This window comes from Anoxybacillus sp. P3H1B (assembly GCF_001560855.1).
GTDB classification, from domain to species: domain Bacteria; phylum Bacillota; class Bacilli; order Bacillales; family Anoxybacillaceae; genus Anoxybacteroides; species Anoxybacteroides rupiense.
Genome location: NZ_LPUG01000009.1, coordinates 1 through 115,343, shown reverse-complemented (window position 1 = coordinate 115,343; position 115,343 = coordinate 1). Strand labels below are relative to the sequence as shown.

The window sequence follows — 115,343 nt, the reverse complement described above, 5'->3', positions numbered from 1 at the left end:
CAACTCTGTTTTGAACGAATCGGCTGCATCTCAATGGATGCTTGAAGCAATGCTGCTGACCGCGAGAGAATTTGGTTTTCATTCTGTTACGTTTTTGGGAGGCAACACGGAACAGGTGGGGCCTTATCGGTTGGGAGAAAGCATCCGTGTCCCGATTGCGCCGAATCCTCTATCCACACGCTAGCGAAAAACATCGGTGGTGGTGGAGGGTTTATTACAGTTTCGTAAAAACTGAAAGCGGACAGTTCTAATTGCTTCTCTTTTCACATAATACATATATGGTCAAAGGAATGAAAGGAGAGGGATTCGGCGATGGAAGATGTAATGAAACGGCTGCTTGCGGTGGCCGGCATGGTCATGTGTATTCGCTTGTTATTTTTCATTGGTCTTGCTGGATAATGGGTGAAAATTCAGGCAAATCATTGTCCTTCCGCTTAACAATAAGATATAATGAGGAAAACACAGTGGGAGGAGATTGTATGCTGACAGATTACCATAATCATTTGGAAAGGGGAACGCTGACGCTTGATTATTTAAAGCAATTCACCGACGAAGCGAAACGGAAAGGCATTCAGCATTTTGGCATTTCTGAGCATGCGTATCATTTTTATCAAACGAAAAACATTCTTTCCAACCCTTGGGTCGAAGAGCGGAGATATTATGATATGGCTGACTATGTCCGTTTGTTTCATGAGGCATGGGATGCGGGGATCGATGTGAAAATGTCGATTGAAATGGACTATACACCAGGAAAGCATGCAGAAATGGCGGCATTTATTCAAGCGTATGATTTTGACTATGTCATCGGTTCAATTCATTGGATCGATGATTTTGGCATTGATTTGGCTGAGTATCGAAAAGAATGGGAGCGTCGTGATTTATATGATACATATCGAAAATATTTCGATCAAGTTGTAACCTTGGCGGAATCGAACTTGTTCGATGTTATTGGGCATTTGGATCTAGTGAAAATCTTTAATTACGTGCCCAAAGATGAAGAGTTTTTGTTTGAGCAGTATGACAGGGCGACAACCGCTCTTGCCAATTCGAAAACGTGCGTGGAAATCAGCACGGCGGGCTTGCGCAAACCTGTAGGCGAACTGTACCCTGACAGACGCTTATTGCAAATGTGCCATGATAAACGAATTCCTATTGTGCTTTCATCAGATGCTCATGTTCCTGAACATGTTGGCGCTGATTTTGACCAAGCGATTGCGCTTGCTCGCGAAGTGGGCTATACAGAGTTGATCACCTTCCATAAAGGTGAGCGGCAGGCGGTTCCGCTAGGATAATCAAAGAAAACGGCCGAATTTGCTAGCGGCAGGTCGGGACTTTTATCGTATCCCGACAGAAGACGCTCTTTCAGGTTTTCCAAAATCTCCCGCTTCGAAGCGAAAATGGGAGGAGTTCAAAGGAAGGACGAATTCAAGGAGTGGCTTCTTCCTTTAGAAGCGAATCAACGGAAAATGGCAATGGCTTTTTCATCAAGGAACAAAGGTTAGCCAGTAAAAAGGAGAACGATGGCCCCGTTCTCCTTTTCTATTATTCTTTTATAGCTCCAGTTTTTTCGCTGATTCAATATCTTCAATATCAACCAGTTTTTCTAACAGCTCGTCGTCGAGTGGCTTATCTAACGAAAGCATCATAATCGCTCTTCCGCCGGCTTGTTGCCGTCCTACCTGCATGGTTGCGATATTAGCATGATGGCTGCCTAATACGTTTCCAACCTTTCCGATCATTCCTGGCTTATCTTGATGTTGAATATAGAGAAGATGTCCTTCTGGCGCAAAATCGATCGAAAAACCATCAAAATAGACGATGCGGTTTCCGTAATTTGGAATATGAGTACCCATAATAGTAAATGTTTTATTTTCGCCATACACGGTTAACGAAATGCAGTTGGCATAGCCATGTGTTTGATCAGAAAATTTTTCCCCGAATGTAATGCCGCGCTCTTTAGCGATCATAGCTGCATTGACTTCGTTGACAGTCGAAGCGACACGCGGTTTTAAAAAGCCAGCAAGCAGGCTTCGCGTGATGTAGGTTGTTTCTAAATCAGCCACGGTCCCTGCGTAAGTCACCGTAATCTCTTGAACAGGAAGATTCATATATTGGGAAGCAATCATTCCCATTTTTTTCGCAAGAGTATAGAATGATTGAATTTTTTCGTACAAATCTTTAGACAATGTTGGTAGGTTAATCGAAGATGTGACTGGTTTTCCATTTAAAAACTGAAGAACTTCCTCTGCTACTTGGGTAGCCACATTAAGCTGTGCTTCTATTGTGGATGCTCCAAGATGCGGTGTGACAATGACGTTATCAAAAGAAAGAAGCGGATGATCTCCAGGAGGCTCTTGTTCAAACACATCAAGAGCAGCCCCAGCGACATGGCCGTTTTCTAAAAATTTGACAAGAGCCTGCTCATCGATGATTCCTCCACGGGCACAGTTTAGCAAGTAAACTCCTTTTTTCGTTTTGGCGAGATTTTTTTCGCCAAGCAGCCCCTTTGTTTCTTTGGTTAGCGGTGTATGTACCGTAATAATATCGGAGAGAGCGAGCACTTCATCAAGCGAGCAAATCGAAACACCAAGCTTTTCCGCCCGTTCCTTCGTTAAGAAAGGATCATATACATGAACATTCATGCCAAATGCGCGCGCACGTTTAGCGACTTCTGAGCCGATTCGGCCGAAGCCGACAATGCCTAAATGTTTGCCGTGCAATTCGGAGCCTACGAAGGCGGAACGGTTCCATTCGCGCGATTTTACAGAAACATGTGCTTGGGGGATGTGACGAACGAGTGCGGCCATCATGGCAAATGTATGTTCAGCTGTGGAAATCGTGTTGCCATTGGGAGCGTTAATGACAACGACACCGTGACGAGTGGCTGCTTCAACATCAATATTATCGACCCCAACCCCTGCGCGGCCGACAATTTTTAAATTTGGCATTTTCACTAAAAGATCTTCTGTTACTTTTGTAGCGCTGCGGACAAGCAAAGCATCGAATTCGTGCAATCGCTCTTCGGCTTCTGTTGCCTTCTTTTGCACAACTTCAATATGTTCGGATTTTCTGAGGGGGGCTAGACCTTCTTCGCTGATTGAATCGGATACTAAAATGCGAAACAAAATGATGCACTCCTTTCAGGAACAACAATTCTGAATTTCTGATAATTTATCATAGGAGAAATAGTCTGTCAACGAAATATCAAGAAGTCATACAAATGTAAGCGTTTTTATAAGGAATGTTCGGAATTTGTTAAAAAGGAAAGCCAAGCGGATGCTTTCCGCTTGGCTTCTCAAGTGATGGATTTATTTTTTTGTTTCTTGGTAGCGAGCGATGCACTCTTCAATTAGCTTAGCCGCAGCTTCTGGACCTTCCCAAGTGCCGATCTCTGTTCGCTTGCCCTGTAAATCTTTGTAGCGTTCAAAGAAGTGAGCGATTTCTTTTAATTTATGCTGCGGGAGGTCTTCAATGCTGCGAACTTCGTCGAAACGAGGATCTTCGACAGGGACACCGATGAGTTTAGCATCTTCTTCTCCACTGTCTACCATATTTAAGTAACCGATGACGCGAGTATCAATAACGCAGCCAGGGAAGGTCGGATTGGTTGTGATGACTAAAATATCAAGCGGATCGCCATCAAGAGCAAGCGTATTCTCTAAATAACCATATTCTGCTGGATAAAACATTGGAGAGAATAATACACGATCTAGTTTAAAGATGCCGCGCTCTTTATCAAATTCATATTTGTTTTGACTGCCTGTCGGAATTTCGATAAACGCTTCTACTACTTTGTTTTCAAACGACATGACACATTTCCTCCTTCTTGTATGTATGCGCTTCTATTATAAAACACAGTAGCAAAATATAGCAATATGCCTGTGGTGCTGAGTGGATGCTGAAAGCTCGTTTCTTGCAAACAGCTCTCATATCCATATGATATAGTCTATGAATCTATTCATTACTCGTGGAGCTAGTTGGGCATTATTAGCCGTGATGATCGATACAACTTGATCTTTCAAACATTGCTCTTGTATGACAGTCGATAGTTGGCGCTCGGTCACGCCAAAGTGTGGCCGTGACAAGTCACCCCCTCGCCTTTTGACCACGGGCTTTTACAGATACCATTCATTCATTAAATATATGGCAAATATATGGCCAATAAGGGAATCGGTTGGATCTGGCGCCACGAATGATGAATGGATATTGAACACATTCACCGATCCATCTCCTATCTCTAAACGAAAGGATTTGTTCCAATGTGCTGGTTTGTTGGGTTCAAGCCGATGGCACTACGAAAAGCAAATAAAATCCCCCTCTTACCTTGTTCAAGAGAGGGGGATGGGGACTTACTCAAACTTGTTTGGATCACCATCAAATGGCTCGTCAGCAACTTTGATGGAGTCAGTTGGACAGCCTTCAAACGCATCCATCATATCATCAAGGAGAATATCTGGAATTTCAACGATTCCTTGGTTATCATCAAGCGTTACATAGGCAATTCCTTCATCATCGTAGTCGTAAATGTCTGGAGCCGCAGCGCCGCAAGCACCGCAAGCAATACAGGTTTCTTTATCAACAATCGTATACTTTGGCATAAAATGACCTCCCCAATTCGATTTGCGCCGGTGAATAGACCGTGCATATGTAACCAAAACATATTCTCTATCCCTATAATAAAGTGCTTTGTCCAACTTTTCAACCTAAAAGTCAAGTGAGAATAGCTCTCATAGCTGTATAGATCAAGCATAGCTGCTAATCTATCCATTGTGAAGTCTTCCAACTCTAAGCGTAGGGGATGGATTCCGAGTTGTCTTTTTGAGATGGTACCCGGGGACTTGTCAAGCGAAGAAGCGGTAAAGACAAGTGATGAAACCCTCGGTCCGCTGCAGCTATCCATCCTCTCTCTATTCGAGCTCCTTAAGTTTATATTTATTATATACACGAACAGGATGAACGTTTCCACTTCATTCGAGTTTTGGTACAATCGATGTAGGCTGGGATCGATATGATAAAAAGATGTAGAATGATGAAGGATGACTGGCGGCTTTTTGAGGATCTGTTCGTTTGCTGGCAACAAAAGCGCGAATGAAGAACAGGGGCAACTTCCGCCATGTCCAAGAAGAAGACCAGAACATCCGCTCGTTCCTGATAGATGCTCATTTTTTGGAGGCAATATGACTTGTAAGAGGCGATGATGGATGGATAGGACCTTGCATTTTCTTCTTTTATTTTGTTTACAGCGTTTTAACGGTGAACGTTCTCTATCGGCTGTTTACCATTTACTTTCAGGAAAGAAATCAGCGCAAACGCTGCAAGATAGCAAATGGTTCCGACTAGAGAAATTATTTGGAGCATATAAGGATGTTTCCGGGTACGAGCTTGAGAAGGCGGCTGCAGAGCTTATGACCGACCAATGTCTCTCACTTGTCGGTGACCGCTCCTATGTATTAACAGAAAAAGGTGACGAGCAGCTTGAACGTTGGCTCCCCTCTGCTCGTTTTTTGCAGCACTTAAATGGATTTTTATATCATTCGGTAGATACATTATTTTGGTACCGGCTGTCGCTTTTTGTGCAGACAATTTCTAACCTTGTTCATAAATGCCGATTTGAACCGATTCATCGACATGAAGCAACATTTGAATGGGTAAAGAGATACATATTTTCACAAAAACGAACAGCTTCTGAATGGGCGCATGCTTTGTATAACGAGCTGGTGGATCTGCTTACAGCGCTGTCGGATGAAGAGGCGGAGATGTTAACGCTACGGCTTACCAGCTTTGAACGGATTGGCTGGACAAATGAGCAGTTAGCCGCTTTCTTCAACAAAGATTCGCTTTACATTCAGCTTATGCTCCAGCATGTTCTTCACTATATGATGGAAAGGCTGGTGCGTGATGCCGCTTCCTTTCCGATTTTGCACGCATTAGCGCGCGATCTCGTTTCTCCTGTTTCGTTGACGCGATCGGCGCAAAAAACGTATGAGTGGCTGCAAAGTCAAAAGGATATTGAAGAAATAGCCCGGATTCGTGGATTAAAACGGAGTACAATTGAAGATCATATTGTGGAAATTGCTGCGAATGTTCCCGGTTTTTCGATTGAACCATTTGTTGATGAAAAAACGAGAAGAAACGTTATGAAAGCAACAAAAGAACTGGGAACCAAACAATTAAGAAAAATCCGTGAGGCTGTTGGAGATCATGTCAGCTATTTTGAAATTCGGTTGATCTTGGCAAAGGCAGGGGAAGCTGGTGAATCTTGAACAATTATTGGAGAAAGCGTTTGGTTATCGTTCGTTTCGACCGGGACAAAAAGAAATTATCGAAGATGTTTTGAAAGGAAACGATGTATTGGCGATGCTGCCAACAGGCGGGGGGAAATCGCTTTGCTATCAGCTTCCTGGTTATATTTTTTCTGGTCGTATTTTAATTATTTCTCCGCTTGTTTCATTGATGGAGGATCAAGTGCAGCAGCTACGAAAGCGCGGGGAAAAGAGAGTGATTGCGATTAATAGCTTTCTAGCAAGCAGTTTGAAGCAGGCGGCGCTGACCGATTTGCGCCCATTTCGCTTCATTTATGCATCTCCAGAAATATTGCAATCACCAAAATGGATAGAAGCCTTACAGAAAGCGGGAATCTCTTTATTTGTTGTGGATGAAGCTCACTGTATTTCACAGTGGGGGCATGATTTCCGTCCTGATTTTTTGAAGCTTGGCCATATTCGCCATCAACTTGGAAATCCGCCTTGTTTAGCATTAACGGCTACAGCACCTCCTGAAGTTATAAATGATATTTTAGCTACATTGCAGCTGAAGCAGGCACAGCTGCACATTCATCCTGTCGATCGTCCGAATATTGCGATGAAGGTGGAGTGTGTTTCATCCGTTGAAGAAAAAATAGAGAGGATATTTCATTATGTAAAAATATTGCAAGGCCCAGGAATGATCTATGTTTCAAGCCGGCAATGGGCCGAGGTCCTTGCCCGCAAACTGCAGGGGGAAGGAATGGAGAAGGTGGCTTATTATCATGGAGGAATGGATGCGGAGCAGCGCATGCTTATTCAACAACAGTTTTTGTGCGATCAACTGCAGCTCGTCTGCTGTACAAGTGCTTTTGGAATGGGCGTAAACAAAGAAAATGTTCGTTATGTGATTCATTTTCATTTGCCCGGGCAAATAGAAGCGTACATGCAAGAAATTGGACGAGCAGGCCGAGATGGGAAAAATAGTGTTGCGATTTTACTGTATACCCATGGCGATGAGGAAATGGTACAATCACTTATAGAAACAGAGCTGCCAGCTCGTGAACAAATTCGGTTGTTTATAGAGCATAAGAGATTTTCAGAACCTGAATGGTCTTCGCAGGTACCTAGTACGATGCTAGGTCTGAGCGACACGCAATGGCGAATTTTGCAGTACATGTTTGAAAGCGAGCAACTAGCTTCGCAGAACCTTGACAAGGTGGAAGCGAACATATTACAAATGATCGAGGCGAGAAGGAGATGGAAGCAAAAAAAGCTACAGCAAATGCTGAAATGGCTGTTCCATTCCTCGTGCCGCCGCCAACAGCTTTTATCGTATTTTGATCAGCGGCTTGTACAAAAGCCAAGCATGTGCTGTGACATATGCGGTTTTTCGCTTCATCACTATGAAAAACGTGCAGCGCAGAACGAAGACACATGGACGTTCCACAGCTGGCAAAAAGAACTGCAGCGAATGTTTTTTGAAATGGGGAGCCTTCATGAGCAGACAAAGTAAACAAATTCAAACCATGAGTGATCGAGAAGTACTGCGTCATTTATATGTGACGCAAGGGCTGCTCCTCATTATTTCCAGCGGGTTAGGCTGGTTTTTGTTGGATGGGACGGCATTCGAACGAATGTGGCGCTGGGAGACCGCGACAGTTGTTTTATACGGGGGCGGTGGCGCGCTTCTGGTACTGGCGCTTGAGTTTTTGCTGCTTCGCTATTTGCCAAAAGAGTGGTATGACGATGGAGGCATTAATGAGAAGCTGTTTCAAACTCGTTCACTTCCTCACTTGCTTTGGCTATGCCTTGTGATCGCTTTTACTGAGGAATGGCTGTTTCGAGGGGTCCTTCAGACACGCTTCGGCTTATTGGCAGCAAGCCTTATTTTTGCTGTTTTACATGTTCGTTATTTGGCAAAATGGTTTTCGTTTATCATGGTGATGCTGCTAAGCTTTTTTCTCGGCTATCTTTATGCTTGGACCGGAATTCTTTGGGTCACCATTTCCGCCCATTTTTTCATTAATTTTGTGCTGGCTGTTCATATTCGCCTTGACTATCTTCAAGCGAAGCATCCAGAGGATTGAGGTGAACAATATTGAAGCATGCTTATGACCAAGCTGAGCTGTTGCGTCAGCAAACCAATGATTGGAGGCAGCCTGAAAAAAAAATGGATGTGCTTGCTCTCCCGTCTCGCAGTGAAGTACATAAACGGAAACGGACGAAACAAAAGAAGAAAAAAAGAAAATGGAAAATCAAATATCCGCTGATCCGGCTATTATTCGTATTTTTTATTCTTTTACCTGTTACGATTTTAATTGTCCATCATCTGTATGATGATGACTTGCCTGTCGTCACGGTGCAAACAAGCAGCAGCTACGAGCCGATTGATATTGAAAGAGAGCAAAGCGAAAGCGAGAAAATACCAAAGCGGCCAACACAGCAGAAGACGATCGTAAAGTCCGATACAGAGAACTCTGAAGCCGCAGAGAAAAAGCAGGAAAAACCGCAAGTCACGACGCATGTCGTCAAAGAAAACGAGACGCTTTTTAGCATTGCGATGGATTACTACAAAACGGAAAAAGGAATGGAGATTATTAAAAAATGGAACCATCTCCAAACCTCACAGCTCCATAAAGGACAGGTTTTGCAAATCCCCAATATTTCATTAAAATGAAGGGACGAATATCGTCTCTTTTTTTGTTCTATTTTATTGTGCTTGTACATAAGATGGAAGTAACCATTTAGTTAAAGGGGAACGGTTGCCGTGGATGAATGGCTTTCGGGACTAAAGGACGAAGTAACAAAGCAAATGCTGCTCGGAGTGATTGAAAAAAAAGAAAAATGGGAGAAATTCAAACAAAAAGTGAAAATGCTACAAATCGTGACAAGTATCGGATTTATATTGTTTTTTATATATATTATATGGGAGATCGCGCCTTTGGGCGGTACGGTTGCTAATGTGATGACACAGTTTTTCGGAAAAGTAGAGCACTTATATGCTTTATTGCTTTTGTTTACGTTGTATTGGGCTATATCATTTTACAAGAACAAATGTGAGAAAGCAGAAGAGGAATTTCATTTGCTGCGCTGTGAAATTATTCAAAAAAGTGCTGAATTATGGAAAAATGAGGAGGAGTGGAAGGAACGGCATAAATGGTTTGAAATGATGAAAGCGAAATATGATATTAACTTATTTTATGAAAATAGCTGAATGAGGCGATCATTCAGCTATTCTCAGTCCTTCGAAAAGCAAACGGATTTTGCACGTTCTGCCGTTATTAAAAAATCTTTTTGCGGTCACGCTCTTCTTTTAAAATTTCAACCGCTTCACGGAATCGCTGAGCATGAACGATTTCTCGCTCGCGTAAAAACCGCAAACCATCATTTAAATCAGGGTCGTCGCTCATATTAATAATCCATTGATAGGTCGCCCTTGCTTTTTCTTCGGCCGCGATATCCTCGTATAAATCAGCGATTGGATCGCCTTTTGCTTGAATATAGGCGGCTGTCCATGGTACCCCTGCGGCGTTGTTATAAAAAAGAGCGCGATCGTGATTGACGTAGTGGGCATCTAAGCCGGCTTCTTTTAACTGTTCAAGGGTTGCATCCTTGGTTAATTTGTAGACCATGGTGGCGATCATTTCTAAATGGGCAAACTCCTCTGTGCCGATATCAGTCAATAATCCAATCACCTTATCAGGAATAGAGTATCGTTGATTTAAGTAGCGAAGAGCGGCCGCAAGCTCGCCATCAGCTCCGCCATATTGCTCAATTAGATATTTCGCTAATTTGGGATTACATGTGCTGACACGCACGGGATACTGTAACTTTTTTTCATAAATCCACATGTTGCTTCCCCCTTGATCTCGTCATTTACACTTGCCATGGCCATGGAGTATCGTCCCAATTCCAAGGGTAGCTCGAATAACTATTGCCGAATTGCTGGAGAGGACCATAGGTTTCTTCATATTGTTTTTTTAATTGTTTTCTTTTTTGAGCGAATTGGTTAAATTGCTGAATGGCTTGATAATCATTTGGATGAGTGTCAAGGTAGAGAGTTAATTCAACAAGCACAAAATCAACAGCCTGCAATTGTTCAAGCAACTCATAATATTCTTTTGGTAGCTGCTTCATTTGTAATCACCCTTGTTTGCCATTTCGTATGGGCTGTAATAGGGATCGTAAAATACCTTCCAAAGCGTTCCTTTTTGTAATGCTTCATGAGGAGAAAATTGCGGCAAGTTTGGCGGTTGGAAGCCGAGGTACAAATTCGGTGCCGTCACATATGTTTTGACACGGATCGGCGGGCAAGGGTCAAATGGGCTGATATATGGATAGTATTGCTTTCGCGTAGTGAACATGCATGCGCCTCCTTTACAATCAAGCTTCAGTCTATGTTTATGCATACGTTTCTTTTTTCATGAATACATGTAAAGAATAGGGAGGGATGAGATGCGGCAGCAGCTTTTTTATGTGGCGGTTGGCTACGTATGTGGCTATTTGATGATTTCCTGGATGCCAGATGTGACTCCGTTTACTTGGGTCAATTTTTTGGCTGATTTTACATTTCGCCCGCTGCACTCATTTTTGGCAATGGCTTGCTTTTTTATTGGCTTTCTTGCCAATGCCATGGCCATCCGAACAATGGTGGAAGGGGCGGTTCAGCTTTTCATTAGGAAAATCGTCAATTGGCATGAATGGCTAGCGAGTTATACGGTAGTGGGCAGCTTTTATTGGTTGTTTCATCTTAATAAACGCTTATCGCTTTTATTTTTCATTTTTTCTGTTGTTTATGGTATGATAGCGGTAGATTTTTCATCTGGTCATCGGTATAAAAAGCTTTTGTAGGAGAAGAATTTATGATGATGCTCGTTCTGTTTTTTTGTATAGGCTTGGTCGCATATATGTGGTGGGAAGCGCACCGAAATCGGATTGTGAACGTACATGTAGCATTTTCCGATTTTCCGAAAAGCTTTCGGGCGTTGACCATCTTTTTTATTTCCGATATTCATCGCCGCCGCGTGTCTAAAAAAATCATTGAGCAAGCGCAGGAGAAGGCAGATATCGTTGTTATTGGCGGAGATTTGACAGAAAAAGGGGTGCCATTGGCACGCACAAAAGAAAATATACGGCGTTTAAAGCAAATTGCGCCGACGTATTTTGTTTGGGGAAATAATGATTATGAAGCGGATTATGAAAGACTGGACGCGCTTTTGCGGCAGGAAGGCATCCATGTTCTAGATAACCGAGCAGTTACGCTTCGGTCCAAAGAAGGAGAAAAAGTAGCATTGATTGGGATTGATGATGTTAGCAAGAGGAAGGCACGCCTTGATTCTGCATTGTTTGGCGTGGAAGAAGAAGCATTCCGCATTATTGCTTGCCATAATCCAGAAATAAAAAGGAAAATTCGTCCCGCTCACCGCATTGCGCTTGTACTCAGCGGGCATACTCACGGGGGGCAAATTCGTTTGGGACGTTTTGGAATTAAGGAAAAAGGGGGGCTGAAACAAATCAAACAAACGGTTCTGTTCATAAGCAACGGATATGGGACAAGGCGCATTCCCTTGCGTTTTGGAGCGCCTGCTGAAGCGAATCTAATTACGATTGAGTGCAAAGCTGAAGATGCTCCAAGAGCCTAGATTTTTCTGCTTTTATCTATAATATACGTCAATATATGTTCATGACGAAAATAGTTATTATTAGGAAAGATAGAAATAGGATTTTATGGAATCGATGACGTTTTCTTATTGGCGAATAGGAAGTGTTTGCAGGATAGCTGCACCTGAACATTTTTACATCATTCACCGAAAAGTCTCCCCCTCTTGACGGAGTGCAGGTGGGGGAGATTTATTTTAGAGCACTTGTGATGCAGAATCAAATGGATTCACTTATGGCCATCGTTTCATGTAATGTCACACTAGCGCCACGGGTATGGGAGCTTCTTTGCTCGGCAACAGGACAAGCTTTGATCGTAACTCTGTCTGGTTTGCAAAGGAATATCGTTGAACAGATCGTGATGTTTGGCTGGAGATTGCATAAAAAATCCGCAAATTCAATTTTATGAACGTTTCTTAAGCTGCTTTGTTGCTTCATAAATGAGGAAGTAAGAAAAAACTACATATTTGCACATATTATGCTTGTCTAAATAGATAAAAACGATGTAAACTCAATAATAACAATAGAACCATTTACAGTTTCTTTCATACAATGAACATAAGAAGATGGCTGTGTAGGTAAGGAGGGGTGTTGATGCGCCTTGAACGCTTAACCCACAACAAAATAAAAATTTTCCTCACCTTTGATGATTTAATGGATCGCGGCTTAACGAAAGATGATTTATGGAAAGACACGTTTAAAGTGCAGCAATTGTTTCGCGACATGATTGAGGAGGCCAACGAAGAACTTGGTTTTGAAGTAAATGGCTCCATTGCGGTGGAAGTATACTCTTTACCGGCACAGGGAATGGTTGTGATCGTAACGAGCGAAGACCAAGAGCATGATTTTGACGAAGAGTTTGCTGATGATTATATTGAAATGCAAGTGACGCTCGATGAGAGCGAGGATATATTTTATGAGTTCCAAACGTTTGAAGATGTTATCCAGTTGGCTCATCGTCTTTATGCTATTGGCTGCGTGGACGGCACGCTGTATTCGTATAATCAACGCTTTTATTTGCACGTCTCAGAAGAGCCGCCTGTTGCTGCCGATGATTTTATCGCTATATTAGCGGAGTTTGGCAGCTCATCGACGATCACGATTCATCGTGTTGCAGAATATGGAAAAAAAATAATGGACCATCGTGCCATTGAACAACTTGTTCGATATTTTCCGGCTTAATCGCTTTTTTGATTCAGACTCCTGAGCAAAGGAGTCTGATTTTTATTTTTTCAGAAAACATTATACAATGGATGTATAGAACGAGGCTGAAAAATACAGTTGTTGATATAGTAAAGAATGTAAGCGGTTGCAAATCAAGAAAAACAAATAAAAAATTGATTTTTTTACTTTGCATAAACAAGAGGAAGGTGTATACTATGACATGAAAGGTGGACAATATCATTATCAAGTGATTTGTATGGGAGGTTTACGTATGGTAGCCGACAAGCATACCAGCGAAGAAAAGCAAGAAGAAAAACACGACGTGTTAAAAGCAACGCAAATCGTCATACATAGAGCGTTGGAAAAGCTCGGTTATCCTGAAGAGGTATATGAGCTATTAAAAGAGCCGATTCGCATGCTGACAGTGAAAATTCCTGTGCGCATGGATGACGGTACTGTAAAAATTTTTACCGGCTACCGTGCCCAACATAACGATGCGGTTGGACCAACAAAAGGGGGTATCCGCTTTCATCCGAACGTTACAGAACGTGAAGTGAAAGCGTTATCGATTTGGATGAGCTTAAAATGCGGGATTGTTGATTTACCGTATGGCGGCGGAAAAGGCGGGATTGTTTGCGATCCGCGCAATATGTCGTTCCGTGAGCTAGAGCGGCTAAGCCGCGGATATGTCCGCGCAATCAGCCAAATCGTCGGGCCGACAAAAGACATTCCGGCTCCAGATGTCTTTACGAACTCGCAAATTATGGCATGGATGATGGATGAGTATAGCCGTATTGACGAGTTTAATTCTCCTGGATTCATTACAGGAAAACCGCTTGTGTTGGGTGGTTCACACGGTCGTGAAACAGCCACAGCAAAAGGGGTCACGATTTGCATTCGCGAAGCTGCGAAAAAGCGCGGCATTCAACTGGAAGGCGCGCGTGTTGTTGTGCAAGGATTCGGAAATGCAGGCAGCTTTTTAGCGAAGTTTATGCATGATGCCGGCGCAAAAGTGATCGGTATTTCCGATGCATATGGCGCGCTTTACGATCCGAACGGCTTGGATATTGATTACTTGCTTGACCGTCGAGATAGCTTTGGAACTGTCACGAAGCTATTTAAAAATACAATAACCAATAAAGAGCTTTTAGAGCTAGAGTGCGATATCTTAGTTCCAGCAGCAATTGAAAACCAAATTACTGAAGAAAATGCCCACAACATCAAAGCGAAAATTGTTGTTGAAGCGGCTAACGGTCCAACAACGCTGGAAGCGACAGAAATTTTAACACAGCGTGGCGTTCTCATCGTTCCAGATGTATTGGCAAGCGCCGGCGGTGTAACCGTTTCTTACTTTGAATGGGTGCAAAACAATCAAGGGTACTATTGGACAGAGGAAGAAGTTGAAGAAAAACTTGAAAAAGTGATGATAAAAGCATTCAACAACGTGTATGAAACCGCTCAGACACGCCGAGTGGATATGCGCTTGGCCGCTTATATGGTTGGCGTTAGAAAAATGGCCGAAGCTTGCCGTTTCCGCGGATGGATTTAATTGAAATCTATACAAAAATCCCCTATCATTTTTTAGGTAGGGGATTTTTTATTGCCTCAAGGAGGGAAAGAAATGAAGCAAGAAAAAATCATTATTGTCGGTGGAGGGCCATGCGGACTTGCTGCTGCTATTGCCATGCAGGATGCGGGCTATACGCCGTTAGTGATAGAAAAAGGGAATATCGTCAATGCCATTTATCATTATCCGACACATCAAACGTTTTTTAGCACTAGCGACCGCCTGGAAATTGGTGGGGTGCCATTTATTACGGAAAATCGCAAGCCAAAGCGTAACCAAGCGCTCGCTTACTATCGCGAAGTTGTGACGCGCAAGCAAATTCGCGTTCATGCGTTTGAAAAGGTGGAACAGGTTGTCAAACAGGAAAATGGAAAGTTTGCTGTCAGGACCACAAAAGATCAATACGAAGCCGATTATGTCATTATTGCGACAGGATATTATGACAATCCTAATTATATGAATGTTCCTGGAGAAGAATTGCCTAAAGTGATGCATTATTTTAAGGAAGGACATCCATATTATAATACAGACTGTGTGGTGATTGGCGGAAAGAATTCAAGTGTTGATGCAGCTCTGGAGCTAGTAAAGGCAGGGGCTCGAGTAACGGTACTGTATCGTGGCAGCGCTTATTCGTCAAGCATTAAGCCTTGGATTTTGCCGGAATTTGATGCGCTTGTGCGCCATGGCACAATTAAAATGGAATTTAATGCCCATGTAAAGGAAATTACAGAAGACGCCGTCATTTATGAAGTGGACGGGGAATGGAAGAAGATAAAAAATGATTTTGTATTTGCGATGACCGGTTATCGCCCCGATCATGAATTTTTAAAAAGCATGGGTGTGGGCATTGATGCAGAAACAGGTCGGCCGCTTTATGATCCGGATACGATGGAAACGAATGTGGCTGGCATTTTTATTGCCGGAGTGATTGCTGCGGGAAACAATGCCAATGAAATTTTCATTGAAAACGGTCGGTTTCATGGTGAGCAAATTGCCGCTTGCATCGTTGCACGCGAAAAAGCGGCTGAGGTTCGCTTAGAGCTGTAAACGGGAGACTAAAAGGGGTATAGGTGATCTAAACGTGAAAAAACGAAAAGTGGTTCTTATTACAACCGGCGGTACGATCGCTAGCAAACTGAATGCTGCATCAGGACGTTTATCTGCCGGAGTGCTAACCGGCGAGGAGCTTGCTTCGATGTGTCATTTGCCCAAAGATATTGAAGTCGTTATTGAGAGTGTTTTTCAACTGCCAAGCATGCATATGACGTTTTCGAATTTGGTGCATTTGAAGGAACGGATTGAATATTATTTCCAAGATCGTTCAGTCGATGGGGTCGTGGTCACGCATGGCACGGATACGCTTGAAGAAACAGCCTATTTTTTAGATTTGACGATTGCTGATGAGCGCACAGTTGTGGTGACTGGCTCTCAACGATCTCCAGTTGATTTAGGGAGCGATGTTTATATTAATATTCGGCATGCCATATACGCCGCATGCGCCAACGAGTTAAGGGGAGCAGGAACGGTTGTTGTTTTTAATGAGCGCATTTTTCCAGCCAAATATGTAAAAAAAGAGCATGCATCGAATATCCAAGGCTTTAATGCTTTTGGATTTGGTTATTTGGGAATTATTGATAACGATGAAGTGTATGTATATCAAAAGCCGGTGAAAAGGGAGCATTATAAGCTTGTGCGCGAGATCCCGGAAGTGGATATTATTAAATGCTATTTGGAAGCGGACGGGAAGTTTATTAAAGCAGCAAGGGAAAGCGGCGTTGCTGGAATAGTGCTTGAGGGGGTTGGCCGTGGACAAGTCGCGCCGAAAATGGCTGAAGAGATCGAGAGAGCCATTAAGCAAGGCATTAAAGTTGTCATCACAACCAGCGCAGAAGAAGGAGCGGTATATACGACCTATGATTATTTAGGCAGCGCGTATGATTTATATAAAAAAGGCGTGATATTAGGGAGCGATTACGATTCAAAAAAAGCGCGAATGAAACTGGCGGTTGCTTTAGCAGCGGATTGCGACATAGCGAATATTTTTGAACAGTAAAGAATGGCGGCTTTGCCTTGGGAAGGGAGCGGAAAATGATGAGCGAGTCATTAAAAAGAGGAGACCTAGTGATCGGTATTTACAAGACAGGAAAATATATTGGAGAAATTACCGATATACGCCCACAGCATTATTTAGTGCGTGTCAAAAGCGTGTTAAAGCATCCGATGCAAGGAGATCTGCATCAGCCGAAGCAGGCTGATGTCCCTCTCTTTCATGAGCGGCGTGCGCTTGCTTTCAATGAACAAGCGAATATGCCGAAGCCAATGGTACGTTTATACGAGGGAGAAGTGCTCGACTATCACGAATCATTAAAGCAAGCGGTCGATGCTATGAAAGAAGAACTGCTCGCAGACGGCAGCGAATGGGCCCTAAAAAGTTTGGAGAACGTAAAAGTATTGGAGCAAGATTATTTTCGCGAATAACACTTTCAGCTTACAGTGGAAAAATTTAATCATAATTGAAGAGAAATGTTTTTTCCATCCGAATCGATCTAAACAATGGCCGGAATTTGTAAAAAACGCTGGAGCATGCCCCAGCGTTTTTTACTGTCATTCCTATTAGGCAAGAGAGACAGCGTGTCTTTTTACATTTTCGAAAAGATGGATTTTGTTAATCCATGTGGCTAGGTTCAAACAGACGATCTTGATAAAAGAGCAAAATACCATGATACACTTGCAAAAACTCGTCACACGCTTCGCAGTACACTTCCTCGCCATCGTTCCAAAAACAGGCGATGGATGATCCTTTGATTTGATAGTGATCAAATCGTTGGCGATGCGCTTCAACGAGCGCCTTGTATTGTGCCATCGCTTCTTTTGAATTGGTGAATTGCTTTTGTTCTTTAATTTGCTTCTCCCAGCCATCGAGAAAATACCATGGTTCAACTTCTCCTTCAGTAATAAGGATGGACCAGTGTTTTTGATTTTCCATCGTGCTTTCAGTATCCTTTCCGTTCGATTCTATTTTTATTTTATCATATTCATCGGGAATTCGTGGTGCAAGACCCAATCGCTTCACTTATGGTTCTTGTTATTGCGTAAGATAATGGAGGAGATGTGTAAAACACGATGGGAAGACCAGCTCTAAACCAATAAAGTAGTCTGTGATGGTGTTGTTCACTGGGAGCAAATGTTGAAGGATCGAATGATTGGCATGTAATGTCCAACTAATGCCACGAGTCCCCCGTCTCTGGGTACCTTGTAGGAAAGTGCTAGACAGATGATGGGGCAGGACAAGGATCGCGCCAGAAATAAAAAGCACCTAAAGGAATCGCTCCTTTAGATGCTTATTTGATTTGGAAATAATCAGCCATCTGATTGACGAAATAGCGCAGCTCTGGATATTCATAGAGATTGGCCAGCATTCCCTTAATAACGGGTATTCTTGGTTGTTCAGCCATGATTTCCGCTTCTAAAACTTCAATCGAAATCGTGAATTGTTCATCATGAAGGATTGGACGGCTTATGTCTTTTATCTTTTTTAAAATATCTAACGGATGATCCGGCGGTTGAGGATGATCCAATATTTTGTTTAGGGTATCAGCGGGAATGATGGGATCTTCTTGTTTTGCCAGCATTCCTTTTATTAAATCATCAGTTGTTTGTAAAATGTATTTTGCTAACTTTTCTTCATCCACTCTCACTCCATTTTCCAAAACGAGAAATTGAATGAATGAAAAAAAGATTCCTTGAATGATAATGTTGGCATCGACTATATATTTGTCAATGGCTCGTCCATAAATTTTTTTTAGGTTGGTTGTAAAAAAATGAAAAAAATCACTTCTTATATCTTGTAACAGCGCTTCAATTTTTTGATTATGTTCTTTTAAATTTTCATGCATCTGCGTGATAAATATCTCTTTATGCTCCAAAATTTCTTTCAATTGAACCGACAGTTGTTTCATAAAACGTTTTTTGGGATCATCATAAACGATCTCGATTTGCTTTGTTTTTTCCTTTAAATGATTAAAAAACTGTTCCAATAATTTAATTAACAACTCGTCTTTTGATTTGAAATAAAAATAAAAGGAGCCTTTCGGAATGCCGCATGCATTGGTAATATCTTGGATGGAGGTGGAAGATACACCTTTGCGGGCAAATAATTTCATTGCAGCTTCAATAATTAAGCGTTCTTTTTCTTTCACAGAAACACCCCTTATTGATTGTCGGAAAAATGCCATTCATTTCGTTGACTTGTAGTTAACCGGTCAATTATAATGACTATGTAGTCAACTCTCTATCAGTATGGATAAAAAAATCAAAATTGTCAAATCTGCATGAAAGGAATGGAACGTGGTGGAGAACATGATTAAATTTTCGCTCCGTAATAAACTGGCCATTTGGATTTTAACTGTTATTGCGATATTTGCTGGCCTATTTTCTGGGTTTAATATGAAGCTGGAAACGATTCCAGACATAAATACTCCCATTATAAGTGTTACGACTACGTATCCAGGCGCAACACCTGAGGAAGTACAAGAAAAAGTGACGGTTCCGATTGAAGAAGCTGTTCGTAATTTGAATGGCGTGGAAATCGTCAGCTCTAATTCGTTTGAAAATGCTTCTTCCATTCAAATCGAATATAAATTTGAAAAAGATATGGAGCGAGCGGAAGAGGAAGTTGAAAAGGCACTCAAACAAGTGGAGCTTCCTGACGGAGTCGGAGAGCCTAAAATTGCAAGATTTAGTATTAATGCTTTTCCTGTTTATACAGTCAGTTTTTTTGATGAAGGAAAAACACTTCCTGAATTAACAGAACTGGTGGAAAAAATCATTGTTCCAGAATTGAAAGGAATAGATGGAGTAGAAAGCATTGTCACTTCTGGCCAACAAGTGGAAGAAGGACGGATTGTTTTTCATCAGGACAAATTAAAAGAGCTTGGGCTTAATGAAGAAACCATTAAAAATTATATTCAAGGTGCAGATCTTCGTGCGCCATTAGGTCTTTATACATTTAAAGACACGGAAAAGTCTGTGGTCGTTGATGGAAATATTACGACCATTGAGGATTTGAAAAAGCTGAAAATCCCTGTCACAGGGGCGTCACAAGGAGAGCAAGCCGGAGGGGCGCAAATGAACCAGATGCCAAACGGTTTGTCTGGAGCTAATGGCGCAGCGCCAAATCAAGCACTCTCGCAGAAAAACATGGAATTACCAACAGTCGAGTTGGGGGAAATTGCTGATATTGAAATCGTCGGCAAAGCTGAATCGATATCAAGAACAAACGGAAAAGAAGCTATCGGATTGCAAATTGTAAAAGCTACTGATGCGAATACCGTTGAAGTCGTAAATGAAGTAAAAGAAAAACTGGATGAGCTTAAAGATGAATATAAAGGACTTGGCATCGTTTCCACGCTAGATCAAGCCGAACCGATTGAAAAATCTGTCGCAACGATGCTAAATAAAGCGTTATTCGGTTCGATTTTTGCCGTTGCGGTCATTTTGCTATTTTTGCGCAACATTCGCTCTACGTTGATTTCTGTGGTGTCCATTCCGCTTTCCATCTTAATTGCCTTGATCGTTTTACATGAAATGGACATCACGTTGAATATGATGACACTAGGAGCGATGACCATGGCGATCGGCCGTGTTATCGACGATTCGATTGTCGTTATTGAAAATATTTATAGACGGATGACATTAAAAGGAGAGCAATTAAAAGGAAAAGAGCTGATTATTGCAGCGACGAAAGAAATGTTTATTCCGATTATGTCCTCAACCATCGTCACCATTGCGGTTTTCTTGCCGCTTGCATTTGTTGAAGGCATGGTTGGACAGCTATTTATGCCATTTGCTCTTACGATTGTGTTCTCGCTTTTAGCGTCTCTTTTAGTAGCGATTACAATTGTGCCGGCATTGGCTCACGTCTTATTTAGAAAAGGAGCGAAACAAAAAGAGAAAGAAAAAGAAGCGGGATTTTTGGCTACTTACTATAAAAAAATCTTAAATTGGTGTTTAAATCATAAATGGATCACATCATTGATTGCGATTTTGCTTCTTGTCTCCAGTTTATTTTTAATTCCTGTCATTGGCGTAAGCTTTTTACCGAGTGAACAGGAAAAACAAATGATTGTTACGTATAATCCAGATCCAGGACAAACGCTTGAAGAAGTGAAAGATGTCGCGTTGCAGGCAGAAGATTTACTGGTTGATCGCGATCATGTGAAAACTGTTCAATTGTCTGTCGGCAGCGAAAATCCGATGAATCCCGGAAATCGAAATCAGGCGATTTTCTTTATTATGTATGAAGATGACACGCCGAATTTTGAACAAGAAAAGGAGAAGGTAGTCAAAGATTTAAGTAAATTAACGCACGAAAAAGGCGATTGGGGCACCATTGATATGATGGCGTCAAGCAATGAGTATACATTGTATGTATTTGGCGACTCAATGGAAGAGATTGAGCCTGTCGCTCAAAAGGTACAAAACATCTTGGAAGATGAATCCAATCTAAAAAATGTGGAATCAAGTTTATCGAAGACATATGATGAGTACACATTGGTTGTTGATCAAGAAAAGATGAGTAAACTCGGTTTGACGGCTGGACAAATTGCGATGGCATTGAGCCAACAGCATGAACGGCCTGTTCTAACGACCATTCAAAAAGACGGTCAAGATATTAAAGTTTATATTGAAGGAGAAGAAGAGACTTTTGCTTCAATTGATGAGATGAAAAAGAAAACGATCCAGTCCCCTCTCGGCATGAATGTGCAAATTGGAGAGGTAGCGACGGTCAAAGAAGGCGAGACATCCAATACCATTACGAGACGCGGAGGGAAATTTACCGTTTCAGTCAGCGGGGAAATTACGGCGAATGACGTTAGCCAAGTCAACGAAAGCATTCAAAAGAAAATCGATGATTTAAAATTGCCGCCTGGTGTCAACATTGAAACAGGCGGAGTGACTGAACAAATCAATGAGTCGTTTTCACAATTGGGATTGGCCATGCTTGCAGCTATTGCTGTGGTCTACTTTGTGCTAGTGGTTACGTTCAGTCAAGGGCTGGCGCCTTTTGCTATTCTTTTCTCGCTTCCATTTACCGTTATCGGCGGATTTGTGGCGCTATGGCTTGGGGGAGAAACGTTGAGCGTTTCGGCTTTGATCGGCGCACTCATGCTCATTGGAATTGTTGTAACGAATGCGATTGTGTTAATTGACCGCGTCATTCATAAAGAGCGTGAAGGGCTCTCTACAAGAGATGCGCTCATTGAAGCGGGAGCAACGCGTCTCCGGCCGATTTTAATGACGGCGCTGGCGACCGTTGGGGCATTGCTCCCTCTCGCATTAGGGTATGAAGGAGATGGAGGCATGATTTCTCGAGGGCTTGGCCTAACTGTCATTGGCGGTTTGACCAGCTCGACATTGTTGACTCTGATTATCGTTCCGATCGTCTATGAAGTGTTAAGCAAATTTAGAAGAAAAACTACGGTTGAGGAATGACAAGCAAAAACCTGAAAAGCGTTGAGCAAGCTTTTCAGGTTTTTTTCTATACATTGCTAAAGAGCTTTTTTTACTAGACATAAGAACGTCAAAGGATAAAAAAGCTCTAAATAGTCGGAGTAGCTGACAGTTTGAAATCTCTTAAAACAGCTTTAACATATTAAATAAGCACCCCTCATCTCTAAGGTAAAGCGTAGATGAGGGAGTGTTCAAAATGTCAAAAATGAAGAAAAATTAAGGAGGAATATCGATGTTTTTGCCTTCATTTCGTTTAGATGGGAAAATTGCTATTGTCACTGGTGCGGGAAGGGGAATTGGAAAAGCGATTGCGATCGGTTTTGCTGAAGCTGGTGCGAATGTAGCGATTTTATCGCGCACAGTAGAGCAGCTTGAAGAAACAGCTAGAAGCATTGAGCAGCTGGATCGACGAGCATATATCATTCCAACGGATATAACGGATCGAGAAGCTGTTAAAAATGCGGTAGCGGAGGTAATAAAGCAAGCCGGAAAAGTTGATATTTTAGTTAATAACGCGGGAATGAATATCCGAACGGCTGCTTTAGAAGTCACTGATGCTGAATGGGAAACCATTATGAATACGAATTTGAAATCAGCATTCATGATGTCTCAAGAGGTTGGTGCGGTGATGAAAAAGCAGGGAACGGGCGGCAAAATTATTAATATTGCCTCTGTGGCCGGTCATGTGGCTCTTCGGACAGGCGTCGCTTATGCTGCCAGTAAAGCGGCGCTTATTCAAATGACAAAAGTATTAGCGTTCGAGTGGGGAAAGTTTGGCATTCAAGTCAATGCAATTGGTCCATGGTACTTTCAAACTCCATTAACGGAAAAACTGCTTCAAAATCAAGAGTACGTAAATGATATTTTAGCTGTGACTCCGCTGAAGCGAATTGGGCAATTGCCAGAGCTGGTTGGACCGGCTGTATTTTTGGCCTCTGATGCAGGAAATTATGTAACGGGACAAACGTTATTTGTTGACGGAGGGATGACGATTCACGGATTTTAGGATGAACATCGAGCGCTTTTCCTCTTGGATTCCCGTTGATAAGAAGGAAACCTCATGTTCGTGCGTCGGAGGCAAGTCTATGGACGGCCCTGCCTCCGACGCTTTCATTTTGCAAGATGGTTCGTTTCATTTGCATGATGCCAAAACGATGTATAGGGCGCTCACGATGCAACCCTTACCAATAAAAATGCGATGTATGAAACGAAGAAGCGCATGAGCGAGCGGTTGGCTGACAGAGCACCGGCTCTATTCTTTCCATACGCCTTCAAATACGATACGCCTGCCGCACGGCTCCACAATCGTATGTCCATCTTTTTTTACCTCGCAAAAAATCGGCTCTTCGATTCGGCGGACGGGCTTATATCCTTCCTGATTCATCCGTTCTAAGCACTGTTCAATTGTTTCGTTTTCAGCAACAGTAAATGTTTTCTTTTTTGCTGGTTTCCTCATTTTGTTCGCTCCTTTTTGACCCAAATTAGAGGTTCGCTTGTTCCGGGCGATCAAACGAAATATGGTTCCCAATCATGATTATCTTATGTTACCATTATAAATAAATAGATGGAAACGAGGATTTGTTATGTTTGCAATTATTTCTGCCGGCATCGCCCCGGGTGTGGCGCTGCTCAGCTATTTTTATTTAAAAGATGAATATGAGACTGAGCCGCTTTCTCTTGTATTGCGAACTTTTTTATTTGGCGCCATTCTCGTTTTTCCGATTATGTTTATTCAGCATGTTTTGCGGCTAGAAGGAATTGCGTCTGAAAAGTGGATACAAGCGTTTTTATCTTCCGGATTACTTGAAGAATTTGTAAAATGGTTTATCGTCTATTTTTTTATTTTTGACCATGAAGAGTTTGATGAACCATATGATGGGATTGTTTACAGCGCCAGTGTGTCGCTCGGCTTTGCGACGCTTGAAAATATTTTATATTTGCTTGCTAACGGTGTAGAGTTTGCTGTTACTAGAGCGTTGCTCCCTGTATCCAGCCACGCATTGTTTGCCGTAATGATGGGATTTTACTTAGGAAAAGCGAAATTTCAAGGAAAAAGATATTTGCACTTAGCCCTTTCCTTTTTGCTGCCCTTTCTTTTGCATGGCACATACGATTTTATTTTATTCACACAAGAAAAATGGGGCTATTACATGGTTCCTTTTATGCTTGCGATGTGGTGGATGGCACTGAGAAAAGTCAAACAAGCGAAAGGAATGTATGCAGAAGCGGTCATTCCTTCTGTAAAAGGCCAAGCCTAAAGCTTGGCCTTTTTGTTTTGAGCTGTCAATGTATTCTTTTAGGTCTATTGTATGGTAAATTTTTCATTTAGAAGGATGAACCTCATGTTCTGTTATGTGGGGGAAGCGTTCCTCGTTGATGAGTGGAAATATTTTCAGGAAAGATATGAGATGTAATCTCCGATCACCGAAAAAGTGGGATTTTGTTTTTGAATCGTACGTTCAACCCTCTAATTCTTCATAGATGAAACTTAGCTGTTTACAGATCCTTTTCGACCAAGAATCGAATAGGTTCTTCCGTTTATTCAAACTCCCTGATTGATTAACATGTGTTTTATAAATAAACCACGTTATTGCTTTATGTGCATAAAAAGGAAGTTTAGGTGAAAAATACGGATAGAGCCAGATCGATTAAAGGGGGTATGTATACAATGCGCTGGCGAATCATTATATGCTTGCTCGTTATTTGTTTATCGACATATGAATGGCCGATGAAAGAGGCACATGCGTTTTCTGATCAGGTCATTCAGCGCGGAGCTGTGGGAGATGATGTCATTGAGCTGCAAGCGCGTCTGCAATATATTGGCTTTTATAAGAGCAAAATTGACGGAGTATTTGGCTGGAGTACATACTGGGCTGTCCGCAATTTCCAAAGTGAATATGGGTTACCGATTGACGGACTAGTCGGTGCAAGTACGAAGCAAAAACTTGTAAAAGTGTCAAAGTACTACGAATCCTTTGTTAAAGAACAAATTCGCAAAGGAAATTCCTTTACACATTATGGAGGAATACCGTTAAGCCAGCAGGTCAAGCAGCAAGGAACAGCAAGCAGCGGCGGATCTGCAACAGCAACGAACGTGCCAAAAGGTTTTTCGCAAAATGATATTCAATTAATGGCTAACGCTGTATACGGAGAAGCGCGCGGTGAACCATATGTCGGTCAAGTAGCGGTAGCAGCGGTTATTTTAAACAGATTGGAGCATCCATCTTTCCCTAACAGTGTAGCTGGGGTCATTTTCCAACCGGGAGCATTTACAGCGGTTACCGACGGGCAAATTTGGCTGACACCAAATGAGACAGCTAAAAAAGCGGTGCTGGATGCTATTAACGGCTGGGATCCAAGCAGTGGAGCGATCTACTATTTTAATCCGGATACAGCAACAAACGGATGGATATGGAGTCGACCTCAAATTAAAAAAATCGGTAAGCATATTTTTTGTAAATAAAAAGGCAGGTGATTTTATATGTTGCGGACTTTGCTTATTGGCTTTTTATCACTAGGGATTATTGGAACAGCTTACTGGGGCTATCGTGAGCATCAGGAAAAAAACGCGATTTTGGTGCATGCCGAAAACAATTATCAGCGTTCATTTCATGATTTAGCTTACAAAATAGATCTGCTGCACGATCAAATCGGCACAACATTAGCGATGAATTCTAAAACGTCGCTCTCTCCAGCGCTGGCAGAAGTGTGGCGGATTGCCTCGGAAGCGCATTCCGACGTTGGACAGCTTCCACTATCGCTTCTTCCCTTTAATAAAACGCAACAATTTCTTGCGCAGATCGGTACATTTAGTTATCGTGCGGCGATTCGCGATTTAACAAAAGAGCCGCTTACCAAGCAAGAATATCAAACGTTGCAAACTCTTTATAAACAAGCGTCTGATATTCAAAATGAGCTGCGCAATGTTCAGCATTTAGTCATCAAAAATAATTTGCGTTGGATGGATGTAGAGCTGGCGCTAGCAACAAACCAGCGCCCGAGCGATAACACGATTATTGATGGATTTAAAACGGTGGAAAGCAATGTCGAATCGTTTGCCGAAACAGCGAATCTGTCTCCGACATTTACAAGCGCTGCTGTTCAAGAACGGGGATTTGTTAGAGCGAAAGGAAAGCGAATTACGGCAGATGAAGCGAAGAAGATTGCTAAATCCTTTTTGGGATTAAAAGGAAACGAAAAGATCAAGGTTGTTCACAGTGGAAAAGGAGCGGAAGATCGTTTCTACAGTCTCACGATTTATGATCCAAAAACAAAAACAGAAACGTATATGGATGTGACAGAAAGAGGCGGTTACCCGATTTGGGCCATTGATAACCGCGCCATTCACAAACAAGCGATCAGTTTGAATGAAGCAACGATGAAAGGCATGGATTTTTTAAAGAAGCATCATTTTACCAATGTTGAATTATATGACAGTACTCAATACGACAACGTAGCCGTATTGACCTTTGTTACGAATGATCATGGTATTCGCATATATCCGGAAGCGATCCAAATGAAAATTGCGTTAGATGATGGAACGGTGGTCGGTTTCTCGGCTCGCGATTACCTATCCTCCCCTAGCCTTCATCGCTTTCCAAAACCAGCGATTTCGCTTGAACAAGCAAGAGCGAAGCTAAATCCAAGTGTTAAAGTGATGGAAGAGAGACAGTCTGTGATTACAAATGACTTGAATCAAGAAGTGCTTTGTTACGAGTTTTTAGGCACATTAGGCGATGATACGTATCAAATTTTCATCAATGCCCAAAACGGCGTTGAGGAAAAAGTGACCAAAATGCAAAGCGTCGAACGAACGTATGATTAAAGGAAAAGCTTGTCAAGAGCTTTTCCTTTTTGTTTAAATAAAAAGGAAAGGTGATAAGGAATGTGAGGGAGAACATATGATAAAAATTGGGGATGTGCTCATTCTCGAATCAAGGAACGACAAAGAAGTGCATGAATATAAATGCAAAGTGGCAGAGGTTTTCCCGGATTTTATTTATATCGACTATCCTGTTAATCAAAAAACGGGGAAAACTGTATTTTTAATGAATGGAATGCAATTTAAAGCAAGCTTCGTCGGTAAAGATGGAAGTCTTTATTTATTCGATACAGAAGTAAGGGGAAAAGTGCGCGACCCGATTCCGATGATTATGCTTTCTTATCCAGATGAACAGCGCCTGATCCGTGTGCAGCGCAGGCAATATGTGCGTGTGGAAGCTACAGTAGATGTTGCGATTCATCCGCTTCAAGGAGAATTTTCTCCCTTTGCCACCATGACCACGGATATCAGTGCAGGAGGAGCGGCCATTGTTTTGCCGGAAAGAGGAAGCCATATTTTGTCAGGAATGATAGTGGAGGCTTGGTTTGTCCTGCCTATGAAATCGGGAGAATATCATTATATGAAAGTGCCAGCCAAAATTGTTCGAGTGTTTCAGGTGGAAGGGAGCTATGTTCAGAAGGCATCATTGCAGTTTTTGACCATCTCTTCTCAAGATCGCGTTCTACTGATACGCTACAGCTTTGAAAGACAACTAGCTATAAGGAAAAAAGCAGAAGGACTACCAGAATAAAAGAAAGAAAAATGTGAAAGGATGATAATGACAAAAAAACGAAAGAGGCGGTTGTCAGATGAAACGAATGGAACGCATTTTGCTTAAAATTGTGATTGTGCAGCTGCTCTTTTTACTGTTAGCACAATGCTTGCTATTGTATACGCCTTTGGCTCCGTATGTGATCAAAGTCTACGAATATGAAGGAGTTAGCAAACAGGAAAAAACGAAAACAATTGAAACAACCGTCGACCATCCTTGAGTCATGTGATAAAATATCATCGAAGTATGCAGGAGATGTCCTGCTTTTTTCTTTGAAAAATATGTTTGAACGATCATTAGGAGGGTATATGAAGCGAATATCAATTGCCATTGACGGACCAGCCGCTGCCGGAAAAAGCACGGTTGCAAAAATTGTGGCAGAAAAACTTGCTTATGTTTACATTGATACAGGAGCGATGTACCGTGCTCTTACGTATCTTGCGTTGCAAAAGGGAGTTGATCTACATGATCAACAAGCGCTTTTGCAGGTATTACGCGATACATATATTGAATTGAAGCCTTCTGAACGCGGTCAGCTTGTGCTTGTTAACGGACAAAATATAACAGATGTTATTCGGAGTGAAGAAGTCACCAATTCTGTTTCATTAGTGGCGAAGCATCCGCTTATTCGTGAGGAAATGGTGGCACGGCAGCGGGCATTAGGCGAACGGGGCGGCGTGGTCATGGATGGGCGCGACATCGGAACGCATGTATTGCCCCTGGCAGAAGTCAAAATCTTTTTAAAGGCATCGGTAGAGGAGCGAGCCAAGCGTCGGCATGAGGAAAACTTGGCTCGAGGATTTGCCTCCGATTTGGAGAAGCTGAAGGAGGAAATCGCCCGCCGGGATAAGATAGACTCCGAACGGGAGGTTGCGCCGCTGAAAAAAGCGGAAGATGCCGTTGAAATTGACACAACTTCTTTATCTATCAATGATGTCGTGAACGAGATTATGAAAATCATAGAGGAAAGGATTTGATCGCCTTGAATTTTTATTCGTTTGCGAAAGGAGTGGTATCGGGGATTTTAAAGCCCCTTTATCGTGTCGAAATCATCGGCACCGAACATTTTCCGAAGGAAGGCGGCGTACTTCTTTGTTCTAACCATATTAGCAATTTAGATCCTCCAATTGTCGGCATTACAGCTCCAAGGCCTATTCATTTTATGGCGAAGGAAGAGCTATTTCGTGTACCGATTTTAAAAAGCTTGCTTCCGTCATTGCAAGCTTTTCCGGTTAAGCGGGGAATGAGCGACCGGCAAGCACTACGAACGGGCTTGGATGTGCTAAAGCAAGGAAATGTGCTCGGAATTTTTCCGGAGGGGACAAGAAGCAGGGACGGCAAATTAAAAAAGGGGCTGTCTGGTGTCGGCTTTTTTGCTTTAAGAACGGATGCCCAAGTAGTGCCTTGCGCGATTATCGGGCCATATCGGCCATTGAAAAGACTGAAGGTTGTATACGGTTTGCCAATTCCAATGGATGAGCTGAGAGAACGCAAGGCGTCTCCTGAGGAAGCAACGGATTACATTATGAATCATATTCAAGCACTTTTAGATGAACATCGTTGAGCATTCCAATACATGCTTTTTGAAAAAATATGGTATAATAATGAGAAAAGTAGACCTCATGGGAAAATAAGCACATTTGTTTCCTTTGGTCATGCTTTACAGTAGCTATGGGTAGTCGACGAAGGAGGGTTTTTAATGGTAGAGGATATGAATGTAGAGGTAAATGTATATAAGGTGGGTGATCTCGTTCACGGCAAAGTCGCCAAGCTTGAAGAAAAACAAGTGCTTGTGGATATTGCAGGCAGCAAGCAAAGCGGCATCATTCCGATTAGCGAGCTATCCAGCCTTCATATTGAAAAAACAAGCGATGCGGTATCCGTTGGGGATGAGATCGTTGCAAAAGTGAAAAAAGTGGAAGAAGGAGAAAATGAAGACGAAGGATTATTAATTTTATCTAAAAAGGCAGTCGATGCGGACCGCGCCTGGGAGGAGCTAGAAAAGCGATTTACAAGCGGCGAGCCGTTTGATGTGGTGGTAAAGGATATTGTAAAGGGCGGTCTTGTTGCGGATGTCGGCGTAAGAGGGTTCATCCCAGCATCGTTTGTTGAAACTTATTTTGTGGAAGACTTTTCTGATTATAAAGGGCGCACGTTGAAAGTGAAGGTTGTAGAGTTGGATCGCGCTAAAAATCGCGTGATTTTATCTCATCGCGCGGTGATTGAACAACAACAAGAAGAACAGCGGAAGCAAGCATTCCAGAAGCTTCAAGAAGGGCAAGTGATTGAAGGCACCGTTCGCCGTATTACTGATTTTGGCGTATTTGTTGACATCGGCGGCTTTGATGGACTTGTACATATTTCGCAGCTGTCTCACGCACGTGTCGCTCATCCGTCTGATGTTGTTCAAGAAGGAGATACGTTAAAAGTGAAGGTGCTGTCAGTGAACGAAGAAAGCGGCCGCATTTCGCTGTCTGTTAAGGAGGCGCTGCCGGGCCCATGGGAAAATATTTCACAAAAACTAGCACCTGGCGATGTAGTAACAGGAAAAGTAAAACGTCTTGTGCCTTTTGGAGCGTTTGTTGAAATTTTCCCAGGCGTTGAAGGCCTTGTGCATATTTCACAAATTTCTAATAAGCATATTGGCACTCCGCACGAGGTATTACAAGAAGGCGATGAGGCTCAAGTAAAAGTGCTTGAAGTCAACGAAGCGGAGCATCGCATTTCATTAAGCATGCGCGAGTTAATGGAAGAGCCAGTGAATGAAGAAGATTACAGCCAATATACAAAACAGGCAGAATCAACAGGCTTCCAACTTGGGGAAGTGGTTGGTGACCAGCTTAAGAAACTGAAATAACGGTGAATGCCAGTGGAAAGAGGCAGACGGAAGCTAGAGCACATTGTGCATGCGCTAAATCTTGAACAAAAAAGAGAAGCAGGATTCGATGACATTGTATTTGTTCATCAAAGCCTGCCTGATATAGGTACAAATGATGTGAATTTGAGCACGACTTTAGGTGAACTTTCATTAAGTTCGCCTCTTTTTGTCAATGCGATGACAGGAGGAGGGGGACGGCCGACTCTGGAAATTAACAAAGGATTAGCTGAAATTGCAAAGGAATGCGGAATTGCCATGGCTGTCGGTTCCCAGATGGCAGCGGTCAAGGATGCAAAAGAGCGGCAGTCCTTCGAGATTGTTCGTCGAATCAATCCAACAGGTGTTGTTTTTGCGAATATTGGCAGTGAAGCGACAGTAGACGAAGCGAAGCAAGCGGTCGAAATGATCGAAGCAAATGGCCTGCAGATTCACTTAAATTCTGTGCAAGAGTTGGTCATGCCTGAAGGTGACCGCAACTTTATCGGAGCTTTGCGCCGGATTGAGCGCATGGTCCATGCTGTCGGTGTGCCGATTATTGTCAAGGAAGTTGGCTTTGGCATGAGCAAGGAAACGGCACAAAAGCTGGAGGAGATCGGTGTTACGATTGTCGATGTCGGTGGCTTTGGCGGCACGAATTTTGCTCGTATTGAAAACAATCGGCGCCCGACCAGCTTATCCTATTTTAACGATTGGGGAATTTCAACCGCTGCGTCCATTGTAGAAGTGTCACAAAGCGCCACCTCTCTGTCGGTGATTGGAAGCGGGGGAGTGCGCAGCGCCTTTGATGCGGTAAAAGCGATCGCTCTTGGCGCACAAGCGGTGGGAGTCGCACAGCTATTTTTGAAAGTATGGATGGAACAGGGGACAGAGTCGTTACTGGAGCTTATTCATGAATGGCACAAAGATTTTCGCCTGTTGATGACGGCTTTAGGCACTCGAACCATTGAAGAGCTTCGGCATGTTCCGCTTGTGATTTATGGGCAAACACATCATTGGCTCAATGAAAGAGGATTCGATACGAAAGTATACAGCCGCAGATAAAAAGCGGATTTTCACCTGCTGGCAATCGCTTTTATCTTGCGTTTCGAACCTTGCTAGGCTATGTTTTTTGTCTGACAAGCGTTTTTTATATCATCCACCGAGAAGTCTCCCCCCTTAACGAAGTGCAGGCGGGAGAGGCTTACGACAGTTTGCGATAGAAAAGATCGAAAGAAATAAAAGCTGACTTTTCTCGTAAAGTCAGCTTTTATTTTTAGTATCCATAAACGATCATTGGACGAGGTTAATGTTGATTTTGTTCCTGCGCTTCGTCCGGTGTGTCGAGACGAGTCGCCCCCTTGTTTTCAAGCGCTTGGTCGCGATCAGATTCAACGCGTCCAGAGCGCTTGAGCTTTTTTTCCTGACGGTCCTTTCCCACTAGAACACTCCCCTTTCTCCTTAAACTTCAAGAATAGTTTCACACGTTTTGATTTCTTGTATGCAACGATATCAGGCTTGAAGAAGCAAAGTGAAAAAAAGAGCATGATCCGATTTGTTCGCGGTGACCACTTACAGACGATTGGCTAATGGAATGAACCGGACTTTAGACGGAAAGATGCCGATGTGAGGAAAAGAGGGGGTGACTCTTCCATGCAAATATGCGACAAAAGACCGAGCGATAGAGATTTAATGGACTTTTTGCGCGCTCTAAAAGCGGCATGTTTGGATGCTCTACCGCATCATCCACTTGTTTTGGAGCAACTGTTGACACATCACGTTTGCTATGTGAAAAAATGCAATTTGATTTTCCGGTGGTTGCCAATGATTTTCGATGGTTCTTTCTTTTTTGATTCGAGTCTATACAGGTGATGACAAGGGTTAGGTTTTTAGAAAACATGAAATAATGGAAAGAGAAGGGAGGATTCATGTGGAAGGATTCTATTTTTATTGGTGCTCGTGGGCATGCTGGATTTTTGCTACATTTTTAATGAAAAAAACAAAAGCGCGCACTATGCTAGCCGCCGCTGTGCTTATTTCCATTATGCTTTCTATTTATCATATAACCATTGGCGTTTTTTCTATCACTTTATCTTTTTTATTCGCTCTTGTGATTGCCTATTATTTTATCACTAAAAAAAGTGGCTGGAAGCTTGTTTATATGTTGCTATCGATGATGATGGTTTCATTTGTGTATGCTGCCTTCCATCTGCTTATTTTGATTGATCCTGTCTGGATGCTGATTGACAAAACGTGGATGGTCGCGATCATGTTAACATTTGTCTGCCTCATGTTGCATCATCATTTTCCAGAAAGATTGTTATGTATCATTGCTGGAAGTTGCCAAGGAGAAATGATGTATGCATTCGTAATCAAGACGTATTCGTTTCCTTATGCGATTGGTTCGCTTGCCTTTTTGGATGAACTATCACTTTCATGTGTGTGTCTGGCCTTATGGTCAGCATTGGAAAATATTTCTGTTTATGCTGATATGGTCCACAAACAGATGAAACGAAATAAACCGTTATAGCGCTCTTTCTATTGTTGAGTGTGATCGTTTTTGATAAAATAAAACAGCTGTGTTTTTGAGTCGCCGTAATCAGAATGAAGGAAAGGATGATATAATGGCCAATCCAGTAGTAGCGATTGTTGGTCGTCCAAATGTGGGAAAATCGACCATTTTTAATCGAATTGCTGGCGAACGCATTTCGATTGTTGAAGATGTGCCGGGAGTCACTCGAGATCGGATATACAGCAGTGCTGAATGGTTAAATTATAAATTTCATGTGATTGATACAGGTGGAATTGATATTGGTGACGAACCTTTATTAGTACAGATTCGCCAGCAGGCAGAAATTGCAATTGATGAGGCGGATGTGATTATCTTTATGACGAATGGTCGCGATGGGGTAACGGCAGCAGATGAAGAGGTAGCCAAAATGTTGCATCGCTCCAATAAGCCGGTTGTGCTGGCTGTCAATAAAATCGACAACCCGGATATGCGGGATCTGATTTATGACTTTTATGCTCTTGGATTTGGTGAACCGTATCCAATTTCGGGATCGCATGGCACAGGACTTGGAGATTTATTGGATGCCGTGGCTCAGCATTTTCCTAAGCAAGCTGAATCCGATTATGAGGATGATGTCATTAAGTTTTGCTTAATTGGCCGTCCTAATGTCGGGAAATCGTCGTTAGTAAATGCTATTTTAGGGGAAGAGCGCGTCATTGTAAGCGATATGGCCGGCACAACGCGTGATGCTGTCGATACAACATTTACGCGTGAGGGACAAGAATACGTCATTATTGATACAGCCGGTATGAGAAAAAGGGGCAAAATTTACGAAAGCACTGAAAAATATAGTATTTTGCGTGCGCTCAAAGCGATTGAACGATCCGATGTCGTTCTTGTCGTATTAAATGCAGAAGAAGGAATCATCGAGCAAGATAAAAAAATTGCCGGCTATGCTCATGAAGCAGGACGGGGAGTTGTCATTGTCGTCAATAAATGGGATGCTCTGGAAAAGGATGATAAAACGCTCATAGAATTTGAACGAAAAATTCGTGATCATTTCCAATTCCTTGATTATGCTCCGATTTTGTTTGTATCAGCAAAAACGAAGCAGCGTCTGCATAAACTGTTGCCGCTTGTGCAAACGGTTAGTGAAAATCACGCAATGCGCGTGCAAACAAATGTCTTAAACGAGGTCATTATGGATGCTGTAGCGATGAATCCGACGCCGACCCATAACGGTCAGCGCTTAAAAATTTATTATGTCACCCAAGTAGCAGTCAAGCCGCCGACATTTGTTGTGTTTGTCAATGATCCAGAACTGATGCATTTTTCGTATGAACGCTTTTTAGAAAATCGGATTCGGGATGCATTTGGCTTTGAAGGCACGCCCATTAAACTAATTGCTAGACCAAGAAAATAATATGGTGAGGAAGTGATAAGAGTGGAGCAAATTGCGGTATTGGGGGCGGGAAGCTGGGGCACGGCGCTGGCCATGGTGCTGGCCGATAATGGCCATAGCGTTCGTTTATGGGGCCAACGCCCTGAGCAAATCAAAGAAATTAACGAAAAGCGGACAAATGAAAAATATTTGCCGGGAATTCAGCTTCCTGAAGGAATTACGGGGTATTCTTCTTTGAGCGAGGCACTTGAAGCGATTGACACAGCTGTACTGGCTGTTCCAACTAAGGCCATTCGCGAGGTGCTCAGAAAAGTAAAGCAATGTCTGCGACAACCGATTACGATTGTAACGGTTAGCAAAGGAATTGAACCAGATACACATAAACGAATTTCGGAGATTATTGAAGAGGAAATGGGAACGCTTTTGCAGGATGTCGTTGTGTTGTCGGGACCGAGCCATGCGGAGGAAGTGAGCCTGCGCCATCCGACGACAGTAACCGTTTCGTCGAAAAATATGACGGCAGCTGAACGCGTTCAAGATTTATTTATGAACTCGCAGTATTTTCGGGTCTATACGAATCCAGATTTAATCGGGATTGAAATTGGCGGAGCATTAAAAAATATTATCGCCCTTGCCGCTGGGATTACAGACGGATTAGGATACGGAGATAACGCCAAGGCGGCTCTTATTACAAGAGGGCTTGCGGAAATTGCGCGATTAGGCTGCGCGCTGGGGGCGAATCCGTTGACTTTCTCAGGGTTGGCGGGCATTGGCGATTTAATTGTTACGTGTACAAGCGTGCATTCGCGCAATTGGAGAGCAGGACATTTACTCGGTAAAGGAAATCCGCTGGATGAAGTGCTTCAAAGTATGGGAATGGTTGTCGAAGGAGTCAGAACAACCAAAGCCGCTCATCAGCTTGCTAAAAAGCTGAATGTGAAAATGCCCATTACTGAGGTGCTTTACGACGTATTGTTTAACGGAAAAGATCCGAAAGAAGGGGCAGATTCATTAATGGCGCGCATGAAAACGAATGAAATGGAAGATTTAATCAATATTTTAGAAAAATAGGCATTCGATGATGCCAGGGTGCTGACCGATGCATACAATATCACGAACATTCATAGACTTGAACTTCCGGACAAAGGGTACTAGTCTACTGAAGTAAAGAGCCCCACTTTACTTCAGTTTTTTTTGCGTAGTTTGCTGCCAATCTTGTATAATAGTTGTCGAAAAAAGGGGGAACGAATATGTCGCCGGGATTAGCGAAAATGTGGATTGCCATTACTTCGATGGTTTTTATGTTTATTTCTGTTTTTTCGATTTATATCAGCCGTTATAAAGTAAAAAACAAGGCCGTGAAAGCAGTGCTTGCGCTAATAGCTTACATATTAATGATTTTAGCTGGAATTATTATTATTTTTGTTGTGTTTAGCGGGCCAACGCCAGAATAATGGACAGGCAAAAGGATGGAGATTAGGATGAAATTAGCTCTACGATGGATGATTGCTAGCGTCATGGTGCTGCTATTAGCCGGTTGTTTATATCCGGATGAACGATTAAAACAAAACCAAATTCCGCATGAAAGCCAAGTAGCAAGTGTACAGCAAGCCGTTGATCAATACCGCCAAGCAACGGGGGGGCTATTGCCGATTAAAACACGAGATATGAAAACGCCCATTTATCAAAAATATCCGATCGACTTTCAAATGCTTGTTCCACGCTATATGCAGGAGCCGCCAGGAAATGCGTTTGAAAGCGGGGGGATTTTCCAGTATGTCATTGTTGATGCTGAAACCAATCCAACAGTAAAATTACTTGATTTGCGGATGGCGGATCAAATCCGTGATCTAAAGCTGCGCCTGCAAATGTACCGTGATTCCCATGGATATCCGCCATTTAAGAATATGGTGGCGAAAGGTGTGTTTACACTGGACTATAAAAAGCTCGGATATAAGGAACCGCCATATGCGATTAGTCCGTTTTCCGGAAATAATTTGCCGTTTGTGATTGATTATAATGGCGAGATTTATGTGGATTACCGGATCGATTTATATGACATGCTGAAAAAAACAAAGGCATCATATAAGCCGGGCGATGATATTCGCGATCTGCTAGTAAAAAACTCTTTATTTGTTCCGGCTTATTCTCTTCCCTATACAATCGATGAGCATAACGAACCGATTTTTTTAACGAAATAAGTCATGATCCCTTCTCTTCTGAATACATTCTAGAGAAGGGATTTTTTCTTATTTTAGTCATAAATGAATAGGACAACATCATATTCATATAGTGTCCTATAGGGCCACAACGACTCAAAGACTGGAGGGGAGTCATTTGGAAAAAGTCGATATTTTCAAAGATATCGCGGAACGAACAGGCGGCGATATTTACTTAGGAGTAGTCGGAGCTGTTAGAACAGGCAAGTCGACATTTATAAAAAAATTTATGGAGCTTGTGGTTATTCCGAATATCGGAACCGAAGCAGATAAGGCACGCGCACAAGATGAGCTGCCACAGAGCGCCGCCGGTAAAACCATCATGACAACTGAACCAAAGTTTGTACCCAATCAAGCGGTTAAGGTAAGCGTTGATGACGGGCTAGAAGTCAATATTCGGCTTGTTGATTGTGTCGGATATGCCGTAACAGGTGCGAAAGGATATGAAGATGAAAACGGCCCGCGCATGATTCATACGCCGTGGTATGAAGAGCCGATTCCGTTTCAAGAAGCAGCGGAGATTGGGACGAGAAAAGTGATTCAAGAACACTCAACGATCGGCGTCGTGATTACGACGGACGGCACGATTGGAGAAATTCCGCGGCAAAACTATGTAGAGGCGGAAGAACGAGTGATTAACGAGCTGAAAGAAGTTGGAAAGCCGTTTATCATGATTATCAATACGGTCCGTCCGCATCATCCGGAAACGGAAGCGCTCCGCCAGCAGCTTGGTGAAAAATATGATATTCCTGTGCTGGCCATGAGCGTTGAAAGCATGCGCGAAGCAGATGTATACAGCGTACTCCGTGAAGCATTATATGAATTTCCGGTGCTTGAGGTGAATGTGAATTTACCGAGCTGGGTCATGGTGCTTCGTGAAGATCATTGGCTCCGTGAAAGCTACCAAGAAGCCGTTAAAGACACGGTGAAAGATATTAAAAGGCTTCGTGATGTTGACCGGGTTGTGCAACAGTTCGGTGAATATGATTTTATTGATAAAGCAAGCCTTGCTGGTATTGAAATGGGGCAGGGAGTGGCTGAAATCGATTTATACGCACCGGATGATCTGTATGACCAAATCCTAAAAGAGGTTGTTGGCGTTGAAATTCGCGGGAAGGATCATTTGCTTCAGCTGATGCAGGATTTTGCGCATGCAAAAGCGGAATATGACCAAATCGCGGATGCTTTAAAGATGGTGAAACAAACAGGATATGGCATTGCCGCTCCAGCGCTTTCGGATATGAGTTTAGATGAGCCGGAAATCATCCGCCAAGGCTCACGATTTGGTGTACGTCTAAAAGCGGTTGCTCCATCCATTCATATGATTAAAGTGGATGTTGAGTCAGAATTTGCTCCAATCATTGGTACGGAGAAGCAAAGCGAAGAGCTAGTCCGTTATTTAATGCAAGATTTTGAAGATGATCCGCTTTCCATTTGGAATTCCGACATTTTTGGACGTTCACTTAGCTCCATCGTGCGGGAGGGAATTCAAGCGAAGCTCGCTTTAATGCCAGAAAACGCGCGCTATAAATTAAAAGAAACGCTTGAACGCATCATCAACGAAGGTTCTGGAGGATTAATCGCCATTATTTTATAAAACGAGAAACCGAGACTCCGATTCGGGGTCTTTTTTTGTTGAACGAACTTTCTTGATAAACTTAGTCGTAATGTCTTCAAAAGGGGAATTCCCGTTTTTTTTTTGACGATCGTCCGCCGCATAGAGGCTTGGTATACCATTTCGCCGGAAGAGAGTTTTGCTGGCTTTATAGCCATATTTTTATGAAGAGGAAGGACCCTATTGAAAGAAAATAAATAAAAGCCTTGAAAAAACAAGGGTTTCATCTTGCGAACAAATAAGACATATGATAATCTTTTATCAGCAAAACTTAGTTTCATTGGTGAAATGTGACTAAATTACATTCATTTGCTGAAAATATGTTGAATTATGCCGATGAATCGTTTAAGATAGGCATGTCGACAATTTAATATTGCTTGATACGTATAGAAATACGCGAAATTGTGAACAAATGGAATAAGCATGTTGATTAGCCCTTGGGAGGAGGTGAATGGCATGAACAAAACAGAATTAATCAATGCGGTTGCAGAAACTAGCGGCCTTTCTAAAAAAGACGCAACAAAAGCAGTCGATGCTGTTTTTGAATCCATTACAGAAGCGCTTAAAAATGGCGATAAAGTGCAATTAATCGGTTTTGGGAACTTCGAAGTTCGTGAGCGCGCAGCTCGTAAAGGACGCAATCCACAAACAGGGGAAGAAATGGAAATCCCTGCGAGCAAAGTTCCTGCGTTCAAACCAGGTAAAGCTCTTAAAGATGCTGTAAAGTAATTGCTACATAAAAAGAGCTGGAAAGAAGGGCAAGGCGGTTTCGTCGCCCTTCTTTTTTTGCTTTTTTTTTCCCATATGTGCTAGAATCGGATTACAGGCCCCCCTCATTTATACATAATAAGCTATATCAATCATTTATCATGTTTGTCTTTATGGTATTTTTCATTTTGAAAAAAGGAAAGCCCAGTTGATTTCGGGCGCTGCATGTGGAAAGAAAGTTCTCGCTCCAAGATGAGCGGACGGCTGATCATTTCGGTTCGGATCACTTACAAAGAGATTTTGTGCGATGCAGGAGGATGTAGAGCAAGATGTCAAATGTGAATTATGAGCAAATTGAACAGGCGGTTCGCCTGATTTTAGAAGCGATTGGTGAAGATCCTAATCGAGAAGGGTTAGTAGATACACCGAAACGGGTAGCAAAGATGTATGCGGAAATGTTTTCTGGATTGAATGAGGACCCTAAAGAGCATTTTCAGACGGTTTTTAGCGAAGAGCATGAAGAATTGGTGCTTGTCAAAGACATCCCGTTTTTTTCTATGTGTGAGCATCATTTAGTTCCTTTCTTTGGTGTCGCACATGTTGCTTATATTCCGCGTGGTGGAAAGGTGACAGGGCTCAGTAAGCTCGCGCGGGCGGTTGAGGCAGTGGCGCGTCGTCCACAGCTTCAAGAGCGGATTACAGCGACGGTGGCGGATGCAATTGTGGAAACGTTGGATCCTCATGGTGTTATGGTTGTGGTAGAGGCAGAACATATGTGTATGACGATGCGCGGAGTGAAAAAGCCTGGAGCAAAAACGGTGACGACAGCCGTACGCGGGTCGCTTGAAACGGATTCCACCGCCCGTGCGGAAATTCTGTCGTTGATAAAAGGGTAAACCTGCCGTTAAGTTGAAAGGGGGCAATTGGATGTATAATAGTGACTATATCGTCATTAAAGCGCTGGAGGACGGCGTTAGTGTCATCGGTTTAACAAGAGGGGCAGATACGCGCTTTCACCATTCTGAAAAGCTGGATAAAGGAGAAGTGCTAATTGCGCAATTTACAGAGCATACATCTGCTATTAAGGTCAGAGGAAATGCATTGATTCAGACAAATCACGGTGAAATTCATTCGGAAGCGAAAAAATAGCGGTAGAACGTGCATTTCTGTTGTCCTTTTTCTATCGAAACTAGAGCCATTCGCGAATTTTTATGCTATAATTAAATGCGCTATGCATTGAAAACGAATTTTGGGGAGCAAGGGTGATCGTATTGGAACACATCATGAAAAAAATTGCGGTTCTAAAAGAACAAATCGGGCGCTTTCTTCATCATCCGTATTTATTGCAGCATATATCTGCTCATGTGATTGATGAGGATCGGATTCTATTGTCGCTGTCAATGCTGGAGAGTGCGGATCTTTCTTTTGATGAGATAGACGGGTACGTTGTTCCGATGATGCTTGTGCAAATCGCCCTTGATACCCATGATGAAGTGACAAATTCGCTTCCACAGCAGCAGGATCGTGAGTTGAAGACAAGGCAATTGACGGTGCTTGCCGGAGATTTGTATAGCGGGCTGTATTATGATTATTTAGCCAAAAAGAACAATTTGGAAATGATTCATGTATTTGCTCAAGCCATCAAAGAGATTAATGAACATAAGATTCGCTTGTACCAAAAGGATATTACGCGAATCGAAGCGCTGTTTCATAGCGTTGCCGTCATTGAATCGTCGTTAATTTATAAAATCGGCGAGCACATCTCCTTACCGTCATGGTCAAAATTTGCCTACTATTTTTTGCTGCTGAAACGAATTGCCCGTGAAAAAGAGCGCCTCATGAAGCACGGGACATCGGTTTTGTTTGATCAGATGGCAAGCATTGTTTTTCCAAAAAATAAAGGGATCGCAAAAGAACAAAAGCATTATTTGTCTCATATTTGCAACCGCTATATTGAGCATTGCAAAGAGGAGCTGCTCAACATGAAGCTCGAGTGCAACGAACTGCTGCAAACACGGCTTTCTGAGCTTATTAGCAATTTTTCTGTCATTGTTAAAAAGACAGTGGAAGAAGGGTAAGACGATGCAACGATCGAAAGAGGAACGAGTTCATCACGTATTTGAAAAAATTTATGAAAATTATGATCGGATGAATTCCGTCATCAGCTTTAATCGCCATTTAAAATGGCGCCAAGATACGATGAACCGCATGAAGGTGCAAAAAGGGACGAAAGCGCTAGATGTTTGCTGTGGCACGGGTGATTGGACCATTGCTTTAGCCGAGGCGGTAGGTCCGGATGGAAAGGTCTACGGGCTTGATTTTAGTCAAAATATGTTGCAAATTGGGCAGCAAAAAGTGAATGAACGGCAGTTGCACAATGTGGAATTAATCCACGGGAATGCAATGGAGCTTCCGTTTTCCGATAATACATTTGACTATGTGACGATCGGATTCGGATTAAGAAATGTTCCGGATTATATGACTGTGCTGAAAGAAATGCGCCGCGTGCTGAAACCGGGCGGAAAAGCGGTTTGTTTAGAAACATCACAGCCAACGCTCATCGGGTTTCGCCAGCTGTATTACTTTTATTTCCGCTTTATTATGCCGGTGTTAGGAAAGCTTTTTGCGAAAAGCTATGAGGAGTATTCATGGCTTCAAGAATCAGCACGAGATTTTCCAGGGATGGAAGAGCTGGCGCGCATGTTCGAGAAGGCTGGATTTATCAATATCGAAGTCAAGCCGTATACATTTGGCGCAGCTGCCATGCATCTAGGATATAAGCCGTGACGCATTATAAAAGATTAAGGTGAACATAATGAAGTTAAAAGCGATGTATGCGTTTTTGGATGCGGATTTACAAGTGATTGAGAAGGAGCTGGAAGCAGCGATTCAGTCCGATTATTCGTTGCTGAGCGAAGCCGCTCTTCATTTGCTCCAGGCGGGCGGTAAACGAATTCGCCCAGTCTTTGTGCTGCTCAGCGGCAAATTTGGGCAATACGATATTGAGCGAATCAAGCATGTGGCTGTTGCTCTCGAGCTGATTCATATGGCTTCGCTTGTTCACGATGATGTCATTGATGATGCTGAGCTGCGGCGGGGACGGCAGACAATCAAAGCGAAGTGGAGCAACCGTTTTGCCATGTATACAGGAGACTACATTTTTGCGCGTTCACTTGAACGGATGACGAGAATAGGAAATCCGGTGGCTCATCGCATTTTGGCGCATGCTATTGTCGAAGTGTGCCGCGGTGAAATTGAACAGATTAAAGATAAATATCGTTTTGACCAATCACTTCGCTGTTATTTGCGTCGTATTAAGCGAAAAACGGCACTACTGATTGCTGTAAGCTGTCAGTTGGGAGCCATCGCTGCAAACGCTCCCCAAGAAGTAGCTGAGCGTCTCTATACATTTGGATATTATGTGGGTATGTCGTTTCAAATTACAGATGATATTCTTGACTTTATTGGTACAGAAAAGCAGTTAGGCAAACCAGCAGGAAGCGATTTGCTGCAAGGAAACGTTACCTTGCCTGCTTTGTTTGCCATGGAGAATGCCGATGCAAGACAGAAAATTGTACGCGTCCACCCCGGTACATCGGCCGGTGAAATGAAAGAGATTATTGATTGCATCAAAGCATCCGGTGCGATTGAAAAATCATATGCATTAAGCGATTGGTATTTGCAAAAAGCATTAGACATATTAGACGAGCTTCCAAAAAGCAAAGCCCGTTCAACATTGCGAAATTTAGCAAAGTATATCGGCAAAAGAAAGTTTTAAACGCTTTCATGTTGAATATTGCTAATTAAGAGAAACAATGTTACTATTTTTGTGGGAATCCTTTTCCTAGTACATAACTTTTTTAGGGGTGGCGTATAAACAATGGAAAGAACATTTTTAATGGTCAAGCCTGATGGGGTTCAACGTAATTTAATCGGCGAGATCGTATCTCGCTTTGAAAAAAAGGGATTTCAGTTGGTTGGCGCAAAGCTGATGCAAGTTTCCCGGGAATTGGCGGAGCAGCACTATGCGGAGCATAAAGAGCGTCCATTTTTTGGAGAATTAGTCGACTTTATTACATCCGGTCCTGTATTTGCCATGGTATGGGAAGGAGAAAATGTCATTGCAACAGCGCGTCAAATGATGGGCAAAACAAACCCTCAAGAAGCGGCTCCTGGCACCATTCGCGGCGATTTCGGCTTAACGGTCGGCAAAAATGTGATTCATGGATCGGATTCGCCAGCGAGTGCCGAGCGCGAGATCAACTTATTTTTCCAAAAAGAAGAGCTTGTCAACTATTCAAAGTTGATCCATGAATGGGTGTATTAATATAGCAAGCGATTGGCTCCAAGAAAGGGCCAGTCGCTTTTCTTATACGTAACACATGGTAATGAGGAAGAGGAGAAACACAAATGGACGATTACCAGCAATTTGTGATAAGTGTTAGAAAAAAAACGGGAATTGATTTGTCCCAATATAAAGAAGCGCAAATGAAAAGAAGACTGACCTCTCTCTATGAGAAGAGAGGATTTAAAAGCTTTCAAGAATTTTTTAAAGCAATAGAGGCAGACCAAGCGCTTTTTCACGAGTTTCTTGATCGCATGACGATCAACGTGTCGGAGTTTTATCGGAATGCTAAACGATGGGAAGTGCTTGAGAAAAAAATTTTGCCTAAGCTACTCGAGCGAAACCGTCGTTTAAAAATATGGAGCGCAGCTTGCTCGACAGGAGAAGAGCCCTATACGCTCGTGATGATTTTATCCAAGCTTTTACCGCTTTCACAACTATCTGTCTTGGCAACGGACATTGACGACAATGCCATTCGCCGTGCCAAGCTAGGGATTTATGCAGAACGTTCGTTGCAGGAAGTGCCAGAGGATATGAAAAAAAGTTTTTTACAAAAGAAGGAATGTATTATAAAATAGACGAAAATGTAAAAAACGCGGTCACGTTTAAAAAGCATAACTTACTTGCGGATCCGTTCGATACGAACTACGATTTGATCGTCTGCCGAAACGTCCTTATTTATTTTACCGAAGAAGCGAAGCACAGTCTGTACCATAAATTTAGCCAAGCGCTGCGTCCAGACGGTATTTTTTTCGTTGGAAGCACGGAGCAAATTTTCAATCCATTCTCTTATGGATTTGAGACGGAAGACACGTTTTTTTATCGGAAAATAGACTGAAAATCGAAAGGATTCATCGTCATTGATGAGTTCTTTTTTTATAGGGGCTTTTCATTTTGTGAAATTATGATATATTTTTACATAAACGCGTTAAAGAGTTGAAGGGAGAGAGAACTAGAAAATGAGATACATAACAGCAGGGGAATCACATGGGCCACAGCTTACGGCAGTTTTAGAAGGAGTCCCAGCAGGTCTTCCGCTTCTAAAGGAGCACATTGATGAAGAGTTAGCGAGAAGACAAAAAGGATATGGACGCGGCAGACGGATGCAAATCGAAAAAGACGAAGTGAAAATTTTAAGCGGCGTGCGTCATGGCAAAACGATTGGCTCACCAATTACGCTTGTCGTCGAAAACAGGGATTGGAAGCATTGGACAAATATTATGTCCATCGAACCGCTTGAAACAGAAGAGGTTAAACGGAAAGTGACGAGACCGCGTCCGGGGCATGCGGATTTAAATGGTGCCATCAAATATGGCCATCGCGATATGCGGAATGTGCTGGAGCGCTCATCTGCGCGGGAAACGACCGCGCGTGTAGCCGCTGGAGCGGTAGCGAAACGGATTTTAGCGGAGCTTGGAATTCAAGTAGCTGGTCATGTTCTGGAGATCGGCGGTGTGCGGGCACAGTCTCCTGCTTATGAGTCGCTTGAGCAACTGCAAAGCGTTACGGAACAATCTCCTGTTCGTTGCTTTGACGAAGAGGCTGCCGTAAAAATGATGGAAGCGATTGACCAAGCGAAGGCGAACGGTGACTCCGTCGGCGGAATTGTTGAAGTGATCGTAGAAGGAGTCCCAGCAGGGGTTGGCAGCTATGTTCATTATGATCGAAAGCTTGATGCCAAAATTGCGGCGGCGATGGTTAGCATCAATGCCTTTAAAGGAGTTGAAATCGGTATCGGCTTTGAAGCCGCCCGGCTTCCGGGAAGCGCCGTGCATGATGAAATTACTTGGGATAGGGAAGTAGGATTTCGCCGCCGCACCAACCGCGCTGGCGGTTTTGAAGGCGGAATGACAACGGGGATGCCGATTGTGGTGCGCGGAGTGATGAAGCCGATTCCGACTTTATATAAACCGCTTGAAAGTGTCGATATTGAAACAAAAGAGCCGTTTGCCGCCAGCATTGAGCGTTCAGACAGTTGCGCGGTTCCAGCCGCCAGCGTTGTTGCTGAGGCAGTGGTCGCTTGGGAAATTGCCGCGGCCATTGTTGACCAATTTGGCCAAGATCGAATGGATTTAATTAAAGCGAATATGGAACAGATGCGCCGATATGCAAGGGAGTTTTAATGATGGAGCAGATAGCTATACAAACAGCGACTAAACAGTACCCGCTTTGTTTAGGGGAAGGAATGCTTGAATTATTGCCGCAATGGCTTGAAGAGCTCGGCTTTCCGCACGGGACAAAGATAATGGTTGTTACAGACGAAACACTGAAAGCTCTCTATTTGTCCCAGCTTGTCGAGCCGCTCAGCCGCCGCTATGATGTTTACACACACGTGATTCCGAGCGGAGAAGCCGCTAAATCATTTGAACATTATTATGCTTGCCAAACGGCAGCACTGACGTATGGTTTGGATCGCCATTCACTTATCATTGCGTTTGGCGGCGGGGTTGTTGGCGATCTGGCTGGCTTTGTGGCTGCAACATTTATGCGTGGGATTCCTTATATTCAAATGCCGACCACATTGCTCGCCCATGATAGTGCCGTCGGAGGGAAAGTAGCGATTAATCATCCACTTGGAAAAAATATGATCGGTGCTTTTTATCAACCAGAAGCGGTTGTGTATGATGTGAAACTTTTACAATCATTGCCGGAGCGCGAACTGCGCTCTGGATTTGCTGAAGTTGTGAAACACGCTCTAATTGGCGATCCGGGGTTTTACAACTGGCTCAAAATGAACATTCATAGCCTTGCTGATGTTAGAGGGGAAAAATTGCAGCATTGTATTCGAAAAGGAATCGAAGTAAAGGCGCGTATCGTGTCTGAGGATGAACGAGAAACAGGAGTTCGTGCTCATCTCAATTTCGGCCATACGCTGGCCCATGCGCTGGAAAGCGAGCTAGGATATGGTGTGATGACACATGGAGATGCAGTAGCGCTCGGAATGCTATTTGCGATTTTTGTCAGCGAGCGCACATATCGCTTATCATTTGTTGACCATCATTTCGCCAAATGGTTTGAATCGTACGGCTTCCCTGTTGTTCCGCCGAAGCAGCTTGATCCGGAACGACTGCTGCAAAAAATGAAGGGAGATAAAAAAGCGAAGTCGGGAAAAATCCGCATGGTGCTTTTGCGAGAGATTGGACATGTATGCGTAGAGGAAATAGATGATAAACAGGCGTTATCGCTTTTAAATGAATTTTGGCAAAGTGGGGAGAAAGCTGATGATTAGAGGAATTCGAGGAGCGACAACCGTCACGAGTAATGATGCCGAAGAAATTGTGGATGCTACTGAAGAGTTGCTAAGGCATATGATTCAAGCAAACGGGATAAAAGCAAGCGATGTAGTATCTGTGCTGATCTCAGTTACCGATGATTTAACGGCTGCATTTCCTGCTCAAGCGCTGCGCCGAATTGAGGGCTGGACGTATGTGCCAGTCATGTGTACAAGAGAAATCCCGGTTCCCGGCTCTTTGCCGGGCTGTATTCGGATTATGATGACCGCACAAACTGCTAAAGCGCAAGATGAGGTCATTCATATTTATCTGCGCAACGCGGTCCAGCTTCGACCAGATTTATCATTGACAAAAAAAACAGACTTGTAATATTATAGGAAAAAGCAGAAGCGCACTTCTGCTATGTTGACTAGAAGAGTGGAGAAGATGAAGTGTGACGGCATTTTTTGCCGCGAGTAACAAAGCATGAATGGTAGTAAATGAAGTGAGTGAGACGAGTAATAGGGTAGATGAGAATGAGCGAGTTTAGCTGAGGTGAGTGCATGTATGGGATGATTCTACCCAAAGACGCCACGTCTTTGGGTTTTCCTCATTTTATGCCTCATAAACCCTCATTCTCCATCCGAGTAAACGGAGGAGAGAAAAATGAAAAACTGCACATTAACCACTTTTTTGGAAGATTCCGCTGAATTTCGCACGATTCCGATTGTGCGCCGTTTTTTTGCTGATGTACTGGAACCATTGCAGCTCTTTGAAAATTTAAAAGATGAGGCCCATTTTTTACTGGAGAGCAAGGATGAACAATCGCCATGGTCGCGATATTCATTCATTGGGATTGACCCTTTTTTGAAAATTCAGAGCGAAACAGGCCAATCGTTTTTCGTTGTTGATGAGCATGGGAAAATCGCTACAACCCTCACATTAAAAGAAGCGTTTTTGCATGTGGAAAAGAAGCTGCGAGTAAAGCCGATTGAAACGGATATCCCGTTTGTCGGAGGGGCCGTTGGTTATTTAAGCTATGATTTTATTTCAACGATTGAAAAAGTGCCGTTGCATTCCCAACGCGATCTTGCAATGAAAATGGCTTATTTTGTAATTTGTCAATCACTGATTGTATTCGACCACATAAAGCGTGAAGTTGTATTGATTCATTATGTTCGTCTGCACGAGGACGATCATGAGCGAGAAAAACAAAAAAAGTATGAAGAAGGATTGAGAAGCATAGAAGCGTTGATGAAAAAGGCAACATCTGGAATTCATCGGCCAATTTTACCGCTTTTTGATGATGAAGAACTGCAGCGCATTTCTTTTAAACAACTATCGTCAACATATGATCGAGCTTCGTTTATGCGGGATGTCGAAGCGATCCAACGCTACATTGAAGCGGGGGACATTTTCCAAGCTGTGCTGTCGCAGCGTTTTACGATTCCCGTTCGCATCACTGGATTTCAATTATATCGCATGCTCAGAAAAATCAATCCGTCGCCATATATGTTTTATATTCAAACAGATGAAGAAGAAATTGTGGGAAGCTCGCCAGAAAAGCTAGTGCAAGTGCAACAGCGCCAAATTGAAATCCATCCGATTGCCGGAACGCGCCGGCGAGGAAGGTCGAAAGAAGAGGACGAAGCGTTAGCGCTTGAATTATTGAACGACCCGAAGGAACAGGCAGAGCATTATATGCTGGTAGATTTAGCAAGAAATGATATTGGAAAAGTGGCGAAATATGGAACAGTGAAGACGCCTGTGCTGATGGAGATCGGTAAATTTTCTCATGTTATGCATCTGATTTCGAAAGTAACAGGGGAGCTAAAAGACGGAGTTCATTCTATTGATGCCTTGCTGGCGTCATTTCCTGCTGGAACAGTAAGCGGGGCCCCAAAGGTCCGGGCCATGCAAATTTTAAATGAATTGGAACCAACGGCGCGCCACATATACGCCGGAACAATTGCTTATATCGGTTTTGATGGCAACATCGATTCTTGCATTGCCATTCGCACGGCGATGGTGAAAGACGGTTATGCTTATGTGCAGACTGGCGCCGGTGTCGTGGCTGACTCCATCCCCGAACGGGAGTGGAAGGAAACCCATAATAAAGCAAGTGCGCTAGTAAAATCCATCGAGCTGGCAGAAAAGGTGTTCACAAAAAGGGGGCGTTTATATGCTTAAACAGCTATTAGCCAAATGTATTGAGGGATATTCGCTAAGTGAACAAGAAGCGTATGATGCCATGATTGCCATTATGTCAGGTGAGGCAACAGAAAGTCAGATTGCCAGCTTTTTATCGATTTTGCGCTTGCGTGGCGAAACGGTCGATGAATTAACAGGATTAGCGCGTGGCATGCGCAGTCAAATGCTCCGCATTGAGTATGATGAGGAAATCATTGATACATGCGGCACAGGGGGAGATGAAAAACGGACATTTAACATTTCTACAGCAGCGGCCATTATCGTTTCCTCCCTTGGGGTTAAGGTGGCCAAACATGGCAATCGAGCTGTATCATCGACGAGCGGCAGCGCTGACGTCTTGGAACAGCTTGGCATTCATATTCAAGGAACACCGCAGGAAGCGAAAGCAGCGCTAAAAACAAAAGGGCTCGCCTTTCTCTTTGCTCCCTTTTACCATGCGGCGATGAAGCATGCAGCAGTTCCACGTAAAGAAATCGGCTTTCGCACCGCATTTAATCTGCTTGGACCGCTTGCCAACCCTGCTGGATGCAAGCGACAAGTGATTGGCGTATATTCAACAGCATATGCTGAAAAATTGGCGGAAACACTGAAACGGCTCGGCTCCTCTCATGTTGTGCTGGTAACTGGCCGAGATGGATTGGATGAATGCAGCATCACCACTGAAACAGATATCGTTGAACTAAAGGATGGAAACATTCGCCGCTTTGTCGTGACTCCTGAGGAGTGCGGACTGCCTCGCGGAAGGCTCGAAGATATTCAAGTCTATAACGCTTCGCAGAGCGCAGCGCTTTTGCGGATGGTGATGGCAGGAACAGCGAATGAGAGCGCTGAGAATATTGTTTGTCTGAATGCAGGTGTCGCGCTTTATATTGCCCAAAAAGCCAGTACGATTCATGAAGGGGTCAAACTGGCAAAAGAAGCAATCAGAACGAAGCGGGCGCTTGCACAATTGCATCGTTTGCAAACGAGGGAGGTGGAAAATTATGCTTAAGCAAATTCTTGCTACAAAGCAAAATGAGATCGAACGAATAGAATTACCGCCTCGCTATCATTTTCCACGCTTTTCGCTGTGTACAGCACTTAAAAATGCGAAGCGATCCATAGGGATGATTGCTGAGGTGAAAAAAGCGTCTCCATCCAAAGGGATTATCCGGCCCAATTTCCAGCCTGTTGAGATTGCCAAAGCGTATGAACAAGCGGGAGTGGATGCCATTTCTGTTTTGACGGATCAAACTTATTTCCAAGGTCATTACCGATATTTAATCGAGATTAAAGAGACGGTCCGTCTTCCTGTGTTGCGTAAAGATTTTATCATTGATCGGCTGCAAATTGAAGAGAGTGCAAGAATCGGTGCCGATGCCATTTTATTAATTGGAGAAGCACTTTCACCAAAAAAACTGCATGAGCTCTATGAAGAGGCATATGAAAAAGGCTTGGAATGCTTAGTCGAAGTGCATAGCCGCCAAACGCTGGAAGCCATTTTAGAACGATTTACTCCAGAAATAGTGGGCATTAATAATCGAGATTTGCAGACATTTACGACCTCTTTAGACGCAACAAAGAATTTGCTCCCGCATGTGCCTCCATCATGCGTGGTAGTCAGTGAAAGCGGTATTGCGAATGCCTATGATTTACAGCGGGTACGCGCATACGGCGCACATGCAGTGTTAGTAGGTGAATCGTTAATGAGACAAGACGATGTGATGCAGGCTGTTGACGAGCTATACAAGGAGGTTAGAAGCGATGTCCGTCCTTCTTAAATATTGCGGGCATCAGTCCCTTTCCGATCTGCAAAAAGGGATCAAGAGCTGCGCGGATTATCTTGGGATTATTTTTGCCGAAAGCAAGCGAAAGGTCGATGCGCATGAAGCGAAAACATGGTTAAAGATGGTGGATTTAGGGAAGAAGCAGCTGGTTGGGGTGTTTGTAAACAGTTCAGCAGAGGACATTTATGCAGTCACAGAGCTGCTTCCTCTTTCTGTGATTCAATGTCATGGCACGGAAACGGTGGAGCAGATAGCAAAGATCAAAGCGGCAACGGATTTGCCTGTTTGGAAAGCGATTCATCATAGCGAAGAGGCGTTGAGTAAAATGAGACAATATGCAACAGTTGCTGACGGCTATATTGTTGACAGTCGAGTGAAAGGAGCGTGGGGCGGAACAGGCCTATCGTTTAACTGGGAAGCAATCCCCTTTTATTTGGAAGAAGCGAATCGCCAGGGAGTCCCGTGTTTCATTGCAGGCGGCATAACGCCAGATAATGTGGCCCAACTGCTTTCTTATCGCCCCCATGGTGTGGATATAAGCAGTGGTATCGAAGAAAACGGTAAAAAAAGTGCGCGGAAAATGATGGAGATTGAAAAGAGGGTGAAGCATGATGTACAAGGAACCAAATGAAAATGGGAGATTTGGGGAATTTGGCGGCAAGTTTGTTCCCGAAACGTTAATGCTCCCGCTTGAAGAAATAGAGAGAGAGCTTGAGAAAGCCATGGCGGATCCAGCGTTTCGAACGGAATATATGGATAGTTTGCAAGAGTATTCAGGGCGGCCGACATCGCTCACATTTGTTAAGAACCTTACTGAAAAATTCAATGGAGCGAAAATTTATTTGAAACGTGAGGACTTAAACCATACCGGTGCTCATAAAATTAACAATGCGATCGGACAGGTGCTTTTAGCAAAGCGAATGGGCAAAAAGAAACTGATTGCTGAAACTGGAGCGGGACAGCACGGAGTCGCTGCGGCCACTGTCGCCGCACGCTTTGGCATGGAATGCATCGTATTTATGGGCGAAGAAGATATCAAACGGCAAGAGTTAAATGTGTTTCGCATGAAACTCTTAGGAGCGGAAGTCGTGCCTGTTTTTAGCGGAAATCGAACATTGAAAGACGCGACCAATGAGGCCATCCGCTACTGGGTTCAGCATTGTGACGATCATTTTTACATGATCGGTTCGGTTGTCGGACCGCATCCTTATCCAAAAATGGTACGTGAATTCCAGCGCATTATCGGCGATGAAGCTAAACAGCAATTTTTAGAGCGTGAAGGAAAGCTTCCAGAAGTCGTCGTGGCGTGTGTAGGCGGAGGAAGCAATGCGATTGGCACGTTTTATCCGTTTTTAGACGACGAGGTTGCGCTTATTGGTGTGGAAGCAGCAGGAAAAGGCACGAACACCCCTTACCATGCCGCGACAATAACAAAAGGCACCAAAGGAGTGATTCATGGTTCACTCACCTATTTGTTGCAAGATGAATACGGACAAATACTGGAACCTTACTCCATTTCAGCTGGCCTTGACTATCCTGGAGTCGGTCCAGAACATGCTTACTTAGCAAGCATTGGGCGTGTGCAATACGAGAGTGTCACAGATGAGGAAGCGCTCCATGCCTTCCAGCTGCTTGCCAGAGAGGAAGGAATCATTCCAGCGATCGAATCTGCTCATGCTCTTGCTCATACGTTTAAACTAGTGCCACACCTTCCGAAGGACAGCGCGGTGCTCGTATGCTTGTCAGGACGGGGCGATAAAGATGTGCAAGCCATTATGAATAGAGAGAAAGGGGGAGCTGACATTGCAGCTATCTCTAACGACTAAAACGATGTTTATTCCATTCATTATGGCCGGGGATCCGCATCCAGATATAACAGTGGAGCTAGCGCTTGCTCTTCAAGAAGCTGGTGCCGATATATTGGAGCTGGGAGTTCCTTATTCTGATCCGCTCGCAGACGGTCCCATCATTCAGCGGGCAACATCAAGAGCGCTGAAGCACAAAATGAACTTACCAAAAGCGATTGAACTCGTGCCGGTGCTGCGAAAAAAAGGTGTGAAAATTCCTATTATTCTCTTTACCTATTACAATCCTGTGTTACAATTAGGAGAAGAATTCTTTTTTACTTTAGTGAAGGAAAATGGAGTCGACGGCGTCTTAATTCCTGATTTGCCATTTGAAGAAAGCGGACCGATTCGCAAGCTGAGCGCAGAGGCTGGTGTCGCCTGCATTTCGTTAGTAGCGCCAACATCCAAACAGCGAATCGAGAAAATTGCTTCCAGCGCACAAGGCTTTTTGTATTGTGTTTCGTCGCTTGGGGTAACCGGTGTACGAGATACGCTGCCTGATGAATTGGAATCATTTTTAATGGAAGTGAAGCAATACAGCCGGGTTCCGGTAGCGGTCGGCTTCGGAATTTCAACAAGCGAGCAGGTGAGCATGCTGAAAAACTATAGCGATGGTATCATCATTGGCAGCGCGCTTGTCCAAAAAATGGAACAGCTCGGGGATCGGCTGTTGCATGAAGAGACAAAACAGGAAGCGCTCAATGAATTTCAGCGGTACGCTCAAATGCTGACGGCGCCGTTGGGAAAACGCTGCACTCCTTAAATCAGCCAAAATTTGCAATGGGGTGAGAAGATGAAAATTAAAAATCAATTGCAAGGGCTGCCCCCTTATCAGCCAGGTAAATCGATGGAGGAAGTAAAGCAGCAATATGGACTAACGGATGTCATCAAGCTGGCCTCGAATGAAAATCCATATGGCAGTTCTCCAACTGTTAAAAAGGCGATTGTCGAGGTTTTGGATCAGCTTGAGCTGTATCCAGACGGTTACGCCCGCATTCTCCGGGAAGAAGTAGCACGGCATCTCGGAGTGAAAGAAACGCAGCTTCTTTTTGGCAATGGTTCAGATGAAGTAATCCAAATTCTTTGCCGTGCTTTTCTGTCAGCGGAGACGAACACAGTGATGGCTGCTCCAACTTTTCCGCAATATCGCCATAACGCTGTAATTGAGGGAGCAGAAATTCGTGAAATTCCGCTTGTGGATGGATGTCATGACTTGTCGTCCATGCTTGCTGCGATTGATGAACAGACGCGCATTGTTTGGGTATGCAATCCGAATAACCCAACGGGCACGTATGTCGATGAGCAGCAGCTATCCGCCTTTTTACAACAAGTTCCAAAGCATGTGCTTGTCGTATTAGATGAAGCATACTATGAATATGTCACGGCGGAAGACTATCCAGAAACCGTACCGCTGTTAAATGAATATCACAATTTAATGATTTTGCGCACGTTTTCGAAAGCTTATGGATTAGCGAGCTTGCGCATTGGCTACGGTGTAGCAAACGAAGCGTTGATTCAGCAGGTTGAACCGGCCCGCGAGCCGTTTAATACATCGAGTGTTGCCCAAGCGGCAGCGCTGGCTGCTCTTAGTGACCAGACATTTATCCAGCAATGTGTTTCTAAAAATAAACAAGAGCTGGAAAAGTTTTATCGTTTCTGTCAGGAACATCGTCTATCTTATTACCCTTCCGAAACGAATTTCATTTTGATTGATTTCGGAATAGAGGGGAATCGCGTATTTCAATACTTATTAGAAAAAGGAATGATTGTGCGCTCTGGAAATGCGCTCGGATTTCCGACTTCCGTGCGGATTACCATCGGGTCGGAGGAACAAAATCAAAAGCTTTTCCAAGTGCTTGGACAAATGTTGAAAGAAACGCAACTCGTTTGACAAAAGCCCGCTGCCTAGTTGCGCAGCGGGCATATGTAAAAGAAGAAGGTGAATTTGTTGAAAGGAACGGTCTTTGTCGTCGGCCTTGGGCTCATTGGAGGTTCGATGGCGCTTGCCATTAAAAAGGAGCATCCTGAGGCAACGATTGTCGGATTTGATATCAATGAAGATGAAATAAGGATGGCTCGCACACTGGCAGTCATTGATGAAGCGGCTGCTTCTGTTGAAGAAGGGATGAGCCGGGCTGATGTCATTATTTTAGCAACGCCAGTGATGCAGACTGAAAAAATTTTAACCGATATGTTGACATACCGTTTGCGTCCATCTGTGCTTGTAACGGATGTTGGCAGCACGAAGCAGCGGATTATCGAGCAGGCGAAGGCGTTGCTGGACCAAGGTGTGATGTTTATTGGCGGACACCCGATGGCAGGGTCCCATAAAAGCGGTGTAGTAGCGGCAAAAGCGCATTTGTTTGAAAATGCGTTTTATATTTTAACGCCGACAGAGGCGGTGCCGATGAGTGAAGTGGAGCGATTGAAGCAATGGTTGAAAGGAACGAAAGCGAACTTTGTCATTCTATCGCCAAACGACCATGATCGGATTACGGGAGTGATCAGCCATTTTCCGCATATTATTGCCGCGAGCCTTGTCCATCAGGCCCAGCAATATGAGAGCGAAGACGAGCTTGTCAGCAGGCTGGCGGCTGGCGGTTTTCGCGATATTACGCGTATCGCTTCAAGCAACCCGGAAATGTGGCGCGATATTCTGATACATAACAAAACTGAACTGCTATCGTTGTTTGATCGATGGCTTGCTGAGATGCATAGGATCCGCTCGCTTGTCGAGAAGGAAAAAAGCGAGGAAATCTATCGCTATTTTTTAGAAGCCAAACAATTTCGTGATGGATTGCCTGTAAGGACGAAAGGGGCAATACCGTCTTTTTATGATTTATATGTAGATGTTCCTGACTATCCAGGGGTTATTTCTGAGATTACTGGATATCTAGCACAAGAAAAGATTAGTATCACCAACATCCGCATTATTGAAACGAGGAAAGAAATTTACGGTGTGCTCCGTCTCAGCTTTCAAAGCGAAATGGATCGCGAAAAGGCAAAACAATGCATCCGTGCGCACACGAATTATGAAACATATGAAGGATGAGGAGGAACAACATGCAAGCATTAAGAACCAATGTTCAGTCCTTGCGGGGAACCATTGAAGTTCCTGGGGACAAATCCATCTCTCATCGAGCGGTTATGCTTGGAGCGATTGCTCGCGGCACAACGACGATTGCTCATTTTTTAACAGGTGAGGATTGTTTAAGTACGATTGATTGTTTTCGCAAAATGGGAGTCGATATTGCACAAAATGGGACGGATGTGGTGGTAAAAGGAAATGGAATAGCGGGGTTGTTGGAGCCGCAGGAAATTTTAAATGTCGGAAATTCAGGAACGACAACACGATTGTTGCTTGGTATTTTAGCGGGCTGCTCCTTTCATGCTTGCCTTATTGGCGATGAATCCATTGCGAAACGTCCGATGAAAAGAGTGACAGAACCGCTCCGCATGATGGGGGCCCGTATCGATGGAAGAGATGGCGGGAATTATACGCCTATTTCCATTCGCGGCGGAAGTTTACAGCCGATTCACTATACTTCTCCGGTTGCCAGCGCCCAAGTAAAGTCGGCCATTTTATTGGCGGGGCTCATGGCTGATGGTACGACAACAGTAACAGAGCCGATCAAGTCGCGTGATCATACAGAACGAATGGTGCGATTATTTGGCGGTGAAGTGATAACGAATGGGCTCAGCGTTTCTGTGACTGGAAAACAACAGCTGCGAGGAGCGGATATTTATGTTCCCGGCGATATCTCGTCAGCCGCCTTTTTCTTAGTCGCGGGCGCGATTGTGCCCAACAGCGAAATCGTTCTAAAAAATGTCGGATTGAATCCAACTCGAACAGGAATGATCGATGTGCTGCAGCAAATGGGGGCGGATTTAACCATTGAAAACATTCGCAATGAAGAAACGGAGCCGCTTGGCGACATTACCATTCGAACCTCTAAATTAAAAGCGGTGGAAATTGGCGGAGCGCTTATTCCGCGTTTAATCGATGAAATACCGATTATTGCTCTGTTGGCTACTCAAGCAGAAGGAACAACTGTCATTAAGGATGCAAGCGAGCTAAAAGTGAAAGAAACGAACCGGATCGATACGGTTGTGTCGGAATTGCGCAAGTTAGGCGCTGAAATTGAAGCGACAGAAGATGGAATGCGAATTCATGGAAAAACAGCATTGAAGGCGAAAGAAGCTATTGTCGACAGCTATGGAGACCATCGAATTGGCATGATGCTGGCGATCGCTGCTTGCATTACGGAAGGCACGGTGTCGCTCAAACGCTCGGAAGCAATCGCTGTATCTTACCCGACGTTTTTTGAGCATTTGCAGGTGCTTTGCTAGTCAAAATAAGAAGAAGGGGATGAACCGCAAGAGAGCAAAACTTCCTTGACGGTGTCATCCTCTTTTCACATCATCCACCGAGAAGTTTCCCACCTCTTAACGGAATGGAGGTGGTTCATTTGATATCATACGGCACAGAGCCTATGATTGAAATCAATCGATGGAGAGGAGTCCGCTGATCATAAGGAGAGTCGCCGAGAAGCATTATATGTTCTCGGTCTTTGTCCGCATTCGTATGGCTGGCCTTCAACCGCTGATTTTTCCGACGTTGTTTATTTTGTCTTCCATCCGCGTTGATCAATTGGTTTTTTCATAGATCATACAGGATTGTGTCCATGATTTTTTACGATTTTGCTAATGTTTGATCCATTCACGCATGGATTGTCTCTTCTTTGAAAAAATATTCATACGCGGTTCGATTCTCTCATAGCTTGTCATAAGGACAAGTGTGGGAGGAATGAAACCGTGCCATATATTATTGATCAAGCGAATATGATAAAAAATGGGCAGTTACAGCGCTGTTCCATTGTGGTTGATGGAAACCGCATTGATTACATAAGCCAACAGACAAAGGCTTATCGATGGATCCGCATGCCAGTGAACGAATTTTTATTGACACCTGGATATATTATGCTTGATTTCTCCTTTCAAACGCCACGTTCTTTTCCGGAATTTAAGGAATATATGCAGCAGCATTTCCTTTCTAAAGGATGTACATCACTGCTGGCTGTATGCGATGTTTTATATGAGCAACAACTTCCCAATGCGTTGCAAAAGCTGCGGCAAAGTTTGCTAAACAGCCCCATTGATTATTTCATCGGCGCCAAAATTCCTTTTCGTCTGTTAACCCCTTCCTTCATCAGAGCGTGCAAGCGATGGAAAGTTCCTGTTTTGTTTGTTGAGTTGCAGGGAGAGGAGCGCTTGGAAGAAGCCCCATGGAGTTGGATGTACGAAGCGTTTGTATCGTATCCGGTAACACTTGTTCCTTATTGGATCACCCAAGACGCGACCAAGCGTCTACAAATGCGTTGGAAGGAGCTCCTATCTTCTTATCGCATTCCGTTTATTCCGTTTGCACTGCAAGAACGTACCCCTTTATCATTGGATGTGTTGAAAAAAATCGGCGTTTATCCGCACAAAGGAGATGTGCGTATTGGTGGCGAAGTAGATTATAATCTGTATGCTCGCACATTGCTGAGCGATTCAGTTGCCGAAACGGCGATTGTCGATTATGATAAACATATTCCGATGATTACGGTTCATAATGGAAGAATCATGAGAGCGGGCAATCACTTGTTTTTTTATCCGGGATTTGGAAAAGAGCGAACGATTCGTGTACCGGGAATGTTTGCAGCCGATTTTTAAGTTTGTAGTAAGGAAGTGTCGGTTATGAAGCAGATGGAACAAATTCTTCAGCTTGTGGAAGGCGGAGAGGTGGAAAAGGCGCTGGCGCTTGTCCCGAAAGTAAAAGCTGAAGCAACGGATGAAGAAAAATATATGCTGGCAGAGCAGCTGTTTTCGTGGGGAATGGTCGATGAGGCTTGCGAAATAGCGGAAGAGCTTTCGTTCCGTTATCCAGAAGACGGTGAAATACAGCTGTTTTTAGCGGAAATCTATATGGAACTGGATGAAGAAGAGAAGGCGCTAGAAATATTGGCAGATGTGGACGAGCAGGATCCTCTGTTTCCGAGGGCATGCTTGCTGGCAGCCGATCTTTATCAAATGCAGGGGCTTGAGGAAGTTAGCGAGCAGAAGCTCAAAAAAGCATATGAGAAACTGCCGGATGAGCCTATTATTCAATTCGCACTTGCTGAGCTGTATTTTGCCAATGGGAACTATCAGCAGAGCATTCATTTTTACCGGAAAATTCTTGAGCAGGAGACAACGGTAGCAGGCACTTTAATTTCGGAACGAGTGGCAGAGGCGTTTAGCTTGCTCGGAGAATTCGAACAGGCTTTGCCGTATTACGAGGAGGCTCTGCAACAAAAAGTGGACAGCCATATATTGTTTGGCTACGGGTTTACCGCTTTTCAGGCCGAATATTATCAAACTGCCATTGAGAAACTAACACAGCTCAAAGAGCTTGATCAGGATTATGTCCCTCTTTACTTATATTTGGCTAAGTCATATGAACAGGAAGGCCAAATAAGCGAAGGCTACGAAATGGCCAAGGAAGGGTTGCAAATAGATGAATGGAACAAAGAACTGTTTTTATACGCCGGTAAGCTTGCTTTAAAGCTTGGAAAGGAAAATGAGGCAGAAATGTATATCCGAAAGGCCATTGAAATCGATACAGGATATATCGAAGCGTTTCTTACTTTGATGCATATGCTTCTGCATCAAGAGCGCTATGATGAGGTGCTTACTCGCATTGAAGAGGCGATGGCACAGGGAGAATATGATCCGCAAATGGAATGGATGTTGGCCCGTGCTAAACATAAGCTTGAGATGTATTCGGATGCATTAAACCATTATCAAGAGGCATATACTTTCTTTAAGAATGACGTTGATTTTCTTGAAGAATACGGTTATTTTCTTCTGGAAGAAGGAAATCGGGAACGTGCTAAAGAAGTATTTGAACAAATTGTGCGGATTGATCCGGTTCATACGGAAGCGCTGCACATGTTATGGCAGCTCGAAGAGTAAGGGGCTTGGGTGAACATAAACCTCTTTCTTGGAAAACAATAGAGGGGGAGGAGTAGGATGACAGTATCGGTGAACGAAAAAAAGGAGTTCATTCGTTGGTTTTTGAGCCACTACCAGTTAAAAAGGCGCGAGTGTGTATGGATTTTAAACTACTTAATGAGTCACGACCAGCTGATGCGCAGAGTGCATTTTGTGGAAAATGCCCAATATTGCCCGCGGGGAATGGTGATGTCGACTCATTGCGTTGACGATGTTCCGTTTCGCTTTTATAAAGAAAACGTCATGACGACAGATGCTGAAAAGTCATTTCATGATATTCGCCTTAACCGCGAAGAAGATATTTACATCCAGCTTAATTTTCGAGCTTCATTTCATTCGCCGCAATACGTTGCCGTGCTGGAAGAAAATCCGTATGCCCCAAAATATACACAAGTGAATGAAAAAGATCAAATACTTGCAGAGCAATTTTTAGAAAAATCGCTTTATAACTTTCAAAAAGAACGGCTGATGAAGCTTATTGATGAAGCGCTGGATCGTCAAGATGAACTGGAGTTCAAGCGGTTGACAGACAAATTAAAACAGCTGTAAACCTTGCGTGATGCAAGGTTTTTCTTTTTTGTGCAAGTATGGTATGTTGATAAAGAGGAATGGATAACCAAAAAGAGGGGAGAATAAAATTGTGAAGTGGACAGTAAGCGATGTGGATATGTATGAAAAAGAGAAGCAATATATTGATACAGCTTTGCTTCCTCTGGTCCAACTTACCTTATCCAATGCGACGAAAACGGCTGTTGCCGGCGGTGAACTTGTTCAGCTGCTTGCAAGTGAAGTGGAGCGGCAGTTGAAGGGGCGTCTCTTCTTGCTTCCGCCATTTACATACTTTTTAACCGAAACGAAGGAAGAATGTGTGAAACGGTTGAACGTTTGGACAGATGAATTAAAGAAAAGCGGCATGGCTCACGTCTTTTATTTAACAAGCGATCGGATGTGGAACGAAACAGAGCTTGGCGGCAAGCTGTTTGTTTTGCCTTCTATTCCGCTTGAACATATGGATGAGGTCTATCAGCAGCAAATGGTCCGTGAACAAACATCCAAGCTGTTAAGCTCATTCATTTCGCATTGGACGTAGAGGATACGGTTGATTTGCGAGCGTTTTCATTGACGATCTTATTGACCTTGTCTCCATCTTGAGCTATCATTAGAATGTCCTAGTTTTATATGTGTTATAAGATTTTGTCCGGATGGACTTAATTTTACATAGAGGGGGGAAAATGATGAGCGAAAAGAAACACCGTGTATCAAGACGCCAGTTTTTAAACTACACATTAACGGGAGTGGGCGGATTTATGGCTGCTGGTATTCTCATGCCAATGGTGCGGTTCGCGCTAGATCCGATTTTAAAGGAAGAAGCAGCAGAAGAGATGGTAGCGGTTGCGCAAGTGAAAGACATCACAACAGAGCCGCAGCGCTTCGACTTTAAAGTCAAGGTGAAAGACGCATGGTATGAATCTGAAGAACCAAAATCGGCATGGGTGTACAAGGATGAAAAAGGTAATATCATTGCCTTGTCTCCGATCTGTAAGCATCTTGGCTGTACCGTTAACTGGAATGGGGATAAGTCGCACCCAAATCAGTTTTTCTGTCCATGCCACTATGGCCGTTATACAAAGGATGGTACAAACGTGCCTGGAACGCCGCCAATGCATCCGTTAGACCGTTACGAGTACAAGGTGAAGGATGGCAAGTTGTATTTAGGTAAAGCGAAACCACGAGGGGAGGCGTAATACGTGTTAAATAAAATTTATGACTGGGTAGACGAGCGGTTAGATATTACGCCTTTGTGGCGAGATATCGCTGACCATGAAGTGCCAGAGCATGTAAACCCAGCCCATCACTTTTCTGCATTCGTTTATTGTTTTGGAGGGCTCACATTTTTTGTTACGGTCATCCAAATCTTATCAGGAATGTTTTTAACCATGTACTACGTTCCAGATATTAAGAATGCTTGGGAGTCCGTGTATTATTTACAAAATGAAGTAGCATTCGGTCAAATTGTGCGCGGAATGCATCACTGGGGAGCAAGTCTTGTCATTGTCATGATGTTTTTACATACATTGCGCGTCTTTTTCCAAGGGGCCTATAAAAAGCCTCGTGAGTTGAACTGGATTGTCGGCGTGCTCATCTTTATGGTCATGATGGGGCTAGGCTTTACAGGATACTTGCTTCCATGGGATATGAAAGCGCTATTTGCAACAAAGGTTGGTTTGCAAATCGCTGAGGCTACTCCGATTATTGGTACGGCAGTGAAAACGCTATTAGCGGGTCATCCGGAAATTGTCGGTGCACAAACGTTGACACGTTTCTTTGCGATCCATGTATTTTTCTTGCCAGCTGCATTGCTTGGATTAATGGCTGTGCACTTTTTGATGATTCGCAAACAAGGAATCTCTGGTCCACTGTAAAATATATGATTCATGGATGAATCTATAAGATAAAGGAGGGAAACATGATATGCATCGCGGAAAAGGGATGAAATTCGTCGGCGATTCGCGTGTTTCTGCTGTGAGAAAACCGAATATTCCGAAGGATTATTCGGAATATCCAGGAAAAACAGAAGCGTTTTGGCCGAACTTCTTATTAAAGGAATGGATGGTTGGTGCTGTCTTCTTAGTTGGCTTTTTATGTTTAACGGTTGCCCATCCATCTCCGCTGGAACGGATCGCTGACCCGACAGATACGTCATATATTCCGCTTCCAGACTGGTATTTCTTGTTTCTATACCAATTGCTGAAATACTCATATGCTTCAGGTCCTTATACGGTCATTGGTGCGATCGTGATGCCGGGTCTTGCCTTTGGAGCATTATTGCTTGCGCCATTTTTAGATCGCGGGCCGGAACGTCGTCCATGGAAACGTCCAGTTGCGGTCGGCATGATGTTGTTAACGCTTGCAGCAATGGTTTTCCTTACTTGGGAATCGGTCGTTACTCACGACTGGAAAAAAGCTGCGGAACAAGGGAAAATCCGTGCTGAAGTCGAAATCGACAAAAACGCGGACGGATATAAAATTGCCCAAGCAAATACATGTACAACTTGTCACGGTGAAAACCTTTCCGGAGGAGCAGCAGCGCCTTCGCTTGTCGGCACGGGGCTAAAGCCAGAAGAAATTGCGAAAATTGCTAAAGAAGGTAAAGGCGGCATGCCTCCTGGGGTGTTCAAAGGAACAGATGAAGAATTGAAAAAGCTATCTGAATTTATTGCAGGATTGAAAGCAGAGTAGGATTAAAAGTGACAGGAAAAAAGCTGGCTACTATTAGTCAGCTTTTTTCTTTCATCTATATTCTATATAATAAATACAATTTGATGGTTCAACACTTATCCGAAAGTGAGCGGATGATAACCGATTTCGACGGTCGGACGACCGAATAACACCGCTTTCCAGGCACATGAATTTGTCTGGAATGGCCAGCCGTTTGGGGCTTGGTCACGCCAAAGCGTGACGGCGGCAAGCCACTAGCTTGTTTCTAATCATCAAAGAATTTTCGTCGGCTATAACATATAAGCTTGCATAGAAGAAAGGAGGTGGAACATGATACAGTGGTATCTTTTACTTGCGGCTCCCTCTGTTCTTTGGCTGCTGCTCGTGATCAACATTGCCGGAACTATTTACGGATATATATGGTATGGACCGCAGCTTGCGGAAACACCAAGCCGATTTTTATTATTTGTCCCTGACAGCCCTACCGCTAGTTTGTTTTTTGTTTTTGTCTTGCTTGCTTTTATATTAAAAAGAAATTGGCCATTATTAGAAGCTCTGGCGATGGTGACTCTATTGAAGTACGGAATTTGGGCGGTCGTTATGAACATTCTTGTCTGGAAAGTGACTGGAACGCTTGGATGGCAAGGATGGATGCTTATTTTCTCTCACGGAGCAATGGCCATTCAAGGCTTGCTGTATGCCCCATTCTATCGAATGAAGGTGCGGCATTTAGCTTTTGCTGCTATATGGACCCTGCATAATGATGTGATCGATTATGTGTTTCAGATGCTGCCTCGTTACAGCATGCTTGAACAGTATATCCCGCAAATCGGCTATTTTACTTTCTGGTTAAGCATGATTTCTATTGCCGTTGCTTATGTATTGGGAATAAAAGAAGGTCGTCTACAAATTTCGCTCAAATAATGGTCTAACCTTGTCCAGCCTCTCATACATTGTAGTAGTTAGCGGAGGAGGGACAAGAATGAGGCGAATGGCAGTCATATGGATCATTATGATCCTTTGTGCATTTCCGTCAGCTGTCTTTGCTACACATCATGATGAATGGCAAAGGCTTGATAAAATTTCAGATCAGGCATTACAGCTTGCTAAAAATAAGCGTTTTGAAGAAGCGAAGGACGTGTTGAATTATTTTTCTGATGAATTTTTAAAGTTAAATGCACGCGATCGCCTTAAATCGATGGATGAATTGCGTGCCATCACCATCACGCATGAAAATGCGTTAAAAGCCATTACCGCTTCCACATTGCCGGCGGAAGACCGAATTGATCAAGTGGTGCAGTTTCGTCTTGTAATCGATGCTGTTCATTCCAATTATCAGCCGCTTTGGGCGGAAATGGAATCTTCGATTATGGGGGCATTTCAGGAAATTGAAGCAGCGATTGAGAGCGGGGATGAGCAGCAGTTTCAAACGGTGCTACAGCAATTTTTGCATCAATATGAAATCATCGAGCCAAGCGTAAAAATTGATGTGGAGCCTGCCTGGGCCAAAAAGGCAGATCAAGACATTGAACAGCTCCAAAGCCCGAGCTTTCATGCCCTTGACAAAGCCAAGCAGCAGGAGCAGCTTGCGCAAATGAGGCAAGATCTTGCGGCATTGTTTAATCATATGAAAAAGGATGAAGCAGATTCTTCCTTATTGTGGGTGATGATTTCTACGGGAGGAATGATTATATTGACATTAACCTATGTCGGGTTTCGCAAATATCGTGGAGAAAAGCAAAAAGCTCGCTCACATGAGGAACAATAAAAAAGGCTGAGGTCGAATCTCAGCCTTTTTGCTTGGCAGACCGGCCTTATGCTTTTGCTCTTAATCGTTTTGAATGGGCTGCTTATTTTCATCGAGGGTAAATCCCTCACCGAGTACATCATGCACATCCGTCACGGCGACAAAAGCATGTGGATCTGCGGAAATAATGACATTTTTAAGGCGCGGTAATTCATTTTTGGCTACTACGCAATAAAGCACATCTCGTTCTCTTTTGGTATAGGAGCCGCGTCCTTTTAAAACGGTTACACCACGCTCCATTTCTGTTAAAATTTTGGAGGCGATTTCTTCGCTCTTTTCAGAAATAATGGTCGCTCCTTTTGCAGCATAACCGCCTTCCTGCATAAAATCAATGACGCGGGCGCCAATAAAGACGGCAACTAGCGTGTACATGGCCTCGCGGTATGAAAGGTATAAAAGCGACAGTGTAATGACAACCGCATCAAAAGCAAACATGGTTTTTCCCATGCTAATTCCGCGATATTTGTAGAGAAGCCTTGCAATAATATCGACGCCCCCGGTTGTTCCCCCATAGCGAAAGATGATCCCAAGCCCGATTCCAACAAAAACGCCAGCAAACAAGGCTGCGAGCGTTAAATCATGCTTTAGCGGCATCTTGATTGCATAATGTTGAAAAATCCATAGAAATAAGGATAAGCTGACGGTCCCAATCATGGTATAAAAAAAGGAATGGCGTCCGAGCAGCTTCCAGCCGATAAAAAAAAGCGGGATGTTCAGCAGCAAGTTCGTGAGGGAGGGATCGATGCCGAACAAGAAATAAAGGAGAAGCGTGATGCCTGTTACTCCTCCTTCCGCTAGATTATTTTGCATATTAAAATGAACAAGTCCAAATGCGAAAATAGCCGCGCCAAGTAAAATAAATAAGACATTTTTAATTTTCAGTCCAAAAACCATATGACACCTCCGTATAGTAATGATAGGCCGGCGATCTCAGTCATTAATTATAAATTATAGTGGAAGAGGAGGACTTGAGCAACGAAACGCAAAAATATTTGTCAAAATGGTTGCTTTTAGCTAACATGAAAGCATGAAAGGTGGGAATCAACGATATGTCGGAAAAAACGATCAAGCAATTGCAGAAGGAAGTTGATGATTATATTGGCCAATTTAAAGAAGGCTACTTCAGCCCGCTTGCCATGTTGGCTAGGTTGACTGAGGAATTAGGGGAATTAGCGAGAGAAGTCAACCATTATTATGGAGAAAAGCCAAAGAAAAAATCAGAAACCGAAAAGACGATTGAAGAGGAGCTTGGCGATTTATTATTTGTCTTGATTTGCTTTGCGAACTCCCTTCAAATTGATTTAGAAAAAGCGCATGATATGGTGATGGAAAAGTTTCAGACAAGAGATCAAAACAGATGGACAAGAAAGGAAGAGAAAGAGTGAATAATCCAATTAAAGTAGCAGTGGCAGGCCCGCGAGGACGGATGGGACGGGAAGCGGTAGCGCTTGTGCATCATGCGGAGAATTTTCAGCTTGTGGCGGTGATTGACCGTATCCATGATGGAAAGGACTTAGCAGAGGTAGATGGTTTTAACGGCATTCATGCGCCAGTGTATACGGATATTGAACGCTGCTTTCAAGAGACAAAGCCGGATGTTTTAGTTGATTTAACGACTCCAGAAACGGGCAAGCGCCATACTGAGATCGCGCTTCGCTATGGTGTTCGTCCCGTAGTGGGAACGACAGGGTTTAGTCAAGAAGAAATTGAGCAATTAACAAAGCTGGCGGAAGAAAAAGAAATGGGCGCGATTATTGCACCGAATTTTGCAGTGGGTGCCATTTTAATGATGAAGTTTGCTCAAATGGCCGCCAAATATTTTACTGATGTTGAAATTATTGAGCTGCACCATGACCAAAAGCTTGATGCTCCGTCTGGAACAGCTGTAAAAACAGCACAGCTCATTTCGGCGGTGCGACCAACTAAAAAGCAAGGGCATCCTGATGAAAAAGAGACGCTTAAAGGTGCTAGGGGAGCCTCTTATGACGGGATTCCGATTCACAGTGTCCGCCTGCCGGGGTTTATTGCGCATCAAGAAGTCATTTTCGGTGGAAACGGACAATCATTAACCATTCGTCATGATTCGTTCCATCGTGGGTCATTTATGTCTGGGGTCAAGCTATCAATCGAAACCGTGATGAAGTTGCAAACGCTTGTGTATGGTTTAGAGCATATTATTGAATAGCGGGGGTGTCAGCGTGAAAATTGCCTTAATCGCGCATGATAAAAAAAAGGCGGATATGATTCAGTTTGCGACAGCTTATCAAACGATTTTAGCAAAGCATGAGCTGTATGCAACGGGAACAACTGGTTTGCGCATTATGGAGGCAACCGGTTTGCCTATCCATCGATTTTGTTCGGGACCGTTAGGCGGGGATCAAGAGATTGGCGCTATGGTTGCACGCAATGAAATAGATATGATATTGTTTTTCCGTGATCCTTTAACCGCCCAGCCTCATGAGCCGGATGTCAGTGCTCTGCTTCGGTTATGTGATGTCTATAATGTGCCGCTGGCCACTAATATGGGGACGGCTGAAATTTTAATTAGAGGGCTTGAGCGTGGCGACTTCCAATGGCGGACTATTATTCATGAGAGAAAAGGTGACGAAAATGGAGCGTGAGCAACTTGATATACTAGCATTTGGCGCTCATCCAGATGATGTGGAAATCGGGATGGGGGGAACGATCGCCAAATATGCCAAGCAAGGGTGTCGCATCGGCATTTGCGATTTAACCTTGGCAGAGCTGTCGTCTAACGGAACTGTAGAACGGCGGCAAAAAGAAGCGCAAAAAGCAGCTGAGCTGCTTGGAGCTGTGGCAAGAATCAATCTTCATCTGCCCGATCGGGGCTTATATAAAACAGAAGAAGCTATTCGCTGTATTGCTGTTGTTATTCGCCAATATCGTCCACGAGTCATCTTTGCACCGTATTGGGTAGATCGTCATCCCGATCATGGAAATTGTGCTTTTCTTGTCGAAGAAGCGGTGTTTTCGGCTGGGATTCGCCGTTATGAGGCAGGAGAGCTGCCGGCACATCGTGTTTCATCGCTTTATTACTACATGATTAACAGTTATGAACGGCCACATTTTGTTGTTGATATTAGCCATACGATGGAAACAAAGCTGGCGAGCCTGAAAGCTTATGCAAGCCAATTTCAAAAAACAGCTCAGTCGGTTGATACGCCGTTAACCAATGGCTATATTGAAACCGTTGAAAGCCGCGAGCGGTTATGGGGAAAGCAAGTCGGAGTGCTGTTTGCCGAAGGATTTATGACGAAACAGCCGCTCGTCATTTCAAATGATTTGCTAGGAGAGAAACAATGAAGCTAAAAATAGGAATTGTCTGTTACCCAACGGTTGGCGGATCCGGTGTTGTCGCCACAGAATTGGGAAAATTGCTGGCGGAAAAAGGACATGAAATTCATTTTATTTCTTCAAGCATGCCCTTTCGCCTAAATAAAGTATATTGCAATATTTATTATCATGAAGTAACAGTCAATCAGTATTCCGTGTTTCAGTATCCGCCATATGATTTGGCATTAGCAAGTAAAATTGCTGAAGTAGCCAAACGGGAAAAGCTGGATGTGCTGCATGTTCATTATGCGATTCCGCATGCGGTTTGTGCGGTATTAGCCAAGCAAATGGTTGGATACGATGTGAAAATTGTGACGACGCTTCACGGGACGGATATTACCGTTCTCGGATATGATCCGTCGTTAAGCGATATGATAAAATTTGGAATTGAACAATCGGATCTGGTTACGGCTGTGTCGAATGCACTTGTTAAGCAAACTTACGAGCTGCTTGATGTTCAAAAGGATATTCATACCATTTATAATTTTGTTGATGAACGCGTGTATCATAAAAAAGATGTTAAGCATTTAAAACAACAATATGGAATAACAGAACAAGAAAAGGTCATTATCCATGTGTCCAATTTTCGCAAGGTGAAGCGTGTTCAAGATGTTGTGCATGCCTTTTTGCATGTTCGTAGCCAAATTCCTGCTAAACTACTGCTCGTTGGTGATGGACCAGAAATGACCGTTGTGTGCAGATTAGTGCGGCAACTAGGATTAACAGAAGACGTTCTTTTCTTAGGAAAACAAGAAAATTTAGAAGAGCTTTATTCGATGAGTGATGTCAAATGGCTTTTATCGGAAAAAGAAAGCTTTGGACTTGTTTTGCTTGAAGCAATGGCTTGCGGAGTTCCGTGTGTGGGCACAAACATTGGCGGCATTCCTGAAGTGATTGAAGATGGCAAGACAGGGTTTCTATGCGAGCTTGGCAATATCGAAGAAGTAGCTGAAAAAACGCTACAAATGTTGACAAACGAAGATTTGCATACATATATGGCTGAACAAGCGCTTAAAGCTGTTTATGAAAAATTTCATTCGCAGCACATCTTACAGCAATACGAAGATGTTTATTTTTCGTTGATAAAAGAGGTGAAGCGATGAAAGAACCGTTTCAACGCGCACTTGGCATTATTCGTAAACTGAAGCAACATGGATATGAAGCTTATTTCGTCGGCGGTGCGGTTCGCGACTATTTGCTAAATCGTCCGCTTGGCGACATTGATATTGCCACATCCGCTCTTCCCGAAGAAGTGATCAAGCTTTTTCCAAAAACGATTCCCGTTGGTTTAAAGCATGGAACCGTTGTTGTGTTAAACGACGGTATTCCATATGAAGTGACAACCTTTCGAACGGAAGGTACGTATGAAGATTATCGTCGTCCCGAGTCTGTGACATTTGTCCGTTCCCTGCGCGAAGACTTGCAAAGGCGCGACTTTACGATGAATGCCATTGCGATGGACGATCATGGAACACTATACGATCCGTTTCATGGACAGCGGGCGATTTCTGCTAAAATCATTTGTACCGTTGGAAAGGCGAGCGAGCGTTTTTCTGAAGATGCTCTTCGCATGATGCGGGCGATCCGGTTTGTCAGTCAGCTCGGTTTTGCGTTAGAAATGGAGACGAAGCAGGCGATTATTGAACATGCTTCGCTGTTGGCGCATATTTCGGTGGAAAGAATAACAGCCGAGTTTGAGAAATTGATGGCGGGCCCATTTGCAGAGAAGGCTTTCTCACTGTTAGAGGAAACAGGATTATATGTGTATTTGCCGGGACTTCGCGAAAAAAAAGAGCCGTTAAAAAAGTTGGCGCAATACGATTGGAAAGCATTGTCCTCTTCGATGGAGCGCTGGGGATTTTTGTGCTATTTGCTGTTAAGCGATCAAGAATCTTCCGCTTTTTTGCGACTTTGGAAGCTGCCTAACCGGCTAATGAAGGATGTGCAACATATTTTGCGCATTCTGCCCCTCATTCGCTCACATGATGATTGGAAAAAAGAGCAGTTGTATGAGTTTGGGCTTGATTATGCTTTAGCGGCAGAAACCATTCGTTCCCTTATTGATATGGAAGATGCTTATAGCAATCGCCAACGGCTCGTCGCTCTCTTTGCTCAATTGCCTATTAAAAGCAGAAGTGATTTAGCTATTACCGGAAAAGATATCATGGGATGGATGGGATGTCCGGGCGGTCCGTGGCTGGCAAATATGCTGAAGAAAGTGGAGCGGGCGGTGATTCAAGGAAAAGTAGAAAATGACAAAGAGCGGATAAAGGAGTGGCTCATTTCATGCAATCTGACACAAGAAAAAAATTGCTAGAATTATTTTCTGAGGCCAATGGCGATTTTATTTCCGGACAAAAAATCAGCGATATTCTCGGCTGTTCCAGAACCGCCGTTTGGAAGCATATTGAAGATTTGCGGAAGGAAGGATTTGAGCTTGAAGCGGTGCGCCGCCTTGGATACAGAATTGTGAGTACGCCTGACAAAATTACAGCCAATGAAATCCGCCTTGGTTTAAAAACAGAGGTGTTTGGACAAACGATTTATTTTGAAGAAGAAGTGACCTCTACACAAAAAATGGCTCATCAGTTGGCACATGAAGGAGCAAAAGAGGGGACGATTGTTGTCGCTGAATTGCAGACGGCAGGGCGCGGCCGAATGGATCGAAAATGGTTTTCGCCAAAAGGGACAGGAGTTTGGATGAGTTTAATTTTAAGACCGCCGATTCCGCCGCAAAAGACGCCACAGCTGACGTTGCTGACAGCTGTCGCTATTGTCCAAGCTATTCAGGAAGTGGTGGGGCTTGTTCCTGATATTAAATGGCCGAATGATATTTTAATCAACGGCAAAAAATGTGTCGGCATTTTAACGGAGCTGCAGGCTGATCCTGATCGCGTTCATTCTGTTACGATTGGAATGGGAGTGAACGTCAATCATGAACGCGATCAATTTCCTGAAGATCTTCGCGGCATTGCCACATCATTGGCGATTGAAAAGGGAGAAAAAATAAAACGAGCTCGTCTCATCCAGGAAGTACTATTAAAAATGGAAACATTGTATCGGCAATATTTGCAGCATGGCTTTTTGCCGATCAAGCTGCTATGGGAAGGATACGCTATAAGCATTGGTAAAGAAATTACCGCTCGCACCTTGAACGGAACGATCCGTGGTTTCGCGCGCGGCATTACAGATGAAGGCGTATTAATCCTGGAAGACCATGATGGAACGATTCATCACATTCATTCCGCCGATATTTCATTGTAGCAAAAGTGTTCGAATTTTGTTAAAATATAGATGGATGTACAAGGGCAGTATCTTTTAGCGAAGAACTGCACCATGAAAAATGTGTCAGTGTTGTCAATGTGATCTGCCTTGATCCGCTAAAGGACTGGGACAGAGGGATGAACTCGGCCGATACAATCAACATCCTTCTTCTCAAGGTGGGGAAGAAGGTTTTTTTATTCGGAGATTCATCTCCTCTGCAAACAAGGAGGAGGGATATGCCATGAAAACAACCAGTGATTTTTTGAAGATGAAGAAGACAAACGAGCCGATTGTGATGCTGACAGCGTATGATTTTCCGTCAGCAAAGCTTGCGGAAGCTGCTGGAGTAGACATGATTCTTGTCGGCGATTCGCTTGGGATGGTTGTGCTCGGATATGATTCCACCATTCCGGTAACAGTGGAGGACATGATTCATCATACGAAGGCAGTGCGGCGTGGAGCCATGAACACGTTCATTGTCACGGACATGCCGTTTATGTCTTACCATCTGTCGAGGGAAGAAGCACTTCGCAATGCTCAGCGCATCATGCAGCAGTCTGGAGCTCATGCCGTAAAAGTTGAAGGGGCCGGCGAAGTCATAGAGGTCATTCGTGCCCTGACTGAAGCAGGTGTTCCAGTTGTTGCCCATTTAGGTTTAACTCCGCAATCTGTCGGGGTGCTTGGTGGATATAAAGTGCAAGCGAAAGACGCTGAAAGCGCTCGCAAACTTTTACAAGATGCAAAATGGTGCGAGGAGGCCGGAGCGGTCGCTTTAGTTCTCGAATGCGTGCCAAAGCAGATTGCCGCCGAAATTACTAAGCAATTAACCATTCCCACTATTGGAATAGGAGCAGGTAATGAAGTAGATGGACAGGTGCTTGTCTATCATGATGTGCTCGGATATGGAGTAGAACGAGTACCTAAGTTTGTTAAAAAATATGCCAATATTGAAGAAACGATGCAGCATGCCTTGACAAGCTATGTGACGGAGGTAAAGCTTCGGCAGTTTCCTGAACGTGAGCATATGTTTACGATGAAAGAAGAAGAATGGATTGCACTATATGGAGGAAAGCAGTAATGATGATCATTCAAACGATCCAAGAAATGCAGCAAAAAACAGCCCAATACCGTCAGCAAGGAAAGTCCATTGGCTTTGTACCGACAATGGGGTATTTGCATGAAGGCCATGCTGCCTTGCTGAAAAAAGCGCGAGAGGAAAATGATATTGTTGTATTAAGCGTGTTTGTTAATCCATTGCAGTTTGGGCCAAATGAAGATTTCGACCGATATCCGCGCGATATGGAGAGAGATGAAAAGATCGCCAAAGCGTCAGGGGTGGATCTATTGTTTTATCCATCCGTGACAGAAATGTATCCGCGGCCATTAAGCGTGCAGGTGGCCGTCAAGGAGCGCGTTGATGTATTATGCGGAAAATCAAGACCGGGGCATTTTGATGGCGTGGCTACGGTATTAACGAAACTATTTCATATTGTCATGCCGACCCGTGCTTACTTCGGGATGAAAGATGCGCAGCAGGTAGCAGTGGTTGATGGACTTATTCGCGATTTCCATTTTCCGATCGAGCTTGTTCCAGTTCCGACTGTTCGCGAAGCGGACGGGCTAGCGAAAAGCTCGCGCAATGTGTATTTATCTCCGGAAGAGCGAAAAGAAGCTCCTGCCCTGTACGCGGCATTGCAAAAAGCGAAGCGGGCGATTGAAAATGGCGAGCGCAATCCATCGGCTATTTGTGCTCTTGTTGAAGATTATATTCAAACTTATACACATGGTATCATTGATTATGTTGAAGTATATTCTTATCCAGATTTGCAACCGCTTCAGAAAATATCTGGAAAAATCATCATTGCGCTTGCTGTCAGGTTTACAAATGCGCGACTCATTGATAATATAACTCTTGATGTGGAATCGTAATGTTGGGGGGACAATCATGTTTCGTACATTAATGAATGCAAAAATCCACCGTGCGCGTGTGACGGAAGCGAATTTAAATTATGTTGGAAGCATCACGATTGATGAAGATATTTTGGACGCGGTTGGCATGGTAGCAAATGAGAAAGTACAAATTGTTAATAACAATAACGGCGCACGTTTTGAAACATATATTATTCCAGGAGAACGGGGAAGCGGTGTGTTTTGCTTAAATGGAGCGGCTGCTCGTCTTGTGCAAAAGGATGATGTCATCATCGTCATTTCCTATGCCCTTATTCCAGAGGAGAAAATTGCGGCGCATCGTCCGAAAATCGCGATTATGGACGAGCATAATCGAATTCAGCAATTAATGGTAGCCGAACCAGCTCATACAGTGATGTAAGCTGAAGCTCAAGCTTTCTAAAGACAGAACCTCTCATGTTTAGGGAGAAAAGTAATGGTTCCGGCTTATTATAAATGTTTGGCCAGGATAGAGATTCGATCCGTTTGTATGGATATAAAAGCAGGAAGGCGGTGATGCTACCGCTTTTCCTGTCATAAAAAAGGGGGCTGTTTCTCAGTAGAGAACGCCCCTATTATTGCGCGATTGAGGTGAAACGATGGATGAACGGTTTGTAGTCATAGACCTAGAAACAACAGGGAATTCAGTGAAAAAAGGGGATCGAATTATTCAAATCGGGCTCGTCGTTATTGAAAATAGACAAATAGTCAAGCGGTTCTCCAGTTTTGTTAACCCGGAATGCAGCATTCCACCTTTTATCCAGCAATTGACGCAAATTGGTGAGCAAATGGTGCGCCATGCGCCGCTTTTTTCTGAACTTGCCCCGACAGTTGCTGCACTATTGAAGCAATCGTATTTTGTTGCCCATAATGTTGCATTTGATTGGCCGTTTTTGCAGGAGGAATTGAACAGAGCGGGAGTTTTTTTGCCGGAGCCGCCGATGATTGATACGGTTGAACTTTCTCGAATTTTATACCCGAGCATGGAAAGCTATAAATTAAGTGATATGGCGAAGGCATTGCATATTCCCCATCAGCATCCTCATCAGGCGGATAGCGATGCGGAGGTTACAGCCCAATTATGGCTCGCTTTACTTGATAAATTGGAGGCGCTGCCGGTCGCGACATTGCGGCAATTGTGCCGTTTATCGCGCGATATGAAAAGCGATGTCCATTCGATTATGGATGCGATGCTGGCCCAAAAAATAACATCCTTGCATGATGACCAATATAGTTACTACCAAGGAATCGCATTGCGAAAACCGTCTCCTCTTCCTCAAAAAATTGGAGAGTGTCCCGTTTCCTTTCGAGAATGGTTCACCCATACGGAGACGCTTCCTTTCCGTGATTACGAACATCGACAAGGACAATGGGACATGATGGAAATGGTTTATGAGGCCCTCGATACATCACAACATGCTTTAATTGAAGCAGGAACTGGAATTGGGAAATCGTTGGCCTATCTTATTCCGAGTCTTTACTTTGCTCGGCAATATCAAAAGCCTGTTGTGATTAGTACATATACGCTCCAGCTAGGCCAGCAGCTGATGGAGCGCGATATTCCATTGCTCCAAAGTATCGCGTCGTTTCCATTTCATGTCGCGCAATTAAAAGGGAAACGAAATTATCTTTCACTCGAAAAATTTGCTCACTTTTTGTATAAACCAAACAAAAACTACGATGAAGTGCTAACCAAATGCCAGCTGCTCGTTTGGTTAACAGAAACGGAGACAGGCGATGTTGATGAGCTTCAGCTATCTTCGGGCGGCCAGCTGCTTTGGACCATGCTGCATATGGATGAGGAAAAAGAAGAAGCGGAGTATGATTTTTTCCAGAGGGCGTGCCAGCGAGCCAGTAAGGCCGACCTGATTATTACCAATCATGCGTTTTTATTGCAGGATCTGAATTCTGATAAGCCGCTGTTTCCGCCATATGAGCAGCTCATTGTTGATGAAGCACACCATCTTGAGGATGTTGCTTCTCAATACTTTGGCCAGAGCGTTGATTATGTAGCTGTTCGATTATTATTAACTCGCATCGGAAATGGTCATGATGAAGGATCCTTCTTTCAGCTTCGAAAACGGCTTGAACAACAAGCCTATTTTATGTATTTTCAGTCTGTGTTAAGCGACATTGAATTGGAATGTGATGAATGGTTTCGCATGATCCGGCAATACGTGCTGCGAAAACAAACGAATTCCAATGCCGTGCGGCTGCGCTATCGCTTTCATCCAAGCGAAGAGAAAGGGAGACATTGGAACGCTATTCGTGAGTTGCTTTGGCGGCTCTGTCATCACACCTCCGAGCTGGCAGAGAAGGCGGAACAGCTGAAAATGCTCGACCCTTCGCTTTCCTCCCTTTCGTTCTTTACAGATGTGACGGTACTGAACGACATGATTCATGGTCTGCGCTTTTTGCTTGAAGATACGGATTCGAAGGTGGTTCGCTGGATGGAGGCGGATGTGAAAGGGGCCGCTAATGCTACTGCTATTTATGCACAGCCGATTGAGCTTGAAGAATTTTTTGCTGAGCGGTTGTTTACAAGAAAGAAAAGTGTTATTTTGACATCGGCAACCTTAACAACGGACCATTCATTTGCTTATGCAATCTCACAGCTTGGGTTAGAGGATTTTTATCCCATTTGTCGCATGATTCCATCTCCATTTGATTATAAGCGCCAAGCAAAAATTATGATTCCAAGCGACTTACCGTCTATTGTAGATGTGTCGCTTCCAGAGTATGCCCATGCTGTAGCTGAACAATTGCTAGAAATTGAAAAGCAGGTCAAAGAGAAAATACTGGTATTGTTCACATCATATGAGCTTCTGCGAATGACGGCTGCCATTGTGAAAGAAAAAAATGAGGACGAAACACTGGTGTTGCTTGCTCAAGGAATTCAAGGAGGAAATGCGGCAAAGCTCACAAAGGCCTTTTTACAATTTGACCGTGCCATTTTATTTGGAACGAGCAGCTTTTGGGAAGGGATTGATTTACCTAGGGAGCAGCTATCTTTTATTGTCATGGTCCGCTTGCCATTTGCTCCGCCAGATGACCCTGTGATAGAAGCGAAAAGTGAGCGCATTCGCGCCAAAGGAGGACGGCCGTTTTATGATCTGTCGCTGCCTCAGGCGATCATTCGTTTTAAGCAAGGCTTTGGCCGCCTCATTCGTACAGCAACTGATTCCGGAGTGCTATTTGTATTGGATCGCCGTTTAACCACTGCTTCTTATGGAAAATATTTTGTAGGTTCGCTTCCCCCCGTATCTATTTATGAAGCACCGCTAGAGCAGCTTTTGCAAAGCTTGAAAAAATGACAATGCTAGATATGGGGTTCGGTTTATTTTCGCTGGTCAAGTGGTTAAACAAGATTGTTTAGGCCTGCGTTACATGGATACATGACGAAAAAATTTGAATGGTGATGGCCGTTAAAATAGTATACAGATAATGGATGAGTGTTGATCGTGTAAATAGAGAGCAAATGAGCAATCTATAGGTAGGATAGCGGAATAGAGCAGCGTCGCTGGATCTTGTCGCATGTAAGATGAAGAGGGCTTTTATAAAGATATGGTGAGGAACCATTGAAAGTTTTTTGATCGTTTGCTTTTCGATCATCAGATAACGAACACGGATGAAAGAGCATTTCCTTTGCCCAAAAAGATCGGGTAGCTTTAATGAGAGGAAGCCTAATTGTCATTTAAATCCCGCATCGTATATATACACGATGCGGGATCCATAAGATGTAGGTGGGGGAATTTTTTTATGAAATTGTCCAACGAACCTGTTATAATTATGGAAAGGTACAACACAAATTTGTTGTATGTATAGTGTAGCCACGCCGCTCTGTTCCTATGAGTAACAAAATTTGTGGCATGGAGGAGGAAAATGTGAAATGGAAAGTAAAATCGAGGTGTTAGCCACTGTCAAAATTCAGCACTCACCCGATTTATATAAAGTTGTTGACTGCTTGAATCGAACGCTGAAAAGGCAGAACTTAATGTTTGGATTGGCGCTTGATGAAAAAGATCAAAATAAAGCGGTTTTTACGATTTACCGTACATAGAGAAGTGGTTTGTTATGAGAAAGTGGGGTATTTTATGCTTTGTTGTGCTATGTATTTTCTTTTGGCAAGCTGCAAGCGTTTATCACACAGCGATCGGACAGAAGCAATCGCTGATGGAAACAGCAAGAAAGCGAGCGATTGAGAGAGTGGCCTTTGCGCGTATCGATCAAGTTTATACATATTACGGTGAAAAGACCTATATTGTATTTATGGGTGATGATCGTAAAGGAGCTCGCAAAATTGTTTGGGTTCCGGAGAAAAGTGGAAGCATCGTGGTGAAAGACGCCAAGAGCGGAATTACACAGGAAGAAGCCATCAAAAAGTTAACAGCGGAACGAAATCCGAAAAAGATTGTTTCCGCAAAGCTTGGCATGGAAAAAGGAGTGCCTCTTTGGGAGCTGACATATATTGATCAAAACAATCGTTATTCTTTTTACTACCTCAGCTTTAAAGACGGTGCTTTTTTGAAAAGATATAGCTTTCAACAATCATGAAGGGGGACATGGATCATGAAATTAGCAAAACGAGTGGCATCGCTCACGCCTTCTGCGACATTGGCGATTACGGCTAAAGCGAAAGAGCTGAAAGCAGCTGGATATGATGTCATCGGTTTAGGAGCAGGAGAGCCGGATTTTAATACACCGCAGCACATTATGGATGCGGCCGTTCAGGCGATGAATGAGGGACATACAAAATATACGCCTTCCGGTGGACTAGCGGGCTTAAAAACGGAAATTGTGAAAAAGTTTGAACGAGACCAAGGGCTTCGCTACGAGCCATCTGAAATAATCGTTTGCGTGGGAGCCAAACATGCGCTCTATACCTTATTTCAAGTCATTTTAGACGAAGGTGATGAGGTCGTTATTCCAACGCCATATTGGGTCAGCTATCCGGAACAAGTAAAGCTTGCTGGAGGAGTGCCTGTTTATGTCGAGGGGCTTGAGGAAAACGAATTTAAAATTACGCCTGAGCAATTAAAATCGGTTATTACTGATCGCACAAAGGCGGTTATTATTAATTCACCAAGTAACCCGACAGGAATGATTTATACGGAAGAAGAACTAAGAGCGCTTGGTGAAATTTGCTTGGAGCATGATGTATTCATTGTCTCGGACGAAATTTACGAAAAGCTGGTCTATGATGGACATCGCCATGTGTCCATTGCTCAATTGTCGCCAGAGTTAAAGGCGCAAACGGTAATCATTAATGGCTTGTCTAAATCGCATTCGATGACTGGCTGGCGGATTGGATATGCTGCAGGAAATAAAGAGATCATTCGGGCGATGACGGATCTTGCAAGCCACAGCACTTCAAATCCGACTTCCATCGCTCAATATGCCGCTATTGCTGCATACAGTGGGCCACAAGAGCCAGTGGAACAAATGCGGCAAGCCTTTGAACAACGGTTAAATATTATTTATGAAAAACTCATTCAAATTCCAGGATTTACGTGCGTTAAACCGCAAGGCGCATTTTATTTGTTCCCGAATGCGCGGCAGGCGGCCGCAATGGCTGGATATCACCATGTAGACGAATTTGTCACAGCTCTCTTAGAAGAAGCAAAGGTGGCGCTTGTTCCGGGTTCTGGCTTTGGTGCTCCCGATAATGTTCGCTTGTCTTATGCGACATCGCTTGATGTGCTAGAAACGGCGATGGAGCGCATTCAGCAATTTATGGAGCAACGCGCAAATCGTGTATAAGCTTCAAAAGCGGCTTTGTCGATGACAGAGCCGCTTCGTGTATTGCTTACATTTTGGCTGAAAGGTATAATATAAGTTATGCATACATAGTTTTTTGAACAAATGTTGGAGGGAATTTTCGGTGAAAGCAACAATTGCAGAAGTAAGCAAATATGTAGGACAAGAGGTGACGATCGGCGCATGGCTGGCAAATAAGCGTTCAAGCGGAAAAATCGCTTTTTTGCAGCTGCGCGATGGCACTGGTTTTATTCAAGGAGTAGTTGAAAAATCGCAAGTAGCGGAAGACGTCTTTAAGGCGGCAAAATCCATTACGCAAGAAACATCTTTATATGTGACAGGGATTGTTCGCGTGGATGAGCGCTCGCCATTTGGCTATGAATTATCGGTGACAAACATACAAACCATTCATGAAGCGGTTGATTATCCGATTACGCCAAAAGAGCATGGTGTCGAGTTTTTAATGGATCATCGCCATTTATGGCTGCGTTCAAAACGCCAGCATGCGATTATGAAAATTCGCAATGAAATCATCCGGGCAACCTATGAATTTTTTAATAACAACGGATTTGTCAAGGTAGATCCGCCGATTTTAACAGGAAGTGCACCAGAGGGAACAACGGAGTTATTCCATACAAAATATTTTGATGAAGATGCCTATCTTTCTCAAAGCGGTCAGCTTTATATGGAAGCAGCCGCAATGGCGCTTGGAAAAGTGTTCTCATTTGGTCCGACGTTCCGTGCGGAAAAATCGAAAACACGCCGCCATCTCATTGAGTTTTGGATGATCGAGCCGGAGATGGCCTTCTACGAATTTGAAGATAACTTAAAGATACAAGAAGAATATGTATCGTATATCGTTCAAGCGGTGTTGAAAAATTCCCAGCTTGAATTAAAAACTTTGGGACGTGACACATCAAAGCTTGAGCAGATTCAAGCTCCATTTCCGCGCATTACATATGATGAGGCGATTAAACTTCTCCATGACAAAGGATTTGATGATATTCAATGGGGAGATGATTTTGGAGCGCCGCATGAAACAGCGATTGCGGAGAGCTTTGACAAGCCAGTGTTCATTACCCACTATCCAACTGCGTTAAAGCCGTTTTACATGCAGCCTGATCCGAACCGTCCAGATGTGGTGCTTTGTGCGGATTTAATTGCACCGGAAGGGTACGGCGAAATTATTGGTGGGTCTGAACGGATTCACGACTACCATCTGCTTAAACAGCGCTTAGAAGAGCATCATTTGCCAATTGAAGCGTATCAATGGTATTTAGAATTGCGTCAATACGGCTCTGTACCTCATTCAGGTTTCGGTTTAGGGTTAGAGCGTACAGTGGCTTGGATTTGCGGAGTCGAACATGTGCGTGAAACGATTCCGTTCCCACGGCTATTGAACCGATTATATCCATAATCGCACCAGTATTTTTATTGAATCCATGTTTTGTTTATCGTGTTGAATTAGCCCCCAAGCTTTTAGGGGGCTTTCTTATCTTCCTAATACGCAATGGCTTGATGATCGTGCTTATTACATGATTTAGACAAGTCGTGAGATTCTTTCGAATGTAGGTTTTGACAGACACCCGTTTTCAGTTGTATTTATATGCATAGATACAACGAGAAGATTGAACTGATTATTTATTCAAAAGCAAACTTCTATTTTTTGACGGTCCAAGAAAAGTCAATAACTTTTCTGCTTATGCCTTAGCGTGGCACAGCACCGAACAACAGGCGGCTTACAGACCGATTGATGGGTCTGTAAGCCGTATTGTTCAGTCACACGACCGTCGACTTTATATCGACGCAACTGTTAAGGTGTCAAGTTATATCGATATAGATTATCTAATACTTAGCATCCATGTTATACTTATAGTTGAGGTGTATTCCAATGGACAAAGAAAAAATGGCGGAATGGCTGGCCCAAGGCAGCATTGCAATTCCAAAGCTGCTTTTGCAGCATTATAAACGTTTAGGTTTAACGGAAGTAGAATTTATGCTGCTTTTGCATTTGCATGCATTTATGGGAGAAGGGGTATGGTTTCCAACTCCAGATGAGCTGGCAGAAAGGATGACGTTAACGCCGGCACAATGTATGGAAGCATTGCGGAAGCTTTTGCAAAAAGGATTTGTTTCTATTGAAGAACAGGTGGATGGAGCCATTTTGGGCGAAAAATACTCGCTTAAGCCGCTATGGGAAAAGTTAGTGCATCATTTAATTTCCGAGTCGATGAACGAACAAAAGAAAGAGCGCCAGGAAGAGGAACAAAGCTTGTATACGATGTTTGAACAAGAGTTTGGCCGACCGCTTTCGCCGTTTGAATGCGAGACGCTGGCGATGTGGATGGATCAAGACGGGCATGATCCAGCTATCATAAAAGCCGCGCTTCGCGAAGCGGTATTGTCCGGGAAATTAAATTTCCGTTATATTGATCGAATTTTGTTTGAGTGGAAAAAGAATGGGGTGCGTACGATTGAACAGGCGAAAGATTATGGGCAAAAATTTCGCAAGCATCAATCGAAAGCCAAGCCTGTATCACAGGAAGAGCATCGACAAACCGTTACATTTTATAATTGGCTAGAATCGTAAGCGAGAGGCCCCCGTCTCTCGTTTTTCTATGATTGAGGCAGCCACTTTTTTAACATCATCCGCCGAGAAGTCTCCCACCTCTTAATGGAATGGAGATGGGGAAGGTTCATATAGGCCTATGTGACGAAACGTAATAGGACAAGCTTTGATGTGAGAAAGAATGGAATCGCTGCTACTGTTAGCGGCTGTAAAACGAAAGGAGAATTCTTATGCTGAATCGGCAACAAATTCGCATTTGTTTGGATCGAATGGGAGAGATGTTTCCGGACGCTCACTGCGAATTGATACACCGCAACCCTTTTGAATTGCTAATTGCGGTAGTTTTGTCGGCGCAATGCACGGATGCGCTCGTAAATAAAGTAACAAAACATTTATTTGCAAAATATCAAACGCCTGAAGATTATATATCGGTTCCGTTGGAAGAGCTTCAGCAAGATATCCGATCGATTGGACTGTATCGGAACAAAGCGAAAAATATTCAAAAGCTGTGCACCATGCTGCTCGAACAATATGGAGGAGAAGTGCCTTGTGATCGCGACGAATTGATGAAGCTGCCGGGGGTTGGGCGCAAGACGGCGAATGTGGTGGTTTCGGTCGCTTTTGGCGTCCCAGCGATCGCAGTGGATACACATGTGGAGAGAGTTAGCAAACGGCTTGGTTTTTGCCGTTGGAAGGACTCTGTGCTTGAAGTAGAAGAAACCCTGATGAGAAAGGTACCAAAAGAAGAGTGGTCGATTACCCATCACCGGATGATTTTTTTCGGGCGTTATCATTGCAAAGCCCAATCACCAAAATGCGAAATCTGTCCCCTGCTTGAACTATGTCGAGAAGGAAAGAAAAGAATGAAGGGCAGGGAGAAAATTGCAAGTGCCGATTGACTTTGTTCATCCGTTGTTTTTCCAAGAAGAAGAGATGATTGAGAAACAAGAAGAGGCTCCGTTCCCTTATGCACTTAAAACAGTGTATTTTTATTATGATATCGTAGATAGCGCTTATGTGCCTTGGGAAAAAGCAGAACAATCGATCCCTGCTTTACTGAAGCTGTGGAATGAGGAAAAAGCGCAGCTTCAGGCACTTTTTGCGGAAAGAAACCGAACGCTTGTCCAGAAGCCGATGATTCGCGGGTTATCTTATTTTATAATGCTTTTATTTTGGATGAATCAAAGCAAAGTCACCCAGCTTCGTATGTGGCAAAAAGCAGTGGAATCGCTGCCGCTTAAACCGATGAACTGTATGGAGCGCTTGCAATTCATTTTTCAGCGATGTGATACGTATCCTTCATTTGTTCAATTAAATGAATTGTTTGAGGAAGCGGCGAAGCTTTTTTATAAGAAGTGGGCGATTGTAAAAAAAAGGATGCCTCCATGTTGAGGCATCCTTTTTTCTAGCGGCATTCAGCCGTTAATGGGTTTGAGTTGAGTTATTAGGGCTGGTATTTTGGGTTGTTGGCGGTGTGCTTCCGCCAGAGCTGCCACCGTTGTTATTTTGTCCGCCGCTTCCACCATTTTCTGTATTGCCGCCAGTTCCGTTATTATTGTTGCCAGAATTGCCGCTGCCGTCATTCCCAGAATTATTATTGTTTCCATTCCCATTGTTTCCGCTATTGCCAGGAATTCCGTTATTGTTTCCATTTCCGTTGTTCCCGTTATTGCCAGGAATTCCGTTGTTGTTTCCATTCCCATTGTTTCCGTTGTTATTATTGTTGCCGTTTGGTTCCTCCTGTTCGTTGCCCGGAACATTGACAGTCGCCACGGCTGGATTGCTTCTGATTTGTCCGTCCTTGCTTACCGCATATACTTCAAACGTATAAACGGCTCCTGGAGTCGGATGATTAATGGTTAAAGAAGAGTCGGACGTTGGAATCACACTTGAGTCGCCTTTATCATTTTTGATACGCACTTCAAATGCCATGTCTCCATTTGAACCGTTGTCATATTTCCAAGAAAGGGAAATGGCATCTGTGGCAGCATCATAGACGGCTTGCAAATTCGCTGGTGCTGCTGGCGGCTCATCTTTTGCTGTTTCCGTCGGCTCTGTTCCTTTTATAAAGCATTCATACGTAATTTCGCTGGCTGGCGTATATTTGCTTGCCAGCTTCGGCGGATTGGAGCCTTTTTTAATTGGCAGCTTCTCTACGCTATTTGGCATTGGGAAATCTTTGCCGCCTTTATCTACATGGGCGATGACCTTTTTGAATAACAAGCGCGGCAGCTTTTGTTCATATGTCGATAAATCCGCTGTGCTGCTTCGTTTGCTAAAGCCGGTCCATACAGCCGCCGTATAATTTGGCGTATAACCGACAAACCAGCTATCTGGGACCGCGCTGCTAGACAAGCCGTATTTACGGGCCGTATCTTTATCATAGTTGGTGGTTCCCGTCTTCCCAGCGATATGAAGACCCGGCACGTTCGCAAGCGTACCTGTTCCGGATTGCACGACTGATTTGAGCATGTCGGTAATCATATAAGCGGTATAATCCTTCATCGCTGTTTTCGGTTTTGGCGTCAAATTCATCTCTGTATTATCAGGAAAGACAATTTTAGTGACCGCATGCGGCTTGATATAGACCCCATTATTGCCAAAAGCGCTGTAAGCCCCAGCCATTTGCAGCGGCGATACGCCTTTTTCAAGACCGCCGATAGAATATGATTCATAAACGGTGTCAAATCCCATGCCAAGCTTATTGGCAAACTGTTTCGCACGTTCTCGACCAACAGCTTGAAATGCCTTCAAAGCAGGAATGTTGCGCGATTTGGCAAGAGCCGTCCGCATCGTCATCGCGCCTTCATAACTGCCATTCCAGTTTTTAATCGGCGTGCCATCTGAATATTGATATGGTTCATCAACAAGCTGATGGGCTGTCGACCATTTTAAATATTCAATGGCTGGACCGTAATCTAAAATTGGTTTAATGGTTGAACCAGGCTGCCCAACTGGCTGAATCGCGTAGTTGAAGCCGAATGTAACGTTCTCTGGATCGCGTCCGCCGCCAAGTGCACGGATTTCGCCAGTTTTTGTATCAATTAAAGCAATGGATGATTGTAAATCCTTTTTCTTTGTAAATAACTCATTAGAATTAAGCAAGTCTTCTACATAATCTTGGGCATTTGGATCGAGCGTCGTGTAAATTTTTAATCCATCTTCATATACGTTCACGTTCGCTTGATCTGTTACTTCTCTAATCACTTCGTCGATAAACGAATCATATGGAAGCGAGGCCGTGCCGCTGTTCTTTTTCCGATCGACGAGCATGGAGGAAATCGGCACTTTCTTCGCTTTTTCCGCTTCTTCTTTTGTAATAAATCCATGCTTGGCCATAAGCGATAACACGACGTCGCGCCGCTTTTTCGCCGCTTCTGGATGTTCGTACGGATTATAGTTGTTTGGGCTTTGCGGCAAGCCTGCGAGCAGGGCCGCTTCAGGGAGCGTTAAGTCTTTCAAATTGGTTTTGCCAAAATAAAACTCTGCCGCTTTAGCCACCCCATAAATACTGTTCGAATAATAAATCTTGTTTAAATACATCTCTAAAATTTCGTGTTTAGAATATTTTTGCTCAAGACGAAGGGCCAGCCACAGCTCTTGTGATTTGCGTTTGAGCGTTTTTTCGGATGAAAGGAAGGAGAGTTTAACCACTTGTTGAGTGATGGTGCTTCCTCCCTCCGCTCCAAACCCTTCTTTTACATTCGCCAGCACCGCGCCGCCAAGCCGGATAAAATCGACGCCGTGATGCTGATAGAACCGGGCATCCTCTGTTGCCAGCACCGCGTTTTCCAAGACTTTCGGAATGTCAGAATAGGAAACGTACGTTCGTTTTTGGCCATTCGCGCTGAGCTCAGCGATTTTATGACCATTCATATCGTAGACAGTCGATGATAAAGGGTCTTTAATTTTGGCTTCATCAAGCGGCGGTGTGCCCTTGACGAAATAGGCAAATGTCGCAATCCCTCCGACTAATCCGATTATGATTAACAACATAAGCGAGAGTGCGATTGTTTTCAATAACGAGTTGGCTTTTCGCTTTTTTTTCTTTTTTTGCTTTGGTTGTTTTGCTGCTTGCTTCCGTTCTGCACGAGAACGATATTCACCAGACATAAGCAAATCCTACCTTTCTAATCATTGTAAGAAATTGATTTGATTTCTTACTTAAAAGTAGATGTTTTCTACTACTCTAATATAATCAATTCGAGGTTGATAGCCAAGTGAAATGTGATGGCCATACTGTTCAATTTCTTGTTTGGTTAGCGATTTTCTACCGCCAGATTGCTGTCTTTCCCAAAAGGAAAGCAAATGCGAAGCATCCAGCAGGTACACTTCACCCAAGGAAGCGAAACGCAAAATAACGAAGCAAATGGCTCCATGCTGAAGCACCTGCCTCATGTGCTGAATTTGATGCTCGTGAAAATTTTTTAAAGGGAAAGAGGTTGTATTTCTCGTTTCCTTTGCCTCAAAATCAATATATTTACCGCGATAAACACCGTTATAGTCCGTTGTTGATGCTTGTTTAAAATAGGCCTCTTTAATGACAGCAGCGCTGCGCTTTGGATAGTCAACACGGACAATTTGAATCGGTGTCGGCTTTTTATGAATGATGGCAATGCCATGCTCGCGGTAATACTCATTGGTGGAATTTAAATCCTCTTCTAACGTCATCCCGCGGTTTCCATAATTTTGATGAAGGGGTTGAACGGCTTCTTCTGTTTCCTTCACTTTATATTGTCTGCCACCGGGATATTTGAACATCTTCTCCTCATCTCCTTTGAATGTTTTTTATTATACCATAGGAGAGCTGGAATAGGGGGAATAAAGAAAATGTCGAAATTGCACGAAGAAATAAAAAAGACGACTTTCTTTGCCGAAACGCTTCTAGTTTTGTCAAGTGTGAAGGGAGCACGCGGAAAACGGCGAATGTTTAAAAGCAAACGGGTAAGGGGGAGGATTCGCATATGCGGTGGGTGAGAAAAGAGGAAGTGGAAAAACAACTGGAAGAAATTTTGGAGTTGATGCAGCAAATTGATCAAAAAATGGATGAAATGATGGATGATCTCGTGAAAGAACAGCAGCGAAATCAGCAGTCGCAAATCAACGAGTTAGCTGCGCAGCTTGACCATGTAGAGAAGCAGCTGGATCACGAGGCTGAGAAGAAAGTGTTTGTCGCATCGAAGCTTCATTTTGTATAATGGTTTTCAAAAGGAGAGAAATGCGACATGTATGAACAGCTTAGACGTTTGACAAACGAGTTGCTCAAATATAATGATGAAATTTTACAAATAGCTGAAAAAGCCGTTAATAGCCATGAACAGCCTGATTTTTTCCAGCAGGTAAAGCCGTTTGCTGATGCTGTCAGTCAAACGGTAGAGAAATGGAGGCAGGAGGCGCTCGCTTGGATCCGCACAGAGCGGCCGCAGCATGTTCATTCGCAGCAAATCGAAGCAACAAGCGAAAATATCGAAAAAATTGTAGTCGAGGCGTTTTATCCTGCGGTCAAGCTTCGACGCTTGAAGCAATTTCATCAATCCATTGACTATACTCTTACTCTTGTCAGCGAACGATTGGAAATGAGATCAAATCAATAAAAGGCTATCCATCTGTTAAGGGATAGCCTTATTTATATTTGAGATGAAAGGAAAAGCCTGACCTCCTTTGTATTTGGGGGCATTTTTTCGTATATATCCGCTGTTTGCTTGAAAGGAGGGAGGCTGATCAGCATAGATTAGATGTTGAGTGTTCACTTTTTTTTCAAAAAAATAGGCCTGCTTTTTTCTGGCCTTCCTTTGCAAAAGCCAGAAAGAAAAGCGGGCGCTTCAACATGCTTATCCATGGAACCCATCATTCAGTTTTCTAAGTAGAACATCTACAGAAAGCGGAATTAGTTCACTCGGCTTATGTTCAGGTTATACAGCTTAACCGATAACCGCGAACAGTGGATGTTTCGACCGGGTCGGATGAAATCATGAAAAAGCAGCGAGCCCGTCCTGTCTTCATGAATGATCCATCGGTTATTCAGGCTTATGAGCGCCTGCTAGCTCCAGCTGTCGGGTGAGATCGCGATATTCAGAAATCGTAAGCTCCCCGCGCAGGTATACTTGACGGGCAAAATCAAGCAGCTCGTTGATGCTGGCCGGTTCATAGTTTCTTTTCGCTATAAATTTCCCCTTTAATTCTGTCGTATTCATGATCGATGCCCCCTTTATCCATCTCATCTTTTTGTTCATCTTATCATAAAAAATAATGGTTGATGTAAATTCGAAAAATTGAAACTTCCGACAACATATGACAATTCGTAAGGATGAAAATAGCCCGTTGCTGAACTTTTCCGTTCGCGCACATGGATAAATGAAGGATTTTCAGGATGGATGATGTACGGCGCCATTTTCACTTTTCGCCCATTCTATACATATAATGGTGTCAGCCTATAGAAATGTACTTAGCTTTTTTACAGGTGGAACTTTAGATGAAGTGCGTGTGGCTTTTCGGCGGCGGATGAATCGAATAACGGACTGCGTCATCGATCCATGAATTTTTGTCGTCTTGCCTTCGACCGTTGATTTTCAAGTTGCACGTATATCGAAAAGTGGGGGAGGATGTTATGTATCAATATCCGTATCGTGTTCCGCTTCCGCCGTCATCTCCGCAGTGGCCTTATCCAACAGGGGGATGGCATATGCCCTATTCTCAAGCGTTTTCGCATTGGCCAATCCACCAAGGATACCCAGTGGGAAATTCTATGAATCAGCAGCCTTATTTTATGCACGGCACGAATCCGCCTTATCCAGTAGGAAAAAACGCGGGAGCTCCGTATCCTGTGCCATACGCACCATCTGGTCCGGTGCTAAAGCCGCCTGCTTCAGGCCTTCCGTCGATTATGTCCCAATTTAAAAATTCCGATGGCACATACGATATCAATAAAATGATGAATACAATGGGACAAATGATTCAGACCGTCAATCAAATCGGTGGAGTGCTGAAAGGATTGGTCGGGGCATTTAAAGCATAATAAACGCCATCCTCCTATCTGTGTGAGGATGGCCGATGTTTAGCGATTCATCGTCTGTTTTTACTATGAAGATGGTAGGAGCAAGAATCGTCTCATGAAAGCTTTTGGCGGAGTCCCTTTATGATGAAGAACACCATTTTCTTAACCTTTCTCCAATGGAGAGACAAGACTCCTGATAGGATGCGGTGTTTCCTTATCACCATAAGGAAACGGCTCCGCATAAAGGCTTATTTTGGATCGCATGCTTTTTTCGGCTAAAGTAGCTGCTCGTATACTTCATTGAGCTGGTGAGCGCGCTTCATGTCTTGTTCGTTCATCGCATAATGAATTTCATACGGCAAAACATGGTTTAAAAAAGCGGCTTCTTTTTGCGATAAATGACGGACAAACTCTTCTTCGTTCGCGTAAGGCTTTTCCAGCAGTTTATGATAAATGTGACTTGGAATATCGTTATGGTAGTCCAGATAATTGGATAGCGCTTCCCGCAGATAAGCTAAGGTGGTTTCCATCTTCTTCATCTCCTTATCATAAAAATTTTGGGGATTCCACTGTTGACAGCAATGGGATATGATCAAGAACGGCGCTTCTCTCCTTTTTTCATAGAAAGTCCTTTCATTCATAGAGTCCGTCAGAACGCTAAAAAGTATGTATGGGCGCGCACAAGTATTGATGATTCCTTATTTTACATGAGCTTCTCCCACCTCCACTTTACATAGGGGTGGGAGACTTCTCGGTCGATGTGTTTAAAAAGGTGCTTTTTCTGCACCTTTTAGTTGATATCAATATATTTTTTCTTTTGTGGTAGGCGAATGACCAACTCTCCGTTTTCAAAGGAAGCTTGAATCTCTTTTTCGGTCACAGGATAAGGAAGCGGGATAGAACGGGTAGTACGGTGGTGCATGCGTCGTTTTTTGTAAATCTGCTTTTGTTCGTCTGTTGCCTCGAGTGTTTCATCGCTATAGACGGTAAGTTGCAATACCTTTTCATGGAATTCTAATTGAATTTGCTGGCGGTTGACGTTTGGGAGATAGGCGGTAATCACATATTCCGTAGCTGTTTCATGGATGTCGATTGGAATATAAGAGCGGGAGAAGGTTTCATGGAAGTATTCATCTAGTGTTTCAAACATTTTTCTGATCGGCTTTTCATCAAAAAATTGATCCACCATTTCACGGAGTCGTTGGAACGGTTCGTCGTCTCGTTTTTTTCGCATAGGTGATTGAAAATGCTCGTTCATCATGTAGCTCTCCTTTCGCGTTAAAATTCTCTTCTTTAAATGTATTCTCGTTTCGTCAAAAAGGTCACTCCCCATTTTTTTAATGAAATTTCATTTGTTTTTAAGATTGATCCTTTATGATGAAAATGGATGATGAAAAATGTTCATAAAGCCGGAATAAGAGCAGCATTTCTTGAAATGAATCCACACATGAATCGAATGCTCATCCTTTTAACACAACGAACCCGGCATCACGAAGGAGGAGAGCATGTGAGAATGCTGATTACGCTTTTTTTCTCAGGAACGGCTTTATCGTTGCTTATGTATCAGCTTGTTGAAATCGTTCAAGCGTTTATGGATTTATTTGATCACCACTCTTGATAAAAAGACGACAGAATATCACTGGAAAATTGAACGGCCGGTTTTGGATAAGGGAGAGGTGCCTTCGTTACACGAATGTAAAAAGCTTTATATAAAGATCCGCAGGTTGTGCAAAACTAAGCTCAGCTACATCATCGTTGCTGACCGTTTGAAGCGGTTGGCATTTCTTTTTGATATGATATATATGAAGTAACTCGTGGTGTCAAGTCCAATCGACTCACTGGCTGTCTTTGGGCTGTCATCGTGATGGCGAATGAACGGCATCTGTCAACATTCATGTTCGGGCGGCCATTGAAAGCGGCTCATCGCCTGCTCACATAACGGAAAAATATGGAGGGAGCAAGTTCAATCATCTATAATCGTTGCATGCGATGCTCAGCTAGCATCACGGATATCAATGCCATTTTTTAATGGAGTGAATCACCGCTGGAAAATCCATGCGGCGGCCGGAGACAAGTTGTAGATTTTTAGTTAGGCTTAGCAAAGATCCAGCCACCGCCGCTTCTAGGCTCTTGACTGAGGCCTTGATCAAATAGAATGCGTTGATAGTAGGAGGGAGCAAAAAATGAACAAGCGGATTTTAATTATTGAAGATGAAACCAACCTGGCTCGTTTTATTGAACTAGACTTGCTCCATGAAGGATATGAAGTATGTGTATGTAATGATGGAAGGAAAGGCCTTGATCTTGCTTTATCGGAAGAGTGGGGGCTTATTTTGCTCGATTTGATGCTGCCGAGCCTCAATGGGATGGAAGTATGCCGGCGTTTAAGAGCGGTTAAGCAAACCCCAGTGATTATGATTACCGCAAGAGACAGTGTATTCGATCGCGTGATGGGGTTAGATAACGGTGCTGATGATTATATTGTCAAGCCATTTGCGATCGAGGAATTGCTTGCCCGTATTCGGGCGCTGTTCCGCCGCATTCAGCCTGCTTCTGAGCAGGAGTGCTTAGCATTTAAGGATCTGCTTGTTGATGTCAAAGCGCGCATCGTGAAAAAAGAAGGGCAAATCATCGACTTGACAAAAAGGGAATATGATTTACTTGTTACCTTTTTACAAAATATTGATATTGTCTTGACACGGGATATGCTTCTTGACAAAGTGTGGGGATTTGATACGGAGGTCGAAACGAACGTGGTCGATGTGTATGTTCGTTATTTGCGTCATAAACTGGATGAAAAAGATAAGGAGCGCTATATTCAAACAGTACGAGGTTCTGGATATGTGATGCGGTCATGAAACCTTTTCGTCTTGGAAACGTCTCATTAAAATGGAAGCTCACTTTTCTTTCAGGGTCCGTGATTTTTGTTATGTACTTTTTATTTACATGCCTGCAATATGAAGTTGTGAAGCAGTGGCTCCTGAATGAAGAAGAAAAAACAATGAAAAAAACAATTGAAGAAATTGAAACTTATTACGAGGAAAAACGTAATATATCTCGAGAGAGCATTCGTGAAGGTCAGCCGTTGCTTGAAAAGTTGAACGAAAAATATCAGGTGATTCGCATTCTTGATGACAAAGGAAATGTGATGGTGTCCGTTTCTAATCATGCATCTGTTTCGTTGCTTCCTGCAGCGCAACCGAAACGATTAGAGATTGAATATCATTTGGTAAATGATGAACGCTCCATTGTGCTGCGCAAGCCGTTTCATTTCGGAACGGCGAGCGGGACCATTGAAATTATTCGTCATCTGGTCAAAGTCCAGCATATGACGAATATGCTGTTCATCATGATGACATGCATCGGCATTATTGCCATGGTCATGAGCGCATTGATTGGAATGTTCATTGCCCAGCATTTTGTCGGACGTCTGCAATCGGTAACGAAAACGATGATGGACATCAAAAATAAGGGATTTGAGCAGCGGATGGATGTCCCTGCCTCAAACGACGAGATGACCCAATTAATGATCATGTTTAATAAAATGATGGATGAGATTCAGGATTCGTTTGAACAGCAAAAGCAATTTGTTGAAGATGCTTCCCATGAATTGCGCACCCCTATCGCCATTTTGGAAGGACATCTTTCCTTATTAAATCGCTGGGGGAAAAATAATCGCGACATTTTAGAGGAATCGCTGCAAGCAGCATCTCAAGAAGTCGTGCGTTTGAAAAAGCTTGTGCTTGAGCTATTAGATTTATCAAAGGCGGAAGCGATTGCTGTTCCTCTTGATCTTCAGCCGATTTCGCCGAGCGAGGCGGCGGAGCAAGTTGTGAAAAACTTTCGTGTTCTTCATCCAAGTTTTCATTTTATCATTGATAACGAGCTTGAGGAAACGGTTCATGTTCGAATGGCCAAGCATCATTTAGAACAACTGTTGCTCATTTTAATGGATAACGCCGTAAAATATTCACAACAAAATAAGAAAATTATGGTTTGTTTAAAAGAAGAAGGAAAATATGTATCAATTTCGGTTGTAGATAAAGGAATTGGAATTCCCCGTGACGAATTAGAAAAGGTGTTTTTGCGTTTCTATCGTGTCGATAAGGTAAGAAGCCGCGAGAAAGGCGGAGCAGGGCTTGGTCTCGCGATCGCAAAGGAAATTGTGGATAAATATAGCGGACAGATTTCGATTCAAAGCGAGGTGGGCGCAGGAACAACAGTGGAACTGTTTATTCCTAAAGCTGTTTTATGAAAAATGACAGAGCGAGGAAGAAAGGTGAGAAGAGAATGGAAGACCACTTGCATGGAGGAATCAATCACCAAAAGAAAGCCATTCAACATGTGATTGAAAAGTTTCAAAAGCGAGGCATTAAAATAAGTGCCTGCAAACCAAGAACGATGCTTTCGCTATCCTGCCTAACGATCATGGAGCCGGCAAAAAGCCACGAATCATAAAGAGAGTAGAAGAGAGGGATGATTTTGAATATCGAACAGCAAAAGATCATTCCTGCCATGAAAACAATGAAAGATTTTGATCGCTTTTTAAGCAGCCCATATCGGTATGGGGTGTTGCTGGAATTGCATATTTCGCAGTTGAAAAGCGTGTTTCGTTATGCGTGCCAGCATAAAAAAAGCTTAATCATTCATGCTGATTTAATTCAAGGGCTAAGCCATGATGAGTATGCGGCTGAATATTTGTGCCAAGAATTTAAGCCGTACGGATTGATTTCAACAAGGGGAAGCGTGATTATGAAGGCAAGACAAAAAAAGGTGCTGGCTATCCAACGCATTTTTCTGCTTGATTCTCACGCTTTGGAAAAAAGCTATCAGCTCATTGAAAAAACGAAGCCGGATTTTATCGAGGTGATGCCTGGGGCCATGCCTCATGTCATTCGCGAGGTGAAAGAGCGGACAGGCATTCCGATTTTTGCCGGGGGGCTGGTACGCACGATAGAGGATGTCGAACGTGCATTGAATGCAGGGGCATCAGCGATTACAACTTCCAATCAAGAACTGTTGGAATATTATAAAAAATATAACGAAATTCAATAGGCAGATCGGGTTTGTTTAAAAATAACGTGAATAAGGCGCCAGGAGATTAGGAGAGACCGCGCATGCATGATAAGCAGAACGCTTGTCGTGTTTGGTGTGGTCTCTTTTGTTTTTTACACAAGGAAAGGGGATGTAGCGCCTGTGTTCGAGTATCCAACGCGATAAAGATGTGAAAAAGAAGAGAGGAGCGAAATATGATGTAATGAGTAATCAACGAAAGATCTCCTGCTCACAAGGGGACAGATGTTGACGCATCCGGTTTATTTATAATGTATAGCATGGCGTACCATCCCTATAGCACAACGGGTGCGTTCATTTTGGTTTGCACATTTTTTCGAATATATCATACGGAGGAGGAAAGCGGATGGCCATTTCATTTGATCCTGCGACAAGCCAGTTTCATTTGCAAACAAGCAAGGCAAGCTATGTCATGCAAATTGTTAAATCAGGCTACCTAGCTCATTTATATTGGGGAAAGCGGATTCGCAAAGCTTCTCTCTCAAGAAAGCTGCGGTTTCGGGGACGCGCCTTTTCTCCTAATCCTTTGCCGAACGATCGGTCGTTTTCTTTAGACACGCTGCCGCAAGAATATCCAGCATACGGCAATACCGATTTCCGCACTCCAGCCTATCAAGTGCAGCTTGAAAACGGATCGACGATTTCTGATTTGCGCTATCACATGCATCGAATTTATAAAGGAAAACCAACGATCAAAGGATTACCAGCAACATATGTAGAGAGCGAGGAGGAAGCAGAGACGCTTGAAATCGTCTTGGAGGATCGGGAAACGGGATTGCGAGCGATTTTATTATACACCGCATACGAGGAATTCGGCGCTATCACTCGTTCGGTTCGTTTGGAAAATCAAGGGACAGAGCGGATTAAACTATTACGGGCATTAAGCATGAATGTCGACTTTCACGACGCGGATTATGAGTGGATCCATTTGTCGGGAGCTTGGGCGAGGGAACGGTCAGTGGTTCGAAGCAAACTGAGGGAGGGGATCCAATCGGTTGAGAGCCGTCGAGGAGCAAGCAGCCATCAGCATCATCCGTTTATCGCTTTATTGCGGGAAGCTGCGACTGAAGATCGGGGAGAAGTGTATGGACTGAGCTTTGTATATAGCGGAAATTTTCTTGCCCAAATAGAGGTTGACCAGTTTCGTACCGCCCGTGTCGTGATGGGCATCAATCCGTTCGATTTTGCCTGGCTATTGGAGCCGGGCGAATCGTTTCAAACGCCGGAAGTCGTCATGGTCTACTCTGATCAAGGACTGAACGGGATGTCGCAAACGTTCCACGAATTATATCGTGCCCGGCTTGCTCGCGGGGCGTTCCGAGACCGCGAACGTCCGATTTTGATCAATAGCTGGGAAGCTACGCACTTTGATTTTAATGAAGAAAGGATCATCCACATTGCAAAAACGGCTGCGGAGCTTGGCATTGAGTTGTTTGTGCTCGATGATGGCTGGTTTGGACATCGCGATAATGATAAAAGCTCATTAGGGGATTGGATCGTTGATAAACGCAAGCTTCCAAATGGATTAGAGGGACTGGCGAAGCAAATCCATGGAATGGGGCTGAGATTTGGAATATGGATAGAACCGGAAATGGTTTCCGCTGATAGCGACCTGTATCGGAAGCATCCTGACTGGTGTCTGCATGTTCCGAATCGGCCTCGTTCGGAAGGAAGAAATCAGCTTGTTCTCGATTATGCCCGCAAGGAAGTATGTGATTATATGATTGAAGCGATCACAAATGTGCTTGCCAACGCTCCTATTTCGTATGTAAAGTGGGATATGAACCGACATATGACAGAAATTGGCTCTCCTTCCTTGCCTCCGGAGCGACAGCGGGAAACAGCGCACCGATATATGCTCGGTCTATATCGAGTAATGGGAGAAATCATATCGCGATTTCCACAGATTTTGTTTGAAAGCTGTTCAGGAGGAGGGGGGCGCTTTGATCCGGGGATGCTTTATTACATGCCGCAAGCATGGACCAGTGACAATACAGATGCGGTTTCCCGCTTAGCCATTCAATACGGAACGAGTTTTGTGTATCCGGTTATATCGATGGGAGCGCACGTATCGGCCGTTCCGAATCGCCAAGTCCATCGAATCACCTCTTTGGATATGCGCGGCCATGTAGCGATGTCAGGAAATTTTGGCTACGAGTTTGATATAACAAAATTAAGTGACAGAGAGCGGGCAAAGATAAAGGAACAAGTCGCTTTTTACAAACAAATTCGCCATCTTGTCCAGTTCGGCACCTTTTACCGCATATTGAGCCCATTTTCGGGAAATGAAACCGCTTGGATGTTCGTATCTGAAGATCAAACGGAAGCGTTCGTTGCTTACTTCAGGGTGCTAGCAGAAGCCAATCCGCCGCTCGCTTTTATTCGCCTGAAAGGGCTTGATCCAAATAAAAATTACCACATCATGGATAGCGGCGAAACATACGGAGGGGATGAGTTAATGTATGCTGGACTGAATGTGCCGGAACGATCGGGAGATTTTGTAAGTGTCATATGGCTGTTAAAAGCAAATCAAATAGAATCCACTGTCTAGTCAGGTTAGACAGCGGATTCTATTTGATGAATCTTTTCCAAAATTCTTCGTTTTCGATACAGCATTTTTCCTGTTTCTGCAATATCTTCGATAAACATTTTGTTAAACATGGATCCAAAAATAATTCCAACGATCGGAACGATCTGAAATAGTTTTTTCCATCCATATTGATCACGGAAGGTCATTAATACCTCGCGCCATCCTTGCAGCTGTGAAAAGACTTGCTGATGGTCGTTGGAAAATGAGGACAGTTGGTCAATAATCGCTTTTTTGCCAACGATATCGGCCGAAGTGAATTGCAGGCACTTGACAATGAAAATGCGTTCCTTTTTTTCTTTTGGATCATATCCATACGTGAGCGCGATTTCCTGTAAGGTTTTTAAAGCGAGCCCAAGAAGGACAGGGATATCAATAGCCAGTGTAAAAACGCCACCGATCCCGGTTGTTGCTCCTTGATATTGTGCAAAAGCGATTCGTGATTCAATGAACTCATCGCAAACGCGATCCATTTTTTCAAGCGGCAGATGAGATACTTCCTCAATCGATGACGCGGGAAATCTTTCAAGAACTTTTTCATTTTGCACAAGGTATTGCCCGCCTGTTTGGATATAGCTTCCAAGCTCATCTAAGAGCTGGCCCAGCTTTTTATGGATGATGGCTGGCGTGATCTTGTCCAACAGCTTGAACGGCAGGCGGCCTAGCTTTTCCCAAAACCATAAATCTTTTTGGTCTTTTTCCCATTGTTCGATTTTATGTAGTTCTCTTTCAAGATCAAATTTATTTTCCATGAACGAGCCCCCTTTATTCATAAGGTGGATATGTTTATGATTTGTTATACGTTCAAAGCGAAAAAATGTTTCAAAGCGCAAAATTTATCATTGTGATTAAGTAAAAATGATGGTAAAATTTTTAGTAAACATTAATATATATTTTACTGAAGGTTCTATTTGATAGATACAATTGATACATCAACATTTGTTCTAAAGCGAGCAGATGATGATCCGATTTCGCTCAACTGTGGGGCTAAAGATTCGATTCGTTCTAGCAATAAAGATGGGAATAAAGCTAACCGGCAGGAGGCATGTAAATGATGAAAGAGTTAATGGATGATTTTGTTTCTTTATTTGGTAAGGGCAAAGGAGATATTCGCGTGTTTTTTGCGCCGGGACGCGTCAATTTGATCGGTGAGCATACGGATTATAACGGCGGACATGTCCTGCCGTGTGCGCTACATATCGGGACATATGCGCTTACCCGAAAAAACGGCAGTTCATGGATTCGCCTGTTTTCGAAAAATTTTTCCGAACATGGAGTAGTGACTGTTTCGCTTGATGATTTAGCTTATCATCGAGAACATGGATGGGCGAATTATCCAAAAGGAATGATCGCTACCATGCAGTTAGCATGCTCAATAGACACCGGATTTGACGTTCTTTATTATGGAAATATTCCAAATGGAGCTGGCTTATCCTCTTCCGCTTCGATTGAACTGGCCACAGCTGTCCTGATCAATACGCTATTTGCTGGAAACATCGATATGCTTGAGCTTGTCAAATGGAGCCAACAGGTAGAAAATCAATATATCGGCGTGAATTGTGGCATCATGGATCCGTTCGCTATTGGAATGGCGAAATTTAACCATGCGCTTCTATTAAACTGCCAAACACTAGCGTATCGCTATTTGCCATTAAGCTTTCAGGATTGTTCGATTGTGATCGCCAACACCAACAAACAACGGGGATTGGCCGATTCAGCGTATAATGAGCGGCGAGCGGCGTGTGAAGCCGCGCTTGCAAAGCTGCAGAAGGAGATCGACGTTCATTCCCTTGGAGAGATGACAAGCGAGCAGCTTGAGAGGTATGAGCATCTTCTTTCTCCTAGCGAACAAAAACGAGTTCGTCATGCCGTTACCGAAAACGAGCGAACGATGGAGGCGGCGGAGGCGTTAGAACGAGGCGATCTAGCGCGCTTTGGCGAACTGATGCGGCAATCGCATGTCTCATTGCGTGACGATTATGAAGTGACATGTATAGAACTTGATACTCTTGTAGAAACAGCGTGGAAGCACGAAGGAACCATTGGCGCTCGCATGACGGGAGCCGGCTTTGGCGGCTGTACAGTGAATATTGTGAAAGACAAATATATCGCTTCATTCATTGAACGGGTCGGATGTGAATATAAGCAAAAAATTGGCTATGAAGCGAGCTTTTATGTGGCAAAAATCGGCGGCGGGGCGAGAGAAATAAAAGAAGAAAAGGAGATGGTATAATGATTCTTGTTTGCGGAGGAGCTGGCTATATTGGGAGCCATGCGGTGTATCGGTTCATTGAAAAAGGCGAAAAAGTCGTAGTCGTGGACAATTTGCAAACGGGACATCGTGAAGCGGTCCATCCAGAAGCGATCTTTTGTCATGGAGACATTCGTGACCGCCGTTTCTTGCGGCATGTGTTTAGCAGCTATGACATTGATACGGTGATCCATTTCGCGGCTCATTCTCTTGTGGGCGAAAGCATGCAGGAGCCGCTAAAGTATTATGATAACAATGTGTATGGGACGCAAGTGCTGCTAGAGACGATGAATGAGTTTGATGTCAAACGCATCGTCTTTTCGTCGACGGCTGCCGTATATGGGGAACCGACGCAAATACCGATCTCTGAAACCAACCCAACAGTGCCGGAAAGCGCATATGGCGAAACGAAGCTAGCGATGGAAAAAATGATGAAATGGGCCGACAAGGCTTACGGTATCCGTTATATTTCGCTGCGGTATTTTAATGTGGCTGGGGCATATGGCGCTTATTTAGGAGAGGATCATCATCCAGAAACGCATTTAATTCCGCTTATATTAAAAGTGGCGTTAGGACAGCGAAGCGAGATACAAATTTTTGGCGAAGACTACGACACGCATGATGGAACATGCATCCGTGACTACATCCATGTTCTTGACTTAGTCGATGCTCACCTATTAGCAGTAGAAAAATTGAGAAACGGTGGCACAAGCGACGTGTTCAACCTCGGAAATGGAAGCGGATTTTCTGTGAAGGAAGTGATTGAAGCCGCTCGTCGCGTGACGGGTCGCGACATTCCAGCGCTTGTAGCGCCAAGGCGTGCCGGCGATCCAGCGAGATTGGTCGCTTCTGCGGAAAAAGCGAAGCGGGAGCTTGGTTGGAAGCCAACGTATACGAACATCGATGACATCGTGGCCTCTGCTTGGGAGTGGCATCATGCAAAACCGAACGGGTACCGAGGTGTGTGAATGTGAACATTTATGAAGCGATTGAGCAGCTTGTTCAGTACGGGGTTGCCAAAGGGCTGATTCAGCGGGAAGATGTCATTTATGTGCGCAATCGGCTGCTTGCCACGCTTGGGCTAGAAGAGTGGCACCCCTCTGAAGAGCTTCCGCCGCTTCCGTCCTCCCCCTCCCCGATTTTAGCAGCGATTCTCGATTGGGCATACGAGCAAGGGCGATTGCAAACCAACACGGTAACGGAGCGGGAGATATGGGAAGCGAAGCTGATGAATTGTCTCATGCCGCGACCGTCAGAAGTCATTCGCGAGTTTTTGGCCAAATATCGAAACAGCCCGATGGAGGCGACCGGCTGGTTTTATTCATTGAGCTGCGCTTCTAACTATATTCAAATGGATCGGATTGCAAAAAATCGTCAGTGGAAGGTGAAAACGGAGTACGGGGATATTGATATTACCATTAATTTATCAAAACCGGAAAAAGATCCAAAGGATATTGCTCAATTAAAAGCGAAGCCGCCTTCGTCGTACCCGAAATGTGTGCTCTGTGCGGAAAATGAAGGATATGCGGGAACTTGGCATCATCCGGCACGCACCAATCATCGCATGATTCCGCTTTCGCTATTAGATGAACAGTGGTATTTTCAATATTCTCCTTATGTATACTACAACGAGCATTGCATCGTTCTTAGCGATAAACATGTACCGATGAAAATGGAACGGAAGACATTTGCCCGCTTGCTCGATTTTATCGAACAATTTCCGCATTACTTCATCGGATCGAATGCTGATTTGCCAATTGTCGGCGGCTCCATTTTAGCGCATGACCATTTTCAAGGTGGGCGTTATGGATTCGCCATGGAGAAAGCGGCCATCGAGGAATCGATCCAGCTGCCATCTTATCCGTCATTAACCGTCGGCATGGTTCGCTGGCCGATGTCAGTCATCCGTTTGCGCGGCCAAAAATCCGAGGTGCTCAATGCGGCCGATCTGATTTACCAAACATGGCGAACCTATAGCGATGAAAGCGTCGGGATTCTCCATGAAACCGGCGGCACACCGCACAACACCGTGACGCCGATTGCGCGTCGGCGTGGCGATTTATTTGAGATGGATATCGTCTTGCGCAACAATCGGACATCTGAAGAGCATCCGTACGGCATTTTCCACCCGCACGAAGAGTTGCATCATATTAAAAAGGAAAATATTGGACTGATTGAAGTAATGGGGCTTGCGGTTCTTCCGGGACGGCTCGCGGCCGAATTGGATGCGCTCAAGCAGTGCCTTGTGCGCGATACTCCAACGGAACATTGGGCTGCGCCGCTGCGGAAGCACGCCGATTGGGTCGAACGGATGCGCGGTCGATACAACCGTTTCAGCGAGGAAAATGTGGAAGAGATGTTGCGCTATGAAGTCGGACAACGCTTTATTGTCGTGCTTGAACATGCGGGCGTGTTTAAACGGACGGAAGAAGGAAAGCGGGCGTTCCGGATGTTTTTGCGGAGGGTAGCAGAACAGGCGCATGTGGAAAGGAAGTGACATGTTTCATCCATGGCGACATTAAAAGAAATCGCAGAAAAAGCGGGAGTGTCGGTAGCGACCGTGTCACGCGTATTAAATTATGATCCAACGCTCTCTGTGTCAGAAGAAACGAGAAAGCGAATTTTTGAAATCGCACAAGAGCTAAATTATAAAACGATGCGTGAGCGCAGCCAACAAACGGCGAAAGAACGGTTGCGATTCGGCCTTGTCCATTGGTACTCTGAAGCTCAGGAATTAGGTGATCCTTATTATATGGCGATTCGCTTAGGGGTGGAAAAAGAATGTTTTCATCGCCAAATTGAACTTGTGAAATTGTTTAAGCAGGACGGTTCCTATGAGTCCGAATGGCTCTCAGGGCTCGATGGCATCATCGCGATCGGAAAATTCGGCCCAAAAGATATTGAGGTGTTTTCATCAAGCGCGGAACAAATGGTGTTTGTCGATTTTGCGCCTGATGAAAAGCGGTTTGATTCCGTTGTCGCCGATTTTCGCCAATCGATGATTGGCGTGCTAGATTACCTTCTCTCTCTTGGCCATAAACGTATTGGCTACATCGGCGGCCGGGAGTATATCGATGGAAAGACACCGATTAACGATGAACGGGAAGCGACGTTTTATGAATATTTATATGTAAAAGGAATCTATCGTCCGGATTATGTATTCACTGGACGCTTTACGGCGGAAGATGGATATATGCTGATGAAACAAGCGCTAACGAGAAATGATCGTCCGACTGCTTTTTTCATTGCTAGCGACTCGATGGCGATCGGCGCCTTGCGAGCACTGCATGAAGCGGGTGTTCGTGTTCCAAAAGATATGTCACTGGTCGGATTTAATGACATTCCCACATCAGCGTTTGTTCAGCCGCCGCTGACAACCGTTAAAGTGCATACGGAATTTATGGGGGAAACCGCCGTTGAACTGTTGGTTGAAAGGCTTTCCACCAAGCGGCATTTGTCAAAAAAAGTCGTCATCCCGACTGCCTTAGTTGTCCGTGAAAGCAGCGGTGTTTGTATAAAAAAGGATTAATTTTATGTATATGGAAAAACAGGGTGTTCTTGATGCAGGACACCCTGTTTTTATAGACAAACGGTTCAATGAAATTGAATATCGATCGATTTTCGTTGCTGATTATTTGTTTTCGGAACATGGATATTGAGGACGCCGTTTTTATAGGTTGCCCGAATTTGTTCAGCATCTGCGTCAGAAGGAAGCGGAATAGAACGATGAAAGCGGCCGAAAAAACGCTCGCGCCGATGCATTTGTTCTTCCTTGACGGATTCGTCTCGTTGAATGGTTCCGCTGATGTGAAGAGTTTGCTGATGAACATTGATATGAACATCTTCCTTGCGTTCGAGCCCCGGAAGATCGCAGGAAATCATATACTCCTTATCGGTTTCATGCATATCAACGCGCGGCATCATCGCTTCGCTATCGGGGAATAATGATGAAAAATCACGAGCAAATAAACGATTGAAATCGCGCCGCATCGTTTCTAAATGCCGAAATGGATCATAAGGCACTAACGGCATTAGTAATTCCTCCTTTTTTCTTCATGTCGACATATAGTATTTTTCTCTGCTTATTTTTTATGCGATGTGATCATTCATCCAGCTGCTTTTCTAGAAGCGACATATGATAGAAAAGAAAGGAGGATGAAATAGATGGAAAATAAATGGAGATGGGTGTCCTTTAGCTTGATCTATCTTGCTCTATACTATTGCTGTCTTTTTTTCATTCGCCATCCCATTGTTCATATCTTGGTTGCTATATGTGGCACATCTGTCGTTTTGGTATGGATATGGCTAGCATATCGGCGTTTGCGGCCGAAACAGCGGCTGTTTTGGTTGCTGCTGTTGATCAGTCTGTCGACTTATTGGATTCGTGAAAGCATCTTGTTGTATGAAACGGCCGTTAAACAGACGGAATGGTTTTTATGGCAAACTAATGGATTGGATGAAATTTCTATGATTTTGTATTTTATCGCGCTTCTATATTTGGCAACTGCGAAAGAAACTAGAGTCCATTTATTTCAGCAACTGCTGGATGTGTTGATTATCGTTTCCGTTGGGGCGTTAGTAGGCTCGATTGGTTTGAATCGGTTGTTCTCTCTTTCGTATTTATCCGTTTCCGACCTTTTTATTTTCTCTAGTATTTTTCTGTTAGAATTAGCGACTGCATATGTATTAGGCATTTTATTTTTTTCTTCTAGTTCAGCGGCAAAACCTGTTTTGGCCTGGCATATAGCAGGGGCTATCCTTTTGATAGCAGCGGATGGGACGGATCGAGCAAGGACGCTGTTATTCGATTATTCCTCTCCAAGCCATTCTTTGGATTTTCTTATTTTTGCCGGTTTATTGATGATGGGGCTGTCAGCTGTATTTGCTGATAGGGAGATCTTTCTGTGCTTAAAAAATCAAAAAAGTCTCTTGTCATTTAAAGTTTTGTTCTTATATATGGCGTTCATTCCTTCGATTTTTTTCTTCATTTTGCATGAAGAAGCGCGTGAGGCTAGAGAGATTGCTGTGATTTTTATGGCTATTGGCGTCTTTGTTATAATGCGGCAGGCTGTTGCTTTGTATGAGAGTACGCGATTATTTAGGAGCATGCAGCTTTTAAATAGAGGATTGGAGCAAAAGCTGGTCAATCAGACAACGGAATCAGAAAGAAAGACCGAGGAATTGCTTTATTTGGCGAGGCATGATTGTTTAACACGTCTGCTCAATCGAAGTGCGTTTATTGCGGCGCTTGAGCAGGCGCTCCAGGAAGCGAAGCAACAGCATCATTTGCTCGCTGTTATATTCATTGATTTAGATCGTTTTAAGCAGGTAAATCATTATTTTGGCCATCGAGCGGGGGATGCTCTTATGGTGAAAATGACAGAATGGTTAAAGCAGTCACTTCGACCAACAGATGTCATCGGGCGACAGGGAGGCGATGAATTCGCCTTAATTGTTTCGCCGGTGTATAAGCTCCAACACCTTCGTTCGATCGTTGAATCGATTTTATCTGTTTCTAAACAGCCTTTGCCGGTTAACGATCTGGAAATGCGTGTTTCTATGAGCATGGGAATCGCTGTTTTTCCATATGATGGAGAAACAGGAGAATCTCTGATGAAAAAGGCAGATATTGCGTTATCTCGCGCTAAAGAACAAGGAAAGAACCAATATCAATTTTTTAATGGCAAGATGGATCAAGGAATCATGCAAAAAACAATAATTGAAACAGCGATCTATCAGGCAATTGAACAGAGGGAATTTACTCTTTTTTATCAACCACAATTTGATATCGCTACAGGTCAAATGATAGGCATGGAGGCGCTGATTCGTTGGCATCATCCGCAAACGGGCTTGATTCCTCCGCATATGTTTATTCCTGTTGCAGAAGAAACAGGGCAGATTATCGCCATTGGCGAGTGGGTGATGGAAGAAGCGTGCCGGCAAGTGAAGCAATGGAATGAGCAGACAGGACGAGCGCTCAGAATCAGTGTCAATATCTCGCCTAAGCAGTTTTTACAGGAAAAGCTGGTTGAACAGATTACGGCCATTTTGAAGAAAACAAATTTGACAGCAGACAGCGTGGATCTGGAAATCACAGAAGGAGTGGCCATTTTTAATGAGCAACACACGATTCAAAAGCTTAAACAGCTGAAAGCGTTAGGAGTTCATATTTCCATTGATGATTTTGGAACAGGTTATAGCTCTCTTAGCTATTTGCGTAAATTTCCGATTCATCGTTTAAAGATCGCCAAAGTATTTATTGATGGAATTGCGCAAACGGAGGAAGATCAAGCGATTGTCGCTTCCGTTATCGGTTTAGCGAAAAATTTGAAGCTGCGCGTGATTGCTGAAGGCGTGGAAACATTTCAACAGCTGCAAATTCTTCGTTCTCTTCATTGTGATGAAATTCAAGGATATGTTCTGGGAAAACCGTTAGTAAAGGAAGAATTTGAAAAAGTGTATTTAAAATAGCCTCCCCAAACAAAGGAAAGAGGGAGGCGATAGGGTGTCCAAGGCTATCGCTGAACGTATTCCATCACGTCTAAATGGAGTTCAATAAGCGCCAATTTTGTTTCATTGGCTAACGGCGAAGCCATAATGCGTTTAACAGCATAATGAAATTTCACCTCTGGAGCTTGACGAACGCGTGGATGAGTCATTTCATCTCTCAGCTCTTTTTCAATCGCTTCATGAATGAGCGCCTTACATCTTTCCTCTGTCAGCTCTTCCTCTTTGTTGAGCGAGCGATTGGACCAAAGTGATCGATAAGCTTCAAACAAATGCATAAATGCAGCCATAGAGATCCCCCTTTGTTGCGCAAAAGTACAAAATTCATTATACAACGATTGTATGATAAAATCATAAAAACAGATTATTCCGAATGTGAATGGCTCTAAGGCGTTAATTTAGGCAAAGGCTAGTGACGGTTGTTTTTGGCCGTTTTTCCTTAAAAAATATATTGACAAATTATTTGTATCGATATAAAATAAAAATCGTCGCTATTTAAATATAGATAGTGACGGCTTGAAAAAAATCATATTGACAATCTCACTTGTTTTATTATAATAATACTTGCTTACGTTTTTAAGCATGCGGAAGTAGTTCAGTGGTAGAACACCACCTTGCCAAGGTGGGGGTCGCGGGTTCGAGTCCCGTCTTCCGCTTCAAAAGGATCTTTGTAATCAGTGCTCATATGTGAACGGTTGCTTTAGAGCGGGAAGTAGCTCAGCTTGGTAGAGCACATGGTTCGGGTCCATGAGGTCGCAGGTTCAAATCCTGTCTTCCCGACCAGTTTCATTTTTGGGGCCTTAGCTCAGCTGGGAGAGCGCCTGCTTTGCACGCAGGAGGTCATCGGTTCGATCCCGATAGGCTCCATCGAATGGAGGAGTACCCAAGTCTGGCTGAAGGGGTCGGTTTCGAAAACCGATAGGGGTGTCACAGCCCGCGGGGGTTCGAATCCCTCCTCCTCCGTCCTATACATATCGCATGATTAGATGTCATACATATAAGTGATAGCGGAATCATAGAAGTTTTATTGCAATAATTTTAAAGACATACATATGTTTAACTGTTTTCGGTGAATTCGCTTTGTTGTATAGGAAAGTAAAGGGGATTTATGGTCAACTTATCTGGAATGTTTGATCAATGACCCGTCGCCTATGTCATATTGACAAAATAGCTGTTCTGCACCATGTTTTAATGTACGGATGCGAATGGAAAGAGAAAGGCGATATAAACATAGGACCAATATACATCGTATCATGGCTCGATAGCTCAGTCGGTAGAGCAAAGGACTGAAAATCCTTGTGTCGGCGGTTCGATTCCGTCTCGAGCCATTTTTTATAGCTGGAGGGGTAGCGAAGTGGCCAAACGCGGCGGACTGTAAATCCGCTCCCTGTGGGTTCGGCGGTTCGAATCCGTCCCCCTCCACCAGTTAGGGGCATAGTTTAATGGTAGAACAGAGGTCTCCAAAACCTCCGGTGTGGGTTCGATTCCTACTGCCCCTGCCATTTTACAGCATGGCGGCTATGGCGAAGTGGTTAACGCACCAGATTGTGGCTCTGGCATTCGTGGGTTCGATTCCCACTAGTCGCCCCTTTTGAATATGAAGAGGATTGGGGTATAGCCAAGCGGTAAGGCAACGGACTTTGACTCCGTGATGCGTTGGTTCGAATCCAGCTACCCCAGCCAAATGCGGAAGTAGTTCAGTGGTAGAACACCACCTTGCCAAGGTGGGGGTCGCGGGTTCGAGTCCCGTCTTCCGCTTTGATGGCGGCATAGCCAAGTGGTAAGGCAGAGGTCTGCAAAACCTTTACCCCCGGTTCGAATCCGGGTGCCGCCTTTGTTGCGAGTGCAGTTTAGTGGCAAAACTTCAGCCACGAGCGATACGTCATTGAATATGTGACGAGTTGCTGATGTCGTGGGTTCGAGTCCCGTCACCCGCTTGTGGCGGTCCAATGGATCGACGAACCGTCTCATTGCTCTGTTTTTCGAACAAATGAAAGAGGCATAGAAAATTGCTTGTGACAGAAGCTTAGGATGATGTCCCAGTAGCTCAGCAGGATAGAGCAGCGGCCTTCTAAGCCGTCGGTCGGGAGTTCGAGTCTCTCCTGGGACGCTGAAAAAAGGGGTTTCCTATAAAAGGAACCCCTTTTTTAATGAGCAAAAGCAGCTCTTTTGCTTCAGGTTAGTTCGATTGGTCTTTTGTAGTTGTTGCTTTAGATAGCTCTGAGTTCTGAAATCGTAACATATTGAGCGATTTGAAGGGAAGCCGTATTTTTATTGAAGCTGCAGTTTGCGCGTTGGATCATTGGTTGCTTCTATATGGCCCCTTGATTATTTTAGCGTGGTTTGCGCTTCAAGGTAGGATTTTGGCACTTTATGGACTTCGTATGCTGTACAAATTCCCGACTCAATCGCCCCTTGGATCCACCCGTGAACCGTTGAAGCGTGTTCTCCTGCAAAATAGACTCTTCCTTCGGGAGAACCGATATATTGCGAAAGCTCAGTGACTTGCTCGGGCTTAAACATCGTAAACGCCCCTCCAGAATACGGATAACGAACCCAACTATGGCTAATTCCTGTTTCGAACTCATGATAAACCTGCTGTCCATGAATAACAGCCAAGTTTTTAAGGGTATACTCTAGCCGATTTTCATCACTTAAACTATCCCATGGTATCGTATCGTCTTCCCATGTGTAGCTGGCCAGTACAACTCCTGGACCAGAGCTTCCCAGTCCGTGGCTTGGATATTGAGTATAAGTAATTGGAAGATCAGAGATGGTTCGACCGCCAAACATTCCTTCTTTTTCCCAGAAACGATGTTTAAATTGAATACCAGTTTTCGTGGAACCGACATAGTGAAGCTCGCGAATCGCTTTCCACTTGTTTTGGGAAAAAGAGTTTCTTGGCTCGATCTCTACAAATTGTAAAATCGAAAATGGAATGGTCACAATGACGAGATCGCCTGTAATTTGAAATGGCTCTAAAATTTTGGTATGCACGGAATGGACGGTAACCTGATTTTGATTTTGTTCAATTTTTCGAACCTTTTGTCCATATAAAATATCATTTTGCAATTGTGGGACAAACGCTTTAGGAAGCTGATCGTTTCCGCCAGTAATCTCATAAAATTTAATGTTTGGGGTAAATAGCACCATTAATTCGCGCAGCATTTCCAAAAAAGAAAGCTCTGGAAATCCTTCTACTGTCTGAATGGATTTAATCATATCAATAGCGCCGCGGGACAGCCTCATTCCAAAAGGATTGTATCGCAAGTAAGTATCCAGTGAATATTTATCCAATTCACGAATGGCAATCGGCCAATTTTTGATTGGATTTTTCTGAATAAAATCGATGACGGGTTTAATAGCCATTTGCAACAGTTCAGTAGCAGTTTTTCCTCGCTCTTGTGGCCAAACAGGAAATCCGAAGATGCTTGGATCTTTTTCGTATGCTTTTAAACGAGCCTGCGTTCCCCGCAAGTAAAGCCAATCGTTAGGTGTGCTATTGATGAACGGATTGACAGGGAGCTTAAATTTTTTAATATATTCAAGCGTTAAATAATGAGTGTGCGGAATGCGCATGGCGCCTGCTTCGAGATATTGATCCTCTCCGCGAAAATTAGAGCGGATCGTGTATATTCTTCCGCCGACTCGTTCCGAGGCTTCAAGAATGGTGACCTGATGTCCCGCCTGCTTCAGCAAAGAAGCAGAAACAAGTCCCGCCATGCCCGCGCCGATCACAATGACTTTTTTAGGATCGTCCGTTTTCTTTAGTCCATTCCTAATAATGGAAAGCATTTTTTCCGTGGATAGCTTTGGAAACACATAGCTATACATACTTTCCCCCCTTTTTTATGGGAAATTCTCGCGCTGTTCATGAAGAAAAGCTTTATTACTTATCGTATTCGGAAGGAAAGTACATATATGATAAAAAAATGCACATGCTTATGCTCATCTTTGCTCAGGGATCGTGCGATTAACTCGTATTTTCAAACGGCGTTCCGTGTGTCTTTAATTGCTGGAAAGCGCATGATTTTGCTGTTTGGGTGCAGAAGCGATTCATTTAAAAAGTATACAAGGAAAGAGAGCTTATCTGCATGAAATGACATATCCCTTGCTATGTTAACATGTGCAACAAAGGGAAGCTTGGGATGTTTTTAGCCGTCGGATGGTTGAACAACACCGCTTCACCGAAACATGAATGAAGCTGAAAGCGGCGTTGTTTCATGTGTGAAAAACGCGGGCTTTATAGACGCCATTTATTCGGTCTTTAAGTGATAGAGGAGAGGGGGGATGCTCGCTGCTTGAAGGAAACAGCAGTCATCAAGTGAAAAAGTTGGTAAAATGTTTTGCTTTTATATAAAAAGTATGTTATAGTGATTTTAAACCATTTTACTTTTAATACAATAGGGATTTAAACATGCTGTAGCTTCAAAGGGGATGGCAAGGTTAAATCTCCTCAGAGGTTGCAGTTTTTAATGTCTTTTTATTACTTGTGAAATGGTTAAAAAATGGATATGTGCATTAAGGTACATTTTAGGAGGATTTTTTTCATGCAAAATGGTAAAGTAAAATGGTTTAACGCTGACAAAGGTTTTGGATTCATCGAGGTTGAAGGCGGTCCGGACGTATTTGTCCATTTCTCAGCGATCCAAGGCGAAGGCTTTAAATCTTTAGAGGAAGGCCAAGAAGTTACTTTTGAAGTGGAGCAAGGTAACCGTGGCCCTCAAGCGACGAACGTAAGAAAAAGCTAATTGAGATGCGAAAGGGTGGGCTGCTTTTTCTTTTTTTACAGCCCTCCTTTTTTATTTTCTTAAGTTTTACGTATTTGTTTGATAGGAACCGCCTTTCGGATCTGATGAAGAACAAGCGCGTTCAGCCAGCATTGACCAAAATCGGAAACAGCCATGCCGGATATTGGTATAGTCTGTTGGATACGGATTTCCATTAGAAATGATGGAATGGGACCATAGCGAAGAAGGGCCAATTTTGGAGGTGGAGAGTTGAATAACAAAGCGGACGATGCGAAAAGTATGTTGATTAAGATGATGCGGACTTATAAAACAAAAACAGTAAGAGAGACGGGACAAAAGCTTGTGACCATGAGGGAAGAAGTGAAGCAAGCACTAAGAACGGGAAAAAGTTTAGAAGGAAAAGTGGTCACGCCGAGCCAGACGAAGGAGCTGCGGAAGCGTCTATTGCATTACCGGGAAGAACTAGAGAGGCTAAAGCTTTATCATAAAACTTACAAAGAAGAGAAACAAAACGGCAAATAAAAAGTGGCTGAATCATGACAGGGACTGCTTGGGGAAAGAAGCTCCCTTTTTATTTTGTATCTGTTAAAACGAGGAAAGAATCATTCGCCGTATAACATATAGACAGCCGCGACCTTTCGTATGAAAGGGCCGCGGCTTATATTTTTTAGAGGAAGACAGAAATAAAAGCGTCATCCTATTTTGTATGGTATGGATTTTTTATTCTGGATTAAACGCCCAATTGCCGTTGCGGAAAATCGGTTCGCGCTTGCCATCTTTGGTGACGCCGTCGATGTTCAATTCGGCGGAGCCGATCATGAAATCTTCATGGATGAGGCTGTCGTTGATGCCGTGCACGGTCAGTTCTTCTCTCGCCATGGATGTTCCGCCTTGAATATTAGTCGGATAGGCTTTCCCAAGAGCGAGGTGGCAGGCCGCGTTTTCATCAAATAGTGTGTTATAAAAAATGAGATGAGAATCTGAAATCGGCGAACGGTGTGGAACGAGAGCCACTTCTCCGAGATGTCGTGCTCCGTCGTCCGTCTCGAGCAAATGCTTTAATGTTTCATAGCCCGTTTCTGCTGAAAAATCGACGACTTTTCCATCTTTAAATGTAAGGGTGAATCCGTCAATGACGTTACCGCCGTAGTTCAACGGTTTTGTGTTTCGGACCGTTCCGTTTACGCCGTCTCTGTGCGGCATTGTAAATACTTCTTCAGTTGGGATGTTTGGATTAAAGCGAATGCCGCTTTCACTGGTTGACGCTCCGCCGTGCCAGATGTGGTTTTCGACAAGCTCAATCGTTAAATCCGTGCCTGGAGCTGTGTAGATCAGCTGTTTGTATTGCTTCTGATTTAAATAATCCACCATTTTGGCCAGCTTTTGATTATGCTTTTCCCAAGCTTGGATTGGATCTTCTTCGTGCACGCGTGTTACTTGAAAAATAACCTCCCACAGCTTGTCGATCGCCGCTTGCTCCGATAAATCAGGAAATATTTTTTTCGCCCAGGCTGCCGTTGGGACGGAGATAATGGACCAGCAGTTTTGGTCGGACATCAAAGCGCTGCGGTAATTTTGCAGTGCTTGAGAAGATGTTCTCGCAAATGTCGCGATGCGCTTCGGATCGACATCCTTTAATAGATCGGGATTAGGAGAATAAATGGAAAGAAAGGCTGCTCCTTCTCTCGCCATCTCTTCCATGCCTTGCGCCCGCCACATCGGATATTCGGAAAACGCTTCATCTGGTGCATGCTTATATTTAATATATTGCAATTCTTCGTCGCTCCATTCGACATATACGTGCTTGGCTCCGGCTTCATAGGCTTTTTTGGCGATTTTGCGAACAAGCACGGCAGCATCGAGCGGAGCATTGACAACGAGCGTTTGTCCTTTTTGAATATTGACGCCAATATGAACAGCAAGTGCCGCATATTTATCAAGAGATTGTTCCAAATGTTCCATAACCAAATCCTCCTCTTCACTTTAACATCAGATCGCAAGTTTGTATGACAATCCATCTTTAGTCTTTCTCCCAAGCTTGCGCCCATTGCTCGATAGCCTCAATGACGGGCTGTAACGCTTGTCCTTTTGCTGTCAATACATATTCAATGCGCACCGGAGTCTCGGGATAGACGTTGCGCTCGACAATACCGGCCTCTTCTAATTCTTTAAGCCGTTCCGATAGCAGCTTGCCGCTAATCGGCATGGCGGCTTCGATTTCCGAAAATCTTGTTTTCCCTTCTAATAATTGGCTGATAATTAAGCCAATCCACCGTTTGCTTAGTAACGTCATCGCGGCTTCAAACTTAGGGCAAAGGTTTGATGAGTGGCATGAACCCGTTTTCTTTTTAAGCCCTTTCAAAACTTTCACCTTCTATCCGTGCAAACGTTCTGCTTCTTCGTAGTATTTTCTCATAAATAGAGGATCTTATCAACTGAAAACAAGGGAAAAACATGGGAGAACACTTTTGATTCCCCCTCCGTTTATTCTCCGTTTAGAGACAGGAGGCTCCAGCTAAAAATGGTTCTTTACAAATATATACAAAATAGAATATAATTAAAATTAGAAGAATATCTAAATATTTTTTTGTTTTATATTTAGATGATTTTCTAAATATTGAACTACATCATATCGAAAGGTGATGTAACCATTGTCTTTTAACGAAGCATTTAAAGCAATCGCTGATCCGACGCGAAGACAAATTCTTACTTTGTTAAGAAAGGGGGACTTAACAGCTGGGGAGATTGCTTCTCATTTCGAAATGCAAAAGCCCAGCGTATCACATCATTTAAAAATTTTGAAGCAGGCCGATCTCGTTCAAGATAGACGGGTTGGGCAGCATATTTATTATTCTTTGAACACCACTGTGTTTCAAGACTTGATGAGCTGGTTTTACGATTTTTTTGATAAAGGAGGGAAGGGCTCATGAGGTCGAACCGGATTGCGGTCATCTTAACCGTTTTAAGTTATGTATTGAGCATTGCCGCTATTTTTTATTTGCCTGACCAAGTCGCTACCCATTGGAACGCAGAGGGAGAAGTGGATGGCTACAGCAGCAAATGGTTTGGCGCCTTTCTGTCGCCGGTATTGATCACTGCCGTTGTCATCTTAATGAACGTAATGCCAAAGATGGATCCAAAACGTAAAAATTATGAGAGTTTTAAAGGAAGCTACCAAGTGATTCTTGTTGTGCTTGTTCTTTTCTTTTTCGCTCTTCATGTTGTAACGCTTGCCTACAATCTCGGCTTCCCTGTCGATGTCAATTTGTTTGTGCCGCTTGGAATCGGCCTGCTGTTTATTGTGCTAGGAAATTATATGCCGAAAATGAAGCCTAACTATTTTATTGGCATTCGGACACCTTGGACGTTAGCAAATGAAACTGTATGGAATAAAACCCATCGTTTAGGCGGGAAAGTATTTGTGCTGCTCGGCATGATTCTGACGATGACGGTGTTTATCGAAGGAGCGTGGCGCTTTTTCACGTTTATCATCGCGGTGATGGCTGGCGTCCTCTATTTGGTCATTCAGTCGTATTTGTATTTCCGAAAAGAACAAAGCGGCCATTGATGGTGGAAAAATAAGAGCAGGGAAGAGAGAGGAGTATGATCGTGGCAGGAAGTATGGCAGGGATTATTGTTCAATTTATTATTTCGGTGTTTATTCCAATTGGTCTAGTGATTTATGGGAGAAGAAAAGGCTGGCTGTCCTGGAAGCCTTTAGGTGTAGGGATTCTCATCTTCATTTTGTTTTCGCAAATTCTAGAAAAATTGCTTCATGTTGCGGTGATTGACCCTACTGGCCCATCGCTCAAATGGACGGACAATCCGTTTTTATTTGTAGTATATGCAACGTTGGCTGCCGGAATATTTGAAGAGATGGGGCGCTATCTCGGCTTTCGCTGGCTGTTGAAGAGACATCACGATTATCAGGATGGACTATCGTTTGGTATCGGACATGGCGGCATTGAAGCGATTCTTATTGGCGGAATAGGTGCAGTCAATGCTTGGATTTTGACCAACTTAATTCAATCAGGGGCCTTCGAGCAAGTGATCGCTGCTTCTTTATCAGCAGATCAGGCAGCGCTGCTGAAGCAGCAAGTACAGCAGACGACATTTGCTATGTATATGCTTGGCGGTTTTGAACGGCTTTTTGCTCTTTCCTTTCATATTGCGATGTCGCTTCTTGTGCTGTTCGGGGTGCGCAGACGTCAGTTTCGCTATGTGATTTATGCGATTTTGCTTCACGCACTGATGGATGTCGCTCCGGCGCTGTATCAAGTGAAAGCTGTTACGAACATTTGGCTTGTTGAAGGTGTCGCGTTTATATTCGCTATCATTGCCCTGATCTGGACGAGAAGGGTGAAAACGCAGTTTGTAAAGGAACAAGGCTGATTGGAATTGAGGGAAGGCGATGATTGTGCTTAGTTTCTTGTGCCGCTGAAGCATGCTAATTTTAGCCGTGCTGCGCTTCCTCATAAGTTCGACGAATGAAAAACGGTGAAGAATATTTGCAAACACTTGTCAATCGAAGTAAAGCAGGATAAAAAAGATGCAAAAATATCCTGAAAATGGTGAAAGTGTGCAATTAATAGAGGTTAATAGTGGAGTATTTAGAATTTTGAGTGATTCGCTGCTGTTTTGAAACCGCGATAAAATGGGCTGCAGACCAGACAAATGTTTGGAGCTCAGCCCATTTTATCAGGGAGAGGCAGAGAATCAGCGATGATATGACAGGTGAAATACCGTTTTTCTTTTCTATGCCTCCTCTTTAATACATGAAAAATGGTTGATAGACGCTTTCACTCTGCCTTACTGCCTTCGCTCGTCCGCGTGCCTTGTCCGCCAAGGGCTTTCCAGACAGCGGAGGGATTAGAAGCGAAATGACTGGAGCATTTATTGATTTCGCTCACAATCCCCCATACAGAACGATAGATGGTATTCTCTCATCTTTTTCCTTTATTCCCTCGATAGTTTGTTATGGTCGACCCATAGCATAATGCTTCGGACAAACATCGTTAATAAAAACATCGTCACAAATGAATACCACCATTTCCATGTGTAATATTCAATTAAATCCGTATGTTTCTCACATAATACTTCAATCACGGTCATAGCTGCTGTATACAATAGGCTTTGGCCAACGATCCCTAAAAATGATGAACGAAGCGATGTTTGATAAAAGTAAACACAAACAACAGGAAATAATACATATTCAAATAAAATGCTCGTATCGAAATACTCGGGTAAAAATCGGACAGGGTAGTCAAGCGTATGGGTTTCGACGACAATGACACCAAAAAAGGTAGAAAAGTATGCTTGAATTAAAAAGGCGAGCAAAGAGTTTTTGATGAGCAACGGTTTTCTGATGAAACTAAAGAGCAATAAGGCGATGCCAAGAAACAGCAATGCCCATAAAATCAGTTTGTCCATGGCATGCTTCTCTCCTAAAATCGTTTTGTCTTTGTTTAGTATGCCCGAGTTTGAAGAATTCATGAATATTTATAAACGATGGCTGCTATAGCCTTCGTATGATACGATCCATATACGAAATCTCCCTCCTCTTAACCGAGTGTGGGTTAAGGAAGGTTCATTGGAAATGGAGGAACGAATTAAAATATTGACGAAAAATATTTTTTGATATAATAAATTTTTAACATCTTTCCGAAAGAAGTCTCCCACTTCTAAACGAAGTGAAAGTGGGAGATGAATTTCGGTTAGGCGTAGCCTAAAGTGGTCTCTTTTTTTGTGTGTTATGATATAATTAGTTTTAGAAAAATGAAAGGCCGTTGTATCAATG

The 115,343-nt window shown here is 43.6% G+C and carries 118 protein-coding genes, 13 tRNA genes and 1 pseudogene (1 of these 132 running past the window's edge); 109 read left to right on the top strand and 23 right to left on the bottom strand.

Annotated features, from left to right (window positions below; translation table 11 throughout):
- Window positions 1-184, top strand: partial view of a hypothetical protein gene (locus tag AT864_RS00875; RefSeq protein ID WP_066145548.1) — the 3' end only. The gene continues 944 nt to the left of window position 1, outside the view; the window shows 184 of its 1,128 coding nt (coding positions 945-1,128); the start codon falls outside the window, past its left edge; it ends in the stop codon at window positions 182-184.
- Window positions 185-479: 295 nt separating this feature from the next.
- A complete protein-coding gene (locus tag AT864_RS00870; protein ID WP_066145545.1) occupies window positions 480-1,292 on the top strand; it encodes a histidinol-phosphatase in 813 nt (270 codons plus the stop codon).
- Window positions 1,293-1,550: 258 nt separating this feature from the next.
- Here the strand turns inward: AT864_RS00870 and serA are convergent, their stop codons facing one another.
- The 3 genes from serA to AT864_RS00855 form a co-directional block, all read right to left on the bottom strand.
- Window positions 1,551-3,125 carry a phosphoglycerate dehydrogenase gene (gene serA, locus AT864_RS00865; protein WP_066145543.1) on the bottom strand — a complete coding sequence of 525 codons (1,575 nt, stop codon included), beginning with the start codon at window positions 3,123-3,125 and terminating at the stop codon, window positions 1,551-1,553.
- 183 nt (window positions 3,126-3,308) lie between these two features.
- Complete coding sequence (locus tag AT864_RS00860) at window positions 3,309-3,809, bottom strand: inorganic diphosphatase (protein ID WP_044742214.1); 501 nt, start codon at window positions 3,807-3,809, stop codon at window positions 3,309-3,311.
- Between the two features lie 540 nt (window positions 3,810-4,349).
- Entirely contained in the window at window positions 4,350-4,598 is a 249-nt protein-coding gene (locus AT864_RS00855; protein WP_044742215.1) for a ferredoxin, read from the bottom strand.
- A gap of 603 nt (window positions 4,599-5,201) precedes the next feature.
- Between AT864_RS00855 and AT864_RS00850 the strand changes: the two genes are divergently transcribed.
- From AT864_RS00850 to AT864_RS00830, 5 genes are all read left to right on the top strand, one after another.
- On the top strand, window positions 5,202-6,263 hold the full coding sequence (locus AT864_RS00850; protein ID WP_066145541.1) for a helix-turn-helix domain-containing protein: 1,062 nt from the start codon (window positions 5,202-5,204) through the stop codon (window positions 6,261-6,263).
- Complete coding sequence (locus AT864_RS00845; RefSeq protein ID WP_066145538.1) at window positions 6,250-7,758, top strand: ATP-dependent DNA helicase RecQ; 1,509 nt, start codon at window positions 6,250-6,252, stop codon at window positions 7,756-7,758. The genes AT864_RS00850 and AT864_RS00845 overlap by 14 nt, the downstream gene beginning before the upstream one ends.
- Window positions 7,742-8,332 carry a CPBP family intramembrane glutamic endopeptidase gene (locus AT864_RS00840; RefSeq protein WP_066145535.1) on the top strand — a complete coding sequence of 197 codons (591 nt, stop codon included), beginning with the start codon at window positions 7,742-7,744 and terminating at the stop codon, window positions 8,330-8,332. The genes AT864_RS00845 and AT864_RS00840 overlap by 17 nt, the downstream gene beginning before the upstream one ends.
- Before the next feature lie 11 nt (window positions 8,333-8,343).
- The gene (locus tag AT864_RS00835) at window positions 8,344-8,922 is read left to right on the top strand and encodes a LysM peptidoglycan-binding domain-containing protein (RefSeq protein WP_066145532.1); all 579 of its coding nucleotides are present in this window, start codon (window positions 8,344-8,346) and stop codon (window positions 8,920-8,922) included.
- Window positions 8,923-9,057: 135 nt separating this feature from the next.
- Window positions 9,058-9,459: a DUF2663 family protein gene (locus AT864_RS00830; protein WP_066146504.1), complete on the top strand. Its 402-nt coding sequence runs from the start codon at window positions 9,058-9,060 to the stop codon at window positions 9,457-9,459.
- Between the two features lie 67 nt (window positions 9,460-9,526).
- Here the strand turns inward: AT864_RS00830 and AT864_RS00825 are convergent, their stop codons facing one another.
- Genes AT864_RS00825 through AT864_RS00815 form a run of 3 tightly spaced genes read right to left on the bottom strand, consistent with a single transcriptional unit; the run spans window position 9,527 to window position 10,609 of the window.
- Entirely contained in the window at window positions 9,527-10,096 is a 570-nt protein-coding gene (locus tag AT864_RS00825) for a manganese catalase family protein (protein WP_066145530.1), read from the bottom strand.
- 25 nt (window positions 10,097-10,121) lie between these two features.
- Complete coding sequence (locus AT864_RS00820) at window positions 10,122-10,382, bottom strand: spore coat protein CotJB (RefSeq protein WP_044742221.1); 261 nt, start codon at window positions 10,380-10,382, stop codon at window positions 10,122-10,124.
- Window positions 10,379-10,609, bottom strand: a complete 231-nt coding sequence (locus tag AT864_RS00815; protein WP_044742222.1) for a spore coat associated protein CotJA — start codon at window positions 10,607-10,609, stop codon at window positions 10,379-10,381. The genes AT864_RS00820 and AT864_RS00815 overlap by 4 nt, the downstream gene beginning before the upstream one ends.
- A 91-nt stretch (window positions 10,610-10,700) precedes the next feature.
- Here AT864_RS00815 and AT864_RS00810 point away from each other — a divergent pair, with 91 nt between their 5' ends.
- From AT864_RS00810 to AT864_RS00775, 7 genes are all read left to right on the top strand, one after another.
- The gene (locus AT864_RS00810) at window positions 10,701-11,096 is read left to right on the top strand and encodes a hypothetical protein (RefSeq protein WP_066145527.1); all 396 of its coding nucleotides are present in this window, start codon (window positions 10,701-10,703) and stop codon (window positions 11,094-11,096) included.
- A gap of 14 nt (window positions 11,097-11,110) precedes the next feature.
- A complete protein-coding gene (locus AT864_RS00805) occupies window positions 11,111-11,887 on the top strand; it encodes a metallophosphoesterase (protein ID WP_139788138.1) in 777 nt (258 codons plus the stop codon).
- A 610-nt stretch (window positions 11,888-12,497) separates the two neighbouring features.
- The gene (locus AT864_RS00795; RefSeq protein ID WP_066145521.1) at window positions 12,498-13,085 is read left to right on the top strand and encodes a genetic competence negative regulator; all 588 of its coding nucleotides are present in this window, start codon (window positions 12,498-12,500) and stop codon (window positions 13,083-13,085) included.
- Window positions 13,086-13,338: 253 nt separating this feature from the next.
- Window positions 13,339-14,616 (top strand): Glu/Leu/Phe/Val dehydrogenase, encoded by a 1,278-nt coding sequence (locus AT864_RS00790; RefSeq protein WP_044742226.1) that lies wholly within the window; start codon window positions 13,339-13,341, stop codon window positions 14,614-14,616.
- A 72-nt stretch (window positions 14,617-14,688) separates the two neighbouring features.
- Window positions 14,689-15,681, top strand: a complete 993-nt coding sequence (locus tag AT864_RS00785) for a YpdA family putative bacillithiol disulfide reductase (RefSeq protein ID WP_066145519.1) — start codon at window positions 14,689-14,691, stop codon at window positions 15,679-15,681.
- A 34-nt stretch (window positions 15,682-15,715) separates the two neighbouring features.
- Window positions 15,716-16,687 (top strand): asparaginase, encoded by a 972-nt coding sequence (locus tag AT864_RS00780; protein ID WP_066145513.1) that lies wholly within the window; start codon window positions 15,716-15,718, stop codon window positions 16,685-16,687.
- Window positions 16,688-16,725: 38 nt separating this feature from the next.
- Window positions 16,726-17,112 (top strand): kinase-associated lipoprotein B, encoded by a 387-nt coding sequence (locus tag AT864_RS00775; RefSeq protein WP_066146501.1) that lies wholly within the window; start codon window positions 16,726-16,728, stop codon window positions 17,110-17,112.
- Window positions 17,113-17,299: 187 nt separating this feature from the next.
- Here AT864_RS00775 and AT864_RS00770 read toward each other — a convergent pair whose 3' ends face one another.
- Both AT864_RS00770 and AT864_RS00765 read right to left on the bottom strand, forming a co-directional pair.
- Window positions 17,300-17,620 (bottom strand): DUF1033 family protein, encoded by a 321-nt coding sequence (locus tag AT864_RS00770; RefSeq protein WP_139788126.1) that lies wholly within the window; start codon window positions 17,618-17,620, stop codon window positions 17,300-17,302.
- A 355-nt stretch (window positions 17,621-17,975) separates the two neighbouring features.
- Window positions 17,976-18,833: a TetR/AcrR family transcriptional regulator gene (locus AT864_RS00765; protein WP_066145506.1), complete on the bottom strand. Its 858-nt coding sequence runs from the start codon at window positions 18,831-18,833 to the stop codon at window positions 17,976-17,978.
- Between the two features lie 151 nt (window positions 18,834-18,984).
- Here AT864_RS00765 and AT864_RS00760 point away from each other — a divergent pair, with 151 nt between their 5' ends.
- On the top strand, window positions 18,985-22,128 hold the full coding sequence (locus AT864_RS00760) for an efflux RND transporter permease subunit (RefSeq protein WP_156450473.1): 3,144 nt from the start codon (window positions 18,985-18,987) through the stop codon (window positions 22,126-22,128).
- A 250-nt stretch (window positions 22,129-22,378) separates the two neighbouring features.
- The gene (locus tag AT864_RS00755; protein ID WP_066145501.1) at window positions 22,379-23,152 is read left to right on the top strand and encodes an SDR family NAD(P)-dependent oxidoreductase; all 774 of its coding nucleotides are present in this window, start codon (window positions 22,379-22,381) and stop codon (window positions 23,150-23,152) included.
- A 246-nt stretch (window positions 23,153-23,398) separates the two neighbouring features.
- Here the strand turns inward: AT864_RS00755 and AT864_RS00750 are convergent, their stop codons facing one another.
- Window positions 23,399-23,602, bottom strand: coding sequence for an NETI motif-containing protein (locus AT864_RS00750; protein WP_066145498.1), 204 nt, complete (start codon window positions 23,600-23,602; stop codon window positions 23,399-23,401).
- A 127-nt stretch (window positions 23,603-23,729) separates the two neighbouring features.
- Between AT864_RS00750 and prsW the strand changes: the two genes are divergently transcribed.
- The 9 genes from prsW (at window position 23,730) to fni (ending at window position 31,659) form a co-directional block, all read left to right on the top strand.
- Window positions 23,730-24,404 carry a glutamic-type intramembrane protease PrsW gene (prsW, locus tag AT864_RS00745; RefSeq protein ID WP_044742232.1) on the top strand — a complete coding sequence of 225 codons (675 nt, stop codon included), beginning with the start codon at window positions 23,730-23,732 and terminating at the stop codon, window positions 24,402-24,404.
- Window positions 24,405-24,874: 470 nt separating this feature from the next.
- On the top strand, window positions 24,875-25,609 hold the full coding sequence (gene sleB / locus AT864_RS00740; RefSeq protein WP_231734580.1) for a spore cortex-lytic enzyme: 735 nt from the start codon (window positions 24,875-24,877) through the stop codon (window positions 25,607-25,609).
- An 18-nt stretch (window positions 25,610-25,627) separates the two neighbouring features.
- Entirely contained in the window at window positions 25,628-26,971 is a 1,344-nt protein-coding gene (gene ypeB / locus AT864_RS00735) for a germination protein YpeB (RefSeq protein ID WP_044742234.1), read from the top strand.
- A 76-nt stretch (window positions 26,972-27,047) separates the two neighbouring features.
- The gene (locus AT864_RS00730) at window positions 27,048-27,719 is read left to right on the top strand and encodes a flagellar brake protein (RefSeq protein WP_066145493.1); all 672 of its coding nucleotides are present in this window, start codon (window positions 27,048-27,050) and stop codon (window positions 27,717-27,719) included.
- Between the two features lie 58 nt (window positions 27,720-27,777).
- On the top strand, window positions 27,778-27,960 hold the full coding sequence (locus AT864_RS00725; protein WP_066145489.1) for a DUF5359 family protein: 183 nt from the start codon (window positions 27,778-27,780) through the stop codon (window positions 27,958-27,960).
- 88 nt (window positions 27,961-28,048) lie between these two features.
- Window positions 28,049-28,717 (top strand): (d)CMP kinase, encoded by a 669-nt coding sequence (gene cmk / locus AT864_RS00720; RefSeq protein WP_066145479.1) that lies wholly within the window; start codon window positions 28,049-28,051, stop codon window positions 28,715-28,717.
- Window positions 28,718-28,722: 5 nt separating this feature from the next.
- On the top strand, window positions 28,723-29,304 hold the full coding sequence (locus AT864_RS00715) for a 1-acyl-sn-glycerol-3-phosphate acyltransferase (protein ID WP_066146498.1): 582 nt from the start codon (window positions 28,723-28,725) through the stop codon (window positions 29,302-29,304).
- Between the two features lie 135 nt (window positions 29,305-29,439).
- Window positions 29,440-30,597 (top strand): 30S ribosomal protein S1, encoded by a 1,158-nt coding sequence (gene rpsA, locus AT864_RS00710; RefSeq protein ID WP_066145474.1) that lies wholly within the window; start codon window positions 29,440-29,442, stop codon window positions 30,595-30,597.
- Between the two features lie 12 nt (window positions 30,598-30,609).
- Window positions 30,610-31,659 (top strand): type 2 isopentenyl-diphosphate Delta-isomerase, encoded by a 1,050-nt coding sequence (gene fni, locus AT864_RS00705; protein ID WP_066145471.1) that lies wholly within the window; start codon window positions 30,610-30,612, stop codon window positions 31,657-31,659.
- A gap of 241 nt (window positions 31,660-31,900) precedes the next feature.
- Here the strand turns inward: fni and AT864_RS17400 are convergent, their stop codons facing one another.
- Window positions 31,901-32,035, bottom strand: a complete 135-nt coding sequence (locus AT864_RS17400) for a YpzI family protein (RefSeq protein WP_080862395.1) — start codon at window positions 32,033-32,035, stop codon at window positions 31,901-31,903.
- 489 nt (window positions 32,036-32,524) lie between these two features.
- On the opposite strand from AT864_RS17400, the gene AT864_RS00695 reads away from it, so the two are divergent.
- From AT864_RS00695 to ypjB, 35 genes and pseudogenes are all read left to right on the top strand, one after another.
- Complete coding sequence (locus AT864_RS00695) at window positions 32,525-33,124, top strand: hypothetical protein (protein ID WP_066145465.1); 600 nt, start codon at window positions 32,525-32,527, stop codon at window positions 33,122-33,124.
- Window positions 33,125-33,218: 94 nt separating this feature from the next.
- Window positions 33,219-34,529, top strand: a complete 1,311-nt coding sequence (gene der / locus AT864_RS00690) for a ribosome biogenesis GTPase Der (RefSeq protein ID WP_066145463.1) — start codon at window positions 33,219-33,221, stop codon at window positions 34,527-34,529.
- 21 nt (window positions 34,530-34,550) lie between these two features.
- Complete coding sequence (locus tag AT864_RS00685) at window positions 34,551-35,579, top strand: NAD(P)H-dependent glycerol-3-phosphate dehydrogenase (RefSeq protein ID WP_066145460.1); 1,029 nt, start codon at window positions 34,551-34,553, stop codon at window positions 35,577-35,579.
- 179 nt (window positions 35,580-35,758) lie between these two features.
- The gene (locus AT864_RS00680; RefSeq protein ID WP_044742244.1) at window positions 35,759-35,962 is read left to right on the top strand and encodes a DUF2768 domain-containing protein; all 204 of its coding nucleotides are present in this window, start codon (window positions 35,759-35,761) and stop codon (window positions 35,960-35,962) included.
- A gap of 27 nt (window positions 35,963-35,989) precedes the next feature.
- Window positions 35,990-36,709 (top strand): hypothetical protein, encoded by a 720-nt coding sequence (locus tag AT864_RS00675; RefSeq protein WP_044742245.1) that lies wholly within the window; start codon window positions 35,990-35,992, stop codon window positions 36,707-36,709.
- 136 nt (window positions 36,710-36,845) lie between these two features.
- Window positions 36,846-38,324, top strand: a complete 1,479-nt coding sequence (spoIVA, locus tag AT864_RS00670) for a stage IV sporulation protein A (protein WP_044742246.1) — start codon at window positions 36,846-36,848, stop codon at window positions 38,322-38,324.
- A gap of 474 nt (window positions 38,325-38,798) precedes the next feature.
- Window positions 38,799-39,071 (top strand): HU family DNA-binding protein, encoded by a 273-nt coding sequence (locus AT864_RS00665; RefSeq protein ID WP_149917072.1) that lies wholly within the window; start codon window positions 38,799-38,801, stop codon window positions 39,069-39,071.
- 308 nt (window positions 39,072-39,379) lie between these two features.
- Window positions 39,380-39,946, top strand: coding sequence for a GTP cyclohydrolase I FolE (folE, locus tag AT864_RS00660; protein ID WP_044742248.1), 567 nt, complete (start codon window positions 39,380-39,382; stop codon window positions 39,944-39,946).
- Between the two features lie 31 nt (window positions 39,947-39,977).
- Complete coding sequence (mtrB, locus tag AT864_RS00655; protein WP_044742249.1) at window positions 39,978-40,199, top strand: trp RNA-binding attenuation protein MtrB; 222 nt, start codon at window positions 39,978-39,980, stop codon at window positions 40,197-40,199.
- A 113-nt stretch (window positions 40,200-40,312) separates the two neighbouring features.
- A complete protein-coding gene (locus tag AT864_RS00650; RefSeq protein ID WP_066145458.1) occupies window positions 40,313-41,128 on the top strand; it encodes a heptaprenyl diphosphate synthase component 1 in 816 nt (271 codons plus the stop codon).
- 4 nt (window positions 41,129-41,132) lie between these two features.
- Window positions 41,133-41,837, top strand: a complete 705-nt coding sequence (locus AT864_RS00645; protein WP_066145455.1) for a demethylmenaquinone methyltransferase — start codon at window positions 41,133-41,135, stop codon at window positions 41,835-41,837.
- Between the two features lie 28 nt (window positions 41,838-41,865).
- Complete coding sequence (hepT, locus tag AT864_RS00640; protein ID WP_044742252.1) at window positions 41,866-42,828, top strand: heptaprenyl diphosphate synthase component II; 963 nt, start codon at window positions 41,866-41,868, stop codon at window positions 42,826-42,828.
- A gap of 102 nt (window positions 42,829-42,930) precedes the next feature.
- A complete protein-coding gene (ndk, locus tag AT864_RS00635; protein WP_044742253.1) occupies window positions 42,931-43,377 on the top strand; it encodes a nucleoside-diphosphate kinase in 447 nt (148 codons plus the stop codon).
- A gap of 83 nt (window positions 43,378-43,460) precedes the next feature.
- Window positions 43,461-44,233: pseudogene (locus AT864_RS00630) on the top strand (protein-glutamate O-methyltransferase CheR).
- A gap of 121 nt (window positions 44,234-44,354) precedes the next feature.
- Window positions 44,355-45,518: a chorismate synthase gene (aroC, locus tag AT864_RS00625; RefSeq protein WP_066145452.1), complete on the top strand. Its 1,164-nt coding sequence runs from the start codon at window positions 44,355-44,357 to the stop codon at window positions 45,516-45,518.
- Window positions 45,518-46,624 (top strand): 3-dehydroquinate synthase, encoded by a 1,107-nt coding sequence (aroB, locus tag AT864_RS00620; protein WP_066145449.1) that lies wholly within the window; start codon window positions 45,518-45,520, stop codon window positions 46,622-46,624. The genes aroC and aroB overlap by 1 nt, the downstream gene beginning before the upstream one ends.
- Entirely contained in the window at window positions 46,617-46,997 is a 381-nt protein-coding gene (gene aroH, locus AT864_RS00615) for a chorismate mutase (protein ID WP_044742257.1), read from the top strand. Before aroB ends, aroH begins: the two co-directional genes overlap by 8 nt.
- Before the next feature lie 276 nt (window positions 46,998-47,273).
- The gene (gene trpE / locus AT864_RS00610; RefSeq protein WP_066145447.1) at window positions 47,274-48,797 is read left to right on the top strand and encodes an anthranilate synthase component I; all 1,524 of its coding nucleotides are present in this window, start codon (window positions 47,274-47,276) and stop codon (window positions 48,795-48,797) included.
- Window positions 48,790-49,809: an anthranilate phosphoribosyltransferase gene (gene trpD / locus AT864_RS00605; protein WP_066145445.1), complete on the top strand. Its 1,020-nt coding sequence runs from the start codon at window positions 48,790-48,792 to the stop codon at window positions 49,807-49,809. Before trpE ends, trpD begins: the two co-directional genes overlap by 8 nt.
- Complete coding sequence (gene trpC / locus AT864_RS00600) at window positions 49,802-50,578, top strand: indole-3-glycerol phosphate synthase TrpC (protein ID WP_066145442.1); 777 nt, start codon at window positions 49,802-49,804, stop codon at window positions 50,576-50,578. Before trpD ends, trpC begins: the two co-directional genes overlap by 8 nt.
- Window positions 50,562-51,215: a phosphoribosylanthranilate isomerase gene (locus AT864_RS00595; protein WP_066145439.1), complete on the top strand. Its 654-nt coding sequence runs from the start codon at window positions 50,562-50,564 to the stop codon at window positions 51,213-51,215. The genes trpC and AT864_RS00595 overlap by 17 nt, the downstream gene beginning before the upstream one ends.
- Window positions 51,196-52,410: a tryptophan synthase subunit beta gene (gene trpB, locus AT864_RS00590; protein WP_066146495.1), complete on the top strand. Its 1,215-nt coding sequence runs from the start codon at window positions 51,196-51,198 to the stop codon at window positions 52,408-52,410. The genes AT864_RS00595 and trpB overlap by 20 nt, the downstream gene beginning before the upstream one ends.
- A gap of 4 nt (window positions 52,411-52,414) precedes the next feature.
- Window positions 52,415-53,194, top strand: a complete 780-nt coding sequence (trpA, locus tag AT864_RS00585) for a tryptophan synthase subunit alpha (protein ID WP_066146492.1) — start codon at window positions 52,415-52,417, stop codon at window positions 53,192-53,194.
- Window positions 53,195-53,224: 30 nt separating this feature from the next.
- Window positions 53,225-54,322, top strand: a complete 1,098-nt coding sequence (gene hisC, locus AT864_RS00580; RefSeq protein ID WP_066145436.1) for a histidinol-phosphate transaminase — start codon at window positions 53,225-53,227, stop codon at window positions 54,320-54,322.
- Window positions 54,323-54,379: 57 nt separating this feature from the next.
- A complete protein-coding gene (locus AT864_RS00575) occupies window positions 54,380-55,483 on the top strand; it encodes a prephenate dehydrogenase (RefSeq protein ID WP_044742263.1) in 1,104 nt (367 codons plus the stop codon).
- 11 nt (window positions 55,484-55,494) lie between these two features.
- Window positions 55,495-56,781: a 3-phosphoshikimate 1-carboxyvinyltransferase gene (gene aroA / locus AT864_RS00570; RefSeq protein ID WP_044742264.1), complete on the top strand. Its 1,287-nt coding sequence runs from the start codon at window positions 55,495-55,497 to the stop codon at window positions 56,779-56,781.
- 465 nt (window positions 56,782-57,246) lie between these two features.
- The gene (locus tag AT864_RS00565; RefSeq protein ID WP_066145434.1) at window positions 57,247-58,146 is read left to right on the top strand and encodes a hypothetical protein; all 900 of its coding nucleotides are present in this window, start codon (window positions 57,247-57,249) and stop codon (window positions 58,144-58,146) included.
- Between the two features lie 24 nt (window positions 58,147-58,170).
- The gene (locus tag AT864_RS00560; protein WP_066145431.1) at window positions 58,171-59,427 is read left to right on the top strand and encodes a lipopolysaccharide assembly protein LapB; all 1,257 of its coding nucleotides are present in this window, start codon (window positions 58,171-58,173) and stop codon (window positions 59,425-59,427) included.
- Window positions 59,428-59,484: 57 nt separating this feature from the next.
- A complete protein-coding gene (locus tag AT864_RS00555; RefSeq protein ID WP_066145428.1) occupies window positions 59,485-60,015 on the top strand; it encodes a ReoY family proteolytic degradation factor in 531 nt (176 codons plus the stop codon).
- Between the two features lie 91 nt (window positions 60,016-60,106).
- Complete coding sequence (locus AT864_RS00550) at window positions 60,107-60,556, top strand: YpiF family protein (RefSeq protein WP_066145425.1); 450 nt, start codon at window positions 60,107-60,109, stop codon at window positions 60,554-60,556.
- A gap of 145 nt (window positions 60,557-60,701) precedes the next feature.
- Window positions 60,702-61,211, top strand: coding sequence for a ubiquinol-cytochrome c reductase iron-sulfur subunit (locus AT864_RS00545; protein ID WP_066145423.1), 510 nt, complete (start codon window positions 60,702-60,704; stop codon window positions 61,209-61,211).
- 3 nt (window positions 61,212-61,214) lie between these two features.
- Complete coding sequence (qcrB, locus tag AT864_RS00540; protein ID WP_066145421.1) at window positions 61,215-61,889, top strand: menaquinol-cytochrome c reductase cytochrome b subunit; 675 nt, start codon at window positions 61,215-61,217, stop codon at window positions 61,887-61,889.
- Window positions 61,890-61,938: 49 nt separating this feature from the next.
- Window positions 61,939-62,706 (top strand): menaquinol-cytochrome c reductase cytochrome b/c subunit, encoded by a 768-nt coding sequence (locus tag AT864_RS00535; protein WP_066145419.1) that lies wholly within the window; start codon window positions 61,939-61,941, stop codon window positions 62,704-62,706.
- Between the two features lie 309 nt (window positions 62,707-63,015).
- Window positions 63,016-63,609 carry a DUF1405 domain-containing protein gene (locus AT864_RS00530; protein WP_044742273.1) on the top strand — a complete coding sequence of 198 codons (594 nt, stop codon included), beginning with the start codon at window positions 63,016-63,018 and terminating at the stop codon, window positions 63,607-63,609.
- Between the two features lie 58 nt (window positions 63,610-63,667).
- On the top strand, window positions 63,668-64,453 hold the full coding sequence (ypjB, locus tag AT864_RS00525; protein ID WP_066145417.1) for a sporulation protein YpjB: 786 nt from the start codon (window positions 63,668-63,670) through the stop codon (window positions 64,451-64,453).
- Window positions 64,454-64,513: 60 nt separating this feature from the next.
- Here ypjB and AT864_RS00520 read toward each other — a convergent pair whose 3' ends face one another.
- Window positions 64,514-65,386 carry a YitT family protein gene (locus tag AT864_RS00520; protein WP_066145409.1) on the bottom strand — a complete coding sequence of 291 codons (873 nt, stop codon included), beginning with the start codon at window positions 65,384-65,386 and terminating at the stop codon, window positions 64,514-64,516.
- A 155-nt stretch (window positions 65,387-65,541) separates the two neighbouring features.
- On the opposite strand from AT864_RS00520, the gene AT864_RS00515 reads away from it, so the two are divergent.
- The 18 genes from AT864_RS00515 (at window position 65,542) to AT864_RS00435 (ending at window position 82,775) form a co-directional block, all read left to right on the top strand.
- Entirely contained in the window at window positions 65,542-65,877 is a 336-nt protein-coding gene (locus tag AT864_RS00515) for a nucleotide pyrophosphohydrolase (RefSeq protein WP_066145405.1), read from the top strand.
- Window positions 65,850-66,677, top strand: a complete 828-nt coding sequence (gene dapB / locus AT864_RS00510; RefSeq protein WP_066145403.1) for a 4-hydroxy-tetrahydrodipicolinate reductase — start codon at window positions 65,850-65,852, stop codon at window positions 66,675-66,677. The genes AT864_RS00515 and dapB overlap by 28 nt, the downstream gene beginning before the upstream one ends.
- Before the next feature lie 13 nt (window positions 66,678-66,690).
- Window positions 66,691-67,113: a methylglyoxal synthase gene (mgsA, locus tag AT864_RS00505; protein WP_044742278.1), complete on the top strand. Its 423-nt coding sequence runs from the start codon at window positions 66,691-66,693 to the stop codon at window positions 67,111-67,113.
- A complete protein-coding gene (bshB1, locus tag AT864_RS00500; RefSeq protein WP_066145400.1) occupies window positions 67,103-67,816 on the top strand; it encodes a bacillithiol biosynthesis deacetylase BshB1 in 714 nt (237 codons plus the stop codon). Before mgsA ends, bshB1 begins: the two co-directional genes overlap by 11 nt.
- Window positions 67,813-68,949, top strand: a complete 1,137-nt coding sequence (bshA, locus tag AT864_RS00495; protein WP_044742280.1) for an N-acetyl-alpha-D-glucosaminyl L-malate synthase BshA — start codon at window positions 67,813-67,815, stop codon at window positions 68,947-68,949. Before bshB1 ends, bshA begins: the two co-directional genes overlap by 4 nt.
- Entirely contained in the window at window positions 68,946-70,163 is a 1,218-nt protein-coding gene (locus AT864_RS00490) for a CCA tRNA nucleotidyltransferase (protein WP_066145397.1), read from the top strand. The genes bshA and AT864_RS00490 overlap by 4 nt, the downstream gene beginning before the upstream one ends.
- Entirely contained in the window at window positions 70,121-71,110 is a 990-nt protein-coding gene (locus tag AT864_RS00485) for a biotin--[acetyl-CoA-carboxylase] ligase (protein ID WP_066145394.1), read from the top strand. Before AT864_RS00490 ends, AT864_RS00485 begins: the two co-directional genes overlap by 43 nt.
- A 241-nt stretch (window positions 71,111-71,351) precedes the next feature.
- Window positions 71,352-72,188, top strand: a complete 837-nt coding sequence (gene panB / locus AT864_RS00480) for a 3-methyl-2-oxobutanoate hydroxymethyltransferase (RefSeq protein WP_066145391.1) — start codon at window positions 71,352-71,354, stop codon at window positions 72,186-72,188.
- Window positions 72,188-73,039, top strand: coding sequence for a pantoate--beta-alanine ligase (gene panC, locus AT864_RS00475; protein ID WP_066145387.1), 852 nt, complete (start codon window positions 72,188-72,190; stop codon window positions 73,037-73,039). Before panB ends, panC begins: the two co-directional genes overlap by 1 nt.
- A 16-nt stretch (window positions 73,040-73,055) precedes the next feature.
- Window positions 73,056-73,439: an aspartate 1-decarboxylase gene (gene panD / locus AT864_RS00470; RefSeq protein WP_044742285.1), complete on the top strand. Its 384-nt coding sequence runs from the start codon at window positions 73,056-73,058 to the stop codon at window positions 73,437-73,439.
- A 217-nt stretch (window positions 73,440-73,656) separates the two neighbouring features.
- On the top strand, window positions 73,657-76,371 hold the full coding sequence (gene dinG / locus AT864_RS00465) for an ATP-dependent DNA helicase DinG (RefSeq protein ID WP_066145383.1): 2,715 nt from the start codon (window positions 73,657-73,659) through the stop codon (window positions 76,369-76,371).
- Between the two features lie 575 nt (window positions 76,372-76,946).
- On the top strand, window positions 76,947-77,117 hold the full coding sequence (locus AT864_RS17395; RefSeq protein ID WP_080862420.1) for a YpmA family protein: 171 nt from the start codon (window positions 76,947-76,949) through the stop codon (window positions 77,115-77,117).
- A gap of 14 nt (window positions 77,118-77,131) precedes the next feature.
- Window positions 77,132-77,611: a DUF5590 domain-containing protein gene (locus AT864_RS00460; RefSeq protein ID WP_066145381.1), complete on the top strand. Its 480-nt coding sequence runs from the start codon at window positions 77,132-77,134 to the stop codon at window positions 77,609-77,611.
- Between the two features lie 15 nt (window positions 77,612-77,626).
- Entirely contained in the window at window positions 77,627-78,817 is a 1,191-nt protein-coding gene (locus AT864_RS00455) for a pyridoxal phosphate-dependent aminotransferase (protein WP_066145378.1), read from the top strand.
- A gap of 121 nt (window positions 78,818-78,938) precedes the next feature.
- Window positions 78,939-80,231: an asparagine--tRNA ligase gene (asnS, locus tag AT864_RS00450; RefSeq protein WP_066145376.1), complete on the top strand. Its 1,293-nt coding sequence runs from the start codon at window positions 78,939-78,941 to the stop codon at window positions 80,229-80,231.
- A 474-nt stretch (window positions 80,232-80,705) separates the two neighbouring features.
- Complete coding sequence (locus tag AT864_RS00445; RefSeq protein ID WP_066145373.1) at window positions 80,706-81,404, top strand: DnaD domain-containing protein; 699 nt, start codon at window positions 80,706-80,708, stop codon at window positions 81,402-81,404.
- Between the two features lie 209 nt (window positions 81,405-81,613).
- A complete protein-coding gene (gene nth, locus AT864_RS00440) occupies window positions 81,614-82,282 on the top strand; it encodes an endonuclease III (protein ID WP_066145370.1) in 669 nt (222 codons plus the stop codon).
- Window positions 82,272-82,775, top strand: coding sequence for a YpoC family protein (locus AT864_RS00435; protein ID WP_231734569.1), 504 nt, complete (start codon window positions 82,272-82,274; stop codon window positions 82,773-82,775). Before nth ends, AT864_RS00435 begins: the two co-directional genes overlap by 11 nt.
- Before the next feature lie 30 nt (window positions 82,776-82,805).
- On the opposite strand, the gene AT864_RS00430 is transcribed toward AT864_RS00435, so the two are convergent.
- Window positions 82,806-85,496 (bottom strand): PBP1A family penicillin-binding protein, encoded by a 2,691-nt coding sequence (locus AT864_RS00430; protein ID WP_066145364.1) that lies wholly within the window; start codon window positions 85,494-85,496, stop codon window positions 82,806-82,808.
- 51 nt (window positions 85,497-85,547) lie between these two features.
- Window positions 85,548-86,144: a Holliday junction resolvase RecU gene (gene recU / locus AT864_RS00425; RefSeq protein ID WP_066145361.1), complete on the bottom strand. Its 597-nt coding sequence runs from the start codon at window positions 86,142-86,144 to the stop codon at window positions 85,548-85,550.
- Window positions 86,145-86,347: 203 nt separating this feature from the next.
- Between recU and AT864_RS00420 the strand changes: the two genes are divergently transcribed.
- Both AT864_RS00420 and AT864_RS00415 read left to right on the top strand, forming a co-directional pair.
- Window positions 86,348-86,581: a hypothetical protein gene (locus tag AT864_RS00420; RefSeq protein WP_044742295.1), complete on the top strand. Its 234-nt coding sequence runs from the start codon at window positions 86,348-86,350 to the stop codon at window positions 86,579-86,581.
- Between the two features lie 27 nt (window positions 86,582-86,608).
- A complete protein-coding gene (locus tag AT864_RS00415) occupies window positions 86,609-86,977 on the top strand; it encodes a YppE family protein (RefSeq protein ID WP_044742296.1) in 369 nt (122 codons plus the stop codon).
- Between the two features lie 423 nt (window positions 86,978-87,400).
- Here AT864_RS00415 and AT864_RS17390 read toward each other — a convergent pair whose 3' ends face one another.
- Window positions 87,401-87,577: a YppF family protein gene (locus AT864_RS17390; protein ID WP_082063547.1), complete on the bottom strand. Its 177-nt coding sequence runs from the start codon at window positions 87,575-87,577 to the stop codon at window positions 87,401-87,403.
- A gap of 413 nt (window positions 87,578-87,990) precedes the next feature.
- On the opposite strand from AT864_RS17390, the gene AT864_RS00410 reads away from it, so the two are divergent.
- Window positions 87,991-88,398, top strand: a complete 408-nt coding sequence (locus AT864_RS00410; RefSeq protein ID WP_044742298.1) for a YppG family protein — start codon at window positions 87,991-87,993, stop codon at window positions 88,396-88,398.
- Window positions 88,399-88,652: 254 nt separating this feature from the next.
- On the opposite strand, the gene AT864_RS00405 is transcribed toward AT864_RS00410, so the two are convergent.
- Entirely contained in the window at window positions 88,653-88,907 is a 255-nt protein-coding gene (locus tag AT864_RS00405) for a sigma-G-dependent sporulation-specific acid-soluble spore protein CsgA (RefSeq protein WP_066145358.1), read from the bottom strand.
- Window positions 88,908-89,167: 260 nt separating this feature from the next.
- Complete coding sequence (locus AT864_RS00400) at window positions 89,168-89,635, bottom strand: Hsp20/alpha crystallin family protein (RefSeq protein WP_066145355.1); 468 nt, start codon at window positions 89,633-89,635, stop codon at window positions 89,168-89,170.
- A gap of 925 nt (window positions 89,636-90,560) precedes the next feature.
- Between AT864_RS00400 and AT864_RS00390 the strand changes: the two genes are divergently transcribed.
- The 5 genes from AT864_RS00390 to AT864_RS00375 all read left to right on the top strand — a co-directional run bounded on the left by AT864_RS00390 (window position 90,561) and on the right by AT864_RS00375 (window position 96,001).
- A complete protein-coding gene (locus tag AT864_RS00390) occupies window positions 90,561-91,235 on the top strand; it encodes a response regulator transcription factor (protein ID WP_044742301.1) in 675 nt (224 codons plus the stop codon).
- Window positions 91,232-92,632, top strand: coding sequence for a HAMP domain-containing histidine kinase (locus AT864_RS00385; protein WP_044742302.1), 1,401 nt, complete (start codon window positions 91,232-91,234; stop codon window positions 92,630-92,632). Before AT864_RS00390 ends, AT864_RS00385 begins: the two co-directional genes overlap by 4 nt.
- Window positions 92,633-92,667: 35 nt before the next feature.
- The gene (locus AT864_RS18055) at window positions 92,668-92,835 is read left to right on the top strand and encodes a hypothetical protein (protein WP_172798628.1); all 168 of its coding nucleotides are present in this window, start codon (window positions 92,668-92,670) and stop codon (window positions 92,833-92,835) included.
- A gap of 57 nt (window positions 92,836-92,892) precedes the next feature.
- The gene (locus AT864_RS00380; protein ID WP_369815478.1) at window positions 92,893-93,432 is read left to right on the top strand and encodes a glycerol-3-phosphate responsive antiterminator; all 540 of its coding nucleotides are present in this window, start codon (window positions 92,893-92,895) and stop codon (window positions 93,430-93,432) included.
- 364 nt (window positions 93,433-93,796) lie between these two features.
- Window positions 93,797-96,001, top strand: a complete 2,205-nt coding sequence (locus AT864_RS00375; protein WP_066145343.1) for an alpha-galactosidase — start codon at window positions 93,797-93,799, stop codon at window positions 95,999-96,001.
- A gap of 5 nt (window positions 96,002-96,006) precedes the next feature.
- On the opposite strand, the gene AT864_RS00370 is transcribed toward AT864_RS00375, so the two are convergent.
- Entirely contained in the window at window positions 96,007-96,789 is a 783-nt protein-coding gene (locus AT864_RS00370) for an EcsC family protein (protein ID WP_066145340.1), read from the bottom strand.
- Window positions 96,790-97,088: 299 nt separating this feature from the next.
- Between AT864_RS00370 and AT864_RS00365 the strand changes: the two genes are divergently transcribed.
- The 4 genes from AT864_RS00365 to AT864_RS00350 are packed head-to-tail and all read left to right on the top strand — an operon-like array spanning window position 97,089 to window position 101,817.
- The gene (locus tag AT864_RS00365; RefSeq protein ID WP_066145337.1) at window positions 97,089-98,270 is read left to right on the top strand and encodes a galactokinase; all 1,182 of its coding nucleotides are present in this window, start codon (window positions 97,089-97,091) and stop codon (window positions 98,268-98,270) included.
- On the top strand, window positions 98,270-99,256 hold the full coding sequence (galE, locus tag AT864_RS00360; RefSeq protein ID WP_066145333.1) for a UDP-glucose 4-epimerase GalE: 987 nt from the start codon (window positions 98,270-98,272) through the stop codon (window positions 99,254-99,256). The genes AT864_RS00365 and galE overlap by 1 nt, the downstream gene beginning before the upstream one ends.
- A 2-nt stretch (window positions 99,257-99,258) precedes the next feature.
- Window positions 99,259-100,785 (top strand): UDP-glucose--hexose-1-phosphate uridylyltransferase, encoded by a 1,527-nt coding sequence (galT, locus tag AT864_RS00355; RefSeq protein WP_066145331.1) that lies wholly within the window; start codon window positions 99,259-99,261, stop codon window positions 100,783-100,785.
- Between the two features lie 12 nt (window positions 100,786-100,797).
- A complete protein-coding gene (locus AT864_RS00350) occupies window positions 100,798-101,817 on the top strand; it encodes a LacI family DNA-binding transcriptional regulator (protein ID WP_066145328.1) in 1,020 nt (339 codons plus the stop codon).
- Window positions 101,818-101,882: 65 nt separating this feature from the next.
- On the opposite strand, the gene AT864_RS00345 is transcribed toward AT864_RS00350, so the two are convergent.
- Entirely contained in the window at window positions 101,883-102,320 is a 438-nt protein-coding gene (locus AT864_RS00345; protein ID WP_066145326.1) for an Hsp20/alpha crystallin family protein, read from the bottom strand.
- 132 nt (window positions 102,321-102,452) lie between these two features.
- On the opposite strand from AT864_RS00345, the gene AT864_RS00340 reads away from it, so the two are divergent.
- A complete protein-coding gene (locus AT864_RS00340; protein WP_066145323.1) occupies window positions 102,453-104,759 on the top strand; it encodes a bifunctional diguanylate cyclase/phosphodiesterase in 2,307 nt (768 codons plus the stop codon).
- A gap of 44 nt (window positions 104,760-104,803) precedes the next feature.
- Here the strand turns inward: AT864_RS00340 and AT864_RS00335 are convergent, their stop codons facing one another.
- Window positions 104,804-105,085 (bottom strand): hypothetical protein, encoded by a 282-nt coding sequence (locus AT864_RS00335; protein ID WP_066145315.1) that lies wholly within the window; start codon window positions 105,083-105,085, stop codon window positions 104,804-104,806.
- A gap of 294 nt (window positions 105,086-105,379) precedes the next feature.
- Here AT864_RS00335 and AT864_RS00330 point away from each other — a divergent pair.
- From AT864_RS00330 to AT864_RS00275, 13 genes are all read left to right on the top strand, one after another.
- A tRNA-Gly gene (locus tag AT864_RS00330) sits at window positions 105,380-105,451 on the top strand.
- A 50-nt stretch (window positions 105,452-105,501) separates the two neighbouring features.
- A tRNA-Pro gene (locus AT864_RS00325) sits at window positions 105,502-105,578 on the top strand.
- 11 nt (window positions 105,579-105,589) lie between these two features.
- A tRNA-Ala gene (locus AT864_RS00320) sits at window positions 105,590-105,662 on the top strand.
- 6 nt (window positions 105,663-105,668) lie between these two features.
- Window positions 105,669-105,758: transfer RNA gene (locus AT864_RS00315), tRNA-Ser, on the top strand.
- Window positions 105,759-106,050: 292 nt separating this feature from the next.
- A tRNA-Phe gene (locus AT864_RS00310) sits at window positions 106,051-106,123 on the top strand.
- 12 nt (window positions 106,124-106,135) lie between these two features.
- A tRNA-Tyr gene (locus AT864_RS00305) sits at window positions 106,136-106,220 on the top strand.
- 3 nt (window positions 106,221-106,223) lie between these two features.
- Window positions 106,224-106,297: transfer RNA gene (locus AT864_RS00300), tRNA-Trp, on the top strand.
- A gap of 12 nt (window positions 106,298-106,309) precedes the next feature.
- Window positions 106,310-106,382: transfer RNA gene (locus tag AT864_RS00295), tRNA-His, on the top strand.
- A gap of 21 nt (window positions 106,383-106,403) precedes the next feature.
- A tRNA-Gln gene (locus AT864_RS00290) sits at window positions 106,404-106,478 on the top strand.
- A 3-nt stretch (window positions 106,479-106,481) separates the two neighbouring features.
- Window positions 106,482-106,553: transfer RNA gene (locus tag AT864_RS00285), tRNA-Gly, on the top strand.
- 5 nt (window positions 106,554-106,558) lie between these two features.
- Window positions 106,559-106,629, top strand: a tRNA-Cys gene (locus tag AT864_RS00280).
- Window positions 106,630-106,634: 5 nt separating this feature from the next.
- A tRNA-Arg gene (locus AT864_RS17805) sits at window positions 106,635-106,732 on the top strand.
- Between the two features lie 99 nt (window positions 106,733-106,831).
- Window positions 106,832-106,905 (top strand) — tRNA-Arg (locus AT864_RS00275).
- A 218-nt stretch (window positions 106,906-107,123) separates the two neighbouring features.
- On the opposite strand, the gene AT864_RS00270 is transcribed toward AT864_RS00275, so the two are convergent.
- Window positions 107,124-108,629: a flavin monoamine oxidase family protein gene (locus AT864_RS00270; RefSeq protein ID WP_066145311.1), complete on the bottom strand. Its 1,506-nt coding sequence runs from the start codon at window positions 108,627-108,629 to the stop codon at window positions 107,124-107,126.
- A 716-nt stretch (window positions 108,630-109,345) separates the two neighbouring features.
- On the opposite strand from AT864_RS00270, the gene cspD reads away from it, so the two are divergent.
- Entirely contained in the window at window positions 109,346-109,546 is a 201-nt protein-coding gene (cspD, locus tag AT864_RS00265) for a cold-shock protein CspD (protein ID WP_044745812.1), read from the top strand.
- Window positions 109,547-109,795: 249 nt separating this feature from the next.
- Window positions 109,796-110,068 (top strand): hypothetical protein, encoded by a 273-nt coding sequence (locus AT864_RS00260; RefSeq protein WP_044745813.1) that lies wholly within the window; start codon window positions 109,796-109,798, stop codon window positions 110,066-110,068.
- 198 nt (window positions 110,069-110,266) lie between these two features.
- Here the strand turns inward: AT864_RS00260 and AT864_RS00255 are convergent, their stop codons facing one another.
- Together AT864_RS00255 and AT864_RS00250 are read right to left on the bottom strand one after the other, a co-directional pair.
- The gene (locus AT864_RS00255) at window positions 110,267-111,508 is read right to left on the bottom strand and encodes an aminopeptidase (protein WP_066145308.1); all 1,242 of its coding nucleotides are present in this window, start codon (window positions 111,506-111,508) and stop codon (window positions 110,267-110,269) included.
- Window positions 111,509-111,566: 58 nt separating this feature from the next.
- On the bottom strand, window positions 111,567-111,839 hold the full coding sequence (locus AT864_RS00250) for a helix-turn-helix domain-containing protein (protein ID WP_044745828.1): 273 nt from the start codon (window positions 111,837-111,839) through the stop codon (window positions 111,567-111,569).
- 358 nt (window positions 111,840-112,197) lie between these two features.
- On the opposite strand from AT864_RS00250, the gene AT864_RS00245 reads away from it, so the two are divergent.
- The 3 genes from AT864_RS00245 to AT864_RS00235 are packed head-to-tail and all read left to right on the top strand — an operon-like array spanning window position 112,198 to window position 113,938.
- The gene (locus tag AT864_RS00245) at window positions 112,198-112,476 is read left to right on the top strand and encodes an autorepressor SdpR family transcription factor (RefSeq protein ID WP_044745815.1); all 279 of its coding nucleotides are present in this window, start codon (window positions 112,198-112,200) and stop codon (window positions 112,474-112,476) included.
- Window positions 112,473-113,114, top strand: coding sequence for an SdpI family protein (locus tag AT864_RS00240; protein WP_066145306.1), 642 nt, complete (start codon window positions 112,473-112,475; stop codon window positions 113,112-113,114). The genes AT864_RS00245 and AT864_RS00240 overlap by 4 nt, the downstream gene beginning before the upstream one ends.
- Window positions 113,115-113,149: 35 nt before the next feature.
- The gene (locus tag AT864_RS00235) at window positions 113,150-113,938 is read left to right on the top strand and encodes a YhfC family intramembrane metalloprotease (protein WP_066145303.1); all 789 of its coding nucleotides are present in this window, start codon (window positions 113,150-113,152) and stop codon (window positions 113,936-113,938) included.
- Between the two features lie 564 nt (window positions 113,939-114,502).
- Here the strand turns inward: AT864_RS00235 and AT864_RS00230 are convergent.
- Window positions 114,503-114,976 (bottom strand): CBO0543 family protein, encoded by a 474-nt coding sequence (locus AT864_RS00230; RefSeq protein ID WP_066145300.1) that lies wholly within the window; start codon window positions 114,974-114,976, stop codon window positions 114,503-114,505.
- Window positions 114,977-115,343 lie beyond the last annotated feature (367 nt).

Excerpts from the sequence above, each read along its gene's own strand:
- AT864_RS17390 (WP_082063547.1), bottom strand. The coding sequence starts at position 87,577 with ATGAATACGACAGAATTAAAGGGGAAATTTATAGCGAAAAGAAACTAT.
- AT864_RS00335 (WP_066145315.1), bottom strand. The coding sequence starts at position 105,085 with ATGGCTGCATTTATGCATTTGTTTGAAGCTTATCGATCACTTTGGTCC.
- ypjB (WP_066145417.1), top strand. The coding sequence starts at position 63,668 with ATGAGGCGAATGGCAGTCATATGGATCATTATGATCCTTTGTGCATTT.
- AT864_RS00555 (WP_066145428.1), top strand. The coding sequence starts at position 59,485 with ATGACAGTATCGGTGAACGAAAAAAAGGAGTTCATTCGTTGGTTTTTG.
- AT864_RS00520 (WP_066145409.1), bottom strand. The coding sequence starts at position 65,386 with ATGGTTTTTGGACTGAAAATTAAAAATGTCTTATTTATTTTACTTGGC.
- galE (WP_066145333.1), top strand. The coding sequence starts at position 98,270 with ATGATTCTTGTTTGCGGAGGAGCTGGCTATATTGGGAGCCATGCGGTG.
- AT864_RS00385 (WP_044742302.1), top strand. The coding sequence starts at position 91,232 with ATGAAACCTTTTCGTCTTGGAAACGTCTCATTAAAATGGAAGCTCACT.
- recU (WP_066145361.1), bottom strand. The coding sequence starts at position 86,144 with ATGTTCAAATATCCCGGTGGCAGACAATATAAAGTGAAGGAAACAGAA.
- dinG (WP_066145383.1), top strand. The coding sequence starts at position 73,657 with ATGGATGAACGGTTTGTAGTCATAGACCTAGAAACAACAGGGAATTCA.
- AT864_RS00870 (WP_066145545.1), top strand. The coding sequence starts at position 480 with ATGCTGACAGATTACCATAATCATTTGGAAAGGGGAACGCTGACGCTT.
- trpB (WP_066146495.1), top strand. The coding sequence starts at position 51,196 with ATGTACAAGGAACCAAATGAAAATGGGAGATTTGGGGAATTTGGCGGC.
- AT864_RS00390 (WP_044742301.1), top strand. The coding sequence starts at position 90,561 with ATGAACAAGCGGATTTTAATTATTGAAGATGAAACCAACCTGGCTCGT.
- AT864_RS00345 (WP_066145326.1), bottom strand. The coding sequence starts at position 102,320 with ATGCCGTTAGTGCCTTATGATCCATTTCGGCATTTAGAAACGATGCGG.
- prsW (WP_044742232.1), top strand. The coding sequence starts at position 23,730 with ATGTTTGCAATTATTTCTGCCGGCATCGCCCCGGGTGTGGCGCTGCTC.
- AT864_RS00725 (WP_066145489.1), top strand. The coding sequence starts at position 27,778 with ATGAAACGAATGGAACGCATTTTGCTTAAAATTGTGATTGTGCAGCTG.
- AT864_RS00770 (WP_139788126.1), bottom strand. The coding sequence starts at position 17,620 with ATGGAAAATCAAAAACACTGGTCCATCCTTATTACTGAAGGAGAAGTT.
- mtrB (WP_044742249.1), top strand. The coding sequence starts at position 39,978 with ATGTATAATAGTGACTATATCGTCATTAAAGCGCTGGAGGACGGCGTT.
- AT864_RS00795 (WP_066145521.1), top strand. The coding sequence starts at position 12,498 with ATGCGCCTTGAACGCTTAACCCACAACAAAATAAAAATTTTCCTCACC.
- panD (WP_044742285.1), top strand. The coding sequence starts at position 73,056 with ATGTTTCGTACATTAATGAATGCAAAAATCCACCGTGCGCGTGTGACG.
- AT864_RS00825 (WP_066145530.1), bottom strand. The coding sequence starts at position 10,096 with ATGTGGATTTATGAAAAAAAGTTACAGTATCCCGTGCGTGTCAGCACA.
- AT864_RS00230 (WP_066145300.1), bottom strand. The coding sequence starts at position 114,976 with ATGGACAAACTGATTTTATGGGCATTGCTGTTTCTTGGCATCGCCTTA.
- AT864_RS00850 (WP_066145541.1), top strand. The coding sequence starts at position 5,202 with ATGGATAGGACCTTGCATTTTCTTCTTTTATTTTGTTTACAGCGTTTT.
- trpE (WP_066145447.1), top strand. The coding sequence starts at position 47,274 with ATGAAAAACTGCACATTAACCACTTTTTTGGAAGATTCCGCTGAATTT.
- AT864_RS00810 (WP_066145527.1), top strand. The coding sequence starts at position 10,701 with ATGCGGCAGCAGCTTTTTTATGTGGCGGTTGGCTACGTATGTGGCTAT.
- AT864_RS00270 (WP_066145311.1), bottom strand. The coding sequence starts at position 108,629 with ATGTATAGCTATGTGTTTCCAAAGCTATCCACGGAAAAAATGCTTTCC.
- panC (WP_066145387.1), top strand. The coding sequence starts at position 72,188 with ATGATGATCATTCAAACGATCCAAGAAATGCAGCAAAAAACAGCCCAA.
- AT864_RS00675 (WP_044742245.1), top strand. The coding sequence starts at position 35,990 with ATGAAATTAGCTCTACGATGGATGATTGCTAGCGTCATGGTGCTGCTA.
- trpA (WP_066146492.1), top strand. The coding sequence starts at position 52,415 with ATGTTTATTCCATTCATTATGGCCGGGGATCCGCATCCAGATATAACA.
- der (WP_066145463.1), top strand. The coding sequence starts at position 33,219 with ATGGCCAATCCAGTAGTAGCGATTGTTGGTCGTCCAAATGTGGGAAAA.
- folE (WP_044742248.1), top strand. The coding sequence starts at position 39,380 with ATGTCAAATGTGAATTATGAGCAAATTGAACAGGCGGTTCGCCTGATT.
- AT864_RS00595 (WP_066145439.1), top strand. The coding sequence starts at position 50,562 with ATGTCCGTCCTTCTTAAATATTGCGGGCATCAGTCCCTTTCCGATCTG.
- AT864_RS00860 (WP_044742214.1), bottom strand. The coding sequence starts at position 3,809 with ATGTCGTTTGAAAACAAAGTAGTAGAAGCGTTTATCGAAATTCCGACA.
- rpsA (WP_066145474.1), top strand. The coding sequence starts at position 29,440 with ATGGTAGAGGATATGAATGTAGAGGTAAATGTATATAAGGTGGGTGAT.
- AT864_RS00680 (WP_044742244.1), top strand. The coding sequence starts at position 35,759 with ATGTCGCCGGGATTAGCGAAAATGTGGATTGCCATTACTTCGATGGTT.
- AT864_RS00235 (WP_066145303.1), top strand. The coding sequence starts at position 113,150 with ATGATCGTGGCAGGAAGTATGGCAGGGATTATTGTTCAATTTATTATT.
- AT864_RS00380 (WP_369815478.1), top strand. The coding sequence starts at position 92,893 with ATGAAAACAATGAAAGATTTTGATCGCTTTTTAAGCAGCCCATATCGG.
- AT864_RS00515 (WP_066145405.1), top strand. The coding sequence starts at position 65,542 with ATGTCGGAAAAAACGATCAAGCAATTGCAGAAGGAAGTTGATGATTAT.
- AT864_RS00415 (WP_044742296.1), top strand. The coding sequence starts at position 86,609 with ATGTATGAACAGCTTAGACGTTTGACAAACGAGTTGCTCAAATATAAT.
- aroA (WP_044742264.1), top strand. The coding sequence starts at position 55,495 with ATGCAAGCATTAAGAACCAATGTTCAGTCCTTGCGGGGAACCATTGAA.
- AT864_RS00490 (WP_066145397.1), top strand. The coding sequence starts at position 68,946 with ATGAAAGAACCGTTTCAACGCGCACTTGGCATTATTCGTAAACTGAAG.
- AT864_RS00410 (WP_044742298.1), top strand. The coding sequence starts at position 87,991 with ATGTATCAATATCCGTATCGTGTTCCGCTTCCGCCGTCATCTCCGCAG.
- AT864_RS00790 (WP_044742226.1), top strand. The coding sequence starts at position 13,339 with ATGGTAGCCGACAAGCATACCAGCGAAGAAAAGCAAGAAGAAAAACAC.
- hisC (WP_066145436.1), top strand. The coding sequence starts at position 53,225 with ATGAAAATTAAAAATCAATTGCAAGGGCTGCCCCCTTATCAGCCAGGT.
- AT864_RS00840 (WP_066145535.1), top strand. The coding sequence starts at position 7,742 with ATGAGCAGACAAAGTAAACAAATTCAAACCATGAGTGATCGAGAAGTA.
- AT864_RS00545 (WP_066145423.1), top strand. The coding sequence starts at position 60,702 with ATGAGCGAAAAGAAACACCGTGTATCAAGACGCCAGTTTTTAAACTAC.
- AT864_RS00365 (WP_066145337.1), top strand. The coding sequence starts at position 97,089 with ATGATGAAAGAGTTAATGGATGATTTTGTTTCTTTATTTGGTAAGGGC.
- AT864_RS00460 (WP_066145381.1), top strand. The coding sequence starts at position 77,132 with ATGAGAAAGTGGGGTATTTTATGCTTTGTTGTGCTATGTATTTTCTTT.
- sleB (WP_231734580.1), top strand. The coding sequence starts at position 24,875 with ATGAAAGAGGCACATGCGTTTTCTGATCAGGTCATTCAGCGCGGAGCT.
- AT864_RS00815 (WP_044742222.1), bottom strand. The coding sequence starts at position 10,609 with ATGTTCACTACGCGAAAGCAATACTATCCATATATCAGCCCATTTGAC.
- panB (WP_066145391.1), top strand. The coding sequence starts at position 71,352 with ATGAAAACAACCAGTGATTTTTTGAAGATGAAGAAGACAAACGAGCCG.
- AT864_RS17395 (WP_080862420.1), top strand. The coding sequence starts at position 76,947 with ATGGAAAGTAAAATCGAGGTGTTAGCCACTGTCAAAATTCAGCACTCA.
- AT864_RS00405 (WP_066145358.1), bottom strand. The coding sequence starts at position 88,907 with ATGGAAACCACCTTAGCTTATCTGCGGGAAGCGCTATCCAATTATCTG.
- aroB (WP_066145449.1), top strand. The coding sequence starts at position 45,518 with ATGATGGAGCAGATAGCTATACAAACAGCGACTAAACAGTACCCGCTT.
- trpC (WP_066145442.1), top strand. The coding sequence starts at position 49,802 with ATGCTTAAGCAAATTCTTGCTACAAAGCAAAATGAGATCGAACGAATA.
- AT864_RS00250 (WP_044745828.1), bottom strand. The coding sequence starts at position 111,839 with ATGACGTTACTAAGCAAACGGTGGATTGGCTTAATTATCAGCCAATTA.
- nth (WP_066145370.1), top strand. The coding sequence starts at position 81,614 with ATGCTGAATCGGCAACAAATTCGCATTTGTTTGGATCGAATGGGAGAG.
- AT864_RS00560 (WP_066145431.1), top strand. The coding sequence starts at position 58,171 with ATGAAGCAGATGGAACAAATTCTTCAGCTTGTGGAAGGCGGAGAGGTG.
- AT864_RS00240 (WP_066145306.1), top strand. The coding sequence starts at position 112,473 with ATGAGGTCGAACCGGATTGCGGTCATCTTAACCGTTTTAAGTTATGTA.
- AT864_RS00340 (WP_066145323.1), top strand. The coding sequence starts at position 102,453 with ATGGAAAATAAATGGAGATGGGTGTCCTTTAGCTTGATCTATCTTGCT.
- AT864_RS00665 (WP_149917072.1), top strand. The coding sequence starts at position 38,799 with ATGAACAAAACAGAATTAATCAATGCGGTTGCAGAAACTAGCGGCCTT.
- AT864_RS00820 (WP_044742221.1), bottom strand. The coding sequence starts at position 10,382 with ATGAAGCAGCTACCAAAAGAATATTATGAGTTGCTTGAACAATTGCAG.
- hepT (WP_044742252.1), top strand. The coding sequence starts at position 41,866 with ATGAAGTTAAAAGCGATGTATGCGTTTTTGGATGCGGATTTACAAGTG.
- AT864_RS00535 (WP_066145419.1), top strand. The coding sequence starts at position 61,939 with ATGCATCGCGGAAAAGGGATGAAATTCGTCGGCGATTCGCGTGTTTCT.
- AT864_RS00430 (WP_066145364.1), bottom strand. The coding sequence starts at position 85,496 with ATGTCTGGTGAATATCGTTCTCGTGCAGAACGGAAGCAAGCAGCAAAA.
- AT864_RS00775 (WP_066146501.1), top strand. The coding sequence starts at position 16,726 with ATGAGCGAGTCATTAAAAAGAGGAGACCTAGTGATCGGTATTTACAAG.
- cspD (WP_044745812.1), top strand. The coding sequence starts at position 109,346 with ATGCAAAATGGTAAAGTAAAATGGTTTAACGCTGACAAAGGTTTTGGA.
- AT864_RS00855 (WP_044742215.1), bottom strand. The coding sequence starts at position 4,598 with ATGCCAAAGTATACGATTGTTGATAAAGAAACCTGTATTGCTTGCGGT.
- bshB1 (WP_066145400.1), top strand. The coding sequence starts at position 67,103 with ATGGAGCGTGAGCAACTTGATATACTAGCATTTGGCGCTCATCCAGAT.
- AT864_RS00455 (WP_066145378.1), top strand. The coding sequence starts at position 77,627 with ATGAAATTAGCAAAACGAGTGGCATCGCTCACGCCTTCTGCGACATTG.
- AT864_RS00420 (WP_044742295.1), top strand. The coding sequence starts at position 86,348 with ATGCGGTGGGTGAGAAAAGAGGAAGTGGAAAAACAACTGGAAGAAATT.
- ndk (WP_044742253.1), top strand. The coding sequence starts at position 42,931 with ATGGAAAGAACATTTTTAATGGTCAAGCCTGATGGGGTTCAACGTAAT.
- AT864_RS00645 (WP_066145455.1), top strand. The coding sequence starts at position 41,133 with ATGCAACGATCGAAAGAGGAACGAGTTCATCACGTATTTGAAAAAATT.
- AT864_RS00785 (WP_066145519.1), top strand. The coding sequence starts at position 14,689 with ATGAAGCAAGAAAAAATCATTATTGTCGGTGGAGGGCCATGCGGACTT.
- AT864_RS00400 (WP_066145355.1), bottom strand. The coding sequence starts at position 89,635 with ATGAACGAGCATTTTCAATCACCTATGCGAAAAAAACGAGACGACGAA.
- aroC (WP_066145452.1), top strand. The coding sequence starts at position 44,355 with ATGAGATACATAACAGCAGGGGAATCACATGGGCCACAGCTTACGGCA.
- AT864_RS00255 (WP_066145308.1), bottom strand. The coding sequence starts at position 111,508 with ATGGAACATTTGGAACAATCTCTTGATAAATATGCGGCACTTGCTGTT.
- trpD (WP_066145445.1), top strand. The coding sequence starts at position 48,790 with ATGCTTAAACAGCTATTAGCCAAATGTATTGAGGGATATTCGCTAAGT.
- AT864_RS00445 (WP_066145373.1), top strand. The coding sequence starts at position 80,706 with ATGGACAAAGAAAAAATGGCGGAATGGCTGGCCCAAGGCAGCATTGCA.
- ypeB (WP_044742234.1), top strand. The coding sequence starts at position 25,628 with ATGTTGCGGACTTTGCTTATTGGCTTTTTATCACTAGGGATTATTGGA.
- dapB (WP_066145403.1), top strand. The coding sequence starts at position 65,850 with ATGGACAAGAAAGGAAGAGAAAGAGTGAATAATCCAATTAAAGTAGCA.
- AT864_RS00805 (WP_139788138.1), top strand. The coding sequence starts at position 11,111 with ATGATGCTCGTTCTGTTTTTTTGTATAGGCTTGGTCGCATATATGTGG.
- AT864_RS00730 (WP_066145493.1), top strand. The coding sequence starts at position 27,048 with ATGATAAAAATTGGGGATGTGCTCATTCTCGAATCAAGGAACGACAAA.
- bshA (WP_044742280.1), top strand. The coding sequence starts at position 67,813 with ATGAAGCTAAAAATAGGAATTGTCTGTTACCCAACGGTTGGCGGATCC.
- AT864_RS00350 (WP_066145328.1), top strand. The coding sequence starts at position 100,798 with ATGGCGACATTAAAAGAAATCGCAGAAAAAGCGGGAGTGTCGGTAGCG.
- AT864_RS00750 (WP_066145498.1), bottom strand. The coding sequence starts at position 23,602 with ATGAGGAAACCAGCAAAAAAGAAAACATTTACTGTTGCTGAAAACGAA.
- AT864_RS00370 (WP_066145340.1), bottom strand. The coding sequence starts at position 96,789 with ATGGAAAATAAATTTGATCTTGAAAGAGAACTACATAAAATCGAACAA.
- AT864_RS00830 (WP_066146504.1), top strand. The coding sequence starts at position 9,058 with ATGCTGCTCGGAGTGATTGAAAAAAAAGAAAAATGGGAGAAATTCAAA.
- AT864_RS18055 (WP_172798628.1), top strand. The coding sequence starts at position 92,668 with ATGGAAGACCACTTGCATGGAGGAATCAATCACCAAAAGAAAGCCATT.
- AT864_RS00530 (WP_044742273.1), top strand. The coding sequence starts at position 63,016 with ATGATACAGTGGTATCTTTTACTTGCGGCTCCCTCTGTTCTTTGGCTG.
- cmk (WP_066145479.1), top strand. The coding sequence starts at position 28,049 with ATGAAGCGAATATCAATTGCCATTGACGGACCAGCCGCTGCCGGAAAA.
- aroH (WP_044742257.1), top strand. The coding sequence starts at position 46,617 with ATGATTAGAGGAATTCGAGGAGCGACAACCGTCACGAGTAATGATGCC.
- AT864_RS00755 (WP_066145501.1), top strand. The coding sequence starts at position 22,379 with ATGTTTTTGCCTTCATTTCGTTTAGATGGGAAAATTGCTATTGTCACT.
- AT864_RS00375 (WP_066145343.1), top strand. The coding sequence starts at position 93,797 with ATGGCCATTTCATTTGATCCTGCGACAAGCCAGTTTCATTTGCAAACA.